This is a genomic window from Nonomuraea glycinis (assembly GCF_014646515.1).
GTDB classification, from domain to species: Bacteria; Actinomycetota; Actinomycetes; order Streptosporangiales; family Streptosporangiaceae; genus Nonomuraea; species Nonomuraea glycinis.
Genome location: NZ_BMNK01000016.1, coordinates 1 through 109,344 on the forward strand (window position 1 = coordinate 1; position 109,344 = coordinate 109,344).

Below are 109,344 nucleotides of genomic sequence, written 5' to 3' on the forward strand. Positions count from 1 at the left end.
CCGCAACACCTTGTCGTCCTCGATCGTGAGGTTCTTGAGGCGGTCGCGTATCGCCACACCGGACGGGCCGAGAGCGACGAACGGCGCATCGATGGCGCGCAGCCGCTTCTTCGGCCTCTCACCCATCGGCAGCCGCCGCTTCCAGGGCCTTCTTCGCCCGGTTCTTCGCCGAGCGGCGACCGTACAGGCGGGCGCAGAACGAGGTCAGCACCTCAACCATGTCCCGCACGAGGTCGTCTTCGACTTCACCGTCATCCAAGACGACAAGACGACGACCAGCGGCTTCGAGGGCGGCTTCGACGAGTTCGGTGTTCATCCGGCCCAGTCGGTCACGATGCTCGACCACCACGATCGTCACCTTCACATCGGCCAGCAGACGACGGGCCTTCGTACGTCCGCCGTTCATACCGGAGGCGACCTCGGACTCGACACGGACAACCGTGTGCCCCGCCTTCGCCGCCCATTCAGACAGCCGGGCGACCTGGCGTTCCAGGTCCGCCTTCTGATCGTGGGAGGAGACGCGGGCATACAGACCCACGCCGCCGGTCACCGGTGGTGAGGCGTTCGCGTCGATGTTGACCAGGATCGTGCGTGGCCCCACTCGCTCCGCAGGAACCGGCAACGTGCCCTCACGGAACCAGCGGTATGCGGTGCGGGGAGCAACTCCCTGCGCTCGCGCCCATTCCGTCAGATTCACAAGACAAGAAGCTACATCACTCTTGGACAGTTGTGGTCACTAACAAACATTCAATCAACAGCAGTTGTCAACCCCTGAAGAGGGCCTGCCACTCGGGTCCGTGCCACCAGCCCCAAGTAGAGCGTTTCCACAGGCCACAGCGGGTGACGGCGGCGGTCCGGGCGTTCGGGGATCGGTCCAGTGCTCGCCGCCGCGATCAACTCAATGGGGGTTTCGGGCTCATGCGGGCTGCCCCGGGTAGCGGCCCCGCATGGCCGGGCTCGCGGCCGGGCCCGCCGCGAAGACGTACGTGGCGCTGTCGTCGAGCCGGCGGCCGGTCCTGGCATCGACGATCACCGGCTCTACCTCGTCGCCGCTGTTCGCGTCGACGACGATCATGCTGCGCCGCTCCGGCTCGAGCCGGGAGTTGCCCCACGCGGCCAGGGCCAGGATGACCGGCCGCAGAGTGCGGCCGAGGTCGGTCAGCACGTACTCGTGGCGGACCGGATTGCTCTGGTACGGCCTGCGCTCCAGCAGTCCGTCGGCCACGAGGGTCTTCAGGCGGGCGGTGAGCATGCTGGAGGAGATGCCCAGGTTCTCCTGGAACTGGTCGAAGCGGGTGTAGCCGTCGAAGGCATCATGCAGGATCAGCAGCGTCCACCACTCGCCGACATGCTGCACCGTCGTGGACAGGGGACATTCCCGGTCTTCCAGCCTGATCCGGCTTGCCACGTGACCATCCTCCAGTTACTGCTAAAGTCGAACCAAGTAGCTCCTATTTTAGCAGTTGCTTCGTCCTTTGCTGCCCGATCTGTCACCGTGAGGATTCGCATGCCCGAGAACCAGTCCCGGACCATCGCCCCGGATGCGCTGCCCGACGTGATCACCCGCTACCTGAAGGCGCACCGCGTCCACGACAAGGCCACCGCGATCACCGCGTTCACCGGTGACGCCACGGTCATCGACGACGGCAACACCTACCGGGGCACCGCGGCGATCGAGAGCTGGCTGGGCAAGGCCGCCGCCGAGTTCACGTACACCAGCGAGCTCACCGGCGCCCAGCGCGTGGACGCCACCCACTACGTCGCCACCCATCACCTCGAAGGCGACTTCCCCGGCGGCACCGTCGACCTGCACTACCGCTTCGCGCTGCGTGGCGACCTCGTGGAGCGCCTGGTCATCGAACCCTGAGACGAGGTCTCGCCTGACGCTCTCGACGACGGCGGCCTTGTCGGTCACGTCCAGCGCCGGCGGGCGACCCAAGCAGGACGCCCATGGCCGTGGAGGAGTTGCTGCGCTACTTCACCATCGCCGACGGGGTCACCTCCCGGGTGGCCACCGAGGACGTGGGGATCGGCGGGGTGGGCATCAAGGCCCGCGCGGCGCAACGCCGGGGCAATCCACCTCACCCCGCTGGACGCCGCTCCGGAACCACGCAACCTGCGTCGGCTGAAGGCGGCGATCCGAGACCGGTGGGGCGTCGTCCCGCTGATGGACATGCTCACCGAAACCGCCACGCGGACGGGCTGCCTGAACGTCTTCACCCCCTCCGGAACCCAGAACCACCTCGACGCCCAGGTGCTGTTCGAACGACTCCTGCTGCTGATCTACGCCTACGGCGCCGGGACCGGGATCCGAGCCGTCGCCGCCGGCGACCATCCCCACACCGAGGACGACCTGCGGTACGCGCGCTGCCGCTACCTGACCGTCGAGGCCTGCCGCGAGGTCGCCCGGCTCATCGCCAACGCCACCTTCGCCGTCCGGCAGGCCGCCCTGTGGGGTGAGGGCACGACCGCGGACCGCGTCCACCGAGGCCCTGTTGCGCCGATTCGCCAGCGAGACCACCCACCCGGCCTACGCCGCGATGCTGGAGGTCGGCCGCGCCCAGCGCACGATCTTCCTCGCCCGCTGGCTCCGCGACCGCGATCTCCAGCGGGAGTCCGTATCCGGATGACGCCCTACGGCGGCCGATGTCTTCCTCGTCGTCAAAGAAGTCGGCGTCATAGAAGACGCGGGGCATGGCTTCGAACTCGTCTCGTGAGTCGTCGTTCAGCACCGTGTGCGTATCAGGTGACGGATGCTCAGCGATGGCGGGGCCCGCCGGTCAGTCGATGCCTTCGATGATGCGGAAGTCGCGCTCGAAGCCGTCGGGGAGGGCCACCAGCGCCTTCTGGTATGCCTCGCTCTCGTATGCCGCGACGGCCTGTTCAAAGCTGTCGAACTCGATCAGAACGACGCGTTGCGTGATTCCGGCCTCGTGGGCGACGACTCGACCCCCACGGGACGGGATCCGGGACAGGACGCGCCCGCCCCCAGCCTGGACAGCCGGGCCGGCCAGCTTGTCGTAGGCAGTCAGCCTCTCAGGGTCGGAAATGGCGGGGTAGACGCTGACCCAGTAGCCCTTAGCCATGGAAACCTCCTGTGTTGGGCTTGACACGTCCGACTCCGAATTGACACTCAGATCGATCGATCCCAGCGACGGGTACTGCGGTCGGTTGAATCGTCATATGCGCAGGTTAGGGCTTGATGTGCGGTCGAGGGAAAGACCGGTACGGGATAGACTTAGAACGGATCGTTATCAATCGGCAGGGAGGGCACGTGGCGCCGGATACGGTGAGTCTGCGGTACTTCCTGGTGCTGGCGCAGGAGTTGAACTTCACCCGCGCGGCCGCACGGATCGGTATCGCACAGCCCGCACTCAGCGCCCGGATGCGCCGATTGGAGGCGGAACTCGGTACGGCCCTGCTGGTCCGCAACACGCGTAGCGTCGTATTGACCACGGCCGGTGCGGCTTTGGCGGAGTCCGCGCCGCCCGCGCTGGCGGCGCTGGACCGGGCATGGGACACCGCCCGGAGCGCGGCGGCCGGTGAACTGGGCACGCTGCGCATCGGATACAGCCTCAGCATCGGGGCCGAGACGGCACCGGCCCTGGTGGACAGGCTGATTCACGGCAACAGCGGACTCGAGGTCGGCGCGGTCCCGATGGCGACACCGGAGATCTCCCCCGCGGTCGCCGACGGCCGCATCGATGCCGGGATCACCCGCGGTGAACAGCCGGGCCGTGGCGTGCGCCGGTTCCTGCTGCGGCGTATGCGCGTCGGGGTCCAGCTGGCGCAGCATCATCCGCTGGCCGAACACCCGGAGATCGAGATCGCCGACGCGGCCGCGTATCCGCTGCGACTCCCGGACCGTGCGGCCAACCCCGTGATCCACGATCAGCTGTCCGCACTGTTCCGAGACACCCGACCACACCCCCGATTCCACACGCCCGCAGTCTCTTTCGACATGTCTCAGCGCGACCTGCATGACGGGGTCACCATCGCCCCGGCCGGAGAAGCCGCGGTCACGGCAGCACCGGCCGGTCTCACCTGGCGACCGCTGCGGGGCGCGCCCAGCCTGACGATCCACCTGGTCCTCCCACGCGAGCAGTCGCCGCTTCACCGCCGCATCCGTGCCGTCGCCAAAACCCTGGCGCACGAGCTGCACTGGCTGCCGGACTGACGCGCAAGAGGTCAAGCGAGACGGACGCCTGCGGTGGCGAGGCCGAAGACCTTGCGCCCGGCGGACTTCGCGGTGATGACGACGGCGGTCTTGCTGAATGTCCGACACGACCTCGCTACGCCGGCGGATCAGCATCCGATGATGGGCCCCGGGTCCCAGCTCGGGCTCGGCCCCGCGATCGTCCGCCGCGACGACGCGCCCAAACTCGCGCCCCGCGCCCTGGACGACAACGACGTCCCGCTCTCGGCCCGCAAGGGCAAGGTCATCGTCCGCTCCGGCAAGGGTGAGACCTCCCGCGAGATCCCGCTGCTGGACGGCACCGCCCGCGCCTCGGTCACCGAGTGGCGCACCGAGCGCGCGTCCTGGCCCGGCGCGGCCGACAACCCCGCCCTGCTCCTCAACCGCCGCGGCGGACGCCTGTCGACCCGGGCCGTCGACCAGCTCGTCGACGAACTCGCCACCGACGCCGACCTCGAAGACGCCGTCGGACGCCTCCCCACCGATCAATAGGGCACCGCTGATCTGGGCGAACTCGAACGGGTGTACCTGGTTGCACGACTCTTACCGATACCCCGGGTTACCGGTCACCGATGAGATGTGCGCGCGGCTGTCGCCGACCCAGTACGACCACATCGACTTCCTGGGCCGCTACGCCTTCTCCCGAGCTGATCTGGCCGGGGGTTCGCGTCCCTTCCACGACGGGCCACCTGCCCCCGTGTCCCGGGGCAGGTCACGTACTCCTGAACAGCCGGTCCAGATGCACGTCGATCGCGGCGAGCGCGTCCTGGGGCTCGATCACGTCGAGTTCGATCAGGGAGGTGAAGCCGGTGAGGGCGAGGAGCAGGTTGGTCTCGGTCGCCGGGTCGCGGCCGGAGTCGATGTACCCGTCGGCGATCGCCTGGCGGATCAACTGCTCGACGAGGGCCCGCCCTTGGACGAGGCCGCGGCGCGCCTGCTCGTGCACGACCTCGTCGTGCAGCGCCTCCAGGACGTAGGCGGCGCTCATCCGGCTGGTCGCGCGGGCGTCGGCATGCAGGGGGAGCATTTCCGCGAGCGTCAGTCGCAGCACGTCACGGGGGTGCGGACGGTCACCGAGCTTTTCGAGCCCCTGGTGTACGCGCACCGAGGTCTGCTCGGACGCGAAGTCCATGGCGAAGGAGAGCATGGCGGTCCGGGAGGCGAAGTAGTGCTGCAGCTGCCCGAGTGACATGCCCGCCTCCTGCGCAACCACGCGCATCGTCAGCTGTGTGACGCCGCGCTGCTGCACCACCCGCCACAGTGCGCGGGCGATCGCTTCGCGGCGTCCGCGGTGATCCACCTGTTTCGGCATCGCCGGCCCCTCCCTCGTACCTCGGAACTGTTCCAATACAGTTGACATAATACACCTGACCCATAATCCTGAGGTCCACTCGAGGGAAGGAATCGTCATGTCCGAACAGCCAAAGGTACGGACCACGGAAGGCGTGGTGCAGGGGCGCCGGCGGCAGGGGCACGCGGTGTTCCGCGGGATCCCCTACGCCCAGCCCCCGGTCGGAGCGCTCCGCTTCGCCGCGCCCGCGCCGCCGCACCGCTGGGAGGGGACGAGGCAGGCGGTCGAGTTCGGCCCCGTGGTGCCGCTGTCCCTGCCGATCGACGTGCCCCCGCAGGGCACCGACTGGCTGACGCTCAACGTCGGCACTCCGGATCCCGGCGCGGCGGGACTGCCGGTGCTGGTGTGGATCCCCGTGGGCGGCTACCTCTCGGCGGCGTCGAGCGACCCGATGTACGACCCGGCAGCGCTGGCCGAGGCGGGAGTCGTCGTGGTGACCATCAACTGCCGCGTGGGCGCGGAGGGATTCGCGTTCCTCGACGACGTGCCGCCCAACCGCGGATTCCTCGACCAGATCGCGGCGCTGGAGTGGGTGCAGCGCAACATCGCCACCTTCGGAGGCGACCCGGGCCGGGTCACCGTGGGCGGGGTGTCCGCCGGAGCGGGGTCGGTCGCCGCCCTCCTGACGATGAAGTCCGCGCGCGGCCTGTTCCGGCGGGCCATCGCCCATTCGGTGCCAGGGCTGCACAGCACCCCCGCGCTGGCACGGCAGGTCACCACCGCGTTCGCGGACCGGCTCGGCGCGGCGGCCCCCACCGCCGAGGCCCTGCGCGACATCGACCCATGGCACCTGGCCGCCGAGCTCACCTCCTTCAACGCCGGCCTCCACGCGCACCGGGAGAGCTGGGGACGCCTCACGGAGACCGGCACCGCGCTGTGCCCCGTCGTCGACGGCGAGGTCCTCCCGGAAACGCCCTGGCCCGCGCTGACCGGCGCGCGCGCGAGCGGGACCGAACTGCTCGTCGGCCACACCCGGGACGAATTCCGGTACTTCAGCGTCATGAGCGGACGGTACGGCACCTTCACCGAGGAGGACGCCCACGCAGCCCTGGAACTGCACGCCCCGCAGCCGGACGGCGCGCGGGCCTACCGTGCCGCCTTCCAGCAGGCAGGCCCGGAGGAGCTGGTGGAGACGGTGTACTCCGACGCCCTCTTCCGCATGCCGTCACAGAAGCTGGCCGAGGCGAACGCCGCAGCCGGCGGCACCTCGTACCTGTTCGAACTGTGCTGGGTCGCCCCGGCCCTCGGCGGCATCCTGGGCGCCTGCCACAGCCTCGACGTGCCCCTGGCGTTCGGCACGCTGGACAGCCCCGTCGGCACCCAGCTCATCGGCGAGGAGCCCACTCCCGAGGCCGTCGCGCTCTCCCGCGAACTCCAGGAGGCATGGGTCCGCTTCGTCACCACCGGCGACGCGGGCTGGTCCGCCCACCGGCCCGGCGGGCACCTCACCCGCGTCCTGGACACCGAGTCGAAGACTCTGCCCTACCCCGAACAGGCATCCCGCCAGATCTGGGAAGGCCACTCCCCCGCCCCCTTCGATCTCTCGTAATTGTCCGGGTCGGCTCCTACGACTGCGACGCCACCACTCACCTGCCCATCGGGGACAGCGCGAATTGGCGTACAGCCAGGCAACACCCGGCCCGCTTGGCAGCAAATCCCACCCGAGGGTGACGGACGACATCAAGAGCCGGGAGAGGCCGACGGGAGCCCAGGTCACGGATGATCCCGGCCAGGGCCCGGATGGGCTCGCTCTCCGCCTCCCTCCGCCACACCAGCGCGTACGGCAGCGGCTCCGGGCAGGCCGAGCACGTCCGGGTGGCCACGGCACGGGCGGCGTCGGTGACGTGTCGTGCCCGCGAGTGCCGCGCGGGGTTCCGGACACGGAGCTCAACGCGATCCAGTTGCTGAACCAGCAACAATATTTGCCGTACGACGAGAGCTGGACCGACCATCTACCCATGACGACAACGAACGCCCCGGGAAACGGGGACAAGCGGTTCGACGTGGTGGTCGTGGGTGGTGGCGCCGCCGGGTTGAGCGGTGCGCTCACGCTAGCGCGGGCTCGCCGGTCGGTGCTGGTGATCGACGCCGGTCGGCCGCGCAACGCCCCCGCGTCCCAGGTCCACAACTACCTCGGCCGTGAGGGCACCGCCCCGTCGGAGTTGCTGGCCATCGGCCGCGAGGAAGTGACCGGGTACGGCGGCGAGATCCGGCCGGCCACCGCGGTGGCGGCCGAGCGCCTGGAGGACGGTGACTTCCGGGTGACGCTCGACGACGGGTCCTCGGTCCTGGCCCGGCGGCTGTTGGTGACCACCGGGCTGGTCGACGAGTTGCCCGAGGTGCAGGGGCTGGCCGAGCGGTGGGGACGCGACGTGCTGCACTGCCCGTACTGCCATGGCTGGGAGGTACGCGATCAGCGGCTCGCGGTCCTGGGCACCGGCCCGATCTCGGTGCATCAGGCGCTGCTGTGGCGGCAGTGGAGCGACCGGGTGACCTTCTTCCAGCACATGGCGCCGGACCTCACGGCCGATCAGCTGGAGCAGTTCGCCGCCCGCGACATCACCGTGGTGCACGGCAAGGTGAGCGCCCTGGAGGTGCCCGGCGACCGGCTCGCCGGGATCGCCATGGCCGACGGCCGGGTCGTCCTGTGCGACGCCGTGATCGTGGCCGTCGGCGTCACCGCCCGCGCCGGCGTGCTGGAGAGCCTCGGCCTGCAGACGGTCGAGCAGGAGATGTTCGGGCACACCGTCGGCACGCACCTGGCCACCGATCCGGCAGGGGCGACGGAGGTGCCCGGCGTCTGGGCCGCCGGCAACGTCGCCACCCTGACCGACGTGGTCATCACCGCCGCCGCCTCGGGCCTGCGCGCCGCGGGGGCCATCAACGGCGACCTGGTCGCCGAGGAGACCCGCCTGGCCGTCGCCGCCCGCCGGGCGAGCTAGGAGCTCCAGACCTCCCGCCGCGCCCGGCACCGGATGCCCCAAATGCCCGCCCTGTGGGCCATGGCGGCCGGCACCGGCCGACCGGGCTGCCCGCCCTGTGGACCATGGGCGGCCGGCTGAACCGCCTGCTAGGCGCTCAGCACCTTGCGGAGCAGCTCACCGAACTCGGTGGGGTGCGTGCTGAGACCGATGTGCCCGCCGGGGAAGTGGACGAGCTCCGTACCGCACCTCTCGGCCAGGAAGGCGGCGGGACGGTAGGGCAGTTCGCCGCGCGAGTCCGCTCCGCCCGCGAGCACGAGCCGATCCGACAGGGCCGCCAGACGGTCCAGGTCCGGGACATAGGCCATGAAGCTCGGCACGATCCGCCCGAGGAAGTAGGGCATGTTCGCCTTCGTACGCTCGGCTCGTGCCGCTGCCCGCGGTGGCAGCTCCATGACGGCCTCGGCGGCAACGGGCTTCTCGGCGCCCGACCGGCTGAGGCCCGCTGGCTGGCTGAGGTCCGCCGGGCGGTTGAGCCCCGCTGGTCGGCTGAGGGCCGCCGCGAACTCGGCCACCGCCGGCATCAGCCCGTCCCGCCGGAAGGTGTCCTGGACGCGGGCGAGCATCGCGCGGTGCTCGGCGGCGTCCGGCAGCACCTCCACCACCGGCGGCTCGTGCGCCACCACGCGGGCGAGGCGGCCGGGATGGGTGGCGAGCAGGTGCAGCGCGACGATCGCACCCGAGCTGCAGCCGGCCACGCGGGCGGGCGTGTCCGGCGACAGCAGCTCCAGCAGCCGAAACGCGTCGTCGGCGTGCTGGGCGACCTGCTGCGTGGCCTCCGGGTCGTCCAGCGGGCTGCGGGACATGCCGCGCGGGTCGTAGGAGGCGACCGTGTGGTCGATGGCCAGGTCGTCGGCGATGCCGTCGTAGGAGGCGGCGTCGCCCGCGCCGCCGGGGATCAGCAGCAGGAGCGGGCCTGTCCCGCGCACCTCGTAGTGCAGGGTGGCGCCGTCCACGCGCAGGCGGCCGGTGGTCGGGTCGGTCATGATGGGTCTCCTTCACGGGATGCGGGCCAGCGCTCCAGGAGAGCGTGCAGGGCGTCGAGGCAGCGGGCCCACGAGGCCTCCGCCGGCCGCGCGTGCGCGAAGCCGCCGGCGGCCTCGAGACTGACGAAGCCGTGCAGCGTGCTGCGCACCAGCCGGACCGCGTCGGTCAGGTCGGGCTCGGCCAGCTCGTAGGCGCGCAGCATGCTGTACGTCAGCTCGACCGCACGTCGCGGCCCGGCGGCCCGGGCCGCGAGCTCGGGATCGATCTGCGTCGGGATCTGCGTGGCGGTGTACCGGCCCGGGTGGGCGTGGGCGTACGCCCGCCAGGAGTCCGCGAACGCCACCAGGGCGTCCTTCCCGGCCCGCCCCGCGGTGGCCTCCGCGATGCGGATGGTCTTCTCGTCCGCCGCCAGCAGCGCGATCCGCCCGCGCAGGTCCTCCAGGCCGCGTACGTGCACGTACAGGCTGGCGTCCTTCACTCCCAGCCGCCGCGCCACCGCCGACATGGTCACGTGTTCGAGCCCGACCTCGTCCGCCAGCTCGGCGCCCGTCAGCGTCACCCGGTCCGCCGTCAACCCGGCCCGCGCCATGCGCGTACCACCTATCTCCTAGAGTCACTCATTAAAACCTAATGACCCTAGGATAAGCCTTGGCCTACTCATCGGAAAACCGATATCCAGTCAGGCGGCAAGCTGACCGGCCACCGGTAGCCGGTCGCGTCGATCCAGCCGCCTGACGGCCGCCGCGGAGACCAGCCCCGCGACGGCCAGCAGCGCCCACGGCAGCCCTGCCGCCCCGAAGGAGCGGGCCACGTCGACCAGGGCCCCCGCCAGCAGGTTCCCGGCCAGGATGCCGACGCCGGACAGCAGGTTGTACAGCCCGTAGTAGGTGCCGATCAGCCGATCCCCCGCCATGTCGGCGATGGTGGCCATCTCGAACGGGAAGGCGACCAGCGTCCCCACGGTGAGCAGCAGCGTGCACGCCACCAGGGGCAGCAGCGCCCACCCCGGCGGGAGAGCCAGGTGCGCCACCGCGGCCGGGGGCAGGAACGCGACCCCCATGAGGGCCAGGCCGCGGCTGATCGCCTGCCCGCGACTCCACCGGGCCGAGCACCAGGCGGTCAGGCGTACCTGCCCGGCGATGCCGAGCAGCGCCGACAGCGCGTACAACGTCATCACGCCCGCCTGGCCGCCGCCGAGCCGGTCCACCTCCAGCGGCAGCGCCAGATACATCTGGAACGACAGCGCGTAGGAGGCGATCATCGCCGCCGCGAAGGAGACGAAGGCCCGATCACCGAACGCCCTGCGCCAGTCGCTCAGCACCGGCGGACGCTCGCCGGCCGATCCCCGCCGAGCCGGCAGACACAGGCCCTGCAGCACGGTCAGTACGGCGAAGATCGCCGCGGCGGACAGGCACACGGCAGTGAACCCGGCGTTCAGCAGCGCGAGGCCGACGAGAGGGCCGAGCAGAATGCCCCCCTGGTAGAAGACGTTGAACACGGCGAACGCCGTCACCTTGCGCTCCCCCGCCGCGCACGCCAGATAGGCGCGGGCCGCCGGATTGAACAGCGCCCCGGCGAACCCCGTCACGGCGGCCGCCACGATCAGCCACGGCAGCGAGGTGGTCAGCCCGAACAGCGCGAACCCGACGGTCCGCAGCCCGCACCCGAGCATGATCAGCGGCTTGTGACCGACCCGGTCCGCCAGCGTGCCGCCGATCAGGAACAGGCCCTGCTGGCTCAGGTTGCGCAGGCCCAGGATGAGCCCGATCGTCCAGGCGGCCATCCCCACGCCGCTCGACAGGTGCTGGGCGAGGTAGGGCATGAGCATGTAGAAGCCGAGGTTGATGCCCGCCTGGTTGATCTGCAGGAGCTGGATGGGCCGGTCGAAGGAGCGGAACTCGGCCAGCACGCCCCTCATCGCGTACCGGCCAGCGGGTCGCGCACGAGGGTGCAGCGCGTCCAGCGGTGCACCTCCCGCTCGGCCGGCGTGCGCAGCAGGTCCGGCTCGTCGGCCGGGACCGTCCCTAGCAGGCCGTGCGCCCGGCAGTAGTCGTCGTCGAAGACGCTGTTCCAATAGCGCCACGGCCCGTCGGGGAAGACGGCGACGATGGTCCGGTCCGGCTGGGTGCGGGCCAGCCAGCGGGCCGCCAGGGTGACGGCGCCGGTGCTCCAGCCGCCGGAGACGTAGTGCCGGGCGGCGAGGGTGCGGCATGCCCAGACCGCTTCGGCCGGGGCGACCCAGTGGACCTCGGTGAAGGCGTCGTAGGCGACGTTGCGCGGGTGGATGCTGGAGCCGAGCCCGCGCATCAGGCGCGGCCGGGCGGGCTGGCCGAAGATGGTCGACCCCACCGTGTCGACGCCGACGAGCTGCAGGTCGGGGAAGTGCCGGCGCAGCACGCTGGAGATGCCCGCGCTGTGCCCGCCGGTGCCGACCGAGCACACCAGCGTGTCGATCTGCGGCAGCTGGCTCATCAGCTCGTGGGCCAGTCCGGCGTAGGCCTCCACGTTGTCGGGATTGTTGTACTGGTCGGGACAGTAGGATCCGGGTTCCTCGGCGAGCAGGTCGCGCACTCTCTCCAGACGGGCCTGTTGCCAGCCGCCTGTCGGGTGCGGCTCCGTGACGATCTCCAGGCGTACGCCGTAGGAGGCGAGCAGCCGGCACATGAGCGGCTCCATGCCGGCGTCGCCCACCAGCACGACCGGATGACCGAAGACGATGCCGGCGAGCGCGAGTCCGAGCCCCAGGGTGCCGCTGGTCGACTCGATGATGGTCGCGCCCGGCCGGAGGTCCCCCCGCGCCTTGGCCTGACGGATCATGTGCAGGGCGGGACGATCCTTGATGCCGCCCGGATTGAAGCCTTCGAGTTTGGCCCAGAACCCTCCCCGGTCCGGCACGAACGGCTCGGAGATGAAGGCCAGTGGCGTATTTCCTACGGTCAGGGAAAGCGCGCGGCTGCCGGTCGGTGGCGTATCTTTCAGGCGCGCGAAAATTGCTTGCGATGACATGGGTGAAATCCCGAAGTAAATAGGTGCGATTCGCGGCATGGCAGGATGACCGCGCATCAGGTGGACGGTGAGCGACTTATAGGAGTCGCGCGTCCTATATGCGCATCACACAGATATTTTCCCCATGAGGCGCGATCAGGCGGCATTCCGCTGCCCGGGCCGTGACGCCTTCGGCAGCGGACGGCGGGGAGGCGGCGGCCACCGCCGCGAGCGTGGGCACGCCGACCGTCGGACCGGCCGGATGGGTCGCCGAGCAGTCGGGCCCGGTCCCGTGCCGGTGCCCTTCCGGCAGTTGACGATGCCAGCAGTTCCGGTCGTGATCAGCGGAAACGCCGCTCTCGTCCGCCGCGTGCCCCCTATCGGCGAGGTGGGCGCTGTGCTCCGACAGCTCCAGGGCCGCGCAGGCGCCGCCGTGCGCGAACACCACGCCGATGATCATGACGATCGCGAGCAGCGCATGGGCCACCAGTCGCCCGGCGCGAGAGGCGGCCGGGCAACGCGAATGATCCGTTCGGGTCGCAAGCATCACCGGTGATAATGCCCGAAGTGCTGCCGGGCGCGCCCAGCAATGGCACAGGTTCCGGTAAAGACCCGCCCGTACGTTTCGCGGCATTCTGAGGTCGTTATTACCGACACGGAGAAAGGAACATCATCGGAGCGGGGAATATCGGCCACACTGGCAAGCACGGGCGGTCCTGCGTACCGCCCGTGCATTCTCGCTGATAACAGGTGGAGTCCTCTATGACCTTGTCCAGACGCCGGATCGTCACCGGGCTCGGCGCCATGGCCGCCGGCGCCCTGGCCCGCCCCGTCACGCCGGAGCCATCGAAGCCACCGGAGGCGCTGACCGTGCCGCAGGGCCTCACCCCCGAGGCACTCGCGCGCGACGAGCGCTTCTGGGCGACCGTCGCCCGGCAGTTCCAGGTGAGCCCCGACTTCGTCAACCTGGAGAACGGCTACTACGGGATCATGCCGGAGCCGGTCCGGCAGGCGTACCACCGCAACGTCGACCACCTCAACGAACGGAGCTCCCACCTGCTGCGCACCACCTACAAGCCGCGCGCCGACGAGGTCCGCGACCGCCTTGCCGCCCTGCTCGGCGTCTCCGGGAAGGAGATCGCGCTGACCCGGGGCGGCACCGAGGCGCTGCAGAACCTGATCGCCGGTTACGGCCGCCTGCGACCGGGCGACGCCGTGATGTACGCCGATCTGGACTACCACAGCGGCCAGTACGCCATGAACTGGCTGCCGGCCCGGCGCGGTGTCACGGTCGAGCGCATCGTCATCCCCGAGCCCGCCACCCGCCAGGCGGTGCTCGACACCTACGAGCGCGCCCTGAGCCGGCATCCGAAGGTGCGCCTGCTCCTGCTCAGCCACATGAACAACCGCACCGGCCTGGTCACCCCGGTGCGCCAGATCGTCGCCATGGCCCGCGCGCACGGCGTGGACGTGATCGTGGACGCCGCCCACTCCTGGGGCCAGCTCGACTTCACCCTGCCCGACCTCGACGCCGACTTCGCCGTCTTCTCCCTGCACAAGTGGATGGGCCTGCCGCTGGGCTCGGGATTCCTCTACATCCGCGAGCAGCGCCTGGCCGACATCGACCTCCTCTACGCCGACGAGACCTACCCGGCCTCCGACATCCGCTCCCGCGTGCACTCCGGCACCATGAACGTGGCCCCGTTCCTGACCGCGGACGCCGCCCTGGACTTCCACGAGACCCTCGGCGCGAAGGTCAAGCAGGCCCGCCTGCGCTATCTCCGTGACCGCTGGGTACGTCAGGCGCACGCTCTCGGCGTGCAGATCCTCACCCCGGACGAGCCCGGCATGTACGGCGGCATCACCGCGTTCCGACTACCCGGCCGCAGCTCCAAGGCCGACAACCTCGCCATCGCCGAGGCGCTGATGGACCGGCACCGGATCTTCACCGTCGCCCGCAGCGGCATGAGCGGCGGCGACGCCGTCCGGGTCACCCCGGCCCTGTTCACCTCCGCCGACGAGGTGGACCGGCTGGCGGCCGCGCTGCGCGACCTCGGCGCGCACGCCACGCCTTGACGGCGCCGGCTGCGCCGTTCATGGCTTGACGGCGACCCCGCAGTACGCGTCCACCTTCTCCGGGAGGCCGAACACCTCGGACTCCACCCGCCACTGGGAGACCGACACGACGCCCGGGTCGACGAGCCGCAGGCCGTCGAAGAAGCGGGTGATCTCCTCGGGGGTACGGAGACGGTAGTTATAGACCTGCCCCTCGTCCACCAGGTTCGCGGCCTCGGCGGCCTCCTTCGGCTTGACCGTGTTGGTGCCGTCCTCAAGGATCAGGTAGCTGCCGGACGGCAGGGCCGCCATCAGGTGCCTGGTCAGCGCGTACGCCTGATCGTTGTCCGTGATCGTGCCCATCACCCCGAGCAGCATGAGCGCGGTCGGCCGGGTGAGGTCCAGTGTCCTGGCCGCATGGGTCAGGATGGCGTCCGGGTCGCGGACGTCGGCTTCGATGTAGTCGCAGGCGCCGTCGGGGTGGCTGGCGAGCAGGGCCTGGGCGTGGACCAGCACCAGCGGGTCGTTGTCGACGTAGACGATGCGGCTGGTCGGGTCCACGCGCTGAGCGACGTCGTGGGTGTTGTCCGCCGTGGGCAGTCCCGTACCGACATCTAGATATTGTCGTATTTCTGCCTCTTCGGCCACGTAGCGGACGGCGCGTCCTAAGAAGGCTCGGGCGTGCAGGGCGATGTCCTTGATTCCGGGATAGATGTGTTGCTCAAGGTGCTCCGCGGTTTCCCGGTCTACCTGGTAGTAGTCCTTTCCGCCGAGCAGGAAGTTCCAGACGCGGGCCTGGTGGGGCGTGGTGGTGTCGATCTCTGTGGAGGGACGCCGAGGAGGGGTCGGCTCATCCGTCACAAAAACTCCTTGATGTAGTCGTGTCACGGCATTTCACAGTTTGTCCGCCTATAACGCCTCAGCGCCAGAGCGAGGGCCCGCTGGACCGTCAGCGGGTCAAGGGCACCGCGGCCCGCTCGACGGCGGCGAACGCGCTGACGTCGAGCCACTGCGGCAGCGCGCGGCAGGCGGTGCGGTCGCCCGTCAGCAGCAACGCTTCCGCACGCAACGCCACCGACCAGCTCAGATCGCCCAGCCAGATACGGGTGAGGGTGGGCAACTCGGTCTCCAGCCACACACTGACCGGAAAGCCCGGATCGGTGTCGCACACGTCGGCACCGCCGGACCGGGACAGCACCAGCCACCACCGCTGCTGCCCGGACGGCGCGTCCCGGAAGTGCAGTTGCACCGTGGTCGCCCGCTCGGGCATCCGGGCCGGCTGCGACTCCCGTTGGATGTGGAGCATCAGCAGCACGGGGTCGAACTCGTCCGGGCGCAGGTCGTGCATCCAGCGCACCCCCCACGCGCCCATCTGCTCCACCAGCGGCCGCAGCTCCTCCCCCGCCGGCGTGAGACGGTAGCGGGGCTCGCCGTGGATCATGTTGCGCTCCACCAGGCCGGTGCGCTGCAGCTCGCGCAGCCGTGCCGCGAGCAGCGAGGGTGACATCCGGGGGACGCCGCGGGCGATGGCGTTGAACCGGTCCTCGCCCCAGAGCAGCTCGCGGATGACGAGCAGCGTCCATCGTTCGGCGAGGATCTCGGCGGCCCGGGCGACCGGGCAATACTGGCCGTAGCGCTTCATGGCCCCATCATCCTCACGAAAAGCGACTTTTGCCGCTACAAAATCAGTACTGGGCCGCCGGTCACGTGTCACGCACGCTCATGAGCAAGCACCTGAGCGAAGGAGTGGCACATGTCCGGAAAAGCAGTTATCAGTCTGACGACCGGTCTGGAGGACGCCGAGCGGGTCACCGTGGCGTTCCTGGTCGCGGTCGGGGCGGCCGAAGAGGGCCGGCCGACCTTGATGTTCCTCACCAAGGAGGCCGTCCGGCTGGCGCTGCGCGGCGTCGCCACCGGCGTGGCCTGCGCCGGCTGCCCGCCGCTGCCCGACCTGGTCGAGCGGTACGTGAACGCGGGCGGCACGTTCCTGGTCTGCCCGATCTGCTTCAACGCCAAGGGCCTCGACGAGACCCAGCTGATCAAGTCTGCCGAGATCGGCGGCACCGTGGTCATGTGGCGCTGGATCGGCGACGGGGCGACGACGTTCAGCTACTGAGTCCGGGTCCGGCCGTCCTCGGGACGAACCGTACGAAGGGCACGAGCCGGCCGACCTCCCGGTAATCCGCGACGCTGCCGTCCACCTCGAACCCCATGATCTTGGAGAGCCGACGGGCGGCGGCCGGGTGGCGCGGCGCGTACCGTGCCATGAGCTCCGCGCCTTCGTCGGCGGGCAGCGGCGTGGCCGTCACCGGCAGGGTGCGGCCGCCGACCTGGACGGTGACGTCGGGGCTCTTCAGGACGTTCTGGTACCAGTCGGCGCGGGGCCCGAATCCGGAGGCCGCCACCCAGCCGTGCTCATCGTGCTCCACGACTTCGATGACCGCCTGGCGCCGCTGTCCGGAGACCCGCCCGAGGTGGGTGAGCAGCATGAGGCGCTGCCCCATCAGCGAGCCCAACCCGAACCGGTAGAACTGGATGGGCAGGCGCCACAGCCTGCGACGCAGCCCGGTCGGCGGGCCGGGCTTCTTGATGATCCGCATGATCTCAGTCCTTTCTGAGCAGGTCCTCCACCCCGGCGAGCGCCTCGCCGACGGGCAGATCGTGGTCGAGCATGTGGTGCAGCACCAGCCCGTCGATCAGCGCGGCGACCAGCGTGGCCACCGCCGCCGCCCGCTCCGGCGGCCATCCGGGGTGCAGCTGCCGGATCCGGCCGGCGATCTGTGTCCGGGCCTCGCGCAGCTGATCCCGGAGCACCTCGCCCAGGGCCGGGTCGCGGGTGGCCCCCGCGAGCAGCTCCGCGGACAGCCGGGCCGTCCGCTCGTCACCGGTGGTCTCGGGCAGCAGCCGGCGTACGGCCGCCAGCGCCGCCCACTCGTCCGGCGCGTCGAGGAGCTCGGTGACCAGAGGGTTGATGACCAGCTCCCCCACCCGCCGGACGATCGCCGCGTGCAGTCCCGGCAGCCCGCCGAAGTGGTAGTGGATCAGACCGGCGTTGGTGTCCGCGCGCTCGGCCACCCCACGCGTGGTGACGGCCTGCCATCCCCCCTCGCACAGCAGCGCGATGGCGGCATCCACCAGCTGCTCCCGCCGCCGAAGCCCTCGCATCGAACTTGGCCGATCGCCCAAGTTAGCCATATGGCCAAGTTACCACTGTGCGGGCGGGTGCCGTCACGCCAAGCTCCGGTCAGCCGGTTCGGCGATACGTCAGCCGCCGCAGCGCGGTCTCCGCCGGCCCGCGCCGGCCCGTACGGGACAGTGTCGCGGCCAGGACCACGGTCCCCAGCCAGGTGAGCACGGCGATGCCGGTCGCCGCGGCATCGCCGACGCGGGTGGCGAGCCCGCCCAGATACGGCGTGAACAGCAGGACGAAGACCACCGACTGGAGCAGGTAGCAGGTGAGCGACCACCGGCCGCACGCGACCAGCGCGCGGCTCACCGCGCCGGGCCGCCGTCCGTCGCGCCGCCTCCCGGCCACGACGAGTCCGACCAGCGCGGCGTACGCGAGTCCGCCGGCGATGCCGGTGACGCTGTGCAGTGCGTACGCCGAGACGCCGATCGCGTCCGAGGGGATCCAGAGCCGCGTGTCGATCAGGGTCAGCGGCAGCCCACCGGCGACCGCGATCAGCGTGCCCACGGTGACGGTCCGCGACAGCAGTCCCCGATGCGCCGCGGGCTCCTCCAGCAGCCGGCGGCGGGCCGCCCAGATCCCGAGCAGGAAGGCCGGCACGACGCTCATGGCGAAGTAGGTCGGGGTCATCGCGATCCAGCCGACCATCCGCGTCACGGCGGCCTGGAGCGGATCGGCCATGGCGGCGGGCGTGTCACCCTTCTCGGCGACCACGGTGAGCAGCCCGAACACCGTGATCACGACGATGTGCAGGACGGCCCCCACGCCGGCGGCCCAGAACAGGGCCCGGTCGCTGCGCCGGACGAACCCGATGAGCACCAGCCCGACCAGGCCGTACGCGCCCAGAATGTCGCCGAAGAACAGCAGCAGCGCGTGGCAGAACCCGAACGCCAGCAGCCACAGGCTCCGGCGTCGCAGCACACGCCGCACCTGCGGCCAACCGCTTCCGGCGGCGAGCCGCCGGTTCGCTAACTGGACCAGGCCGTAGCCGAACAGGCCGGCGAACATCGGCAGCGCGCGCCCGTCCACCAGGAGGATCTGGATCCCGGCCACCAGCCGGTCGAGGGTGGTTCCGTCCAGGGTGTAGCCGCGGAAGCCCGCCGGGTGTCCGGACAGGTACATGTGCGCGTGCGCGACCGCGATGAGCAGCAGCATGAGCCCGCGCGCGAGGTCGGGAGCCGGCGCCCGCTCAGTGAGCGGCACGGCCCCCTGGACCGGGGCCGGGGTGATGGTGGACATGGGTCTCCCCTTGAAGATGACGGGCGATTGGATACATTAATGTAGCTTATTTCTGCGATGATAAGCTACAGAAATGTAGCTAATACTTTGATCGGTAAGATGCAGCCCTGCGGCCGGACTGGGGGGCGACGATGGGCGAGCACGGCGGCCGGACCCGGCGGCGCGGCGGGGAGCTGCTCGCCGCCATCCACGCGGCGGTGCTGGAAGAAGTGGTGGAGGTCGGCGTCGGGCGACTGACCATGGAAGGCATCGGCAGGCGTGCGGCGACTCCCCGCACCACGCTGTACCGCCGCTGGTCGGACCCGATCGACGTGCTCCTGGACGCCCTCTACCACTCCCATCCGGTCGAGGAGCCGACCCCCGGAGCCGACGATCTGCGCGGCGACCTGATCCGAGCGCTCCAGCTCATGGTCACGTGGACCCTCAGCCCGGCGGGCCGCGCGGTCGCGGCCATCCTCACCGACCCCAAGGGCGCCCCGAAGGTCTCCGAAGCGCTGTTCGAAAGGGTCTTCGCCAACAAGGGCGGCACGTTCACCAGCACCGTGCTGCGCCACTACGCCGAACGCGGCCACTTCCCCGCCGACCTGCTCACCCCCGTGGTGGCCGACATCGGCGAAGCGCTCGTCACCAAACGCTTGCTCGACGGCGCCCCTCCCACCGACGCCGACCTGGCCGACATCGTCGACCAGGCGATCCTCCCGGCCATCGGCCTCGGCCCGTGTAGGGCCACCCCCTGAACCTCGGCCGGACGGCGTAACAAGGACTGCGGGACTCAGTCCTCCCGTGCTCCGCGGCTCGTGCGGAAGACCCACGTACGCAGGAGCAGGAAGCGCACGCAGGTGGCGGCCAGGTTCGCCGTCACCAGCACCCCCAGCTCCAGCGGCCGGGGCGGTGCGCTGTCGGTCGCGTACAGCAGGGCGAGGGCGCCGCCGGTCAGGGCGAGGCTCGCGGCGAAGGCGATGAGGCCCTGGGCCTGCTGCCGCCACCACCGGCCGGGGCCGCGCACGCCGAAGGTGAGCCGGCGGTTGAGCGCCGTGTTCCCCACGGCGGTGACGAGGAGGGCGACGAGGTTCGCCGCCTGGGCGCCGGTCGTCCCGCGCAGCAGGGCGTACAGGAGCAGGTAGGCGAGCGTGCTGGCGGTGCCGACGGCGGCGAAGCGCAGCAACTGGCCAGGCAGGCCGGCCGGCACGCCCGCCACGGGCAGCGGCGTGCGCCCGAGCTGCTCGCGAAGGCCCGCCAGCGGCAGGCTGCCGGTCGCCAGCGCCCTGGCCAGCCGGGCGATGCCCCGGACATCGGCCATGATCGTGGGCAGGAGGTCGACCCGGCTGTCCGGATCGTCGATCCAGTCGACGGGCACCTCATGGATGCGCAGCCCGGCGCGTTCGGCGAGGACGAGCAGCTCGGTGTCGAAGAACCAGCCGGTGTCCTCCACCAAGGGCAGCAGCCCGGCCGCGACGTCGGCGCGCACCGCCTTGAAGCCGCACTGCGCATCCGAGAAGCGGGCCGCCAGCGTGCCGCGCAGCAGCAGGTTGTAGCAGCGGGAGATGATCTCCCGCTTGGGGCCGCGGGTCACCCGGGACCCGTGCGACAGGCGGGAGCCGATGGCCAGGTCGGAGTGGCCGGTGATGAGCGGGGCCACCAGGGGCAGCAGGGCGGCCAGATCGGTGGACAGGTCGACGTCCATGTACGCGAGAATCTGCGCGTCGGAGGCCGACCAGGTGTGCTTGAGCGCCCGGCCACGCCCCTTGGCCGTCAGCCGGACGAAGGACACCTCCGGCAGCTCGGCGGCGAGCTCGGCGGCGATCCGCGAGGTCCTGTCGGTGCTGGCGTTGTCGGCGACCGTGATGCGAAAGGGGTAGGGGAAGCCGGTCGACAGGTGGGCGTGCAGGCGGCGTACGGACGGTTCGAGGTCGTTCTCCTCGTTGTGGACGGGGACCACGACATCGAGCACCGGGGCGTTGTGACCTGCGGAAGCCGTGGCCGCGACGGGCGCGGGAAGCGTCGAAGGGCTCATGCCTCCACTTTCGGTCGGGCGGCTTTCCCGCAGTTGTGGTGTTGCTGTGGCCGGCCTGTGAATGTTCGCACGAGGGCTTCCCGCCAGGCCATCACGTCATGCCCCCGGCCGTTGCGCCCACCCGGTGCCGGGTGGGCAGCGGCGAGTCGTACCCCCTGGTCAGGGTGCGGTCAGGTCGTAGACGGTGACGTCGCCGACCGTGGTGGCGGTGAAGGTGGCCGCCACCCAGGCGGAGATCTCCGCACTGGCGTTACCGCCCCCGGTGCCGCCCCGCACCCGGCCACCTGGCCCATCACCTGGCCCATCACCTGGTCCGCCTTGTGGCCCGCCTTGTGGTCCGCCGCCACCGATGAAGTAGTGGATCTTCCGCTCGGTCACGTACTTCTGGAACTGGGCCAGCGTGGGCGAGGGGTCGCTGCCGTTGAAGCCGCCGACGGCCATGACCGGCGCGCCGGTGGCCAGCTGGTAGCCCGAGGCGTTCTGGGAGCCGATCGCGGCGGCCACCCAGGTGTAGGCGGCGGCGTCGCGCTTGAGCAGCGCGACCATGTCCGCGCTCGCCGTGGAGCCGTTGATCAGCCCGTTCATGCCGCCGCCGCGCCCTCCGCGAGCTCCCGGACCCCGCTGGTTCCCCGGCTGTGGCATGCCGCCCAGCTCGCCGGGTCCGTACGGCCCGAAGCCGCGCCCGAGCCTGCCGGGCCCGCCGAAGCCGCCCGCCACGGCAGGCCCGGCCGACGGGATGGAGCCGCCGTGCGGGGTCGCCGCCGTGTCGATCGCGTACGCCGCGGGCCCGGCCAGGACGACGACGAGCGCCGCCGCCGCGACCGTTCCGGCCACCCGGGCGGACAGCCGTACGGACACGAGCAGCCCGGCGGCCGCGAGCAGCCCGGCGACCAGCACCGGCCAGCGCAGCCACGGCACGAAGGTGTCGCTGCGGCCGAGCAGTTCGAACGACCACCAGCCCGTCACCGCCACCGCCGCGGCGCCGGCCGACGAAGCCCGGACGTCGGCCCGCCGCCACAGCATCACCGCGCCCATCCCGGTCAGCGCGCCGATGGCGGGGGCGAGCGCGACGGTGTAATAGGCGTGGAAGATGCCCGCCATGTAGCTGAACACCCCGGCGGTGACCAGCAGCCAGCCGCCCCACAGGACGAACCCGGCACGAGCGCGGTCCGTACGTGCCGTCCGTGCGGTCATGACCAGGCCCGCCACCAGCAGGATGAGCGCGGCGGGCAGCAGCCAGGCGATCTGACCGCCCTGCCCGGCGTCGAACATCCGCGTCCAGCCGGTCTCGCCCCAGCCGCGGCCCGGCCCGCCGCCGACGCTGCCGGTCTCGTTGCCGTTCAGCCTGCCCAGGCCGTTGTAGCCCAGGGTCAGCTCCAGCAGGCTGTTGTTCTGCGAGCCGCCGACGTACGGGCGCGTCGAGGCGGGGACGAGCTCGACGACGGCGACGTACCAGCCGGCCGACGCGACCAGCGCGGCTCCCGCCAGGAGGAGCTGCCAGACGCGCCTGCCCAGCTTGGGCGGTCCCGCGATGAGATACACCAGCGCGAACACGGGGACCACCAGCAGCGCCTGCAGCATCTTGGTGAGGAAGCCGAACCCGACGAAGACGCCGGCCCACACCAGCCACTTCGTCGCGCCGCTCTCCACGGCCCGGACGATCGCGTACGCGCCGGCGACCATGAGCAGCACCAGCAGCGCGTCGGGGTTGTTGAAACGGAACATCAGCACCGCCACCGGTGTCAACGCGGTCGCCGCCCCGGCGATCAGGCCCGCCGCGGGGCCGTACCAACGGCGCACGGTCGCGTACAGCAGCCCGACCGTGGCCACGCCCATCAACGCCTGGGGCGCCAGCAGGCTCCAAGCGTTGACGCCGAACAGCCGCGCCGACAACGCCATCGCCCACAGCGAGGCCGGGGTCTTGTCCACAGTGATCGAGTTGGCGGCGTCGGAGGAGCCGAAGAAGAAGGCCGTCCAGCTCTGCGATCCGGCCTGCGCCGCGGCCGCGTAGAACGAGTTCGCCCAGCCGGAGGCGCCCAGACCCCAGAGATAGAGCATCGCGGTGGCCGACAGCAGCGCCAGCAGGGCCGGGCGGACCCAGGCGGCGTCGTCCGCCCGGCCGCGCAGCCATCTCCTGGCGCGCGGCACGCCGGGCGGGCCCACGGGCGGCGCGGGCAAGGTCGAGGTCATCGGTCGCGTCCTTTCATCCGGTTCAGCCACCAACGGTGGGCCACCGGCCTGTACGCGACGTGTGCCATCGCTGTGCGGCACCTGTGAGCCTCGGCATGCGCCGGGCGTTCAGGGCGCCTCCAGCGGACCGGGTCAGACGGCGAAGAGCAGGGCGGCGCTGAGCAGGACGATCAGGGCGGTGGCGAAGTGGATGCCGAACGCGGTCGCCTTCGTGCCCCCGTTGCGCAGCACGATCAGGGTGTCGCCCAGCGGCACCAGGGCGACGACCAGCATGAACCAGGCCTCGGCCTGAGCGCCGGCGAAGGCCAGCAGGGCCAGGCCGACGAGGCCGTAGGTGCCGTCACGCACGCCCTTGATCGTCAGGTAGGCGCGGTCCTCCTTGGCGGGGACGCCGTAGCCCGCGGCGGCGGCGTACGGCGCGAACAGGAAGCGACCCCCGAGGAACAGGCAGAACAGGTTAAGGGCGATGGCAAGACCGTACGCAAGGGTGGTGAGCATCGTGCGACTCCATAATCTAGCGCTGCTAGGAACACGCTCAACGCTAGCGCATCCAGCATCGTTGCGCTAGCGGTGCTAGATTTCGGAGCATGTCGATACAAGCCCGCAAGGAACGCGACCGCGCGCAACGGGAGAAGCTGATCATCACGGCCGCTCGTGAGCTGGCCGAGGCCGAGGGCTGGGACGCGGTGACCACGCGGCGGCTGGCCGAGCGAGTCGAATACAGCCAGCCGGTCCTCTACAGCCACTTCAAGGGCAAGGACGCGATCACCACGGCCGTCGCCCTGGAAGGCTTCGCCGACATGGCCGCCGAACTACGCGCGGCCCGCACCGCGGCAGGTGACCCCGCCGACGCCCTCGCCCGGCTCAGTGCCGCCTATGTGGCGTTCGCCGACCAGCGCCCGGCCCTCTACGACGCCATGTTCAGCCGGAAGGTCAACCTGCCGTTCGCCACCCCGCAGACCCCGGCCGCCCTGCGCGCCGCGTTCGACGAATTCGTCGAGGCCGTCAGCCCGCACGCGCATGACACCGACGCGGCCCTGCTGGCCGAGACCTTCTGGGCCGCCCTGCACGGACTGGCGATGCTGATGCGCGACGGCAGGATCCCCCGCGAGCACCACGACCTCAGACTCGCCCTCCTCCTCGCGTCCTTCACCCATCGGCCCGCCTCTCCGACCTGACGGCGCGGGCTCGGTGTCGGCCAGGTGACCTTGGCCGGGTTCGAGGGTGGGCAGGCCGCGGACCTCGAAGAGCCGGGGTCCCCGAAGCCGGCCGCCGCACACGTACGGGTCAGCGTTCGGTGTCGTACTCCTCGCGATGGGCGAGCACCTCGTCCATGTGCGTCTCGGCCCACATCTTGATGCCGCGCATCATGTGCTGGAGCGATCGGCCGAGGTCGGTCAGCTCGTACGTGACCGTGACCGGCACTGTCGGCGTCACGGTGCGGGTGACCAGCCCGTCGCGCTCCAGGGAGCGCAGGGTCTGGGTGAGCATCTTCTGGCTGATCCCGGCCAGCCTGCGGGACAGCTCGGAGTAGCGCATCGGCCGTGGCCCGGGGGCGCCGTCGTCTCTGGCCTGGTGCGGGCCGTCGTTGCCGAGCGCGGCCAGGATCAGCGCGACCCATTTGTCGGAGATCCCGAAGCCCCCGACCACATCCACCCCGACCTGGACAGCGGCGACGGCATGCACCTCAACGACAAGGGCGCCCAAGCCATGGCCAACGCCGTAGACCTGGACACCCTCACCCTCTAGAAACCTCGTCCTTGCCGATGTTCCCATCGCGCCGAACACGGTCTTCGAACAGCCGTCACTCTCGTGGCTTCCGCGTGCGCGGCCCGTCCAACCGCGCCCGGGCGGCGGCCACGGCCATCCTGCTCAAAACGGCGATGCTGCTCCCGATGCGCCACACCTTGCGGTAGCAGATGGCCAGGGCAGCGCGGGCCTCGTGTGTGTCGGGGTGGTGGGGACCGAGTATCCGGTCGGCGTCGGCCACGACTCTCTTCAGCAGCGTGATCGCTTCTTCCGTGCGATCCACCCTTGAGTAGGCGGCGGCCACGTTGATGAAGTCCTCGATGGCCTCCTGGATGCCGAACAGCCGCTCCGTGTCGGCCGCGACCCGCTCCAGCAGAGGAATCGCTTCCTGCAGGCGTCCCGCCTCCACAAGGACGAAACCTATGCCTCCGCGCACGGTGACGGTGTGGGAATGGTCCTCGCCCAGAAGCCGCCCAAGGTCGGCTGCGGCCCGCTCCAGCAGCGCGACCTTCTCTTCGACACCGATGGCTTCGGACCGGTCCTCACCCAGGACCCGGCCGACGTCGGCCACGACACGCCGCAGGGTCCTCGCTTCCTCGGCCTGCCCCGTCTTCTCGTAGAACAGTGTCAGGCCGGCGTAGGCCGACAGGCCGTCGGGGTCGTCCGAGTTCACGAGCCGCCTCGCCAGGACCATCGCTTCCTCCGCACGGCCCGCATCCCAGTAGCGGGCGGCCAGCTCGATGCGGGCCATGACGGTGTCGGGATGGTCTTCACCCAGCAGCCGCTCGGTCTCGGTGACGTTGAGCCGCCCCACGTCGATCGCGTGGTCCAGACGCCCCGACGCGCGGTAGGCGTCGGCCAGGGTGTCCCGGATCCTGCGCGTGTCCGGGTGACCGGTACCGAGGTTCCGCTCGGCGTCGGCGACGAGCCGCTCCCCGTCAACGATGACGTCGTCGACATGCCCTGTTGCCAAGCGGAGCGCGGCCAGGACGCCGCGGGCCACGAGGGTGACAGGATCGTCGTCGCCCAGCAGCCGCTCGGCGTCGGCGACCGCCCGTTCCGCCACGACGATCGCTTCCTCGGTGCGGCCCGCCTCGTGGTAGTAACCGGCCAAGCCCACCCGGCTCTCCACCGTGGTGGGATGGCCCTCCCCCAAGACTCGCTCCCGGTCGGTGACGACCCGCTCCCCGATGGCGATCGCCTCCACGGTGTGCCCCGCCAGCGCGTACGAATTGGCCAGGTTGGCGTAAGCCCGCACGGTGGTGGGATGATCGTCGCCCAGCAGCCGTTCGGCGTCGGTGGCGGCCCGTTCCCCACCGGAGATCGCTTCCTCCAGACGCTCCGCCAGCCGGTACGCGGTGGCCAGGGCGCTGCGCGTCTCCAAGGTCTCGGCGTGCTCGTCGCCCAGCAGCCGTCCGGCTTCGGCGGCCAGGCGCTCGAAGTAGCTCACCGCAGCGGTGTACAGGCCCGCGGCGAGCAGACTCTCCCCGGCCCGGCCCAGAACCGGGTGGTCGTCGCGCCGCCACAGCAGAGCACCCGCCACGGCTGCCAGGGCGGCGGCGTTGGCCCGCAGTACGGCCGTGAGGTCGAAGTCCGTGTGGTCACTCTCGGGCCAGATCGCCGCCAGAGCGTCCGCTGCCGCGGGCACGGCCGCGGCGATCAGGTTCGCGGGGGCGCTTTCGCGGGCGGCGCGGGCGGTCAGCGCGTGCATGCGCACCGCGCGGGCGCCGTCCTGGGAGTCGAAGGTGATCAGGCTGTAGTGGTGCAGCAGCCGCAGCACGGACCAGGCCTGTTCGGCGGTGACCGGGTCGGAGGGCATGCCGCGGTGGGCGCTCAGGTAGCTGGTGACCGCCGCATCGGCCCACAGACTCGAGGGGTGACCGACCGGGTCCAGGTGAGCTGTCAGGCAAAGGGTCGGCGCGGCCACGCCCACCGGGTCGCGGCGCTGGACGGCGTCCAGCGCCAGCAGTAGGGCGGGGGCGACCGGTCGGCCATAGCCCTCGGTGTCAGCCTCGGGGGGCAGCAGCGCCTCCAGGCGGGACCGCTGATCGGTGAACAGGCGGAGGTAGGGCTCGCAGGGCACGTCCTCGTTGATCATGTAGGCGCCCGCGTGCGACAGGGCCAGCGGCAGGTGCCCCAGCTCGCGCAGCAGGTCCGGGGCCTGGGCATCCAGCAGATGGGGCGCGTCGGTGAACCGGTCACGCAGGTAGGCGATGGCTTCGTCCGGGGCGTAAGTGCCGACATCGACGACCGCCCGGCCGCCGCCGGACAGCAAAGCGTCCCGGCGCCGGGAAGTGGCCAGCACCCGGCCGTCCTGGGTGGGCGACGACGGCGGCCACCACGGCTCGACGCTCTCCATGTCGGCGACGTCGTCGAGTACGACCAGCCATGAGCGGGAGGTGGCGGCCAGCCAGTTCCGAAAGGCCCGCGCATCACTCTCGGCGTCCTGCCCCCGCGCGCCGTCCGCCCGGACGCGGAGCGCGGCAGCGGCATAGCCGGTGACGACCTGCGCCACGTCGGCGGCGTTCACCCACACCACCACCTCGGTGCCTGCGGCCAGGGCCTGGTGCGCGCGGGCGGCGGCCAGCTGGGACTTGCCCACACCGCCGCCGCCGGACAGCACTACCGAGGTACGTCCGGCCCAGGCCCGGTCGATCCGGTCATGCAGGCCAGGGCGGGACTGGAAGGCGGAGGCCAGAAGCGGCACGTCGCCCACCCTCATCGGCCAGACCACCGGGGGCCGCGGCGCGGCATGGTAGTCGACCCGGTTGATGCTGTAGGCCGCGATCGAGTAGGGCTGGTTCGCGATGATCGCCGTTCGCGCGGTGACGGGTGGAAGGGGGGTGCCGCCGGGCGCGGTCAGCTCTCGGCCGGACCCGGCGAGGGAGGGTTTCCGATGGTCACATCGCCCATCCTCACCGCGGCCACCGCATGGTTCTGGGCTTGAATGTGCACGTCGCGGCCGATGGCGATGCCGTCGTCCGCGGCCGACACACCGCCGCCGGCCTGCTGAGCCATGGCCACCAGCGCACGCAGTTGGACGGCCACCTGTTCACGGCCGTCATCGTCCAACGCCTCCAGCAGATCCCGAAACCGGATCCGCCAGGCGGTCACCGCGTCGTCCCGCACCTGCACGGCCGCGCCGGTATCGGCGCTCTCCAGTTCGGCTGCCGTACGGTCCAGCCTGTCCAGGGCTGCTTCCTGGGCGGCGCCCGGCGCGGGGCCACGCCCGAAGACACGGGCCACCCGTTCCCGGAAGCCCTGCCAGGCGTCCGTCCCGGCCGCCTGAGCCACTGCCAGCCCGGCCGCCGAAGCCAACGCGATCAACGCCTGATCCAACATGCCGCCTCCAGTGCCCCTGAGCGTGAGTGAAAGCGCCCGTTGCGGTGACGGGCAGCTTCATGTGGGCCCGGCCGCATCGACCGGTCCTTCGCACTGCCGCAACGCTCGGCTATCGCTCGTCGCCGTCATCATGGCGCGTGGGAACCAGCGATACAACGCCCGCCGGCTGCTCGTCAGAGCTCCGCAGCTCGATGCGTCGAAGCCGGCAGCCGTACGGTGAAGATCGTGCGGCCGGGCGCGCTCTCGACCGCCACGCTGCCGCCCTGCGCCGCAACCACCGCGTGCACGATGGCCAGCCCCAGCCCGGTGCTGCCCGCCGCCCGGGAACGTGAGCTGTCACCGCGCGCGAACCGCTCGAAAACATGCGGCAGCAGCTCGGCGGGGATGCCAGGACCGTTGTCCACGACGCGCAGCACCGCCTCCCGACCGCTCACGCCGACGCCGACGGTGACGCGGGTCCCCTCCGGCGTGTGCGTACGGGCGTTGCCGAGCAGGTTGGCCAGCACCTGCTGCAGCCGCGCCGAGTCGCCCACCACGACGACCGGCTCCTCGGGCAGGTCCAGCTGCCAGTCGTGACGCGGGCCCGCCGCGTGCGCGTCGCTGACGGCGTCGACCGTCAGCATGGACAGGTCCACCTGGTCGTGCGCGAGCGGGCGTCCCGCGTCCAGGCGGGCCAGCAGCAGCATGTCCTCGACCAGGGCCGTCATGCGTTCCGCCTCGGACTCCACCCTGCGCAGCACGTGCGCCACCTCGGGCGGCACCGGTTGCCCGCCGCGCCGGCTCACCTCCGCGTAGCCGCGGATGGCCGCCAGCGGCGTGCGCAGCTCGTGGCTGGCGTCGGCGACGAACTGGCGTACCTGCGTCTCGCTGGCCTGCCGTACCTGCAGAGCGTTGCCGACGTGGTCGAGCATCCGGTTCAGGGCCGCGCCGACCTGGCCGACCTCGGTGCGGTCGTCGGCGTCACGCTCGGCGACCCGCTGGGGCAGCTCCACCTCGCCGCGGTCGAGCCTCAGCTGGGACACCCGGGTGGCGGTGGCCGCCACCCGGGACAGCGGCCGCAGGGTCCGCCGTACGATCACCACGCCCAGATAACCGACCCCGGCCAGCGCCAACACGGTCACCCCGGCCACCACCAAGGCCACCAGGTACAGCGTCTCCCGCGTCTCGGCCAGCGGCAACCCGGTGACGAACACATCACCGTCGGGCATCCGCCGGGCGACCAGGCGGTAGTCGCCCAGCTCGCCGAGATCGTAGCTGCGGGGCACCGCGTCGGCGGGCACGCTCAGCAGCGTCGCCTCCTGTCCGCCCAGGTCAGGGGGCGTCTGCCCCTGTTCGGGGAGCACACCGGCATAGACGACCTGGCCGTACCGGAGGTGCGCTGCCAGCGTGCCGATCACCTGCCCCGGCGGGAACCTGGGCTCGCGCGGGCTGAGCGGCGGCAAGCGGTCGAGTCCGCGCGGCACCCGGGCCGCCGCCGCCGTCAACTGGTCGTCGACGCGGCTGTACAGCGCTCTGACCAGCGTCGCCTCGGTGGCCACGCCGACGATCAGGAACGCCAGCGCCAGCAGGCCGACCATCGCCGCGACCAGGCGCGCCCGCAGCGACCAGCGCCCCGGATCACGCCAGCGCGGCGGCTCATTCGCTCGGCTTGAGCACATACCCCGCACCACGCAGCGTGTGGATCATCGGCGGCAGGCCCGCGTCGATCTTCTTGCGCAGGTACGAGATGTACAGCTCCACCACGTTGGCCTGCCCGCCGAAGTCGTAGTTCCACACCCGGTCGAGAATCTGCGCCTTGCTGAGCACCCGGCGTGGATTGCGCATCAGATAGCGCAGCAGCTCGAACTCCCTGGCCGTCATGTTGATCAGCTTGCCGCCGCGCCGGACCTCATGGCTGTCCTCGTCCAGGACCAGATCCCCGACCACGATCTGGGAACCGGCCAGCAGCTCCGACCTGGCCGCCCGGCGGATCAGCCCGCGCAGCCGCGCCACCACCTCTTCCAGGCTGAACGGCTTGGTCACATAGTCGTCGCCGCCCGCCGTCAGCCCGGTGATGCGATCTTCGACGGAGTCGCGCGCCGTCAGGAACAGCACCGGCACGTCCGGCGACTCCGCGCGCAGCCGCCGCAGCACCTCCAGGCCGTCGATGTCGGGCAGCATCATGTCGAGCACGACGGCATCGGGGCGGAAGTCGCGGGCGGCGCGCACGGCGCCCAGACCGTCGGCGGCGCTGCTCACCTCCCAGCCTTCGAAGCGCAGCGCCATCGTCAGCAGCTCCGCCAGCGTGGCCTCGTCGTCGACCACCAGCACCCGCACCGGGCTGCCGTCGGGCCGGCGCAACTGCCCGCGAACCTCCGCATTCGCCATGCTCATGGTCCGATCGTGGGGGACGACTCTGTGCGTGTCCTTAGCGCAACCTGTCTACCACCTGTGAGAACACGCCTCACCACGCCGAACCGCGAACATTGCCGCGTTCGCGCCGGTCGCCATGTCCCAGCTCGTGCGGAAGTTCCTCGGCGTCGGCCCGGGCTCGGTGGATGCCGCGACCAGCTCGCCGTGCTGCTCACACCCCCCCGAGGACGTCGCGCCTGCCGTACGAGAGATACCCGGCATCATCCGATCGGATGATGCCCACTCGAGCGCGATGGGCGATGCGCGGCAGGTGCCTCGGCCGTGATCATCGACGTATGTCCATCATCGAAGTCAGCGGACTGCGCAAGTCCTACGGGGGGCGGCCCGTGGTCGACGGAGTCTCCTTCGCCGTCGAGGAAGGTGAGATCTTCGGCGTGGCAGCCGGCGGCGATCGGCACTGGAGGGCGCGTGCCGGGCCGCCACGACCCGGACACCGGCACCATGTTGTTGGAACGACTGGACGCAGCCCGGCCGCTGTCATCAGTGGTTGACGACAATGCCGCCATGCAGATCCTCGCCGAGCTGATGGCGCGCCTGGTCGCGGTGCCCGCCCCACCCGGTCTGCGGCACCTGGCCGACATCGCCGCCGCTATGCTGGACCAGGTTCCACGCGCTGTACTAGCGTTGCGTGACCCGGCCGAGCAACAGCTGGCACACACCTGCGCGTCCGCCGTGGCCGATTGATCGGCGAACCTGGCGACCGCCTGCTGCTGCACTGGGACCTGCACTACGACAACATCCTCGCCGGGCAACGGGAACCATGTCTGGCCATCGACCCCGAACCGCTGGCCGGCGACCCCGGGTTCGACTTGTGGCCGGCGCTGGATCTGCGGGGATGGTGATGGGTGTGGATGTGGTGGGTTCGCGACGGTTGATGTTGCGGCCAACGCGGGGCTGGCGTGACATTGATCCGGTGGAGGGTCTTGCACAAGCGTGGGGCTGGCAGCAGCGTACGGTGACCGTTTCCGCTCCGGACCCGTTCGAAGAGCCTCTGCACGTTTCGTGGTGGGACGAGGACCTGCCGATGGCGTTGCACTACTACGAAGACTTCGACGTCCGGTTTTCCTACCTGATCATCACCGGAGTGGATGCCGGGGAAGTGGGTGATGCGTTCGAGAGGGCCGAGACCTGGTTGGACGCCTGGTCGCTGGAGGAGCTCCTTGCCGAGGCGCGTAGCGATTCCGATCCCGAGGATCGAGCGAAGGCGGTGGAGCGGGCAGGTTTTGCAGCGCCGCTGGAGTTCGATGAGCGTTTCTTCGCTGTGATCGACGACGCCTTGCGACATGACGACCCTCGCGTGCGCGAGGGCGGGATATGGGCGGTCACGATGGCGCTGTACCCGCAGTTCCAGCCGCGACTGGAGACGATCGCCGAAACCGATGAGGTAGAGGTGCTACGAAAGATGGCCGAAGCGCTTGCCCGAGGTCTGGATGACGACAGCTAACCCAACTCGGCCAAGTTCCTGAGAAGGAACTGCTCCAGAATTCGGGCAGGAGCCCGGTTCTTCGAGCCCGGAGGCCGGCTGGCCTTATGTGCTGAGGCTGTTCTCGCGGGAAGTTCCGATCCCGCCCGGCACCGATGTCCCGGGCACCGCCGGCAGGTCGGACGCCCTATGCTGCGCCGGGAGGGGCCTGGTCCAGCAAAATGGGGCCGAGGTCGGCGGCGGTCTGTGCCAGCGCGCGGATGGTGGGACGGTCGACGGTGGACCGCCATATCAGGGCGAAACGGAGGGCGGGCGCATCGCGGATGGGCACGAAGACGATGCCGGGCGGGCTGTTGTAGCGGGCGGCGATTTCACCCAGCGGGTGGACACAGTGTCCGGCGGCGACCAGGGAGAGGATCTCGTGGAAGGTGCGCGCGATGGGCCCGCGCGGGATGCGGCGGCCGAGCGGCGTACGGACGGGGGTCATGGACGAGACCCAGTACTCCGGGGCGCCGGGACCGAGGTCGACGACGTGGTTGTCAGCGAGGTCCTCCAAGGACGCGCTGCCGCGATCGGCCAGCGGATGGTCGGAGGCAACCGCCAGCACACGACCGCTGGTGAGCACGGTGGGGCCGACAGTGAGGTCTGGTTCGGCCACCGGCAGCCACAGCACGTGCGCGTCGGCGTCTCCATTGCGCAGGGCGGCGAACGGATCGCCGCCGGTGACTTCGCTGAATTGGACGTCGCTGCCGGGGTAACGAGCGCGGAACGCGTCGACGAGGGGGCGTAGTACATGGCCGGCATGACCGAACACGCCCAGCCGGAGGGTCTGGCCCGCGCCCAGGCCGGCTGCTTCGGCGCGGGCGAGTCCCTCCTGCAACAGGTCGTAGGCCTGCTGAAGATCTTCGCGGAGGCGTCGGCCGACCGAGGTCAGGGTCACGCGCCGGCTGGTGCGGTCGAACAGCGCCGCACCGATGCGGCGTTCTTGTTTGCTGATGGCCTGGCTGACGCGCGCCTGGGACACGCGTAGCCGTTCGGCGGTCCGACCGAAGTGCAGTTCCTCGGCGAGCGTCAGGAAGATTTCGATGTCCCGTAGCTCCATAAATAACCCCCATGTTATGGATCGCCCCACAATTCTTACATTGTTCCGCCGCTGACCTGCCCCGATGCTGGACACGCCCCCGACAGGTGGCACATCGATAAGGCAGGGGAACGGATGAGCAACATGCAGGCGATCGCCGACCGCGTCGAGATCGAGGCGCTCCGCGGCGAACTCACCGACGCAGTGATGATGCAGGACTATGACCGCGTCGAATCGCTGTTCAGCCCCGACGCCGCCATGCGGTGGCCGCACATCGGCAAGGAATTCGTCGGCCGGGACGAGATCCGCGCCGGGATCGAGTGGGGGCAAGGGCTCTGGGAGTTCTTCGTGCAGAACGTCCACCCCGGCATCATCCGGATCGACGGCGACACCGCGGTCGGCCGGGCCTACATCCAGGAGTTCGGGCGGATGCGCGATGGCAGCTCGCACCTGAACTATGCCCTTTACCACGACCGCTACCAGCGCACCGGCGAGGGCTGGAAATTCACCGAGCGTGTCTACGAGGTCATATACCTCGACCCCACTCCGCTCGCGGGTTCGCCGCTTCTGATAGCCCCTGCGGGCAATCCGCTCCCGGCGGCACCCGCAGCCCTCGCGCGATCCGCCACCGGCTCGGAGCCCCTCGGCTGATTTCGCCCGAAGCTCTAGGAGTGACCCGCATGACGAGCACGACCGTGCTGCGCGACTTGACCGGCACCTACACCCTTGACCTGGCCCGCACCCGAATCAGCTTCGTCGCCCGGCACACCATCGGCCCCTCGGTGCGCGGCCGGTTCGACCAGTTCGAGGGTGGTGCGTACCTGGACGGTGGCGACCCGTCCAGGTCGAGCGTCGAGCTCACGATTCAGGCCGGCAGCATCCAGACCCACAACCGGCAGCGCGACGATTACCTGCGCGGCAAGTACCTGAGCCTGGCCGGCCACCCGACCATCACCTTCACCTCAAGGCAGGTGAAGCAGGCCGGCAAGACCGCCTTCGAGCTCACCGGTGATCTGACCATCCGCGGCGTGACCAACTCGATCACCGTGGACTTCGAACTGACCGGCGCCGAGCACTACCCGTCGAGCAACCTCCGGGTTCATTCTCAAGGGCAGCGCCACGATCAACCGTAAGGACTGGGGCGTGACCTGGACCGCCGCCGCCGGTCTGGTCGGTAAGACGGTGGCGCTGAAGCTCGATGTCGCCGCGATCCGGCAGCCCTGACCTGACCGGCCCGCATCGACACGACGTCTCCTGCCGGGAGGACGGGCCAGACGCTCTCACGCGGGCGATCAGAGCCAGAAGTCTCAAGCGCCCCGGCGGCCCACAGCCTGGACCGTGCCGTGGGCCGATGGCACTAGGGCGGCAAGCTCGCCTGCACGGCCTCACTGACATAACCCTCCACCACCCAATGATGGGAAGACATCATGAGCAAGGTTTGGTTCATCACCGGTTCGTCCCGCGGCTTGGGCCGCAATTTCGTCGAGGCCGCCCTGTCTCGCGGTGACAAGGTGGCCGCGACCGCCCGCGACACCGCACGCCTTGAGGACTTGGTCGCCACCTATGGAGAGGCGGTGCTTCCGCTTCAGCTGGACGTGACCGACAGGGCCGCGGTCTTCGAGAGCGTCAAGCGGGCCAAGGAGCACTTCGGCCGTCTCGACGTCATCGTGAACAACGCGGGCTACGGCCTGTCCGGCGCTGTCGAGGAGCTGACCGAGCAGCAACTGCGCGACCAGTTGGACACCAACCTGTTCGGCGCGGTGTGGGTCGTCCAAGCCGTCCTGCCCCACCTGCGCGAACAGGGCGACGGGCACATCATTCAGATTTCGTCGGTCGGCGGCCTCACCGTGTTCCCGCTCGGCGGCGGATACGTCGCCTCCAAGTGGGCGCTGGAGGGCCTGAGTGAAACGCTCGCTCAGGAAGTCACCGCCTTCGGCATCAAGGTGACCCTGGTCGAACCCGGCTCCTACGCCACCGAAGGGGCCGCCGGCGGCGTCCACGCCGACGCCAACCCACTCTACGACGGTCTCCGCGAGGGCTTCGCCGCGTTCGCCAAGACGCTTGACGTCGGTGACCCGGCTGCCGCCGCCCGCGCACTTCTCAAGGTCGCCGACGCGGACAACCCGCCGCTGCGGGTGTTCTTCGGCACCCAGGGCAACCAGATCGTCCCCCTGGTCTACGCCGACCGGCTCAAGACCTGGACCGACTGGCACGATCTGGCCGCTGAGGCACACGGACACACTGCCGCTGGCCCGGCTGCCTGACCCGGCGACCGACCACACCACGGGGCCCCTTCGGCAGGAACGGCTCTCACCCCGAAGCGTTCGTACACCTCAGCAGGGTGAGGGCCGAGGTTGGGGCGCCACACCGCCGCATTCATCGACCGACCGAGTGGCAGGTCCGGTTGCGCCTCCGTGCGGGCAATTGACCTCAACTGTGGTTGAGATTGCACGATGGCGGCCGAGGCATCGCCTCACATCCGACCTTGAGGAGTGTGTCCGTGAGCACGGATTCCGGTTTCTATTCGATCATCGACTACACCGTTGACGGCTTTGACACGCAGCGTGAGCTGGTGGAGGCGTTCGCGGAGATCCAGGAGCGGTGGGTGTGCTTCTATGCCGGCTACCGCTCGGCCCGTTTCCACGTGAGCACCGACGGCACCCGCGTGTTCAACATCGTGCACTGGGCGAGCGAAGCGGACTACCGCCACTTCGTGGAGACCTCCGACACCGATGGCCGGATGGCCGCCATCGGCAAGGCGCTGGAGGGCCTGTCCGGTAAGGCCGAACCACGCATGACCGGGGCGCCCACCTACACCGTCGTCCGCGAGGTCGGCCCCGGAACGCAGCGCCTCGATGCCTGATCGCCCGACCCCTTCCGGCGGGCGGTTGTGCCCGCCGGCGCACGTCGCCGGGTAGGCCGAACTCGCCCTGTCAACCACAACTACTGTGCGGGACATTCATGAAGCTTGAGATATACGCCGATGTGTTGTGCCCCTGGTGCTACATCGGCAAGAGACGCCTGACGGCCGCCTTGGCCCAGCAGTCCGGCCGCGACAGCATCGAGATCGTCTGGCGCGCCTACGAGCTCGCGCCGGACGAAGGCCGGACCCCCGGGCCGACCGCCGCGGAGGCCATGGCCGGCTGGTGGGGCGAGCAGGCGCCCGCCCGCATCGCCCGGATCCGATCGCTGGGCGCGGCCGAAGGCTTGGAGCTGAACCTGCATCTGGCCCGCCCGGTGAACACCTTCGACGTGCACCGGCTGGTCAAGCTGGCCGCCGATCGCGGCCGGGCCGACCAGATGATGGAGTTGCTGCTGTACGCGTACCACACCGAGGGGGACAACGTGGCCGATGCGCAGGTCTTGCAGCGCCTGGGCGGCGAGGCCGGGCTGGACGCCGGAGAGGTGCTCGCTGTCCTGGACGGCGACGACTACGCCGACGAGGTACGCGCCGACCGGCGCCGCGCGGCCGAGCACGGCGTCACCGGCGTGCCCAGCCTCGTGATCGACGGCCGCCCGCCGGTCTCCGGAGTCCAGCCCGTCGCCGATCTGCAAGTGCTCCTGCGCACCGAACCGACCGGCTCACCCGGCGTTGTGATCAAACCTGACCGGCCAGTCTGACAGACGATCCGTCACGCCTCTTCCACCATCTCCACCTCTCTTTCGGAAGGAGTCTCATCCGCGATGGACATCGGTATCGGGTTGCCCGGTCACGCTCGGTGGAGCGAAGGCACAACCTTGATGGAGTGGGCACGCCGCGCCGAAGCGCGCGGTTTCTCCACCCTCAGCGTCAGTGATCGTCTGGCCTGGTCGACGCCGGAGCCTTTGATCACTTTGGCCGCCGCGGCCGGCGCCACCTCGCGTATCCGGCTCCTTACCAGCGTGCTTCTCGCGCCCTTGCGCGCCAACCATGCTCTGTTCGCCAAGGCTGTCACCACATTGGACCAGCTCGCCGGGCCCGGCCGCCTGCAGCTGGGGCTCGCCCCGGGAGCCCGGGAGGACGATTTCCTGCTCAGCGAGGTCGACTACGGCACCCGGGGCAAGCAGTTCGACCAGCTCCTGGACCGGCTCGCCGCAATCACGGCATCCGACGGCCCCGTGGGACCGCAGCCCGCCACACCCGGCGGGCCCGCCCTGCTGTTCGGCGGCAACTCGAAGGCGACCCTGCGTCGTATCGCCTCCCACGGAACGGGATGGATCGCCGGCGACGCGACCGTACAGGACCTGCAGGACTTCGCCCCCCAGATCCGGCAGGCTTGGAAGACAGCCGGCAGAGCCGGTTCGCCCCGCCTGGTGGCATCAGTGATGTACGCGCTCGGCCCCGACGCCGAGGCCGCCATTTCCGATGCCATCGGCTCCTACTACGCCTTCGCCGGCGACGAGTACGCACAGTACGGCATCTCTATCGCCTACACCGAACCAGAACAGATCATCGCCGCGATCGCCGCCTTCGACCAGATCGGCTGTGACGAACTGATCTTCATGGGCAACGATCCCGATCCCGCACAGGTGGACCTCCTGGCCGAGGTCATCGGCCTCTGACCGTGGGCCGCGACGGACGAGGCGGCCAACTGACAGCCACCCCGCCCGTGCGACATCCATTGACCTCCAAAGAAGCCCTGCGCGGGAAGAGGGCTCCTCGCAGGTCCCGCCCACGGCAAGCCACTCGCGCTGCGCTGCTGCTGACCACCGGTCGCTGACGGCGGGCTGACAGCCGACCCCGCCCGGCGCGACGCTGGCCGGCGGCGGGTCGGGACCACCCGCTACATGCGCTCCGGCCACGGCGACGAGTTCAGCGCCCGCGACGCCATGTCGGCCGCACGAGCGGCAATGACCTCGGTCAAGGACATGCACCGCGCCGCCACCTTCGAGGCTGCCAACCCCCACTCCATCGCCCGTCAGGAGTTCGCCACCATGGCCCAAGCCGCCGACGAGTGCATCACCAAGGTCGCCGGCCTCGACACCGTCGGCCCGCAGACGGTCCGGAGCGAGAACACCAGCCTGCTCACCCAGATGATCGCCGACCTCGAAGCCCGGCTCACCGAACCGGCAGCAGGCCGACCAGATCGATCTTGGGCTGAGAACAACTCACTCCGAGGACGCAGCAGCTCGCAGCATGCGAAGCTGGCCTATTTCGCTGACGTTCTTCATCAGCTCGGAGTTGACCCAGGCGATCACGTGGGCGACGGTGTGCTCGGAGTCCTGCGGCCAGGGGAAGGGGGGCGCCGGGGCGTCCAGTTCGGCGTCGGTGAGGGGATCCAGCACGGTCAGCCAAGTAGTGCGGAGGCCACGCAACCACTCGACGGCGCTCGTTCCATCACCCGGCCAGGTGACCTCGGTCCTGTCCCGGGGCTCGCGTCCCTGAGCGTGATCGATGGTCACGCTCCACCACCAACCGATATGCCAGCTCAACCAGCCGACGGTGGGAACCGGGACGGGATCAGGCTCGGTCTCCGCCCAGTCGGGCACCCATGTTCCCGTGGCGTCAGGGCGCACAGTCCAGCAGAGAGTGGCGGGTTCCCACAGAAAGTCCGCGGGTTGCAGTCGTTCCAGGTGGTAATCGAACAACGACCAGGTGAAGTCGAACTGCCAGCGCAGCAAATCGCATCGAGTTTTGTGCATCAGGACATATTGCCAGGCTCCGGCGGGGATCACGGGTCGATGCCGTAGTACTGGGTGAAGGGGTTGATGACGTCGTCGGCGTGGGTCAACCGACTTTTCCACGGTCCACCGGCGCAGTCGAGGCCTGCTCCTACATGCCTTACATGGTTGAACGACCTTCACGCAGCTGACCAGCTAGTTCGCTTGACAACCCCAGACCCGGCACCCCGAACGCCGACCACCTCCTGGTGATCACCGCGCTTGCGGGGACAGGGCCGCAAACCTTGCGCTTATGGCTGCCAGGTTCAGCACCGTGCCTTACATGCCTAACAAGATCATCTCGCTCTGACCTGCGAGAAGGGGCCAAGAACCCAAGATAACGATCGATGTCGCTGGAGGACACGTTCATGAATGTCATCGAAGGGAGCGCGTCGTGAATGCCGTCGCCGCCGAGTGGATCAAGTTGCGCACGTTGCGTTCGACCTGGTGAGCCCTGGGCGCGGGGATGCTGACGGCCCTCGCGCTCACCGCGCTCGGCGCATCCACCGTGATTTCGCGCTGGGACCCAGGACAGACGGGTGAGCAGGCTGCGATGGGGATCGTTGTGGCCGTCTATGTCGGAGTCGTGCTGGCTCAGCTGCCGCTCGGCATGCTCGGCACCATGTCGATCAGCGGTGAGTACACCTCCGGCATGATCCACACGACCTTCGTTGCCACGCCGTCGCGTGCACGAGTGCTGCTCGCCAAGGCGTTCGTGCTGGGTGGGATCGCCATCGCCGCCTCACTACTCATCGCGATCCCCGGATATCTGTACGGGCACGCGGTGGCCTCACAGTTCGATCCCACGCTGCCGCCTGCCGGCGCCTGGGAGGTGATCGGCGGCGGCACGCTCATGATCGTGATGACCACGATGCTCGGGCTGACACTCGGCGCGATCTTCCGCAACGGCGTCGTGGCCATCTCCGTGCTCGTGGTGGTGGTGTTGGTTCCCTTCGCCGGGCGAATGTTGCCGGGTGGTGAGGTGGTCAACCGGATCCTGCCGGGCTATCCGGCGCTCCAGGTCATCGAGCAGGTGCCGGACATCATGCTGGACGCGGCCACCTTCGCCGTCCTGGGCGCCTGGGCTGTTGTGCCGCTGATGATCGCGGTCCTCGCCAACAGGCGGGTGTCCTAGTGCTGTTCCTCAAACGCTGTCGGCCAGTGGCGTTAGCGAGCCCGTGGGGGCTCGGGCTATCGCCACTGGTCGTTTGGATGCGACCGCTCATGAGCGCGGGTCACAGGCCCCATTCGGATGATCCTGCCCAGGGAGGCCTGGAGTTCCTATGGCTACGGCGTGTAGCGAGGTGGGCGTAGATCCGCTTTCTAACTGGGGGTTTCTGGAGCTCCGTGGATGATGCGGTGGATGGTGGACCGGCCGACGCTGTATTCAGCGGCCAGGTCGGCCAGGGAGACCTCGCCTTCGGCGTAGCGGCGGCGGATGGAACGCCGTGCCGGTTCGGGCAGCTTGGGCCCGGCGGTCCGGCGGTGTTCCGAAAGCCGACCCCCCACCGGAACACCGCCCAGCCACAGTGGCGCGAGTTCGAAGCAAACATCGGGCACCAGCGCACCCGCGAGGGCATGGCGTTGGCCAAGAGAAGGGGCAAGCTCAAGGACAAGCAGCTAGCAGCTGTGAGCTAGATCACGGTTGAGGTTGACCTAGGGGCAGGGTGGAAGCTCGGCGCAGCGGCGCGACGCCGACCGGACATAACAGATTCAAAGGATCAAACAACCGTGACGATCACCCTTTCCGACCAGGACAAGAGCACCCTGCGGATCGCCGCGTACGGCGCCGTGACGCTGATGACCGCCGCCGGTGCCGCCGGCAAGCCCCGTGAGATCGCCACCCACGGCAGTATCGCGCTGGGCTCGGCCACCGGCCTGATCGGGCACGTGCTCGCCGACTACCCCAAGGTCAAGGACCTGGTGGGCAAGTCCGTGGCCGAGATCGCCGGCCGCGTGCTGCCGGCCCTGACTGCGGCCATGAACCTGCTGAAGCAGCAGGATCCGGCCGAGGCCGGCAACTTCCGCAGCGCCGTTCTCATCGCTGTCGAGACCGCCCAGATGCAGCAGGGCCGGCCGAGCCCCGCCACGGCCGAGATGGTCCGCAAGATCACCGAAGCCCTCGACGCCGCTGGGGCAGCCGCTGCGGACAGCGGGGCCGTGCCGGAGACGGCGGCCGGGCAGGATCGGCCGGAGCTGCAGAAGGCGATCGAGGAGATCGTCGATTCCGGTTTTGTCGGGGTGTCGCTGCGCGTGCACGATGAGCGGGGAGAGTGGGTCGGCAGCGCCGGGGTGGCCGAGCTGAGCGGGACCGCGAAGCCGCCGGTCAACGGGCATGCCCGGATCGGCAGCAACACCAAGACCTTCACCGCGACCCTGGTGCTGCAGCTGGTGGCCGCGGGCAAGATCGGGCTGGACACCCCGGCGGCGCACTACCTGCCCGAGTTCGGGCTGGACGAGCGGATCATGGTGCGGATGCTGCTGCAGCACACCAGCGGAGTGTTCAACTTCACCGGGGAGGTCAACGCCGACGGGACGATCGCGCCAGGGATCCCCATCCCCTACAGCACCACGGGCAAAGAGTGGGTGGACAATCGGTTCAAGACCTACCGGCCGCAGGAACTGGTGGAGCTGGCGTTGTCCAAGCCGGCGCGGTTCGAGCCGGGGACGGGCTGGAGCTATTCCAACACCAACTACGTGCTGGCCCGGCTGCTGATCGAGAGGGTGACCGGCCGTTCGGTTGCCGAGGAGATGCAGCGGCTGATCCTGGGGCCGCTCGGCCTGTCGGGCACTGTGGTGCCGGACGCGTCGCCGGAGATCCCCGAGCCGTACGCCCACGCCTACTACCGCTACGAGGACGCCGGCGAGCAGAAGACAGTCGACATCACCCGCCAGAACCCCTCCTGGGTCTCCAGCGGCGGCGACATGATCTCGACCACCCAGGACCTGCACACGTTCATCTCTGCGCTGCTGGGTGGCAAGCTCATGCCGGCCGGGCTGCTGGCCGAGATGTGCACGCCGCACCCGACGGGCATCCCGAACATGGACTACGGCCTGGGAGTGTTCGTGCTGACCACGGACGGCGGCGGCACCGTCATCTCCCACAACGGCGCCGCCGTGGGCCACGCGGCGCTGATGTACGCCACCCCTGACGGCAGCAAGACCCTGACCGCCGCGCTGAACTGCGTGGACGACGCCGACCTGTCCATCGCAACAGCATTCCAGACCGCCCAGCGAAGGCTCCTCAACGAGGTGTTTGGCGGTGGGCAGGTCGATCCGGCTCAGCCGACGGGCTGAGAGCGCCTGTGACCCGTACGCCTCAAGGGGCCGCCCTTCCGGTCGTACACCAGGAAGAACCCGAACGGGCCACGCCGAACTCGGCGTGGCCCGTCCACATGCTCGGCTGGTCCGCTTGGTCGCCGAGCTCGAGCACAGGGCAGGATTGCGCAGATGAACGGAGTCACGATCGGGCAGGCGGCGGCATTCGTCGGCGTCACGGTGAAGACGGTGCGGCACTACCACAAGCTCGGCGTGGTCAAGGAGCCGGAACGCGACAGCTCCGGCTACCGGCGGTACGGATCGGCCGAGCTGCTGCGGCTGGTGCAGGCCCGGACGCTGGCCGCCGCCGGGGTGCCCCTGGCCGAGATCGGGTCCCTGCTCGACGCCGACCCCGCGCTGTTCGCCGCCGCGCTCGCCGACGTCGAGCGGCAGTTCACCGAACGCATCGAGGAGTTGATCGCGCGACGTGACACGCTGCACCGGCTCGCCGACGGCGACCGGGCTCTACTGCCTGACCGTGCCGTGGCGCTGCTGGAGCGGATGTCCGGCCTCGGCTTCCCCGCAGAGGAGGTGGCGGCCGCCAGGGAGGGCTGGGTCCTGGCCAGGGCACTGGTCCCCGAGAGCTTCGACGACTACCTCACCCATATCGAGCACGCCCTCGAAGACACCCGGTTCGTCGCCCTGATCAAGCGCGCAACCGAAGCCGCGACCTGGGAACCGGACGACCCGCGCATCGCCGAGCTCGCCACCGCCATGGCCGACCACCTCCTCGCCAACCCCGCACACCTGAAAATCGTGACCGGCCTGCAAGCCCGCACCGACGCTGCGACCCGCTACAAGCTGATCGCCCTCCACGGCGAAGAGCAGGGATCGGCCGCGGCCCGAGGAGTCGCGCTCGTCGAGACCAAACTCCGCGCCGCCGGCATCCACATCCCCAGACCAGACACCCACTGACCAAGCCGGTCCCCGCCGCAGGACCCGGGGACCGCGGGATCTGCTGGCAGACACCGCTGGAGCGGCTCGTCCCACGCTGGATACATCGCCTCAGCCATCCACGAACATGTGAGGAGGGGCCCGGCCGGGTACTCGAAGCCCGCCCGCCGAGGTGAGGGGTCAGATCTCTTCGTCGTCGGCGTCGAGTGCGTCGGGGTCGCGCAGAGCGCGTATCGCCCCTGGCGCCAAGTCGGGAAGTATGAAGGTGTAGGCGCCGTGCACGCCCAATTGGGTGTTGACGAAGGGCGAGAGCCGGGCCATGTCCTCATCTCGGACGGGGTTGCCCTGCGCCTTCAGCTGCCGGACTGCCGCGTCCAGGTAGACAGTCGTCCACAAAACGACGCAATTGAGAACAAGCCCGAGGACGCCGAGCTGATTCTCCAGCCCGCGTTCGTAGCGGTGGTAGAGCTCGCCCTTCTTGCCGTGGCAGATCTTCCGGGCCAGGGCGTGACGGCCCTCCTGCAGGTTGCGGATGTGCTTGATGTCGCGCCGGTAGGTCTCGTCCACGTCGATGTAGGCGAGGATGTGCAGGGACTTGAAGATCCGGCCGTAGGTGGCGATCGCCTCGCCCAGCGCGGTGGGGTGACCCTCGCGCTGCAGCATGGTCACTACGTCGTAGGCGCGGACGGTGCCGGTGTAGATGGAGGCGATCACGCGCAGGATGTCCGGCCACATCCGCTGCACCTTGCGCAGGTCGATCCTGCCGCGGGCGAAGGTGTTCAGCGGCCCGTAGTCGGCGCCGGGGTCGATGCGCCAGCCCTTCTGGTCGGGCAGATCCGCCAGCGCGGGCCGGTAGGAGATGTTCAGCAGTTCCAGCAGGCCGAAGGTCAGGTCGCTGTAGGAGCCGGTGTCGGAAACGACGATCTCCAGCAACTCCCCGCCGTCCAGCCCGAAGATGACGTCGACCATGTGCAGGGAGTCGCGGACCGTGCCGGACACGATCTTCGCGCCTCGCCCGATTCCTTGATCATTTATTGCGTTGAGCCAGGTCATGCCGCGCTTGGAGCCGAAGAATTTGCGGTTGGGGCGAGCGAAGGCCGCCGGGACCGGGACCACGAACCGCATGCCGTCGACCGCGGCGACCATGCCGCCTCCCCACGCCTGGGCGAGCGGCAGCCCGGCCTGCCAGGCGACCAGCGGCGCGTTGGCCAGGCTGAGCGTCTCAGGCCGGAAGTAGTTCTGGAACACGTGCGAGAGCCGCGAGCGCTCCAGCGCGGGAACGCCGGTCTTGGCGATCGGCCGGTAGCCGACGTTCATGGAGTGCGCGGCCAGGCACGCCGCGATCGAGGTCGGCAGGTCCTCCAGCCGGGAGCGGCCGCCGGAGGCTGCGGTGAAGGCCTCCACCAGCTGCGGCTCCCAGCTCATCACCTCCAAGATGACCTCGGGCAGATCCACGCGCGGCAGCATCGCCGTGGTGTGCTTGCGCAGGTCGACCAGCGAGGGCGGCTCTTCGATGGCCTTCACGCCGGTCAGGTGGATCTTCCCGGCGTCGTCGATCCGGACTTCGGTGTTGGTGTCCAGCCGGCTGCCCACGTCTTGGTATGCCGCATCCAGCGCGCGGGTGTGGTCGGCCAGCAGGGCGGCCGGGTTCTCCGGCAGGCCCAGCGCGGTGAGCACGTCCGGCCGGACCGCCTCCCACGCCTGGCCTTCCAGGAGTCTGGCCTGCGGGTTGCGCCACTTGGTGGAGGCGTCGGCGTAGATTTCGCGGCGTTTGAGATGCCGGTGGAACTGCTCCAGGAGACAGAAGGTGTAGGCGTGCCTGTTCACCGCGCCGTCCTCGTGGACGGGCTGGCCGAACACCAGGCGCTTCCATGGGCCGTTCACCACGGCCGCCTCGATTAGTCGGGCCGGAATCAGTGGTGCGGGCAGCCTGCTGCGGTGGGCCAGCACCTCCGGCAACTGCCGCATTGCCGCCAGCACCGGGGCGCCCTCGGCGTTCGCGCCGAAACAGATCACCGTGGGCAGTACCTTCAAAAATCCCGACACCGTGCTGTAGCGGCCGACCAGCTCGCTGCGCCAGTCGTCGGGCTCGTCCGCATCCGCCGGCAGCACGTTCTCATTCACCAAGACCAGCGCCGCCCGCAGTTCCGCCCGCGACACCACCGCCTCGATCGCCTCCCACACCTCCGACACCCGGGGCTCTTCGTCCTCGCCACCCCAGGCGTCGGAGTCGAACAGCGCCTCCACCGCCACCGCCAGGCGGGCCGAGGCCTTGGCCAGCTTCGGATGCTTGCGGATCGTCTCCTTGTCCGCGGCGGTCTGCGCCTTGTTCAGCAGCTCGGTGGTCATCAGCAGGTCCAGCAGTTCCAGGGTGTCATCGACCGACTTTGCCTCCAGGAACGCCACCGTGGCCAACAGCGTCGCCAGACGACGGCCATCGCGGTGACGGCGGATCTGCGAGGCGTCCGCGCTCATCCCGTACTTGGCCAGCTCCGCCAGCCGGCGCGGCGGCACCAAGCGGTCGGCCCCCAGCTCCGTCATGCCCAATCCCGCGACCTCGGCGACCTGCTCCAGTGCTTTGATCAGCGTCGGCCCGGACCCGCGCGGGACCGGGCCCTTGCGCCAGCGCTCCAGGTCCGAGACCCGTGACCCTGGCGGAACCTCCAGCAGCTGGTCCAGCACATAACGCTGACCCACGGTCAACAGCCCTTCCAGGACACCCCACAGTCGCCGGGTCGTCTCATCGCGGACGTTGGTGACCAGCCGGGCCAGCGTCGTCACCCCGGGCAGAAGCACATCCCGCTCCCGCAGCCAGCGCACCGCGTCGAGAAAGATCGCCTTCGGTCCATCCCCCGTGGTCCAAGACCTGGCCTCCACCCACGCTCGCAGATCCCCTTCGACGGTCCCGAACTCCTTCAGGCCGTACACCCGCCGAATCTCCCACTGGTGATCGAATCGCGTCTTGGTCCGCTCGGTGTACTTCTTCACGCACGACGGGTCGGCGATGCCCAACTGCTCGGCCACGAAGTCGAGGACCGCGGTCGGCACCTCCAGCGGGTCCTCCAGGAACGTCCCAACCCATCGAACGGTGACGAGTTGAAGGCTGAAGCCGAACTTCATGTGGTCGCCACGACGACGCTCAACCAGCTCTCGGTCCTCGTCATCAAGGAAGAACACCCGCTCCAGGTCCGCGCGCGACGGCACTTCCCCGTATCGGCCGTACGTGGCCGCTTCGTCATCGGTTAAGAACTCCACCACCGGCATACGCCGCAAAGTAGGGCCAGCCCGCCCGCAACAAACCGAAAGTAGCCGAACAGTTACTCAATCCGCCGCCATGTCGCTGCCCACCCGCATCGGACCGCTGGATGGCGGTAGGTCAACTGACGTCAGCCCGCTACCGCCACTGACCGATTGGTTGCTGCTCAAGGGCCGAGTGGGGCATGCTCAGAAGGACCGTCCACCTGGCCAAGTACCTGTCGGACCCGGTCTTCAGGAGGAAGATCTCGCGGCAGCTGAACAAGGGGGAAAGCCTGCACGCGCTGCGCCGCGACCTGCACTACGCGCAGCAGGGCACGATCACCCGCCCGCACCTGGAGCAGCAGACGGAGCAGGCATGGTGCCTGACGCTGCTGACCAACTCGGTGGTCGCGTGGACGACCGAATATTATTCTCGTGCGGTGCTGGAGCTGCGTTCGCAGGGCCGGGAGGTGAGCGATGAGATCTTGTCGCACATCTCGCCCGGGCACAGCGACAACATCAACTTCTTCGGCGTGATCAACGTTGACGTTGAGGCGGAGCTGGCCAAGCTCGACACCAGCGGCTGGCGGCCGCTGCGGCCCGCACAACTACGTGAGCTGGGGCTGATGCCCTGACGGTTTCGGCGCCGCGCTCCCTGCAGACAGGTGGCGCAGGCGGTTGATGACAGGGGTGGCCCGTGCCGGGCGCGGTCCACCCCTGTCGTGGTTACGGCCCGTTCTGGGTGAGCGCGACGATGACTTGGAGCATGCCGTAGGCGGCCGTCATGGTCTCGGCGTCGAAGGCGACGGTGCGCCCGCTCCGGGTGGCGCCGGGCATGAGCGCGGCCAGATCCGCCGCGCGCGGGCTGATGCAGGTCGACCTCGATACGGAGCGGCTGCGGCACCGAGGCCGGCGGGCTGCTGGCGTGCAAGCGCATCGCCTGGCTTGCGCCGCGCTGCAGCCGCTCGTGCGCTTCGTCGGGGTGCATGCCGTGGGCCGCATGCTGCCAAGGCCCGCGAGGTGCCGCCGGTGTGGTGGCACCTCGCACGGCGCTGCCTGGAGCTGGGTGAGGATGTCATGCCGGTGTATGCCTCGCCGCGGACGGCGGAGTCGCATCGGGTGCCGGCGACGGCAGGGTGTGGGCTACGCGCCGGGCAAGGCGCGCAGCTGGCGTGGGGAGAAGGGATCTGTGACACCGCGGTGGCGCCGGAGAGCACCACCGCGGTGAAGATCGCGAGTGTCGATTTTGCTGTTACTTGCTGGGGGTGCCGTTGACCAGCGGCAGCGAGATCGACGTGTCGGCCAGGTCGACGGTGACCTTGGCCCCGGTGCCGGGTTCGACGTTGCTGCTCTCGTCGAGGTTGAGGTCGTCGTTGGTTCCGGTCAGTATCAGGCCCAGCCGGTGCCCGGCCTTGAACTCGTAGTCCAGCGGCAGCGTCTTCCAGGTGATCTGGTAGGCCTTGCCAGGCGTCAGCGGCGCCTGGTGGCTCAGCGATTCGTGGTTCTGCGCGTCCAGAATTCCCCGGGTGACCACGTGGAAGTCGGAAGTCGCCAGGTTGTCGCCGGCCTTGAGGTAGCAGCCGTCGTCATCGTCCGTGCTCTGGCCGACGCAGTCTTCACCGCCGATGAACTTCAGGCCTTCCGCGGACGTCGCGCTGCGTTCGCGGTAGTCGATGCGGGTGTCGGTGCCGTAGTCGACGAGTACGACACCCAGGTTGGCGGTCGGCTCGTTCAGGGTGACTCGCAGGCTCACCGACGGCGTCCCGGACAGCCGCATCGCCTTCTTCAGCGGCGGGGTCAGGAAGGCCAGCCGGTTGGGGTTGGCGGTGTCGGGGTTGTCGGCCATCGCGATCTCGGTCTGGGCGGTGTCGAGGTAGCTGGCGGTTCCGGTGGAGGGCTTGCGGTCCAGGGAGCCGTCCTGGTGCGGCCGCAGGGTCGTCGTCCGCGCCGCGGGTGCGGGCCAGTCGGCCTGAGTGATCCAGCGGTCCGGGCCGAGCTGTACGTCGACGCGCGGGCGGCGCGTGATGTCGTTGGCGACGCCCATGAGTTCGTGGTCGAACCACTGGTGCAGGGTGTCGACCCACACATTGCGGCGGGCCCAGAACGGGTCGAGATGCCCGTATTGCGTCACCCACGCCTTGCGCTGCACCGTACGGGGCAGCCTGCCCCACCAGGTGGAGAACTGGTCGGCCATCACGTTCCGGTCCTGCATTCCCATCACCGAGAAGACGCTGGCGCGCACGTTGCGCGCCTTCGAGATCGGGCCGGTCCGGTAGTCGAGCTCCTGCCAGTAGGCGTTGTCGTTGCCGGTGGCGTCGTCGGAGCCCTCGGTCATGCGCCGGCGCACCGCCGCGCACTTCTCGTCCGGATCCTCGTCAATCCGTACGGCCATCCAGGCCTGCCCGTCCTTGATATCGGTGAGGGTGCCGTTCGCGCGCCACATGTCGTACCAGCTGCTTGGCCCCGCGATCGGCACGATCGTCTCCAGCCCCCGCACCCCGGTGCCGGCGACCGCCATGGCGAGGGCACCCTCATAGGAGTGGCCGATCATCCCGGTACGCCCGGTGGTCCAGGATGCCTTGACCGCAGCGCCCTTGGCGTCGTAGGCGGCCGCGCGGCCGTTGAGCCAGTCGACGACAGCCTTGCCGCCCAGCACGTCGGACGGACCGCCGCTTGTCGGACAGCCGTCCGACAAGCGGGTGCCGGTCATGTCGACGGACACCAACGCGTACCCGCGCGGCACGAAGTAGTTGTCGTAGAACATCGGAAACTTCGTCAGGTTCCCGTCCGCGCCGTACTTCTTTTTTTCAACCTCGAAGCCGACACCCGGTTCACCGAAGTACGGGCTCTGGTGCATGATCACCGGAACCTTGAGCCCAGGACCGGACTCCTTCGGCCGGATGATGTCCACCCGGATCAGATCCTTCTTACCGTCGCCGTCACTGTCGACCGTCGACGGCACCCGGACGTGCTCACGGATGGCGTCCTTGTAGGAGAAAACAGGCTGCGTGAGCCCGCCGGAGACTTTGATCTTCGGTTTCGCCGTCGCGGACGCGGCGGGAGCAACGGCGACTACGAGCGGAATCGCGAGTGCGACCACGGCGAGGAACCCTCGCCGTTTCAAACTGGACATGTGCCCTCCTTTGGGCTGGTGACAGCTATCGATGAAGCGCCGCAGTGCGGGGGTCCGGCGAGAACCTCGGGACAAGCCCGTCAAGCGGCGTCGAGGACATCGGTGATCTGGGCGCCGTGTCCGCCAGGGTGAGGCCGGGCTGGGCCTGGCGGGTGCGGGCGGCCGCTTCGACGGCGACGAGCACAGCCCCGGGCGGGGGGCGGCCCTGGCTGATCGGGACCGGCCCCCTCGAGCACGAGTATCTGTGCGCTCCACGCACGGCGAAGCGCACACGCTCATGACCCGGCGGCTGACCAGGAAGAGGCCGCTGGTATGGATCCGAAAGCCGACGGCGGCGCCGCGGGCTGCCAGAGTGCCCCTGGCTCAGAAGGCCGCAGTGGGCCCGACCTAGGCGGTGGAAACCGGGGGTGCGATTTCAGAGTTCATGAAGGGGAGTCTGGTCCGCGATGTCGATGCCGGCCGAGCGCAGACGCGCTTCGATCAACGCGGTCAGCCGGGTCCAGCCAGGCTTCTGCTCGTGTCCGTGGTGTGTGAGCAGGCTGTAGCGGATCGCGCTGTCGGTGCGGTCCTGGAGTCCGGCCGGGATGGGCAGCAGCGCGGGATGGGCGAGGAAGTGGTCGGCGATGGCCGTGGCGAGCTCGTCGATGCGAGGGTCGTCCGGCTCCCACTCGGCGGCACACCACATGCGCTTGATCAAGGACATGTACCGAGGGTCGTCGAGGGCGCGCTCGATCCGGGAGAGGTAGTCATCGAAACCCTCCGGCACCAGGGCTTTGATCAACACCATGCCCTCCCGGGCCATCGTCACGTCAGCCGGGGTCAAGCCGAGATCGGCGGCCCTGTCCAGGAGGGCGAGAGCCCGATCGGGCAGCAGAGCCCGGTCGCCGATGGCGAGCCGGCGCAGCGTCTCACGCCGCGCGATCAGATCGTCGATCCGGTCGGTGAGGCGCCGTTCGGCGTCGACGAGTGCGGCGGCGAACCGGTCGGGATCGGCGTCGAGGATCGCCTCGATCTCGGCCAGCGGCACGCCGGCGCCGGCTAGTGTCCGGATCTGGACCAGCCGCAGCAGGTCGGCCGATCCGTAGCGCCGATAGCCGGAGCTGTCGCGACGGGGTTCGTCGATCAACCGGTGCTGGTGGTAGTGCCGGATGGCCTTCACCGTGACGCCGGCGAATGCCGCCGCCTGGCCGATCGTGACGCCGTCCGTCATCTGCTCTGCCGGCCCCGTGATCGTGGGGCGCCGGCGAGGTCGCGAACCGCGTCCGCGATCGCGCGGAAGTCCTTGCGCACGATCTTGCTGTGATTGCTGGCGACCTTCGTGCTCGTGATGGTGGGGTTGCGGGCGAGCACCGGGGTGAGGGTGGCGCGCGCGCTTTCCATTTCATCATGGCCGCCTCCGAGGTTGGCGCCCGTGGCGACCACGTACCGGACCGGGCAGGTCACACCGTCCAGGATCGGGCCGAGGGCGGCGCTGATCTCGATGAGCTCGATGTTGCTCTGAGCATGCTGCTCGGCGGACATCCTCGCGGCCATGCCCAGCCTGGAGAGCAGTGGCAGCAGCAAGCGCATCCGGCGCCAGAATTGCCGGACCCGTTCCGGGGGTGCGTCGGGGTAGTCGTGCGGGTAGGCACCGTCCACGGGCACCACCCCCAAGGCGCGGTCCGGATTCCGAGCGGCCCAGTGCACCGCGACCGCCGCGCCGTAGGACCAGCCGACCACAAGCGGCCGGTCCACGCCCCTGGCCACAAGGACGGCGTCGATGTCACGGACGTGCGTCTCGAACGAAGCGGCTGCGGCCGAACGCTTCGATCGGCCGCGGGCCCGCATGTCGTAGGTGATGTGCCGGTAGTCACTGCCGAGTTCGGCGATGACCTGCCGCCAGTACGCCTGACTGGCGAACTGGCCATTAAGGTAGATCACGGGACGGCCGGGCCCACCGGTGTCGGTCACGGCCAGCGCGGTGTCGTCGATCGGCACCATGCCTGTCCACGCGGAGTTGAAATTGCTCACCCGTAAAGCGTGCACCCTGACCTAGGGTCAAGGTCAAACCCAGGGCGCAGGCATCGCGCGCATTCGCCGAAGGGGCATGCGGCCAAGCGTCTTGGCTTCGCCTGAACGCAAGGCGGGCAGTCACTCGGGACCGGTGGGCCAATCCCGCATCCCGACTACGACCTTCCCCGGGCCTCCTTCACTTGGCGGAGCACGGTGTCGCCCTTCAGATGCCCGTACACCGTCGAGCGCGGCACACCGAACAGGTCAGCGATCTGCTGGACGGTCTTGACTCGCGCGTCGTACAGCTCCTGGGCGAGGGCGGCCTGGTCGGCGGTGAGCTTGGGTCGGCGGCCGCCGACCCGGCCGCGGGCGCGGGCGGAGGCCAGGCCGTCCATCGTGTTGGCGACGATCAGCTCGCGCTGCAGCTCGGCCAGAACCGACAGCATGCCGAACATCGCGCGGCCCTCCATCGTGTCGGTGTCGATGCCCTGCTCGATCACATGCAGTCCCACCCCGCGTTCGCGCAGGTCCGCCCCGAGTAGATCGGCGCGGCCATCAATCGCGCGGCTGACCTGACGAAGAGCGGGATTGCTCACCTCGCCGACCGGTGGTTGCCGACGACGAACGACGTGAGCGCCCGGGTGAGGCAGGCGATCACGGTTGTGGCTGGTCCGTCGGCTCATCGGGCGCACAGGCTTGTCAGAGGGTCAGGTCCCAGACGCGTGCGACGCCGTCCCGACCGGCGGTCAGGGCGACCGGGCGATCCTGCATCTTGGTGACCACCACAGCTTCGACGCTCCAATTGTGGCCGGTCAGCGGCGGCCCGATTTGTCGACCGCTGGCGAGGTCCCAGAGCCGTATGGTCCCGTCCTCGCCGCCGGTCACCACGACCGCCCGGTCGCCGACCATGGCGACGTCCAAGGCGTTGATCCTGCCCTCATGGCCGGTAGACGGTTCGTGGATCGGATCATCCTCTTCATCCCCGGACAGGTCGAACACGTACACCTTTCCGGAGTCCGTGCCTGCCACGACGACCGGACGGCCGTCGAGCTCGGACAAAGCGACGGCGTATGTCCGCCCGTCGTTCACATAGAACGACGCGGCCTGCTCGCCGTTCGCCAGATTCCACATCTCCACATACTCTTCCCCGCCCCCAACGACCAGCGAGCGGCCGTCGATTCCTGCGGTGGCGAGACCCCAGATGGGGCCAGCGGCCAACTCCACCGGAGGCTCCTCGGCGGACAGCCCCAACACCTGGACTCCGTCCCAGTGGACCCCGCTGCTTGCTACGAACTGGGGCGGTCCCTCGCCCTTCACGGTGGCGATGGACGAGATGTAGAGCCCGTCGTACGTCGTCCCGCGGAGCAGTTCGCCGCTGTCCAGGTCCCAGATGGCCGCTCCCTGTTCATCGCCGCCGGCCGCCAGCACCACGCGCCCCTCGGAAACGGCCACGGCAACCGAGTCGATATCGTTCTCGGCGTCCGGATACTCGGCGGCGAGCGGATCCTCGGCGCAGGCGTACGCCAGCGGCCGCTCCCGCCACTCGTCCTGCAGCGGAGCCCAGCTCCACAGCTTGTAGTCGCCGGTGCATACCACCAACGGCGCCCCGTCCACATCGACCACCGCGAGGTCGTCGATCCGGCCGTCAGGCGCCGCGCTGCTCAGAATCAAACGTTCGTCAGACACCCGGACAGGATAATCGGCGCGTGCGACGACCTGGATGGCATCAAGAGGTGATCCGCAGGGCAAAACAGTGAGCCAGGACAGTAGGGACACCCAAACCTGTTCCTGCCGATAATGTCATCCGCGCAGGTCATCCGGCTTGCCCGACTCTTCCTGGCGTGAAACCGCGCTGCGGTCGCTGCCGTTGGGGGATATGGACAAGGACGCCGAGATTCTTGCCCTCCGCCACCAGATCCGCGTTCTTGAACGGCAACTCGACGCCGACGCCGGGGCGAGGTTTGCTCCCGAGGATCGAGTTTTCCTGTCGCGCTCCTGACATCGTCCAAGTGGGCGGTCCGCCACGACCTTCTGCAGGCCAACCCGATGGATCGGATCGACACCGTCAAGGTGCCCAAGAACCTGCCCCGCCCCGCCGCTGCCGCCGACGTCGCCAAGGTGCTGGCGGTGATCTGCACCCGGCGGCCGCGAAAGGACGTCCCGCTGGACCGGCTGCGCGATCGGATGCTGTTCGAGACCGCCTACGTGTGCGGCGCCCGCGCCTCGGAGGTGTGCGGGCTGTACGTCGAAGACCTGGACCTGCGGCTGGACGACGAACACGTCCGCATCTGCGGCAAGGGCGGCAGCGTACGCACCGTCCTGCTGGACGACCGTGGCTACGTCGCCCTGCTCAAGCTGTACCTCTCCCGCGCCGACTACACCGCCGGGCCGCTGTTCCGCGCCAGCATCAACGGCCGCGGCGGGCCACTGTCCCACGACGCCGCCCATCACCGCTGGCAGACCTACTGCGCCGCCGCCAGGGTCGACATCGACATCCACCAGCTGCGCCACGCCCACGCCACCGAGCTCATCAACGCCGGCGTGTCCATCGAGGCCGTCCGCCGCCGCCTCGGCCACGCCGCCACCGAGACCACCCAGCTCTACGCACTGCTGGACGACAAAGTCGCCGACGCCGAAATCCGCGCCGCTCGGCGGCGCCGCGACCAAACAACGCGCTGAGCAACCTCCACGGCTGAGAGCGAACCTCTTCACACTGCGTTAAAGATCGTTCTCAGCGCCAACGGCTGTCCGCTCGTTCCTCAACCCCGAGGCCGTTGAAGTGGTGCGCGGCGGCCCGAACTGATCTCTCACGGATCGGCAGTGGCAGGATCGAACGGTCACTGATCGCGGCCGCGGTCGATGGCCATGCCGGTGTGGTCGGTTAGGGTGGTGGGATGGGTTGCTGTGCCGCTATGAACATCCGCGCCGCCGCTTGACGGCGGTATCGCGGTTGCCGTGAACCGCGGCCTCGTTGCCAGCTCCGCTGGGGTCGGTGCCAGGGCGTACCGCCGGATCAGTGTCCCGCCCGGCAGCTCGATCACGTGTTTCGCCGTGCTGCCGGATCGTCCTGCGTGATCCGGGGAGCACATCCATGTCGCAGCAGTTCCATCCACCACACCACGATCCTCTTTCTTGTACGTCCGAGGCATTCCTCGCCGTCTCCGACGCGTCGGCCGCAGCCCCGCCAAAGCGAAGCTGAACCATGGCGTGCGGTCCGAACCCGCCAAGCTTTTCCTGATGGTCGGGCTCCCCGGCGCCGGAAAGACCACCCGGGCCGAAGAACTCGCCGTGGCGCACCGCGCGCTGCGGCTGACGCCGGACGAGTGGATGATCTCCCTGTTCGACGGGTCGCAGCCCGACGGCAAGCGCGACATCCTGGAAGGACGGCTCATCGCCCTCGCCCTGCAAGCGCTGCGACTGGGCACCAACGTCGTGCTCGACTTCGGACTCTGGAGCCGCGACGAACGGTCGGCACTGCGCCGGCTGGCAACATCGGCCGGAGCAGCCTGCCAAGTCATCTACCTGCCCATCGACAAGGACGCCCAACGCGCCCGGATCGCACACCGCCAGGCAACCGCACCCCACACGACATTTCCGATGAGCGAGGCCGACATCGACGAATGGCGAAAGCGGTTCCAGGCACCCGATGCCACCGAACTCGGCGGCGGCGACATCCCAGCTCCGCCACCAGGGTGGCTGAGCTGGCCGGAGTGGGCCGCGGACCGATGGCCCTCACTCGCACACGGCAATGCCTCCGAGGCCCGGAGGCGACATCGGCCGACGACCGAGTGACGGATCCGCCGGGCACCGGCACGTATGTCCGCCCTCGACGGAGTCGGCGTGCCGGTCCCGGCGTCGCGGCCGCAGCACACTCGATCGCGCGGTAGACCGTCGAGCGGGCCACGCCAAACGACTCGGCCGGCTCGGCGCTGGTGTGTTCCCCGGACCGGAAGCTGCCGCTGCGACGGTGTCAGTCTCGTTGCCGGAAGGCCAACTCCGCCGTGACCGCCCGCTCCCGTAGCCGCCCGGCCTCCGCACGCGCCGCCTCCACCTCCGCGCGCGCATCCTCCAGCCGGGCCCGCTCCAACCGCAGGTCAGCCAGCAACTGATCCCGTTCGCGAACGGCAGCCTCAGCCCGCTCCCTCTCCCCCTCGGCCCGGGCCCGCTCCTCCAGAACAGCGGCCGCGGCCTCCTTCTCCACAGCGGCGAGCCGCTCGGCCGCCATCGCCAGCTCCCGCCGCCTGTTCTCCTCCGCCCGCGCGACCTCGGCGCCGGCCGCCTCACGCACCTGCGCCGCCTCGTTGAGCGCGACGGCGCGCTCCCGCTGCGCCTCCGCGCCCACCCGCTCGGCGCTCTCCGCGCGTGCCACCGCCCGGTCGCGCTCCTGCTCGGCAGCCTGCGCCGTGGCCGCCGCCGCGGCGACGTCCCGCTCGGCCCGTTCCCGCCCGCGCACGGCCACCGCCATCTCCTCGCGCGCCCGCGTCTCTCCCTCCCGCGCCTGCTCAGCCTCCTGCCGAGCCTGTACGGCCTGCGCCCGCGCCTCCTCCGAACGCGATTCGGCCGCCTCCACCTGCCCGGCCAACTCCCGAACAGCCTGCTCCCTGGCCCGTTCGGTCTGCTCGACGCGTCGTACCGCTTCCTCGGCCCGCTGCTCGGCCACCTCCGCCCGCCGACCGGCCTCCTCGGCGGCCTGCAGTGCCTGCCGCTCGGTGCTGGCCGCCTCCCGCAACGCCGCCAGCGCCTGCTCGCGGGCCCTTTCGGCGTCGCCGAGCGCGTTGTCCCGCTCCGCCTCGGCCTCGTCCAGCCGCTCGCGCATCTCCCCGGTCTGCCGGCGCGCGTGCTCGGCGGCCTCGCGCGCCAGCCGTACCTGCTCGAACGCCTGCTCCCGCTCGGTGCGCGCGATGGCCACCCGGGTGTGCGCCTCAGCCTGCACCGCGCTCAGCCTGGCCTCCACCCCGGCCGGGCTCAACTCGTCGGACAGCGCCTGCGCGAGCGGCTCGATCGCCGCGGCCAGCCCGCTCTCCATCCGCTCGTACAACTGCTCGGCCCTGGCCAGCGCCCCTTCCAGCCCAGGCGTCGCCCGCCGCAACTCCCGCTCCCGCTTGGCCGCGGCCTGGCAGTCCCCTTCGGGGCAGTAGGCCTTGGGCCGCCCCCTCCCCCGCCGCTGCTCGATGGGCGCCCCACAGTGCTTGCACGGCGTAACCGTGCCGATCTCACCAGTCACCGCAGCACCCTACCATTTTTGATTTTCCAGAAAATAAAAATCAAATATTAAGATCTGTTGCGCACCTCTCCGCGAACAGTAACTTGCGAGAATGCATAATTCCCGCAAGTAAGCACGCAAGGCGATCCGCACCCGGGCTGACGAGCTGGCCAACGCGCTGATGCAGGTGAGCGCGGCGGTGAACACCGCCCGGTTCATCCGCGGCTGCGGATTGCCACGAAGTTGGCCTGCCGTTAAGGAAGCTGCTGCCAAGTACACCCATTCGATTGCGCCGCCCTTGGAATGGACGGGTGCGCACCAGTTGTCCAAATCGAGGTCCTCGACGTTGAGCGCGAGGATCTCGCTGGCCCGGCCGGCCGTTTCGCGCAGCATCCGCCACAGGGTCTTCTCCCGTCGCAGGATGTCGCGCCGTGACGGCAGCCGGGGGATTGTGGTCTTGGCGACCGCGCGGGTCTCGTCGGCAATTTCCTTGCGACGTTCGGCGTCGGCCGGGAACGGCGGCGCGGCCCAGCGCGTCTTGGCGTGGCACCAGGTGAGTCAGGAGGTCACAGCGGCGCGGTTTCGGTTCCAGGTCGCCGACGAGCTCGCCTCCCACAGGTCGGTGAGTGCGGTGCCGATCTCGGTGTCGGCGACCTAGGCGAGCGGCGGCCGAGCAGGGCGATGACGCGGTCGATGGCCGAGGCGTGGTGGGTGTTGAGGTTGGCCGTGCGCGGGGTGGCGAGGAAGGCATCGGCGGCTGCGGCGAGGGTGATGTACCGGATTGTGGACCTGCAGCGGAACTGTTTCGTACGGTAAGGGCTTTCACGCAGGCCAGAGCGGCTATCGGACAGGGCCGGTGCGGGATCGTTAACGTACGGTCCCGTTCGGTCGCAGCTCGCCTCTGACCGTTGTTTCGAGGTGGATCCGCTGGTGGTGACATCGGGTGACGATGATCTTCGTGTCCGGAAGTCCGTCAGTAACGGACAAGATCGGTTCAGTTCCGTCGCCGTCAGGTTGGGAGACAGCCCTGGATGGCGCGTCGTCAGCTGCGGGGTTCGCTGGCGCGCAGCAGTCGTACCCGCTGCCGGTGCCCGCGCGGCTGGGCGATGACTGCCCCGGCGCCGCCGCGCGGTCAGGTCGGCGATGGCAGCGAGCGCGGCCAGGGCGGGGCCGACGGTGACTGACTGTGCCCTGGTGGGCCTCCAGCTGGCAGGTCTGCCAGCGCGAGACCTCGGCGATGGGTTCGGTTGCCGGACGTCAGTCGGTGTCCCCGATGATGGCCGGCCACCAGTGGACGATCAAAGCAGGGGGCCAACAAGGCGTCGAACTCGGCTACGCGAAGCCCTGCTCGGCGGGGGGCACGGTGCAGGCGGAGGGGGCCACCCCAGGTTCAGGGCGATGTCTTGTGTCATACCTCGACGGTAGACCTGTACCTAACCTCAGCCCGCGTGAGCAACCTCAAGGGCTGGCCGTACACGCCCAGGCCGGCGTGCGCAGTCAGCAGGCCTGGGCGAGTCGTGCCGAGTGAGTCAGGTCGGGCGTGCACGTGCGGCGACCTCCTCGGACGCCAGGACCGCGGCGCCGACGATCCGCCCGTATCAGAGGACGTGGGCTCTCATTGGCCGTCCGTTCACCAGGTCACCGGCAGTGAGTTCAGGCCGTGCACGAGGCTGAAGGACCGGAAGTCGGCTGGCTCGTCCGGGTCGGCCAGGGCGAGGCCGGGGAAGCGCTGGAGCAGAGCGGGGAAAGGCGAGGCGCATCTCCATCCGCGCCAGCGGGGCCCCGAGACAGTGGTGCACCCCATGGCCGAAGGCGACGTGGCCGGCGGCCCCCGGGTGATATCGAGGGTCTCGGGATCGTCGATGAAGGCGCTGTCGCGGTTGGCGGCGGGCAGCGAGCAGATCACCATCGAGCCCGCGGGGATGGCATGCCCGGCGATCTCCACCTCCGTCGTGGTCGTGCGCGGTGGTAGCGACTGCACGATGGACAGCCAGCGCAGCAGCTCCTCGATGGCGGGCTCGATCTGCGCCGGATCTTTGCGGATCGTGGCGAGTTGGTCTGGGTGTCGCAGCAGGGCCAGGGTGCCCAGGGCGAGCATGTTCGAGGTGGTCTCATGTCCGGCCAGTAGCAGCAGTCCCGCGATGCCGATCAGCTCGTCGGTGCTGAGCTCGTCGCCGTGCTCGCGTATCAGCATGCCGAGCATGTCCTCGCCCGGGTCGGCCTGGGCGCGTTCCACCAGCCCGGCCATGTAGGCGCGGTCCTCCCGCTGCGCCGCGGCACGCTGCTTCATCGGCAACGAGGTGTCGAGCATGCGCACGGAACGATCCTGAAAGGCGGCGCGGTCGGCGTACGGCACACCCAGCAACTCGCAGATCACCAGCGACGGCACCGGCAACGCGAAGTGAGCCACCAGGTCGGCCGGCCTGCCCGCCCGCTCCAGATCGTCCAGAGCCGCCTGGACGATCTCGGTGATCCGCGGCTCAAGCCTGCGCATCCGGCGCATCGTGAACTCCGGGGTGAGCATCCGGCGCAGCCGCGTGTGCTCGGGCAGGTCGAACCCGATCAGATTCCCGGCCCGCATCGCGGCCAGCTCGTCCGCGTCCAGCTCATCGAGCCCCCGGAACGGTCTCAGGACGCTGCTGAAGCGGGCCGGATCCGACAGCACCTGGCGAACATTCTCGTGGCGGCAGACCAGGTACGCGGGCAGGCCGAACGGCGTCTCCACCCGCACGACGCCCTCGCCATCTCGTGCCTTGGCCAGTTCTCCGACCGGGTCGAGCCCGTTCCGCCGCATGTGCAGCGGCAACTCCTGCGCGTGCGTCATCTTCTGTCCATCCATCCTGTGATCGTGTGGGATTTCAATGCGCTATCAGGCAAGGGAAAGGCGATGGAGATCGAGCGTCTTGTGTGGTTTCACCGGTCTGCGACGATGCCCGTCCATCGCGGGGTTTTGGCGCCGGCGGAACCCTTTCGACCTCGAGCGAGGCGCACGCGAAACCCAGCGTGTCCCGTACTCGCTAAGATCATCCTCTATCGGTCGGGCACCACTTGCTGTTCCCGACTCTCCTAGCGCTGCGGCCCCATCGTCCACGGCCTGAGCTTGTCGGGGTTGCGTACCGCCCAGATGTGCTGCATCCGGTCGCCTGCGGTGTCGAACGCGTACACCGATACGGTGATGCCGTCTTGCTGGGCGATCAGGCCGGGCTGGCCGTTGACCGTACGCTCCAGGAGCGTCAGCTTGTGTAGCCTGCCCTCGAGATTGACCAGGGAGCGCGCGATCTGCTCGGCGCCTTCGATCGGGCGGAGCAAGGCGCCGACGATGCCGCCGCCACGGCGATCGCCGTGGCGTCGGGGTCGAGAAGGCCGATGAGGGCATTGATGTCCTTGGCCTCCCAGGCCTGCTAGAAGCCTTTGACGATGCGGGCCTGCCCGGCTGCCACAGCCGCGGGAGTCTGCGGCGCGCGGATGCGGCGGCGGGCCGAGGAGGCCAGCTGGCGGCAGGCCGCCGGGGTGCGGCCGACGATCTCGGCCACTTCGGCGAAGGAGTAGCGGAAGACGTCGTGCAGGATGAACGCGACGCGCTCGGCCGGGGTCATCGCTTCGAGCACGACGAGGAAGGCCATGTTGACCGACTCATCCAGGGTGACCCGGTCGGCAGGGTCGACGGTGATGCCATCCGCCCGCCCGGTGATCCACTCCGTAGGTTCGGGTAGCGGTTCGGGGATCCATTCGCCCACGTAGGTCTCGCGCCGGGCGCGTGCCGAGGAGAGCAGGTTGAGGCAGATACGGCTGGCCACCGTGGTCAACCAGGCGCCGGGGGATCCGATGGCGTCCTGCTGTTGCCGGGGCAGGGTGTACCAGCGGGCGTAGGTCTCTTGGACGACATCTTCGGCGTCGGCCAGGGAGCCCAGGAGCCGGTAGGTGAGATTGATCAGCTGGCGCCGTTCGCTCATGATCGCGCTCAGGCCGGGATCGAGCTGGTCGCCTCCCGGCTCGGACGGGGTCGTCATGGTGTCGTCGGCTCCCTTGGTCGCATCTGTCTTTACCTGTTCGACAAGACAGCCCAGTGAACTGTGAGGTTGGCGTGCCGCCTCACATGTCACCTCACATTCCGAGGTGTTCTGTTGTCGGACTAGTGAGACACCGTCCAGCACGCAGGAAAGCTGACCTCGGCGGGTATGCGGGTCGCCGTCGAGAACCCCCGTCGGAATGCGTGACCGTCCCCGCGGTCGGCCACTTCGTGATGAAGGACCAACCCCCATCGGGTCGCAAGTCTCACATCCTCGCTGAGATCGAGAAGGGAAGACCTCGCCATGCCCACGTCTGAACACCACACACCCCACAAGGTCGTCGTCATTGGCGGCGGCTACGCCGGAACACTGGCGGCCAACCATCTGCGAATGCGCGCCGACATCGACATCACACTGGTCAATCCCCGCCCGGAGTTCGTCGAACGAGTCCGGCTGCACCAGTTCGTGGCCCGCACCGGCGAGGCCACGGTGGACTACGGCACGCTTCTGGGCGAGGGGATCGGGTTGGTCGTCGACAGCGCCACGCGCATCGACACCGCTGCCCGCACAGTGCAGCTGGCATCGGGCCGCGCGCTGGACTACGACTATGTTATCTACGCGGTCGGCAGCACCGGGGTGACACCGTCGTCGGTGCCCGGCGCGGCCGAATTCGCGTTCGACGTTGCTGAATTCGAGACCGCGCAACGGTTGCGTGCCGGGCTGGAGGAGTTGCCCCTGGATGCTCCGGTCACCGTGGTCGGCGGCGGGTTGACCGGTATCGAGACGGCCGCCGAGCTGGCCGAGCAAGGACGCACGGTCACGCTGGTGTGTGGCCGGACCCTGGCGCCGTCCTTCAGCGCACCGGGTCGCCGCGCCGTGGCCAAGTGGCTGTCCAGGCACGGTGCCATGGTGCTCGAGGACGTCGCGGTGACCGAGGTCCGGCCGGACGCGGTCGTCTTCGCCGACGGTGCGGTGCACGCGAGCGCATTGACCATCTGGGCGGCCGGTTTCGGCGTGCCGCAGCTGGCGGCCGCGAGCGGGCTGGACACCGACGAGCTCGGCCGGCTGCTCACCGACGAGACACTGACCAGCGTCGACGACGACCGCGTCGTCGCGGCCGGCGACTCCGCCGCACCGTCGGGCCAGCCGCTGCGGATGAGCTGCTACGCCGCCGGGCCGCTCGGGGCGCAGGCCGCCAACACCGTGCTGAGCCGCATCGCGGGAACCGAACCGGCGACGATCAGACTGGCCTTCTCGGGAGCGTGTGTCAGCCTCGGCCGGCGCTCGGCCATCCGACAGCTCGCCGGTAAGGACGACACCGCGGTGAACGTCTACATCAGCGGCCGCATGGGCGCGGCGATCAAGGAAGTGACCGCCAATTTCGCGGTGTCGAGAATCCGTCGCGAAGCCCGCAAGCCGGGTTCCCTCGTCTGGCCCAAGGGCGGCCCGCGTCCCGAGCAGTCGGCCTCCGCTCCGCGAGGGGTCACTTCCCCGTAATCCCCGGCGAGCGCAGGGAGGGCTGGAGTCGCGAAGTTCCATACCCGCGTCCGACCCTCCCCTCACCCGTGAGAGCAGCGAAACCCCCGTTGAGATTGAGAAGGAAGACCTCACCGTGTCCACGCCCACGACGGCGACAACAATCGAAGCTCGGAAAACTCCGCCGCGGCTGCGTGGACGGGCGGTGCTGGGCGTGATGCGTTGGATCGTCACCGCGCACACCGTCGCGATCTTCGCCGAGCCGGTGTTCGCCGGCCGCTACATGATCGGCGACTACGACATGCTGGCGCTGCACACGCTCGGCGCGGATCTGGTCACCTATTTCGGGCTGGCGCAGGTCGTGCTGTCGGCGGTGCTCTGGCGGCGAGCCGGGACGCGCTGGCCGTTCTGGGCAAGCCTGCTGCTGTTCCTGGGCGAGTCCGGGCAGTACTTCGCGGGAGTGGCCGGTGCGCTGGACCTGCATTTCCCGCTGGGCGTCGCGCTCGCCATGTACGCGTCGATCATGCTGGTCGAGATCTGGCGGACAGCCGGAGAGCAGCCCGGGGGGCAGCGATGAGCGGGCTGTCCCGGCGCCGGTTCTTCGGCCTGACCGGCGGGGCGGGCGCGCTGTTCGCAGCCGGGCTCGCCGGGCCACGGCTGTTCGGATCCGCTGCGGCTTCCGGGGGACTGCTCATCAGCAAAGTGCCGCTACCCGCAGGGCACGTTCCCCGGGCCGACCATCGAGTCCCGCAGCGGCCGGACGGCAATCGTCCGGCACCGCAACGAACTCCCGGTACCGACCGTCGTCCACCTGCACGGCGGCCGCACCCCGCCGGAGTCCGACGGCTACACCACCGACCTGGTGCTGCCCGCCGGCGGCACGCACACGACGCACTCGCACGGCGGGCACACGAGCATGCGGGATCCGCACGCAAAGGTCGCCCAGGGCGTGCGCGATTACGTGTACCCGTTGCAGCAGCCTGCATCGACGCTCTGGTACCACGATCACCGGATGGACTTCACCGGGCCCGCCGTCTACCGCGGCCTGGCCGGATTCCACCTCGTGCGGGATGCCGAAGAGGACGCGTTGCCGCTGCCGTACGGCGAGCGCGAACTGCCGCTGATGATCACTGACCGGGCGTTCGCCGAGGACGGCTCGATGCACTACCCGTCCGTCGACCCGTCACTGACCACCGTGCCCGGCGTCGAGGACTCCTACATCGAGGGGGTGCTCGGCGACGTGATCCTGGTGAACGGCGCACCCTGGCCGGTGGCCGAAGTGTCGGCGACCAGACACCGACTGCGGGTGCTCAACGCGTCCAACGCCCGCCGCTATGACCTCGCGCTCGACCCACCGCCACCCGGCGGCCAGGCCTTCACACAGATCGGCTCGGACCAGGGCCTGCTCGACACGCCGCGCGTGCACGACCACCTCCCGATAGCCGCGGCCGAACGCTATGACCTGGTCGTAAAGACCTGGGTATCAGCGACTCCTGTCTGCGGAATTGGATGCGCCAGGCCGACATCGATGACAACGGCGGTGCGAAGCTGACCAGCGCGGAGAAGAAGGAACTCGCCGATCTGCAGCGCCGAACCCGGCAGCTTGAGCTGGAGAACGAGATCCTCAAGCGGGCGGCTGCGTATTTCGCCCGGGAAAACGTGCTCCCAAAATAGGGTACGCGCTGGTCCGTGAACTCGCCGATGATGACTTTCCTGTCGCGGTGGCCTGCCGGGTGTTGAATATTTCCAGATCGGGTTACAAAGACTGGGTCGGCCGGCCGCAGTCACCACGCGACCAAAGAAACACCGAACTCCTGAAGCTGATCCGTGACATCCATGAGACGTCGCGGTACAGCTACGGCTCACCGCGGGTCCACGCGGAGCTGACGCTCGGCCTGGACCTGGAGATCAACCGCAAGTGCGTCGAACGACTCATGCGCGAGGCTGGCATCCAGGGCATCTACCGGCGCAAGGGCCGCCGCAACCTCGTCAACGCCGCCACCGAGGAGGATCTGGTCCGCCGGGCCTTCACGGTGGACGCGCCTGACCGGCTGTGGGTCAGCGATATCACCGAGCACCTACCGACGAAGGGAAACTGTATTGCGCCGCTGTCATGGACGCCTATTCTCGTCGCATCATCGGCCATTCCATCGACATACGCCAGACCAGCGTTCTGGTCGTCGACGCGATGGTCATGGCCGTCACCCGCCGTAACCCGCCCAGCAAGAAGACGATCCTGCATTCGGATCACGGAACGCAGTACACATCGTTCTCGTATGGGAAACGACTCCGCGATGCCGAACTCCTCGGCTCGATGGGAACCGTCGGCGATTGCTACGAAAATGCCATGATGGAATCGTTCTGGGGAACGATGCAGCTCGAACTGCTCGACATCAATAAATGGTCAACAAGGGCCGAGTTGGCCAGCGCGATGTTTGAATGGATCGAGTGCTGGTATAACCCATATAGGCGTCATTCCAGCATCGGCATGAACAGCCCAATTGCGTTCGAAAAGCTCTACAAGCCCTCAAACCCAACCTCGTGATCCCACACCATCGGTGGCCGTCGTACGGGGGGGGGAACCTCATCCGGGCTGTGGGAGCGCGAGCAGCAACTGCTCTGGGAGCGTTACCGCTGGGACGCCGACAAGGCCTGATGTGACTGGCGGCGCCTGGCGGAGAGAGGGTAGCCCGTCACGCTTGCATGGATGATGGCGCGAATGCTCCGCATGGGCCGGTCCGGCTGGATGGCCTCGACGGTCTCGCCGTTCGCGCGGCGTCGGAGCACGGTGTGCAGCATGTCGTCGGTGATGACCGGTGGCCGACCGCCGTGCCTGCCTTGGCGGGAGGCGGCATCGAGCCCTTCGAGGGTGGCCTCGCGGATGTTCTCCCGTTCGGTCTCGGCCATCGCGGTGAAGAAGCCGAATAGCAGACGGCCCGGACCGGTGGGGTCGTAAATTCCCGCCAGCGGTCCGGCGAGCATCCGCGCTCGGCGTGTCCGGGTCGACCGGCGCGGGGACGGAGGTGCCGGGCCGCCACGGCTGCCCCGGCCCGCGGTCGGCGGGGGTCGGCACGCGCAGGAGCTTGGCGAGCCGGGGCATCTTCGTGAAGCGGCCGGTGTGGTATGCGCCGGCGACCGCGCCAGAACGCGAGCGGCAGGGCGAGCCTGGCGATGCGTGACAGCGGGGGCAGGGGTGGCGCTCGATGCCGTCGGCGTCGGACGCGAGTGCGGGGTGAGGCTCCGTCATGACCCCGGATGCTGTCACAAACATTTCCCAGAACGTGTCCGCCTCCACTTTGAGTGAGAACGAGTTGTGACAGTGAATCCGGGGGCCGCTTCCGCCGACTGCTCTGGATCTTGCTCCGGGAAAGGGTTCGTTCGTGAGAGTCGCGCGAAGGTGGGGCCGAGCGGAGGTCAGGGACGCTCGGGCAGGAGTTCGGCGAGCAGGCCGAGCGCGCCGAGCTGGTCTTATCCAAGCTAGTCCAGCTCGACGGCAGGTCCGCCTGTGGGCCGTCGTTCACCACGGAAAGTAGTCGTGAGAGATTGGACGGCGACGGAGACGACACCGGCCTCGCTTTCGGCTGCCGGTTCCTCCCGCTTCTCCTGAAGCAACCACTGGCCGACGATCAAGACGCATGGCTAGGCCGCATCGACCCGCGATGGACCACCGTTGCCGGTGACCGTCGGTAATCAGCCGCCGAAGCTGCACGCCGAATACGCGACACCTCTACATGCGAGCCCCCCAGTCCCGAGGCCGGACGGGCAGGGTGCGCCCGCCCGGCGTCGTAACGTGATCGTCAGACGTGCCGGGACGGCGGGCCGAACCACGTCCGCAGCGCTGCGGCGAGTTCGGCGGGTTCGGTGCCTGCCCACGCCACGTACCCGTCGGGGCGGACCAGGACCGTCTCGCGTGGCGGGGCCCCAGGTGCGGCGGTGACGGTCAGCAGGTCCACCCGGCCGGACCAGGGCGAGGCCGTGTCCGCCAGCGTGTCCGTCTCCGGCGGGCACAGCAGCATCGGTCTGCCGTGGCGCGCCCGCTCCGCCAGGCGCACGGAGCCGCCGTCGGCGTTCACCCGGAGGTCGGCAACCCACCTGCCCGTCGACGGGTGCCCGCCTGGTGCGGCGGACGGGTAGACAACGTCGGAGCCCGACATCATCGCGGCGATCCGGCGGGCCGCCGCGGGGTCTGCCAGCAGGTCGCCGAGCACTTCGCGCAGTGCGGTGACGTCGGCCCCTGGGGCCAGCAGTGCCGACTGCGCCCTGCTGGAGCTCATCACCCTGCGTCCGGCCAGGTGGCGTTCGGCGTGGTAGGTGTCCAGCAGGCCGGGCGGCGCCCAGCCGTTGAGCTCGGCGGCCAGCTTCCAGCCGAGGTTGGCCGCGTCCTGCAGGCCGAGGTTGAGACCCGGTGCGCCGACCGAAGAATGCGCGTGTGCCGCGTCGCCCGCCAGGAAGACCCGGCCCCGCCGGTAGTGCTCCGCCAGGCGCGAACTGGTGCCCGTCCGGCGTCGCAGCAGGTGCGAGCCGGTGCCGGTCGGCCGGCGCATCGACACCTCTCGGCCGGTCACGCGGGTCACCGCCGAGCGGACCTGGTCGAAGGTGACGGGCTCGTGTTCCTCCTGCCTGCCCCACTCCATCGTCACGACCCGGTGCGTGCCGGGACCGGCCGGGACGCAGGCGAACACGCCGTGCTCGGTCCGCCGGTAGGTGAGGCCGACAGGGGTGGAGTGGTCGCCGGTCAGCTCCGCCAGGTGCTCGTCGGAGAGCACGGCGTCCGCGGCGTAGGTGAGCGGATGCGGACTGCTCGTTCCCGTGAAGACGATGCCCGCCTGCCTGCGGACCCTGCTGTGCGCGCCGTCGCACCCGATCAGGTACCGGGTGCGCACCGTGCCCGTGGTCAGCCGCACCGTCACCCTGTCCGCGTCCTGCTCGAAACCGACCAGCTCGCTGCCGCGGCGGATCTCGGCGCCGAGCTCCAGCGCCCGCTCCTCCAGCCGTGTCTCCAGGTCCCACTGGTGGACGGTGAAGCCGTACAGCTGGTTCTCCGGCCAGTCGTGCAGGCGCAGTGTCATCCCGCCGTAGAGGTATGCCTCCAGCGGCCGGGGTGCCTCGGCGTCCCCGGTGATGCGCTGGTACAGGCCGCGGTGGTCGAGCAGCCTCACGACCTGTCCTACGATGCCGCCCGCCTTGGGCTCCCGGGCGCGCTCGTGCGCGCTGTCGACCACCAGGGGCCGCACGCCGGACAGGTGCAGTTCGGCGGCCAGCATCAGACCGACTGGGCCTGCTCCCACGATCACCACGTCGAAATCTTCGGTGACGAACTCATTCACCAGTGCTGCTCCATGTCTGTTGGCGCATGTGCCGGTTCCGGCCGTGCGCGTGAGAACGAAATCGGTGCCATCGGCGGCGGTCAGCGGAAGTAGTGGCCGGCCTCCAGGTCGGCCAGGAGTCCGGGCTCGCGGGGGAACCAGCCCAGCAGGTCCTGCGTGTAGGCGCTCGACGCCGGCTGGTCGACGGCGAGGAGGCCGCCGAGAAAGCCGAGGGTCTCGGCGGGCAGCGACGCGCTGGGCAGACCGAGGTGCCTGCCGATGGCCTGGGCGACGGCCAGGATGGGTACGCCTTCGTCGCCGACCGCGTGCAGGACCGATCCGGCGGGGGCGTCCTCCAGTCCGGCGCGGAACAATCGGGCCGCGTCGAGCACGTGCACGGCAGGCCAGCGCTGCGACCCGTCGCCGACGTAACCGCAAACGCCGTCCCTGCGCGCGATGGCGACGAGCTGGGCGATGAAGCCGGCGTCGCCCTCGCCGTGCACGGACCGGGGCAGCCGCACCACGCAGGACCGAACGCCGTGCCGGGCGAGGTCGAGCACGACGCGGGCGTTCGCCCCGCGCACTGCGGCGGGACCGTCCCCGGCGGAGTCACTGCGCTCGGTGGCGAGAACGCCGGGTTCCGCCGGGGTTCCCGACGCCACCACCAGGGGCTTTCCCGAACCGGCCAGCGCCGCCCCCAGTGCCCCGAGCACTTCCCCCTCCTCCTTCACCGACTGTTCGAACCGGGAGAAGTCGTGGTCGAAGGCCAGGTGGATGACGCCGTCGACGCCGCGGGCCAGTGCGGCCACGGCGTCGAGGTCCGCCACGTCGCCGAGGACCGGCTCGCCCCCGGCCGCCGCTACGGCACGCGCTGAGGAGTCCGACCGGACGAGGCCGACAACCTGGTGTCCGGCGGCGAGGAGTTCGCGCAGGACGGGGGAACCGATCCAGCCGGAGGCGCCGGTGACGAAAACTCGCATGAGTCGCTCTTTTCCAGTGATGGGACTTTGTCCCGTCAACGTAGCACGATGACGGGACAAAGTCCCATCGTCTATCCTGGGCGCATGAGCCGCTGGGAGCCGCAGGCGCGGGAACGACTTGTACGCGCCGCCGTGGAACTGTTCGACGAGCACGGTTACGACAGCACCACCGTCGTGCAGATCGCCCAGCGGGCCGGCCTGACCAAAAGCACCTTCTTCCGGCACTTCCCGGACAAGAGGGAAGTGCTCTTCGCCGGCCAGGACGTGCTGTGCGAGCTGCTGGCCGGCGGGATCGACGCCGCGCCCGACGAGGCGACGCCGCTGAGCGCCGTCGCGGCCGGCCTGGAGGCGGCGGCGGGCAACTTCACCCCCGAGCTGCACGCGATCGGCCCCGCCCTGCGCGCCGTCGTCGAGAGCAACAGCGACCTGCGGGAGCGGGAGGCACTCAAGCACCACTCCTTCGCCGACGCCATGACGCTGGCGCTGCGCCGGCGCGGCATCGCCGACCCGGCGGCCGGGCTAGCCGCCTGGCTGGGCGTCCTCGCCTTCACCGACGCCTACGCGTGCTGGATCGATCCCGCGTGCGATCAGGAACTGACCGCATTGCTCCGCCTGAAACTCCGCGAATTGCGCGCGGCCATTTCCTCCCTCGACTGAACCCGGAGTCCGCCGAGGATGGGGGGGTGGCGAGGTCGTGTACCGCGGCAGGGTGCTGCTGGGTCTCGGGTGGTACCTGGTCGCGGGCTTGGTGTGATCGATGTCCAGCGCCCGAAGTTCCGCCGAACTGCTCACCTACGCGCGGCCGGACGGCACCGTGACGTCTCCGAGATGTTCGCCCGTACGGACAGGACCAGATCGAGACGACTGTTCATGTTCAGCTCGAACCGGCCGTACGGATTCACATGGGTCTAGAACAGCGGGGACAGCGCCCGGCGGTCCGCGTCGGTGAGCCGTGCCGCCCACTTCGGATCGGCCAGGACCTCCTGCACCAGCAGCGTGTTGACGTGCACCAAAGCGGACTGAAGCAGGTGCAGCGCAAGCATGGACACCTCCTGGGACTCTTTGTCCGCACCGGCCAGGTCGCCGTCCTTGCCGTAGAACAGGTCCTTGTTCGCGGAGTTCCAGTTCTCCACCACCTGCAAGCCCTCGTGAATCTCCTGGCGCATCTCGGCGTCGGCAAGGTAGTCGCAGACGAACGAGGTCCGCACCGCCCGGCCCAACTCCTCGATCGCCCGGTACGTCGGACGCTTGGGCCCGCCCCGGGTAAGCGCCGCAGGACCTGCTCTGCCTCCGCGGTGCCCAGGCGCAGGGCGGTGGTGTACTTCACGATCTGGTCGTACTGCTGAGCGATCAGGTCCCAGTCGATCGTCTTGGTGGAGAGCACCGGCGCCATGTGTGGTACTTCGGCGCGACCTTCCCAGCCGACGAATCCCAGGCGGATGACATCAGTGGACGAAATGCCAAGAAGGTGCATCAGCCCAGGACCGTGCCCGAGTTCTCGGTGCCGCGGGGACGCTTGCGGGAGAACGCCGAAAGGTCTATGGCCAGGCCGGTGTGCTCGCCGACGAATCGTACCGGCCGTTCGTCGTGATCTACGCCGTTCTCGGTCTGTTCGATGATTGCGGCGAGGAACTTGCCGACGACCGGCGCGTTCTTGAACTGGTTGCCGCTCGTCCCCATGGCGACGTAGAACCCGTCCAGCTCCGTACGGTCGTAAATCGGCGTCCAGTCGTCGGCGACGTCGTAGACTCCCACGACCCCGCGAGCCCGATTCGGTATCTCCAACGCCGGTAGCCGTCGCGCAGCCCTCGTCACCTGGGCCTCGAACACCGCCGTCGTCGGATGTGCGGTGACGGCATCCGGGTCGTCCACCCACTGCAGCGGGTCGCATTCCGGTTCCGTACCACCCACCAGCAGTCCCCCGCCGGCCTCACCGCGCAGGTAGATACCCAGGTCCATGTCCGCGACGCAGATCCCGGCGCGGTTGTCGGCGCCGAAACCCTCGGGGGCCGCGACGTGCGCGACCTCCTGCCGTAACGGCCGGCATCCCACGGTGAAGTCGGATCCGACCGAGGCCAGCTCGTTGATGCGGGTCGACCATGGGCCTGCGGCGTTGACCACCACGCCGCAGGGGATCCTGCTCCCGTCCGCGAGTGTCACCGCGGTGACCCGGCCATGAGCCTGCTCGATCCCGCGCACCGACGTATGGAACCGGAACTCGGCACCGTGTGCCCGCGCGGCGGCGGCCAGATTCTGCGCCGCCAGTTGCGGATCGTTCACGAACCCCGCATCAGGTGTGTACACGGCACCCAGCGTGGTTTCGGTCTCGGCCCAGAACTCGTCGTCGTCGATACGTTTCGGTGGCCAGTACCTGCCGACGTCGATACCCAGGATCCGCTCCGACAGGTCCACACTCGTCCACTCCTCGAACGGGATACCCGCGTTCTGGAACAACGGCAGGTACACCGACCGAGGAGCCACGTCCACATCCAGCATCGCCATCCCGCACCGTACGTACCGAGCCAACGGCCCGACGTCGCGGCCAAGGTGCTCCGCCCACGACTTCCAGCCGAAGTGCGCCTCCCAGGCGGTGGCGACGCCCGCGGCGGTGGAGAAGTTGAACCGCACCACCGCGCTGGACGCACTCGTGGAGCCGTGGCCGGCGCCCCCGGCCTTGTCGACCACCGTCACCTGCCAGCCACGGCGGGCGAGTTCCAAGGCGACCGACGCGCCGATCACCCCCGACCCGATCACCACGACGTCCGTGCGCTTACCGGGCACGGCAGGTCCTGAGATAACTGAGGAAGGAGGCCTGCAGCCCAGTCACGTGCGTTTCGTGCATGAGTGCGCTGGTGACGGATCCGCTGCGTGAGGTGAGGCGGTGAAGGAACGTGGCCGCGTTCTTCGCGAGATTCTGGTAGACCGCCAGGTCTCCGAGGATCTCTCGGTCGTTGAAGGTCACGTGAAGCTTGGTAGCAGGCAGGGTGTCACCCATTGCTTGAAGACGAGCGAAGACCTGACTGTCTGCATCGACGATGCCAGGGCTGCCCGCGCCGATGCTCTCGAAGAAGGTGCTATTGGTGAGCCAGGCGTAGAGACTGAAGAGTCCGCCGTAGGAATAGCCGAAGAGGCCGTGACCGCTCGGGGCTGTGCCGTAGTCGCGTTCGATCCGCGGGTGCAGGTCGTCGGTAAGGAAGTTCAGGAACATATCCCCGCGGCTGTCGCTCAATTCAGCGAGGTAGGCGTCGGCTTTCTCGCGAGTCATCAGGCCCGCTTCGACCCCCATCTCCACCGCATCGATGTACTCCTTCGCGATGGGTTCGCCGGGGGGCACGAGGTCGCGGTTGCGCAACCGCTCCCAGTGCTCTGCCTCCTCGCCTGCGTAACCCACGCTAACTTGGACGTAGGGCTGAATCGACTGCATGGGGTCCAGTTGCGTGACGATGAGTGGGGCGGTCAGGCCCACGGCCCAATTGCCGTCGAGCACGTACACGACAGGCGCTTGCGCCGCGGCAGGGTCGTAGCGCGGTGGCGTGGTGACCCAGACGCCGTAGTCGTACCCACCGCTGGAACGCAGCTCGAAGTAGTCGGTGTCGGCGAGGCAGCCCTGCCACATGGTGCTCATCTGAGGTCCTTTACGATTTGGCCGGCCTGGATTACGAGGACGGCGTTGGTGGGGTCGGAGAACAGTTCTGGGTCTTCGAGCGGGTTGCCGTTCCAGAGAACGAGGTCTGCCTGCGCGCCGGGAGTGATGACACCCACCTGGCCGGACAGGCCGAGGATCTCGGCGTTGGTCTGGGTCGCCGCCACGAGCGCTTCCATCGGCGTCTCGAGGGCTGCGCGGAGGCTGAGTTCTCTGCCGCGACGGTCCTGAGCCGGACCGATGAGATCGGAACCCAGCCCGATCCGCACTCCGGCCTCCTTGGCGGCAGCGAGCGCCTCGATCATCCGCTCACGGACACCCAGCACACGATCGCGGACCGACTCGCCGAGGCCAACTTCCGCGGGGTCGTGCAGCAGTCGCTCGACGACGGCGAACGTGGGCACAAGGGCGACCCCGCGCGTGGCCATCAAGGTGGCCGTGGGCTCATCGAGGTCGGTGCCGTGCTCGACACAGCGCGCCCCGGCCTCGACCGCGTTCCGAATGCCTTCATTGTTGTGGGCGTGAACCGTCACGTAAGTGCCCCGTGCCGCGGCTTCCTGCACAGCGACGGCGATCTCCTCCACGGTGAACTGGGTGTCGGTCAGCCGGTCGTGAGCGCTGACCACTCCCCCGGTCACACAGAGCTTCAGAAAGGAGGCTCCGCGGCGGAAGGCCTCACGTACGTTGCCTCGCAGCTCGTCCGCGTTGCCCGACATCATGGACAGGGCACACAGACCCGGAAGGTGATGGCCGCTCCACAGCTCGGTGGGTTCCCAGTCGGCTCCGTAGTAGCCGTGCCCACCGATCTGGCACTGCACAGGTCCGCACGACAGGACGCGCGGTCCCCTGACCTTGCCCTTCGCGATCGTGGTGACGACGCCGCCGTCGATCCCGCCGGTGTCCCGGACGGTCGTGAAGCCGGCGTCGAGCGCTGCGCCGGCCGTGGCGAAGATGTCCGCCGCGATCTCGGCGGCACTGATCTGGAACGAGAACTGCGGCTGGATCGGGCTCGACAGGCCCAGGTGAACGTGCGCGTCGATCAGGCCGGGCGTCATCGTCAGTCCCCCGGCGTCGAGCCGCTCGCCGGGTTCGTCACCGGAGGCCCCGAGCTGGGTGATCCACCCGTCTTCGACGGTGACGTCGACGTCTGTGGGGTCGCGCCCCGTCCCGTCGGCGACCGCCGCGCCGACCACCTGCAAACGTCCCACGAGTCGTTCCCTCCGCCGTCGCGAGCTGACTGCGACCATGTACGAAGCAACACGGCGCCGCCAGCAATCTTTTCCAATGGATAAACTGTAGGAGTGATCCTGTCAACCACGGAACGCAAAGGCGACGCACGCGAGCGCCTCCTGGCCCGGCTCCTCGACACCTTCGACGAGGCCCTTCCCTCACCGGAGGTGTCGCTCCGCGAGATCGCCGCCCGGACCGAAACCAGCCACGCCCTCCTGCGATACCACTTCGGATCACTTCCGGGCGTCCTGGCGGCCATGCTCAAGGCACAGCGATCTCGTGACAACGAGGCCCTTTTCGCAGCCGCCCAGCAGGGCACCTTCACCAACCTCGTTATGGCGATCTGGCGGACCTACACCCGCCCGGAGCAGTTGTCGCGTGTCCGCGGCTTCTTCCACGTCGTAGGACTGGCCGCGTACAGGCCGGAGGACTTCCGCGAGTTCATCGACTCGCTCGACGACCTGACCAAAATGCTGGCCTCACTCGCGGAGCGCGAAGGGCACGACACCGGGGAAGCGCTGACCATGGCCACCGTCGCCGTTGCCGCGATCCGCGGCCTGCTCTTACAGGAAGTCCTGACTCCAGGAGTCCACTCGGAGGACGCCGTCGACATGATCCTGCGCATGCTCCCCGGCAACGTGGCCGGTGTTCACTCAGGCGATGGAGTACGCCCGCACCCTCAAGCAGGCCGTCCCACACCGGCGCGTGATCGTCATGGTGCATGAGATGAAGCGAACTTCGATCTGGGCACCAAAGAGGGCCGGTTCATGTTCGCGGTCCTGGCCGCGGCCGCGGAATACGAACGGGAACTGCGAGCCGAGCGCCAGTCCGAGGGCATGCCCGCCGCCAAGCGCCGCGAGGCCACCGGTGCCACGCTGCCGGCAAGAAAAGACCGGCCGGCCGCGCGTGATCGGCTCCGCCGAGCCGGCCACCCTACGCCGCCTGGTCGGCGACGGTGTCTCGATCACCGAGGCTGCCCGCACCCTCACAATCGGCCGCTCCACCGCCTACGGGGTACCGGTGGAGCGCTGACCCGCAGTTATCCCCCAGCATCCCGCTTCTGTCCGCTGAGAGGTCAGGTCGGCGGCCGCCTTGCGCGCGCCGCAGGATTAGCGCAGCGCGCCCGCACTCTCGGACCTGTGCTTATCGGCAGTTCTGCCGGCCGGGCAGCCCGATGATCAGTGCTATCCCGACGGTCAGGTGCATGCCGCATCGCCGTTGGTTGTTCGGTGTTGGTCAAGGGCTGATGATCAGGCGGACAGGACGACGGCGACCTGGCCGAAGAACCTAACCCTGATGATCAGGCCGCCAGGTCGAGGCCGAGGCGGCGGCCCATGTCGATGTCGATCGTGCCGTACAGGTTGGCGTTGGACCAGAACAGCGGCGACAGGCCGCGCTTGTCGGCGTCGGTCAGGCGCTGCTACCAGGCGGGGTCCTTGAGGACGGACTGGATGAGCAGGGTGTTGATGAACACCAGGGCGGACTGGAGCAGGTGCAGGCTGAGCATGGAGACTTCCTGGTGCTCCTTCGCGGCGAGGGCGGGAGCACTTCCCGTTCAACCCATCGCTCACCGAGCTGACCACGCCCACGCTCGTGGTGGCCGGCGACCACGAGCAGTCGAAGATGTCCAGCCGCGGCCCGGACTGGTGCACAGACGCCTACGCCCACAGCCCGGGCGCCACCGACCTGCTGACCCTGTTCGGCACCGAGAACTCCCTGGGCGGCATCCCGAGCTGGGAAGCCGCCGAGACCACCGACGAGAACCCGGAGCGCGTCGCGGTCCTGCAGCGACTGACCACCGCCTACCTGCGCAGGGCGCTGGACCCGGCCGGTACCGGATGGGCGAAGGCCACCGCAGCGCTGGCTGAGACCGGTGCGGCACTCGGCCGCATCGACAGCAAGTAGCCCTGGGCACGCAGTCCCCAGGGCGATTGGTTCGACCGGGTCGTCAGCGACTGACCTGAGCCACATCATCCCAGCCGCGCTGGGCACCGTCCCGAGGCAGATGCGCACGGATGGCGGTAATGCGCATATGTGCGAGGATAATGACGCAGTCGGCACGCGTCGACCGGATCGGAGTCGGGTAATGCAGCGACCGCATCAGGTGGTGGTTCTCGTACTCGACGGGGCGCTCCCGCTGGACGTCGGGATCCCGGCGGAGGTGTTCCATCCGGAGACGGGGTTCCCCTACGAGGTGTCGGCCTGCGGGGTCACCGCCGGAACGGTGCCGTCCAACGGCCCCATCGGCTACACGGTCCCGCGGGGCCTGGAGGCACTGGCCGACGCGGACACGATCGTCGTGCCGGGGTACGCTCCGGCAGGTCGGCCCATACCGGTGGAGGTGCGCGAAGCTCTCCAGAGCGCCGCATCCCGCGGGGCACGCATCGCGTCGATCTGCTACGGCGCATTCGCCCTCGCCGATGCCGGCCTGCTCGACGGCCTGCGGGCGACGACGCACTGGGATGCGGCGGAGAAACTCGCGGAGCGGCATCCGCAGATCGCGGTCGAGCCGAACGTGCTGTTCGTCGACGAAGGATCCATCCTCACCTCGGCGGGGGCTGCCGCCGGTCTCGACCTGTGCCTGCACATCGTTCGGCGCGATCTCGGCGTGAGCGCGGCGAACGAGATCGCACGAGGACTCGTCACCGCGCCCTACCGGACCGGGGGTCAGGCCCAGTACCTGCCGAAGACCAGCTCGGCAGCCCATGGCGAAACCCTCGCCGCGACGCGCGAATGGGCTATGACGCGGCTCGACCAGCAGCTCACGATCGCCGGACTCGCCGCACACGCGCGGATGTCGCCCCGCACGTTCCTGCGCCGCTTCACCGAAGAGACCGGCAGCACCCCGCTGCAATGGATCCTCCGGGCGCGGGTCGACACCGCCCGCGAACTCCTGGAGAGCACGAGGCTGTCGGTCGACCGCATCGCGGACCAGGTCGGCCTGGGAACCGGGTCGAACCTCCGACTGCATTTCCGCCGGCTCCTGGACGTGTCCCCCTCGGAGTACCGCGCCACCTTCTCCGGGCGGAGCTGACCACCGCGAGCATCGCCCGAGTGCCTGGAGCGTTCCCCTACAAGATGCGAGGGGGAAGCGCGACAGTTTCGCCCGCAACATCGATCGCGACCTTGCCGCGGAGTGCATACGACCGCCTGTTCTCCAGGAGTTCATGAGCCTCACCCATCCGAGCGAGCGGAAGAGTCGCGCCGATGACCGGCTTCACGCGACCGCGCTCGACCAGCGCGGTGAGCCCGTCCAGCTTTCCTCGGTTCTGTCGTGTGAAGACGAAGTGATAGGCGGCGTTCCTGCCCCACGCCTCGATGAGGTTCTGCGGCTGCGCGAGGTCGACGATGCTGACGACGCGTCCGGAGTCGGCGAGCGTCAGCGGGCTCCGTGTGAGCGCGTCGCCACCGATCGTGTCGAAGACGACATCGACTCCCTTGCCTCGCGTCAGCTCGGCCACGGCATCGACGTAGTCCGCGGAGGTGTGGTCGATCACCGCATCCGCTCCGAGAGAGCGCACGAACTCATGGTCGCCGGCCTTCGCGGTGGTGATCACTCGCGCGCCGATCGCCTCCGCGACCTGGATCGCGATCGCGCCGACACCGCCCGTGCCTCCATGGATGAGGATCGTCTCCCCCACGGTGAGCTGAGCTCGAGTCACCAGCGACTCCCAGACCGTACCGCCGACGAGAGTCAGGCTCGCCGCCTCCAGGTGACTGAGGTTCTCCGGCTTCCGGGCAACGAGGTCGACGTCGGCGACGTGCTGCTCGGCGTAGGAGCCGGGGCCGCCGAAGATCCGGGGCGTGTAGTACACCGCATCGCCGACGCGAAACTCGGTCACGTGGGATCCGACTTCCTCGATCACTCCGGAGATGTCGTGTCCGATGATCGCCGGGAGTGGCACATGATCCGCGTAGTCTCCGCGACGGATCTGATAGTCGAGCGGGTTGAGGGCGGTCGCATGGACGCGCACCCGCACCTGGCGGGGTTCGACCTCCGGTACCGAGACGTCGCGCAGCTCGAAAGCATCGGTCCCTCCGAAACGGGTGAGCACAATGGCCTTCATCGGATCAGTCATATCGGGGTTCCTCATCGTAGTTCTGGGTGCGCGACACGCCGGGGCGGCGGCTTCCCTCTCAGCGTGGCGCGCACGAGCCCTGAGGGGACGGCCTGGTCTCCTGAGAGGGCGGTCTGTGAGGCTATACCCTTGATATCTCAGCGTGATCGTATGACTTTGTAGCGTTATGCCCGGCTGGTGGGCATGGACGTGCTGAGATGGCCGGGTGAGTGAACGCACGCCGTACGCGACGGGCGTAAAGACGCGGTGGCGGTCGCGGCAGCGTCGATCCACGACAACGCCATCGGTAACGCTCTGCTGGACCGGGTCGCCGCCGCCATCGAGCCCGGCAGCGTCCGCACCGCCCTGGTCGACCAGGGATTCTGGTGGAGGCCGAGCCGGGATTGTTCGCAAGCGATCAAAGGGGCATCAACTACGAATCGCCCTCTCAGCGGTTCCCAGGCGCCGTCGGTGCCGTCAAGTTCGAGCGCTTGGCGCGCTCCATGAGCCAGACCATGACGACGACCAGGACGTTCATCACCATGAGGATGATGATGGAGGCGCCGGGCCCGGAGCCGACGGCACGGTCGATCACCGACGGGCCGCCGCCTGCGAAGAGGCCATTCACGATGCCTGCGAGAACGTTGTTGGAGACGTGGAATGCCATCGCGGCTTCCAGCCCGCCGCTGATCAGGCCCATGAGCGCTGTGCACGCGGAGAAGACGAACAGATAGCTGACGAGCCACGGGTCCAGGGACACGTGGACCACTGCGAAGAGCGCTCCGGAGACGATAATGCCGAACGCCATGGCGAGACGGATGCTACGGAACCAGGAGCCGGCGGCGGGGATGGCCGCTCCTCGGAAGGCTATCTCCTCACCTGCCGACTGCAGAGGGGTGGCGAGAAGAGTGGCGATGAGGATGGCGACGGTGGATGCCCCGATCTTGAATTCCCCCATCCCGGTAGACCCCGGCTCGATGAGTGCCGTCACGATGATTGTAAGACCGACCAGGCCCGCAGATCCGAGGAGATAGACCCCGACGCGGCGCCAGTCGAAGGTGCGGGTGTGACGGAACACCGCCCGCCACGGCACCTTCGCCATCTTCGAGACCAGTATCGTCGCGAGCAACGCGGTGATGGCGGTGCTGAGGCCCGTGGCGACGATCGTGAGCGGTGTAAGTGCAGGCTTGTTCGGGTCTGCCGGGCCTTCGATCAGGACGACCGGTTGGAACACGATGATCTGGACCAGGAGCAGCATCGCCGGTATAGCGATCAGGACGACCAGGGACTTCCAGCGCGCCATCCGGAAGTGGACGCCGAACGGACGTTCGGGCAGTGTCCCAGGCAGTGCGACGGCTGCGTCACCGGCGCGAAGAGGAGCGGCGTAGCCCTGCTCTGCGGGCCCCGTCACTGTTCGGCTCCCGACCAGCGCGATCCGCTGTCGCCGCCCGTGACGACTGGTGCCTGCCCCGCTGCGGCCCGGCTGATGGGTGCCGCGGGGTCGGGTCGGGGATCCGCGCTCTGGGGCCCACAAGGCTCTGGTGTGCGCACGATGAACGACCTATCTTGAGGAGGGATCGATTGATCCGCTCTTGAGTGGAAGATCTGCCGTAGAGGCAAACACAACAACGAGCTCCCCGCCTGAACCGGGCGAGGCTGAATTCGCCATGCGCTCGGGGCACTGGATCTCCTCGCCCAGCCGGACACCCCGGAGCATCCAGGGACCTCTAGACAGTCGAGGTCTGCGCAGGAGCCCCTGCCGCCCTCGGCGTCAGAACCGTCCCTGTGCGTCGAGTATGGATCGCCACAACGATGACGGTGCCGATGACGAGCGGAACAGGGATGAGGACGCTCAGGTCGATCGCGCCGGCGGAGCGGTCGGTAGCCACGGTCGGGTCCACCTGGAGCGCGGCGTCGATGACGAACTGCGTAGCGTTGTACACCGCATGGAGCACGACGGCGATCTCGAGCCCGCCGGTACGCCAGGTGATCCACGCGGTGCCGACCGCGAAGACGATGTACCAGAGGTTCAGTAACCCGCTCGTGGAGAAGTGGACCAAGGCGAAGAGCACGCTCGAGATGATGATGGCGAGCACGAGCCCGAGGCGAGCATTGCGCGTCCAGCTGCCCACGACGCGGAAGATGAGACCGCGGAAGCCGTACTCCTCGCCCGCGGCCTGGAACGGCGTCAGGACGAGTGCCGTGGCGGCGAGAAGCAGGGTGTCGTGCCACGACCAGGTCGTCTGTGGCAACGGCGTCCAGTAGTACACGATCTGGAAAACGACGATCACCGGAAGGAGGACCACGAGGGCGCGGCCGAAGACGTCGAAGCGGAAGTGCGACAGCACCGAGGACAGCGACCCGCCGCGCACGCCGTAGAACCAGCGCTGGATCAGCATGCTCCACGGGATCAGGAGGGCCACGGACAACGCACCCGCGGCGTTGACGAGCGGGGTGTACCCCTCCCTGGCCTCGGTGCCGATCGCCGAATCGATGAGGGTGGCGATGATGGCGAGCGCAAAGATGAAGACCTGCATGCCCCCGAGGAGGAGGGCGATGGCGAGGATGCCTCGCCCGATACGGCGTTTGTCGCTCACGAGCCCACGGTGGTACTCGACAGGCGTGATGGGGTGTTCCATCATCTTCTCTCTCTGTTCTTAATGGGCAGACGTTCTTAATGGGCAGACGCGAGGTCGGTATGGCGTAAGTCGTCACACGCCGATGCCGTCGAGGAGCCAGTTGCATCTGAGGTGGAGGACACGCTCCGAAACCAGCCCCGCTCAGCGTCGCGCGCTCGATCCACACACTCCAGGGGCGGCACTGCCAATATCCGCGAGGATAGTGACACGCCCACCTTTCGTCGGTGTGAGTACTGGCCGCGATGCCGAGGCATCTCGGCACTTTCCCAGTTGAAACCGTGCCCTCGGGGCCGGGTCAAGTCTGAGACAGGAGGCGGCCTGGCGCGCTACGAGCGCCAGACCGCCTCCGGCACCACGTTCATGCTCGGCCCCTGACCGGGTGCCGGGGCTTGAGCAACAACGGTGCTAGCGGCCAGTGGCGATAGCCGGCTGAACGCCGCGGGCTTACCGCCACTGGCCGTTCGTATGCGGTTCGCCGGTTCGGCTGGGTGATCAGGCGGTGGGTTCGGTGGCCACCTCGGTCTCGATGGCCGGGCGGCCCGTGGGAGCAAGAAAGCGAGAAGCGTTCTACGGCTATTCGTCGGGACGTGCTGAGGTGCCTGCGAAGCCGTGACGCATGATCCGGAGAAGCCGTCGTGCATGCTCCGCGTCGGTGGCCGCGATGGCGGCCGCGCTTGTCAGGGCGAGGAGGTCGTCCGTGGTGAGGCGGGTGTCCAGGGCTTCGGCTTGCTGGGCTCGGGCGAGCAGCTTCTGTGCAGTCGATCGCATGGACCTATGCCATTGGTCGAACAACTCGGTACGACGCTCGTTGTTGTTCTCGGTTCCGGCGAGCGCCAAGGCGCGTTTGGTTGCGACGTGGACGAGGAAGCTGTCCAGCCAGGTGAACAGCGCCTCAGCCGCCGACTCGGATTCGAGCAGAGCGGCGCCCTGCTCCCGGAGCGTCGTAACTTCGCCCGCATACACCGCCACGATCAGATCTTGACGGGTGGGGAAATGGCGGTAGAGCGTCGCGTTGCCGACGCCCGCCCGGCGGGCCACCTCATCCAGCGGGATGTCGGGCCCGTGCTCGTCGAAGAGCGCTTTCGCCGCCGCGAGTAGCGACTGGACGTTCCTCGCCGCGTCCGCCCTGCGCGGCCGCGTGGCCGTCGGCGGCTCCGGATGTGTCATCGTCATGCTCCCTGGTTGCGATGTGGGGAGTTCCCCGTTTAAAGTAGCGCAGGATGAAACGGGGAGCTCCCCATATCGTGGCCCGGGCACCAACCGAGTTCTCGGGCTCTGCTCGTAAAGGATCGTCATGACTCTCACCTACGAAGATCGCTGCGTCATCACCGACCTGATCGCGATGCATGGGCACCTGTGCGACAGCGGAGAACTCGATCGCTTTGACGAGGTGTTCACCGCCGACGTCATCTACGACGTGACCGATTTCGGGCAGGAAATTTTGATAGGGGTGGCGGCCTGCGCCGACGCTGGACGCGCCCTGGGTGAACTGAACCCGGTCGGACACCATGTCACGAACATCGTCCTGAGCGAGCAGGCCGACGGCCGGGTGCACGCACGCTCCAAGGGCATCGGCATCAACGCCGACGGCACGAGCGGGAGCGTCACCTATGAAGACACCATCGTGCGCGGAGACCAAGGCTGGCGGATCAGCCACCGCAAGATGCTTGCACGACGAGTTCCCCTGGGCGGATGAGGAGCCCGGCGCAGTCCTTAAGGAGGACGTGCGCTACCTCGGCGACATCATGACCCGCGTGCGCGACCACATGCGCGCGCAGCCGCCCCGCTCGGCGGCCCCGCGCAAGCGCCGTACCCGGTCAGAGACCTAGCACGGCTTCTAGGTCGTCGATGGCCGCCAGGGACTGGGCGAGCTGCTCGCGTTCTGCCTCGGTCAGGGAGAGGGCGCGCGCCCGGGCCAGGGCGTGCCCGGCGGCGGCGTGGTCCTTGGCGCGGACGGCGAGCTCGGCCCGGTAGACCAGCGCCTCCAGCAGCTCGGCCGCCGACGCGGTGTCCTTGTCCCGCTGCAGGGCGCCGTCCAGGATCTCGGCCGCCCGCTCGTGATTGCCGTGGGAGTCGCCCATCACGACCGCCCGGTTCAGCGAGGTGGTGAGCCTGCTCGTGGCCTCCTCCTTCTCCGGCAGGGGGCGGGCGGCCATGAAGCGGATCCAGTTGCCGCCGGGGTCGATGACGGCGAAGCCGGAGTGGTTGCCGTCGTTCTTCCGCCTGCGCGGCCGGGTCATCCGGGGGATGCCGGAGACCAGGAGCTTGCCGTGCGCCGCGCGCATGCCCGCGGCGAACGCCTCGAACAGCTCTCCGGTGTCCGGCACGACGATCACGCAGGTCCCGTAGGAGTCTTCGGGCTTGAACGCCTCCGGCATTCCGAAGAAGCCCAGCTGGAGATCCTCGCGCTTGAGCAACACGTACGGGTTCGGCCGGACCTGGTAGTAGATCCGACGGAAACCGAGCATCGTGTAGAAGTCGACCATCTCGTCGATGGAGCGGCAGGGAAGCAGCGGTATGGCGATCTCGTTGGCCATCGGGGGAACTCCTATTCGTCGGCCATGGTGAACGCGCCCTCTTCCAGGCGGCGGATCATCCGGTCGGTCCACTGGGCGCCGGCGTCGGCGGTGCTCAGCCACAGGGACAGCACCTCGCCCACCGGGCCCCAGGTCGCCAGATCCGTGCCCTCGGGCAGGTACGCGGTGATGCTCGCGCGCCACTCGCGCATGGCGCGGGCCCGCTCGCGCAGCAACTCCAGGGCCCGCTCCCGGGGAAGGTCCTCGATGAGGCCGACAGCGGCGCCCAGCACGTCCAGGCTCGGCTCGCGGTCGGCCAGCGCCTGACCCAGCAGGTCGAGGTACTCCCGCTCGCCCTGCTGGGTCAGCTCGTACTCGATCCGCGGCGGCCCCCCGGCCTCGGAGGCGACCGTCTCGTGCGTCACCAGCAGGCCCTGAGCGGCCATGCTCTTGAGCGCGTGATAGACCGAGCCCGAGGTGGCGGTCGACCACTCGTGCGCGCCCCACGACTCCAGATCCGCGCGGACCTGGTAGCCGTGGGCGCGCCCGCGCCTGCGCAGCGCGCCCAGGACCAGCAGCCGTACCGGCTTCATCGAACCCTCCCAGTATCAGCTAGCCAAATTTGGCTAGCTGATACTGGGAGCATACCGCACCAACATGGAGGAAATCGGCGTACCAGCTCCTCGTGATCGCCTTCCTCGACGACCCGGCCACCGTCCAGGAAGGCGATGCGGTCGGCGCGCTGGACCGTCCGCATCCGGTGGGCCACCATCACCACCGTCCGGCCGGCCATCAGGCGCTCGATCCGCCCTACGGGTGACGCCCCGAAGTGACCGCCTGGTGCGGGTCTCGTAGTCGCGAGCCGGCGGTGCGGCATCAGGGTGCCGAAGACCCGCTCGGCCGCCGGGTAGCTTCTGGACCGGCAACTGGCCGCTCTGACCGAGGCGGGCTGCCTGCGGATCTTCGCCGACAAGAAGCCCATCGGTCCTGGCCGCTTCGCCGCAACACCGCGATGGGCGAGGCGTTCCTGGCCGACCAGACCCCGGCCATGCGTGAGCGGTACCGGAGCGAGGTGGCCGACACCAAAGAGCGCATTCACCGGCGCAACAACGCGACAAGGACGACCTGACCCACACCTCCCGTCTATGTGACTATGCAAACCATCAACGTTGGTGAAGGTCGCAATGGCGTGGCGCGGGCGGTGTTCTTCGCCCACCACGGCCAGCTCCGCAGGGGTTATGAACGCGGTATGGAGGACCGGCTCGGGGCGCTTGGCCTCGGTATGAACGCGATCGTTTTCTACAACAGCCTCTACATCGACGCCGCGGTGAAGAAGCTCGCCGCCGACGACATGAAGATCAGCGCGGAGATCAGGGCTCACTTGTCGCCGCTGCAGTGGGAACACATCAATTTCCACGGGACGTACTCGTTCAACCGGCCGGAACTGCCCGGCCGGTTGCGGGACCTGCGCGACCCCACCGCCGCCGACGACCCGGAGCTGTGACGATCAGCGCGTCGTGGGCCGGCTACCGGGGCTGAGGTCTGGGACTTCTCGTAGGCCTTGGCCTTGGAGGCCAATTCCTCCATGGCCTCGACAGCGCCCTTCAGCCGTTGGCCGGCAGCGTTGATCAGCGGCGCCGGTGGTGTCAATCCAGGCACGGCAGCCCTGGTGGCCTCAACGTGGCAGGGCCCGGCAGCGCGACCACCTCGTGAGCGGCAGGTCGTCCCGGTCAAACCGCACCTCTTTGATCCGCTGACCTGGTCGTACGCGGATTCCGTGTACTTCATGGCAGGCTCGTCAACGGCTGGTCGTCCCACCAGCCAAACGATCAACTGAGTGGCGGCTCGGCGCAACTATTGGGGTTCCGTGCCGTCACATGGGTTCTGGGGACGCGGATCGCTCCGGAACGTCTCCCGGTGTGTCGGGAGTTGGTGTCCAGGTGGGTTCAGGTCAGCCGGTGCCGCCGGGAGAGATCAGGCCGGTCTCGTAGGCGACCACCACGGCTTGGACACGGTCGCGCAGGTCGAGCTTGGACAGGATGCTGGCGACGTGAGTTTTCACGGTGGCGACGCTGAGGGTCAGCTGGTCGGCGAGTTCGGCGTTGCTCAGGCCGGTGGCGAGCAGGCGCAGCACGTCCAGTTCCCTGGGCGTCAGCTGGTGCAGATCGCGGTGGAGGGTGGGTTTCGCGTCGTCGCGGCGGGCGAACCGTTCGACTAGGCGGCGGGTGATAGTGGGCGCGAGCAGGGCGTCGCCGGAGCGCACCAGACGTACCGCGGCCACCAGGTGCTCGGGTGAGACGTCCTTGAGCAGGAACCCGCTCGCCCCCGCGGCGAGCGCGGCGTACACGTAGTGATCGAGGTCGTAGGTGGTCAGGATCAGCACGCGGGTGTCCTCGGCGCCGCGCGCGAGGATCCGCCGGGTGGCTTCGAGGCCGTCCATCTGCGGCATACGGATGTCCATGAGCACGACGTCGGGCTTGGTGCGGCGGACCGCGGCGACGGCTTCGTCCCCGTTGGCGGCCTCGGCCGTCACGTCGATGCCGTTGGCGGTGAGGATCATGCGGAATCCCGTGCGGACCAGCGCCTGGTCGTCGGCGATGACGGCGCGCAACCGCTCGGTCATGCGGTCCTCCACGGGACGCGGGCCATGATCCGGAATCCGCCTTCGGCCGTCGGTCCGGCGTCCAGGGTCCCGCCGTAGACGGCGAGCCGCTCACGCAACCCGATCAGCCCCCTGCCGGCGCCGGTTCGCGGCCCGGCGCTCCGTGTCCCGCCGGTGTCGCTCACCTCGATCTCCAGCCAGTCGCCGTCATGGCCGATCGTCACGGACGCGGCGGCCCCGGGCGCGTGCTTGATCGTGTTGGTGAGGGCTTCCTGGACGACGCGGTAGGCGGCGAGGTCGATCCCGGGAGGCAACGGCCCGGGTGGCGACACCGCGACGCGCACCGGCACTCCGGCGGCGCGGACTCGTTCCACCAGGCCGTCGAGCTGGTCGAGCCCGGGTTGGGGTTCGAGCCCGTCGGATGGCCCGTCGAGGCGTTCGCCGCCAGGCCCGGCGAGCAGGCCCATGACATGGCGCAGCTCCGCCATGGCGGCCCGGCCGCCGGACTCGATCGCCAGCAGAGCCTGCTTCGACTGTTCCGGCTCCACGTCCATCACGCTGCGGGCCGCGCCGGCCTGGATCACCATCACATTGACATTGTGGGTCACCACATCGTGCAGCTCGGCAGCGATCCGGGACCGCTCCTCGGTGACAGCCCTGCGCATGGCGTCGTCCTGCGCCTGCTGCAGCTCGGTGAGCCGGTGCCGGCTGGCCTTGAGCCGTCGCCGCCAGAATCGGACAGAGCTCCCGAGGACGCCGACGCTCAGCAGGACGACGAACGGCCCCATCCAGCCCGGCAGCGCAGGCGCGATGTCCCCGAACCCGGCACCGGCGAGCCCGGCCGCGAACACGAGGCCACCCATCGCCGGAATGCGGTGACGGCTGTGGGCGGCGGCACCGTACGCGGCGATGGCGCAGGTCAGTACGGTGATCCAGGTCGCATCCTCGTGGGTGGCCCGCGCCGCCACCAGCACCACCCAGAAGGTGATGAGCGGGTACCGGCGCCGCGCCGCCAGGGGCAACGCCGTCAGCGCCACGAGGAACGCGGGCGCCTCGTGGGACGGAATCCGGGCAAGCGGGTGGCCAAGGGGCGGGGATGGGCGGTTGAACAGGACACTGGGAGGCAGTGCGTGGTCGGCCGGGGGCCCAGGTCGCAGCCGCAAGTGCTCGATCACTGCGGGCTGACGCGCGGTAGGGCCGGTCGCCGGCTCCACCGCCGACAGGGTCACCGCGATGACCGTCAGGACGATCGCGATCACCACATCGGCGGCGAGTGCTCTGCGAGACGGCCTTGGGGGTACGTCGCTCCGCCGCCCCGGCGTGCCTTGGACTCCGGGCCGATCCAAGTAGTCCTCGTCCAGCCGTCTGTACAGGTCGAGCACACGCCGCCACCACGGCCGTCGTTCACCGGTCTCCACCGGCACATTGTCGTGCCTGCCCCGTCCGTCCCGCATCGGCCGTCGTGACGGGTTTCACAGTCTTCGGGAGTAGATCGCAGGGATGAGTCGGCGGCCCCTCGTTCTCGAGCGGTAGGCGATCTCGGTTTCACGGCCGAAGCGCACCGGCAGGAGCGGCGCCTAGCTTCGTTCCCGGCACCAGGCCGTGGTGCAGCCGCGGCCTGGCGTCGCGGCCTCGACGATCGAGGCGCTGTTCATGACCATCCTTTCGAACCTCTGCTCAGGAGGACATAGCGTGACTTCTGTCCTGCAGGCCCAGGCATTGGGCAAGAAGTACGGCAGACGCTGGGCGCTGCGCGAGTGCACCATCGACATGCCGGCGGGCCACGTCGTGGGGTTGGTGGGTCCCAACGGAGCCGGCAAGTCCACGCTGCTGAAGCTGGCCGGCGGCCAGCTCGAGCCGACCGCGGGCGGCATCACCGTGCTCGGCGGCCGGCCAGGAAGCACGCCCGCCCAGCTGGCCAAGGTCGGGTTCGTCGCCCAGGACACCCCCGTCTACGCGGGCCTGACCGTCGCCGAACACCTGCGGCTGGGAGAACGGCTCAACCCTCGCTGGGACGAGGGCATGGCGCGGGAACGCATCGCGCGGCTCGGCCTCGACCCCGCGCATCGGGCGGGCAAACTGTCAGGCGGCCAGCGCGCCCAGCTCGCCCTCACCCTGTGCCTGGCCAAACGGCCCGACCTGCTGATCCTGGACGAGCCCGCGGCCGCGCTCGACCCGCTGGCCCGTCACGAGTTCCTGCAGCACCTGATGGAGGCCGCCGCCGAGCACAAGCTGAGCGTGGTGCTCTCCTCCCACTTGGTCTCCGACCTCGAACGGGTCTGCGACTACCTGATCGTGCTCGTCGACTCCCGCGTCCAGATCGCCGGGAAGACCGACCACCTGCTGGCCACCCATCATCGGGTCACCGGCCCGCGCCGCGATCCCGACCGGCTCCCCGCCGGTGGGCACGTGGTCTCCGCACGGCACACCGACGGGCAGAGCACGTACGTGGTCAGGACCGGCGCCCCCATCCACGACCCCGCCTGGACGGTCAGCCGGCTCAGCCTGGAGGACCTCGTCCTGGCCTACATGGACAAGCGCGACGCCGAGCGCCGGCGTGTCGCCCTGGAGGTGCGGGGATGATCTGGCTGACCTGGCGGCAATTTCGCGGCTCGGCCGCGATGACGGCCGCCGTCCTCACCGTCCTGGCCGCCGTACTGGCCCTGACCGGCCCGGATCTGGCCTCCCGCTACGCTGCCGGGATCGCCGGCTGCACCCCGAACAACACCTGCGACGACTTCTTCGACCGCTTCTTCGACGAGCACCAGATCCCCTTCCTCGCCCTCACCCTCGTCGTGCTGATCCTGCCGGCGCTGGTCGGGCTCTTCTGGGGGGCACCGTTGATCACCCGCGAGCTGGAGGCGGGCACGCACCTGCTGGTGTGGAACCAGAGCATCACCCGCGGCCGCTGGCTGGCGGTCAAGCTCGGGCTCACCGGCCTGGCCGCCACAGCCGCCGCCGGCCTGTGCGGCCTCGCGGTGACCTGGTGGTCCAGCCCGCTGGACAAGTCGGCCGTACCGGAAATGGCCCGGATGGCGCCCCTGGTGTTCGGCGCGCGCGGCATCGCCCCGATGGGGTACGCGGCCTTCGCCTTCGTCCTCGGCGTGACCGCGGGCGTGCTGGTGCGCCGCACCCTGCCCGCCATGGCCCTCACCCTGGCCGCCTTCGCCGCGATCCAGCTCGCCATGCCGCTGCTGGTCCGCCCGCACCTGATGCCCCCGGTCACGTCGACCTTCGAGCTCGGACGGACGAACGTGGACGGCATCGTGCCGCAAGGGCAGGAAGGCGGAGCCATGCAGGTCTTCCTGAGCACGTCGGCCGTTCCCGGCCACGCGGGCGCCTGGGTCCTGTCCAGCGACCTGGTCGATCCGTCCGGACGTACCATCGCCGGCGGCGATGGAGCCTCGGGACCGTCGTCGACGATCGCGCGCTCCATCCCGGTCTCCACGACGTCGGGACCCTGCGCGCTATCAAGGGCACAGGGCGCGGACGCGTGCAGAGCGGAGATCAACCGGCTCGGCTACCGGCAGCAGGCGACCTACCAGCCTCTCGAGCGCTTCTGGCCCTTCCAGTGGATCGAGACCGGCATCTACGCCCTGCTCACCCTCGGCCTCACCTGGCTCTGCTTCTGGCGGGTACGGAGAGGCTTGTCATGACCGCCTTCATGACAGGCGCCAGGATCGCGGCCGCCGGGCTCGTCCTCCTCCTGGCGTCGGCCTGCACCGCACCGGCGCCGCCGCGCGGCGAGGCGAGCACGGCGGCGGGTACGGTCTGCGCGCCGCCCCAGGGAACACCCCTGGCTGAGACGGCCACCACGATCGACGTCATCGAGCAGGCGTACTTCTGCATCCTCGGCGACTACTACAGCGGCGCCACACTGGACGCTCGCTCGCTGCTGACCGCCGGAATCGCCGCCCTGGCCCAGGAGCTCGACCGCGACGGGCGCGACCTGCCGAGGGCCGGCATGCCGACGCTGACCGGTGACCGGAAGGCCGACTGGGCCGCGTTCGAGACCACTTACCGGAAGATCACCGATCAGGTGCCCGACCTGCGCGACAAGCTGGCCGTCGTCACCTTGGAGGCCATCGTGGCCGCCCTCGGCGACGACCACGCCAAGTGGACGCACGACGTCAAGCAGCCGCCGGACCACTACGACGGCGACGGCTACGGCCTAGGTCTTGAGGCGAACGTGGACGCTTCGCAGGCGGACGGCAACCTCGGCGTCGCACTCGCCCCGCTGTTCGTCACCACCGTGCCGGGTGGCGCGGCGCAGGCCGCCGGACTGCGCCCGGGCGACATCATCCAATCGATCAACGGTTCGGCGCCCTTCATCGACGGCCAGGCCACCCCCGCGATCACCGCCCTCTACCCCCGGTATCCGCAAGCGCGCCCCGTCAAGCTGCGACTCCTGCGGCAGAGCAGCGGACGCCGCTGGAGCGTGACGCTCAAGCCCGGCCTCTACCAACGGGACCTGGCCACCCTGCAAGTGGTGCGGTCGAAGCTGCTGGACGACGACATCGCCTACGTACGGATGACCGAATTCGCGCCCGACTCCGCGGACCGGGTCCTGCGGGCGATCTCCAGGCTACGCAAAGGCCGGACGCTGTCAGGCGTCGTGCTGGACCTGCGCGGCAACAGCGGCGGCAGCCCCATGGAAGCGACCCGGCTGGTGAGCGCGTTCGTCCACGGCAAGGTCACCGCCTACCACTGCACCATGGACGGCACCTGCGCGGCCTCGCGGACCGACGACACCGTCGAGTTGATCGACCTGCCGCTGGTGGTGCTCACCGACCGTAGCTGCGCCTCGGCCTGCGAGCACTTCGGCTCCGCGGTCAAGGATCTGGGCATCGGCCGGTTGGTCGGCACCAGGACCGCCGGCGTGATCTCCGGGCCGGCGCAGGCGTACCTGCTCGGCAACAACACCCTGCTGAGCTTTCCCGCCCAGCACCACCTGGGGCCTGACCGCGAGGTCGTCGACGGGATCGGCGTGCCCTCCGACCACCACGTGCCCCTGACCCCGCAGGACGCGGCCGCCGGGCGCGACCCCGCCCTGGCCAAGGCCCTGACCTTGCTGCACGAATGAGGATGGACCTCTCCATGAGACAGCTCCTGGCAGCCGCCGCGGGACTGGCCGTCCTGGCCGCGGCCGCCTGCTCCGCACCCGCGCCGCCCCGCTCCGACGCCGTGTCCGCCGTGCCGCCCGGGCCTGCCACCCTGCCCGCCCCCACCGGCGCCCACCCCGTCGGCACCGCCGTCCTGTATCTGAGGGACACCTCCCGCCCCGATCCCTGGAACCTCGACGCCGACGCGCGTGAGCTCAAGGTCACCCTGTGGTATCCAACCGGGCAGCGGGACGGGCAGCGGGCGCCGTACATGACACCCAAGGAATCGGAACTCCTGCTGAAAGGCTCCGGGATTGCGAGCGCGCCGTACGACACGCTGAGCAAGACCCGTACGAACGCCATCAAAGACGCCGAGCCGGCGGGGCGGAAGCTTCCGCTGGTGGTGATGTCTCCCGGCTTCACCAAGCCGATGAGCACCCTCACCTCCCTGGCCGAGGACCTGGCCAGCCGCGGGTACGTCGTGGCCGGGATCGACCACACCTACGAGAGCTACGCCACGACCTTCCCCGACGGGCGGGTCGCCGAATGCCTCGCCTGCGACAGCAACTCCGATCCCGGCTTCGGCGCGAGAATGGTCCAGGGACGGGCCGCCGACGTCTCCTTCGTGCTCGACCAGCTGCCCTCGAAATGGGATGGTTCCGACCGGATCGACCGCTCCCGCATCGCCATGGTGGGGCAGTCGATCGGCGGGTCCAGCGCCATGTCAACCATGCTCGAAGACCCCCGAGTGCGGGCCGGGATCGACATGGACGGCACCGCCTACGCCCGGATCCCCAAAAGCGGCCTCTCCCGGCCGTTCATGTTCCTGGGCTCGGCCCAGCACGTCTCCGGAGGTCCCGCGCCCACGTGGGACCGCGACTGGAGGCTGCTCACCGGATGGAAACGCTGGATCGTGCTGACGGGCGCCGAACACCAGTCCTTCACCGACACCCCGCTGCTGTCCGACGCCCTCGGCATCAAGCCCACCACCGGCGTCCTGCCCGCGGCACGCGCCGCCGAGCTCACCCGCACCTACGTGGCCGCCTTCCTCGACCAGCACCTGAAGTCGCAGCGGCAGTCCCTGCTGGACAAGCCGTCACCGCGCTACCCCGAGGCCACCTTCTGCCCCGCCACCTGCACTCCACCCTGAGGCCCGGCGGCCCCTGAAGCTGTCGGGGGATGCTGAAGACGCCGGATGCCTGCCCGGCCCGGTGCACGACGGCGAGCCCGGGCCCCTGGAGTTGCCGCAGGTCTTCGGCCACGACGAGGTCGCCGCCAGGAAATGCGGCCACCTTCCCCCTGATGACGGCGACCCGGGTACCGGGCACAGAGGTCCGCTCTTGGCCGTGACGGTTCCTCAGCGCGTTCTCGAACAACACCCGATCGCGCAGCCGGTCCAGAGGCAGGTTCTTGCGCGGCCGCCGCGAGCAGATCACGGCCAGGACCTTGGCGACGTCGGCCGCCGCGGCGGGGCGGGGCAGATTCCTGGGCACCTTGACGCTGTCGATCCGGTCCATCGGGTTGGCCCGCAGGAGGTCGTGGCGCACTGCCCACTTGCAGAAGGACGCGACGGCGGCGCGCTTGCGCTTGCGGCTGGCCGGCGACAGCTCGGCGACCTCGGCCAGGTAGGCGCGGATCGGCGCGGCAGTGAGCGCGCCCATCGGGTCGAGCGGGACTTCACCGCCACGACCGTGCAGCGCTTGTCGTTCGAGTCGGTCGGCAAGCTGGAAGAGTTGATCGTCGCCGAAGCTGCCCCGGCCGGTGTCTCGGTCGCCGGACAGGACGCTCCGGAAGGAGACGCCCCGCACGGGGACGGGCAGGCTCAAGTCGCCAGTGGCGGCCGGCGCGCGTTCTTGCAGGAGCTGAAGGAGGACCCGGGGCCACTGCAGTCGGAGACGCTGCTGGCGGAGATCGTGAAGCTGGAGCGGGTGAAGGCGATCGGTTTGCCTGCCGCGTTGTTCGAGGGGGTTTCGGAGAAGGTGGTGGCGGGCTGGCGGGCCCGGGCGACGAAGATGTACCCGTCCGATTTCGAGGCGGCGGCGCCGCCGGTGCGCCTCACCCTGCTGGCCGCGTTGTGCCAGGTGCGGCAGGCTGAGCTGATCGACGGGCTGGTGGAGCTGCTGATCCAGCTCGTGCACAAGATCAGCGTGCGGGCGGAGAAGAAGGTCGAGGGGGAGCTCAACGCCGAGCTCCGGCGGGTGCAGGGCAAGAACGGGATCTTGGTGAAGCTCGCCACGGCGGCGCTGGAGCTGCCGGAGGAGATCGTCCGCAAGGCCCTGTATCCGGTGGTCCGTGAGCGGACGCTGTACTGGCAGGCCAAACTGCTGGGAAACACGATCGCGGGACGGTGGGTCAAGCTCCGTCCGTGCAGGTCAGACCCATATCCGTTGGATTTTCCGCGATTACTACCGGGACCCCGCTCATGTGGGCTGACCCCCTAACAGCCCCGTACCGCTAATGGCTGTCCCGCCCGGTTCCTCGACCCCGCTTTCGAAGAACCGGGCGGGGTGTCAACGAGGCGCTTCGCGGCACTGCCGCATCGTCTCGATGAATGAGCCCGAGGTGGAGGGGCAGACCTGGATTTCCTGCCCTTCCTGGTCGAGTACCTTGCGTCGGCCCAACGGTTCCTTCAGCGTGATGGGCACGGCTTGGTCGGCACCGGTCTCTATCTTCACGTCGGAGGTATCAGGGCAGATGTAGCGCAGCACCACCCGCACGGTGACGCTGGTCGCTGACTCGACCGCCTCGGCCCGTTCGACCGCAGTACAGATTGTGCCGCCTGATCCCATGACTCCGTCGGCGTGCAGGGTGATGGCCCGTCCCCCAGGGGCCGCCTCCACCACGGATACCTGCGCGTCGAAGGGTCTGGCTGCCGCCTGCGCGCAGGCGGCAGCCAGCATCGTGAGGGCCAGGATGCAGCTGGCGCGCAGGAGGGAGAACGGGCCCGGTGAATTCATCTCTTGTAGATGTCCTTGCCGACGGCCTTCGTTACGTCATGGAAGTCGGTGAAGGTGTGGACGCAGGTGTCCTTGACCGGTGTTTTCAGGTCGGCGTTGGATCCGCTGGTGACGCCCTTGGCGACGACCGAGCCGTCGGATCGGAAGGTGTAAACCGGTCCACCCGAGTCGCCGTCGATGACGCACTTGCCGCGTTTCTTGCCGACCTGAACCCAGCGCACTGTTTCTGTCTTGCTGCCGTCTTCGCTCTTCATGTCGATCTTCCAGGCGATGTCGGTGACCTTCCATCCGCAGAGCTGCCCCGTGGAAAGCCCGCGATGTCCTTGCCCGCCGACGTCGCCGGTGCGACGACCTGCCCGGCCGCCGGGTCGAAGTAGGGCGGCGCCAGAGTGTTGGCGTTGGCGTGGGCCCGTCGGGTCCGGCAGGGCTCACCACGACCGGGTCGCCGACAGGCGAGAACGTCGCTGTGAGCTTCGGAGGGTCGTTGAAGTCACTGTCTTCTGACGACGGGTAGACGCGGTGGTTGCGGGCCGCCCGCTCTGTCGGCGACATCAGCACCAGCCCGTAGTTGCCCACGTCGGTAGCCCACTGCTTCGCTATCGCGGTGATGTCCCACGTCATCGGCGTCGGCGCACACGAACCGCCCGCGCTGCTGCGGTTGGTCACGGCGTTCTCGGTGGTGTTGGTCGGCTGCTCGGCCCAGGTCACCGTCGCCGGGCTCCATCTGCTCGTGACCCGGCGCACTTGGATGCCGTCGCTCACCTGTGACCCGCAGCTCGGGCCGTCGATGTTGAGCAGCGACAGGGTCACGTTACTGATCTGCTGTCCTACCAGGGGTGAGGTGTCGAACTTCAGGTACGCCCGGCTCTTGGTACCGTCCGAATCGGTGCCGGCCATCAACGTCAGGCCGCTGCCATGTTCCTGCCACCGCCTGTTGTCCCGCTGCCGCAGACGGTTCCGATTACCGAGGCGCCGTTCGTCGGACGCCAGGAAGAGCTGGCGGCACTGGTCGCGGCCGCTGCCGAGGCCGCCGCCGACGGAGCGCGCATCGCCCTTGTCACCGGCGAGGCCGGGCTCGGCAAGTCGACGCTTCTGGAACGCCTCGGCAGGCGGCTCGAACGTGACGGATGGCTGGTCGCCGTCGGCCACTGCTCGGAGGTCGACAGGCGCCGCCCGCGTGGGCCTGGACTGAGGCGCTGAGAGGCTTTGCCGCGACCAGGTCCCCGGGCGAGTGCGCGGACGACCTTGCGCCGCTGCTCACGGACACCGAGCCGGTGAACGTCGACGCCACCGCGGGACGGTTCCGCCTGCGTCAGGCCGTGTGGAAGTGGCTCGCGGCCGTCGCCGCGGAACGCCCGGTCGCCGTCGTGCTGGACGACCTGCACTGGGCGGACGTCGTCACGCTGGAGCTGCTCGACCTCGCCACCTCACCCCGCCTGCGGGCGGCGGCCCTCCAGATCTTTACCGGCGGCCACCGCGGCTTGCCCGAACGCGACAACCTCTGCCGCGAACTGGTGGCGATCGGCACCGAGCACGACCTGCCCGTCTATCGCGTCACCGGGCTGCTCAACCAGGCCAGCGCCGCCGCCGGGGCCAACGACCCGGCCACCATGCGCCGCGCGGCTGCCGAGGCCCTCGACCTCGCGCGCACCTACCGGCTGCCCGAAGCGATCGGCGTCGCCGAAGTGGTGCTGGCGACCCTGGCCCTCATCGAGGGCCGGTTCGCCGACGCCGAACGGCATGCGGCGCGCCGGATCCCTGCACGCCGTCGGCTTCCTCGGCCTCGCGCTGGCCGCGATCTGGGTGAACAACGGCACGCTCGGCGAGCACCTGGAGGAGGTGCGCGCCTTCCACGAGGCGTTCGGCCCGATCGCCTCCGACCTGCTGGTCCTCGCCCTGCACGCCAACGGCCTGATCGACGAAGCCCGCCGGGTACACGCCTCGGACCCGATCCGGCCCGACTACTTCTTCACCTTCCTCACGACCGTCCGCGCGATGGCCGCCATCGCCCTGGACGACCGCGCCGCGGCCGAGGAGATCTACGCGACGCTGCTTGCGCGCTGCGACGGTCCCCCGCCGGACGCCACGAGCCTGTCCGTGGAGCTGCGCCCGGTCGCCCACACCCTCGGCGAGCTGGCCGTCTTCCTCGGCCACGACGACGAGGCCGCCACCCACTTCGCTCAGGCCGCCACCATCGCCGACCGGTGGAACGCACCTCATTGGCCAGCCTCGGCCGCTACGTGCGCCTGGGCGAGGAGATCTCCGTCCGCATCACCGCCGACCCCATCCGGTGCGAAGGTCGCATGGGTGGGTGTGGATCAGGGTTCGTCGACGATGAAGAAGTCGCGCATCTCGTCGACGATGTCCTCCGGCCGCTCCTCGGGGAGGTAGTGGCCGGCGTCGATGGCATGGCCTGACACGGTTCGGGCGATGTTGCTCCAGAGCTCGAGCGGGCGGAACAGACGCTCGATGACGCCGTGCTCGGCCCAGAGCACGCGGAGCGGGGGTTCGATCTTTCGGCCCTCGGCGCGGTCGAGGCGGTCGTGCTCAAGGTCGATGGTCGCGGCGGCTCTGTAGTCTTCGCAGGCGCCGCGGGCTCGGTCGGCTCCGTCGAATCCTGAGACGTAGTGGTCGAGCACTTCTTGCGGGAACGGGGTCAGCCCCGCGTGGCGGGCGCCCATGACGCCTTCGACGTAGGCTCGCGGGTTCGCGCCGATGAGGGTCTCGGGCATCGGGGCGGGCTGGATGAGGTAGAACCAGTGCCAGTAGGCGGTTGCGAAGGCGAGGCTCGTGTCCTCATACATGTCAAGGGTGGGTGCGACGTCCAGGAGCATCGCCCGGATGACCCGGCCGGGCGCATCGGCGGCCAGACGCGCCGCCACCCGGGCGCCGCGGTCGTGGCCCGCCACGAAGAACCGCTGATGCCCCAAGGCCTCCATCAGCGCGATGCAGTCGCGGGCCATCTCCCGCTTGCTGTACGTGGAATGGTCCGGGCTCGGCGCCGGCCGGCCCGAGTCACCGTATCCGCGCAGGTCCGGAGCGACGATGAAGTAGTCCTCGGCGAGCGCCGGCACGACACGGTGCCACATCAGATGCGACTCCGGGTGCCCGTGCAGCAACAGCAGCGGGGCCTTGTGCGGATCCGGGCCGACGCGACCGCGAAGTCGCACGCCGTTGACCTCGATGTCGAGTCCGGTAAAGCCTGAGAACACCTTCGGTCTCCTTCATCGCAGCCCCATAAAGCGTTAGCCCGATGGCAGATTTTCCCCTCAGCACACAAATCAAGCCTTATGTCCGCCGTACGCAAAGGAGGGGTGACGTACGGTCGGATGTCGGTTGCGGGGAAGCCTCGCCTGCGATGACGGCGGTGACCAACCCGCTGACCAGGGCGTTCGTGCCCTCCTCATCATCCCAGGCGGTAGCCGAGTGCGATCCTCGGCCCGGCCTCTAGCATTGCGCATGTGACCACCTACGACGATCATGACACGTTCGAGTACCTGGATTTCTCGGCCCTGCCGCAGCGTCAGCAGCGGATCCTGGTCACGATCCGGGACTGGGTGGTCAGATACGGGTATCCCCCGAGCACACGCGAGATCGGCCACGCGGTCGGACTGCGGTCGTCCTCGTCGGTCTCGAGGCACCTGAGGAGCCTGGAGGACAAGGGGTTTCTTCGCCGGGGCACGACGATGACCCGGCCGATCGACGTGCGTCGGTTCCTGCGAGCCTCGCCGCCTGAACCGGCCGACGACCTGGTGACCGTGCCCGTGGTCGGAGACATCGCCGCAGGCAGTCCCATCCCGGCCGATGAGTATGTGGACGACACGCTGACGCTCCCCCGCGGTCTCACCGGGCGGGGCAACGTGTTCGGCCTTCGGGTGCGGGGCGATTCCATGATCGACGCAGCGATCTGTGACGGCGACATCGTCGTCGTACGGCAGCAGCCCGAGGCGCACTCCGGTCAGATCGTCGCCGCGATGATCGACGGTGAGGCCACCGTCAAGGTGTACCGCCGACGCGACGGGCACGTCCATCTCGAACCGCGCAATCCCCTCTACGACGTCATCGACGGCGACGGCGCCGTGGTGCTGGGCATCGTGGTCTCGGTCCTTCGCAGCGTCTGAGCACCTGCCTCCGCAGGGCGGCCGTTCCCACCCGGTTGCCGCGGCCTCGATATCGAGGGCGAGGACATGGTGATGCTCGACGCGGATGCCTACGGCTTCGCCTCGGGCGTCCTTGCAGGCCCGCTCAGCGAACAGCGCCGCTCTGGCCTGACGCGGCTGACGCCGGTGTTCGAGAAGGTCCTCCCGATGATCGACGACGAGTATGCGACCACGTACTACACCCATGTGCGCGAGAGGGCCGTGTTGGCCGCCGAAATCGAGAGCCTGCGCCGGAGTAGTTCTGTGATCAGGACTTGGGCGCAAGACGTGGAAAGAGCAGTGCGGTCGACAACCCGGCGAACGTATGCGGTCACGGCACTGGCGCCGCCGCACCGGCTTGCCGATGTCCGCCGCGCCAAGAGCTGGAACGGAGGCCACGATCATCACCCCGGCCCCGGGCGCTGCGAGGTCTGGAGCCGGATATAGGCCCGGTCGTCGAAGCTCGTGGCCGCCGGAGCCAGCCCTTTCGTGGCGGCGTGGACGCCGATGCGCATGGGGTCGACCCGCAGAGACTCGGCAAGCTCCCGCTCGGCGGTAGCGAGGTCGCCTGCGGGAGAGAGGTAGCCATCGCTCGCCAGAACCACCTGGTCCACCTCTTGGTCGAGAGGGAAGACTTCGACGAACCGTGCAGGAACCGGCCTGCCGTCCAAGACGCCATAGCCGAACGGGCCGGCGTGCTCACAGTTGGCCAGCAGGCTTTGCCGCTTGAGCACGGGTAACACCAGGGCGCGTCCGACATCCTCGGCGACCAGCTCGTCCAGATCGTGTCCCTCTGCGAGCAGACAGTGCAGATAGGCCGCCCGTGTCCCGGCCAGCACTCGGTCGATCAGCTTGTCCGCGGGTCGCGTTTCCCACCTCGCGCCACGGCCGATGGCCACATGCACATCGCCCACCCGCCAGATCACTCCTTGCGCGGGCAGGAACACCGCGGCGACCGCAGCGGGGGCCAGAGGGTCATCATCGGCGATCCCCCAGCTACGACGTAACCGCGCCAGGTCCGTCGTCATGGCGTCGGCCGCTGCCTGCGGCGGGGTGTCGGGCGGCAGGCGGCGGAGCGACGCGGCGACGCAATCAGCGGCTCGGGCCCCGCCGGTCATGCCCCCGTAATCGCGCCCCGACTTGTCGGTGACTCCGTCGATCACCGCGGCGCACGAAACCCCTGAATCGCCATCGATCACTACCAGCCGATCCTCCCCCCGGCCGGCCTGCTTGGGCACATTGCGCTGCTCGACCACATCCCACCGGGGCAACGCTCGACTGCGATCGCTCGTCCGTGAGTTCATGAAGGTGTCCCTTCTTGGCCTGCGGTCACAGTTCTTTCATCCTTGATGCGGTGGCCAGGCAGGTCACGGGCGCTGGAACGGCTGTCGCCCAAGTCGCGCCGCGATGAAGCACGCCAGGTACCCGGCGAACGGATGGTAGACCAGCGGGGACAACGGCTCGCCTACGCTGCCGGCGACGGGCAGACGACACGGGCGTGGGCGGCCATACTGTGGTCAAGCGTGCGCCCGGGAGGGGCTATCACCACGATCGGCAGGTCGGCGAGCCGGGCGTGGGCGTCGCCGTGCTCCCACTCCTCCAGGTCCTGGCTCGTGGCGGCTAGGCCGGCGGCCTCGACCAGCTTGGCAGCGGTGAAGGCCGCGGTACCGTGCCCAGGGCCGCTGCCGAGTACGGTCACGGTGGCGGCATCGGCGATACGCGTGCCCAGTTCATGACACAGCGGCCGGACGAGCGCCGTCGTGGCCTCGATGATGTCGGCTGCGGCGCCAGCGCGCCGACCTGGGCTGTCACCTCATCCAGCTGGTAGTTGACGGGCATGACTCCCTCCTGGCTGGTCATCGGGCGCGGACGGCCTCGATGTAGGACGTGACCCGGCCGGGGTCGATAGCGCTGCCCCAGCCGTCGCTCTTCAGGCAGGTACCGACGAACGCTCCGTCGGCGCCATCGTCCGAGCCGACCAGCCGTGCGGCGTTGGCGTGGTGGGTGTGCCCGGCGAGGATGATCGACAGGCCGGGAGCGGCGGCGCGGACGGCTGCGATCCTGATATCGCCCGACTGAAAACGCATTGGCCATGACGACCCTGCCTACGTCGCGAGCTTCCACTCGGAGCGCATTCGATAGACCAGCCTCATGGTCTCGCCCCACTGGCGGGCTGTCGCAGCCAATCGACACACTCGCCCCCGCTTCCTGAAGGAGGTCGCGAAACTCCTCAATCAGCCTGCCTTCGAGCCCAATCTCAAGGACCCTCTAAGTGAATGGATCAGAAACCTCGCCACCCACACCTCATCTTCGGGTTCGCCCGAGATGACAGAAATTCCAGCCATGGGCTGAAGGCGCCTATATCCGGTTGCGCGCCGGCCTGGGCATGCTGCCAAAATTGGCGCGTGAGCGCGCCCGCCGACCTGGAGTTCCCGGCCACGCTGACGGCAGCGTGGGGTTTTCCCCCGGGCACGACGATCATCCGAGCCGAGCAGGGGACCAACAACCAGACGTTCATGCTCCGCCAGGGGGGCCTCCGATTCGTGCTCCGGGTCAGCCAGACCCAGACCGCCGCCCAGGTGGGCGCCGAGCACCGGATCCTGCGACGGCTACGGCAGGCCGGACTTCCCTTCCAGGTGCCTGAACCAGTCGCCGCGCCCAGCGGAGACACAGTGATCGAGACCGCGGCCGGGCCCGCCACCGTCTGCCGGTGGATCCCCGGCGTGCGGCCCGACCTCACGGGCCAGACGGCACTCGAGCGCTTCGGCCGGGCGGCCGGGTTGCTCGGCGAGGCGATGCTGGGCGTGCCGCCAGAAGACGGACTGGGCGACTGGCGCGGTAATCCTCTGACGCACCCCGCCGTGCCGCACTTCGGCGCCCTTTGCCGTCAGCTGCGCGCCGCCGGGATCAGCGCGGAGCGGGTCGCCCGCCTCGACGCCGTGGCGCGCCGCGTCGAGCAGGAGTGGCCTGCGGGTGGCGGCGCGCTGCCGACCCAGGTCATCCACGGTGACCTGGCGGCCTCGAACGTGCTGGTCGACGAGGACACCGGGGAGGTGAGCGGGCTGCTTGACTTTGAGTTCGCCGGGGTCGGCTTCCTGGTCCAGGACATGATGGCGGCGCTGTTCTTCAGCGGGGCCCTGGAGACTCGGGACTGGCAGCTCCGCACGGCGGCCTTCCTCCGGGGATACGCCTCGGTCCGCCCGCTGGACGCCGCCGAGGCCGACGCGCTGCCCCGGCTGCTCCTCGCCCGGGCGGTCGGCAGCGCCCTGTCGCGGGCGGGCCGGTGGCTGAACGGGAAGGCACAGCTCGGCGAGGTCACCGACCGGATCCGCAAGCTGGAGGACACGACCCACTGGCTCGACGCCAACAGCGGAAAGCTCCGGTCACTCGCCGCCGCCGGCGGGCACGGGTGACTCGGAAGTACGGCTGACGCGACCCCCACGACGGAGCTTGATACCTCGATATTTTCGCAGGTCAGAGAGTTCAAGATCCGCTCATGGCCGGAACTCCTGTCATCCCGGCCGATCCCGATCTTCTGCGCGCATCAGCTTCGCTGAGCCGAACTGCTCGTCGCCTCGGATGCGGGCGTGCAGCTGCATGTCGTGCCGGCCGTCGGCGTGAACGGCATCGCTGCGCTTGGTGCCCTCAAGGCGGAACCCGGATCTGACGGCGACCCGACAGGAGGCGTGGTTGCGGGTCGAGTGGTCCAGATGCAGACGGTGGAAACCAGCCTCGCCCAGTGCCCAGACGCTCAAGGCCGTCAGCGCGCGGGAGGCCACCCCTGCTCGGCGGGCCTGCAAGTCTGCGTGTTGACGTTCGAGGACAGCCATTGACGGTGAGATGGATCAGGTGCGGATGGTTGCCGCTTTCCTCCGTACGCCTCAACCGCGCAGCAACTCCTCCCGCCCGGCCAGCAGTCGCGCTCGTTCTTTGGACAGTTCGGCGTTGCGGTGCCGCAGGTGCTTCCCCACGTCCTGGACCCATCGGGCCGTCCGCTCGACCTCGGCGCGGGTGTTCTCGATGCGCTGATGCTTCAGCACATCGGTGATGATGTTGTCGAAGAATGTGTCGACGAACCACCGCGTGTCCACTTTGGGCAGGCGGGCACGCGCGGAGACACCGACGTCGTCGAGTTCGCGAGAGAAGACGTCCAGGGCCCGCTGGGCGTGCCAGGCGGCCTCATCGGCGGAGCGCAGCCGGTTGTGCTCAACAGCGTCGGCGATCAGGCCGCCGCCCAAGAGGTCCCAGGTGGAGGCGCCCTTGGCCGAGCCGAGGTAGCCGAGCACCTGGGCCAGCGCGTGGAGTGCGGCCTGCCCGGCCTGGTACGCCTCGGTGTGTTCGCGCAGCTCCGCCGAGACGCGGCCGAGGGCGGCACCGAGGTTCGCCAGCTCACTGGCGCGGGCATCACCGCGGGCAAGGAGCTGCCGCTCCTTCTCGGCCAGCAGCTTCTCGTACTCCACCGGGGCCGTCGCGAGTCCCGCCAGCTCGGCTTCGATCGCTTGCGCGTCCGCCTCGATCTGGGCAAGCCGGGCCCGGTGGCCGTCGAGCCGCTGCCTGGCGGCGGCGGCCTCGGCACGCTCGCGGTCCAGCAACTCCTCGCGCTGGCTCACCAGGCGGGCCAGGAAAGCGGTCAGCCCGCCTTCCAGGCGGGTGACGTCGGCCTCCTCCTTGGACAGGTCCTTCTCCAGGCCGGCCAGCGTGTGGTGGGCCTGCTGGATCTGCTGTACGGTGGCCGCGCGCCGGCGCCGCAGGTGGTCGGCCCGGTGCGTTCGGGCGGCTGCCGCGCGCAGCCGCTCGTCAAGATCTGAAGAGCTCGTCACACTTCGGACGACGAACGAACAACACCAGACGTTCCAGCCAGGCGGTCGCTGAGCTTGGCCCGCGCGCTCGCGATGACGGTGGCCGGGCCGTCGGCGGGGCGAGGCCGAAGGTCCGCTCCAGCCAGGACAACTAGACACAATGACGTTCGCCGAGCCCCGGTGGTGTCCGGATCTGCCGATGAGCGCGCACCCCTGGCTTCCGGAGCGATGTCATGTGACGAGCACGGTGGTGAGCATCGAGAGATACGGCGCAGGCTGTCAAGGTCGGGCGTCTTGAACCACGCCACAGCGTCGTGCTCGTCCGGCGCGGCGTTGACGGGTGTTCCTGTCCACCTGTCGATCAACCAGATCTGCATGTCGAACGTCGCGGTCCGGATCTCATGCATCGGCGGGCCGGACGGCTCCGATGCCGTGATTCCCAACTCCTCCCGAAGCTCGCGGACAAGGCTCTCCTTCGGATCCTCCCCCTCCTCGACATGACCGCCAGGTAGGTCCCACACGTCGGGATACCAACGGCGTCCGGCGCTTCGATGGCACAGCAACACCCGATCGCCGTCGCGAAGAACGGCCGTCACGATCCGGACCGGACCGGAGTCGTCAGCGGAGATCGTCATCGGCACATTCTGATCCAGGACGGTCTTAACGGCCATGCCCCTGATGTGGCCCCGGACCTACCCGCGTGGTGGGCGCACATCCCGCTCGGCCAGCATGGTCTGGACCTTGTGCCGGTCGATGGCGCGGATGCGGTCGCGCTTCTCCGGTCGCCGCTCGATCAGCGCGGCGAGATCAGCGGTGACCCACGATCTGTTGGAGTGTCATGACGGATGAGGGGATGCTGGAGCGGATCGCCATGTGACGTGCCGAGCTGGACCTGCTGGCAGAGGAGCCGGTCGAGCAACTGGCCGAGGTGCGGGACGAGCTGGAGCCGCTGCGGGCGAAGCTGAACCCGGCCGGCCGACCATTTCCATAAACTATGAATATAAAAGTACTATGCTTCGAGCATGAGTCGTCAAGACACCGCTCCTGGCGCGTCCGCCGCCATCGGGGCGGCCCTCTACGGCCTGGCCACCAGGGCCGTGAGACGCCTGCCCCGGGACATGAGCCTGACGTCCGCCGCCACCCTGGCCACCCTGGACCGGACCGGCCCGCGGCGCATCACCGATCTGGCCGTGGTCGAGGGCGTCACCCAACCCGCGATGACCGCCGTGGTCCGGGTGATGGAGGAGTCCGGCCTGGTCGAGCGGCGGGGCGACGCGTCCGACAAGCGGGTCACGCTGGTGTGCCTGACCGAGGCCGGCGCCTCCTATGTCCGGAGGCGGCGCCAGGCGGGCGTCCACGCGTTCGAGCGGTTGATCGGCGAGCTCACCGGCGACGAGGTCGAGGCGCTGGTGGCGGCCCTTCCGGCGCTGAAGCATCTGGCAGAGCTCGAAAACCAGGACCGCGAAGGGCCGAAGCAGTGACCGGCAGCCGGTCGGCGGGGTCGCGGTGAAAGCGTTCACGCATTCCGAGGCGCGGCTGCTGGTCCCCGCCCTGATGTTCATCGCTCTGGTCGTGGCGGCGGTCGCCAGCCTCGGGACGCCGCTCATCACCAGCGTGGCGACCTCGTACCACGTCTCGCTCGGCAGCGCGCAGTGGACGCTGACCGTCGCGCTGCTCAGCGGCGCCGTCGCCACGCCGGTCCTGGGCCGGCTCGGAGCCGGCCCGCACCGGCGGGCCACGATCCTCGCCACGCTGGCGGTCGTCGTCGCCGGCAGCGCGCTCACCGTGCTGCCGCTGCCGTTCGCGTGGCTGCTGGCCGGCAGGGCGGCCCAGGGCGTCGGGCTCGGGCTGACGGCGCTGATGATGGGCGTGGCCCGGGACCACCTCCCCGAGGAGCGCAGCCCGGCCGTGATCTCCCTGATCTCGGTGGTCTCGATCATCGGGGCCGGCGTCGGCTACCCGCTGGCCGCACTGCTCGCCGACCTCGGCGGGGTACGGGCCGCCTACGGCCTCGGCCTGGTCGTCACCGCCGCCGCCCTCCTGACCGCGTGGCGCTCCATGCCCGAAGCCCCCGAAGGCCGCTCCGCCCACGTGGACGTGGCAGGCGCGGTCGTCCTGGCCGCTGCGCTGCTCCTGGTGCTGTTCCTCGCCGGCGAACGGAATCTGTGGAGCCGGCACTTCGCCGTGGCGGCGGGCCTCGCCGTCGTCGCGGTGGTGCTGCTCTGCGTCTGGGCCGTCATCGAGCTGCGCAGCACGACGCCCCTGGTCGATGTACGGGCGGTGCGGCACCCGGCGGTCGCCGGGGCGAACCTCGCCATGTTCGTCGGCGGGATCGGCATGTACCTCCTGCTCACGCTCATCACCCGGTACGCGCAGACGCCGCACGGCGCCGGCTACGGCTTCGGGCTGACGACCTTCGTCGCCGGGCTGGTCCTCATCCCGTTCTCCGTGTTGGGGTTCGTCGCCGGCAAGCTCACGCCGCGGGTCCGGACGCGGATCGCCGACCCCCTGCTCCTGGCCGGCAGCGCTGTCGTGGTCGGCGGCGGGTTCGCCCTGTTCGCGGCGGCCCGGTCGGACCTGGCCGAACTGTTCGCGGCGATGGGCGTGCTCGGCGTCGGCGTCGGCGGCTTCTCGGCCGCGATGCCCGGCGTCATCCTGGCCGTCACCCCCAAGAGCGAGACGTCGAGCGCCATGAGCTTCAACTACGTCGTCCGCAGCGTCGGGTACTCCCTGGGCAGCGCCCTCGGCGGCCTGATCCTCGCCGCGGGCACCGGCCCCGGCCACCTCTTCCCCGACGACAGCGCCTACACCACCGCGGCGCTGGTCGGCATCGGCGCCATGGCGATCACGACGCTGACAAGCCTCGCTCTCGCCCGTCGACGCTCGTCCGGGACCAACCCGTAAGGACGCCGGAATCGCCGAGCGCACCGTCCTGATCGATCTTCAGTTGGTTTTCGCTGGTGCGGCTGCGGGTGTCCGGTCAGTCCGTACAGTTCCCGCAGCGATCGCGATCGCAGGCGGCGAACGCAGCTGATGGGAGCTACCCATGCTGGATGCGTTGACCAAGACGAGGTGGTCGGGAACTGGACGCTCCTCGATGAGGAGATGAACCTGCTGACAGGGCGGCGAGGGCCCACGACACTGGGCTTCGCGCTCATGCTCAAGTTCCATCAACTCCATGGCCGGTTCCCGCGCGGCAGTCGACTACGTTGCCAGGGCGGTCAAGGTCCCAGCCTCGGACCTGGCGTTCTACGAGTGGGACGGGCGCACCAGCAAGGACCATCGCACCGACATCCGTAAGTTCACCGGCTTCCGCGACTGCGGAGTAGAGGACGCGGAGAAGGGTGCGGAGTGGCTGGCCGGCAACGTCTGTAAGGCCGAGCGGCGCTCTGACCGGGTTCGCGTGGCGCTCTTGAACCATTTGAAGGAAGAGCAGATCGAGCCGCCGTCCAAACTACGGCTGCAGCGGATCATCGGCTCGGCGCTGGAGCAGGCCGAGAAGACCCTGACCTTGCGGATCGCCTCGCGAATCGAGACGGAGGTGGTCGAGCGCATGTTCACACTGATCGCCCCGCGCACCAGCCGAAGCGACGACGAGGACGCTGGCGATGGCAAGGACTCCGATGAGATCGGGTGCGGTGAACGGGGAGCAGACCAGGGACATACTGACGGCCCCGTCACCGACGAGGGTGAGGAAGAGCTGGAGGAGGCGGACCCCGAGGGCGCGGACGTGTTCGCGGCGATCCGGGAGGAGCCTGGCAACGTCAGCGTCAAGACAATGGAACGGGAGGCATTCAAGCTCGGGGCGATCGAGGCCGTCGGGCTACCCGAGGGTCTGTTCGACGATGTCGCGCCGGGCGTGCTGCTGGCCTGGCGGGCCCGGGTCGCGGCCGAGGCGCCCAGCCATCTGCGGGCGCATCGGCACCGGTGCGGGGATCCGCTCGGTCGCCTCCGGCGAGCACCCCTACTCAGAGGAGGACCTGCGCTACTCCCGGCGCCGCTTCCTGTCGGTGGCCGGGGCGCGGCAGGTGGCCAAGACGATCGCCAACGCCAACGCGATGCGGCACGAGACGAACATGACCGTGGAGACCAACTAAGTCGATTCTCATGGCGCTTCGATCATCGGGTTCGGCGTGGTCGACCGGTGGGGCCTGACCCCGCTCTTCCACACCAACATGACCCCGTACGGGACCGTGCGGCTTCGCCCTGACCGACGGCTGGACCTGACGGGGAGGCCGCCCGCCCCGGGGAGCTGATGGGACAGTCCCGTGCCGGCAGCGGGAGCGGGGCGGGCGGCGGCGAGGCCGCCTGCCGATCCCGCGCTACAAGCCGTAGGCGGCCAGGGCGCCGCCGGCGTAGGCGGCCAGCGGCGCCGCCACGTGTTCGGCGTCGCGGTGCACGCCGCGCAGGGTGTTGGAGGCGAACGAGCGCTGGAACTCCAGTCCGACGTAGGCGAGGCCGGGGTGGGTGGTGGAGATGCCGTCGGCGTGCAGCGGCAGCCCGTTCTCGTCGAGGGCGCCGAGCGGGGCGAGGTAGTCCAGGTGCGGCAGGTAGCCGGTGGCGTAGATGACGGTGTCGACGTGCTTGCGAGTCCCGTCCGCCCAGACGACCTGGTCGGCGTCGAGGGCGGTGAACATGGGCTGCCGGTCCATCCGGCCGTCGGCGATTGAGGCGGCGTAGTCGCCGGTGTCCATGACGAGGGTGCCGGTGGCGATGCGGGCCAGCCAGTGGGGTGGCAGGGTGTCGAAGCCGGTGGTGGTGTGCCAGTAGTGCGCGTCCTTGCCGCCGATGATCTGCGGGAAGAACTGCAGCGGCCGGCGGGAGGCGATGGTGACGGCGGCCACCTCGGCGAGTTCGTGGGCGACCTGGACGGCGGAGTTGCCGCCGCCGACCACCACGATGCGCTGCCCGGCGTACGGCTTGGGGCTCTTGTAGTCGGCCACGTGCAGGGCCTGGCCGGTGTAGCCGTCCTGGCCAGGCAGGGCGGGGATGTAGGGGTTGCCGAAGGAGCCGCTGGCCGCGATCACGCCCATGGTGCGCAGCGTCTCCCCGGCGGCGGTGTGGACGAGGAAGCCGCCCGCGCCGTCGGCTTCCACCGCGGTGACGCGGATGCCGGTGCGGATCTCGGCGTCCAGGCCGTCGGCGTAGCGCTGCAGGTAGGCGACGACTTCGTCGCGGGTGGGGTAATGGTCGCCGTCGCCGGGGAAGTCCTGGCCGGGCAGGGCGCTGTAGCGGGCGGGCGAGAACAGGGTGAGGCTGTCGTAGTAGCCGGCCCAGGAGCCGGTGGGCGTCGGGCCGGCTTCGAGGATGACGGGCGTGCGGCCGGCGGCGCGCAGGGTGCGGGCGGCGGCCAGGCCGGACTGTCCGGCGCCGATGACGATGGTGTCCATGCCGCCGTATCATATCCTCATATCCAGAAATGACAATACGGTAGAGTCGTGCCATGCAGACGGCAGGCAGTGGCATCCAGCTCACCGACGCGGCGCGCGGCTTCCTCAAGGCCCTGGCCAGCGACACCCGCCAGCAGATCCTGTTCCTGTTCGAGGGCGGGGTGGAGCTGACCGTGGGCCAGGTGGCCGAGCGCCTGTCGCTGGCCCAGTCGGCCACCTCCACGCACCTGGCGACGCTGCGCGAGGGCGGGGTGCTCACCTCGCGGCGGGAGTGGAAGACCGTCTACTACCGCGCCAACCCCGACGGGGTACGGCAAGCGCTGGCCGACCTGCGGGCCGCCCTGGCCGCCTGCTGCCCGCCGGACGATGCCCCCTCCGCCGGTGGTTGCGGCTGACCCGCCCAGGGGCGGCCGCGCCTCACAGCTTAGGCAGGCATCTAATTTGACAATCCTCTAATCAGTGGTTCAGAATCTGACCTGTTTAGATGAGCTTCTATTCAGGAGGTGCGCGATGCGCGCTCTGCTCACCCGCCTGCGCCGCCCCGTTGACATCTCGGGCTTCACCTTCAACGAGGCGACCGCGGAGGTGTGCGACCGCACCTGCCGCGCTGAGGCCGCCATCGAGCGCGCCCGCGCCTTTTCCCTGTCCTTCCGCTGACCCGCGCCCATCTGGAGAGCCGTCATGAGTGACCGTTGCTGCGGCACCGCTGCCGTCGAGATCGAGCAGTTCGCCACCCCTCAGCAGACCGACTCCGGGCAATCGGGCAACCTGCCCGTCGTCGTGATCGGCGCCGGCCCGGTCGGCCTGGCCGCCGCCGCGCACCTGGCCGAGCGCGGCATCGACTACACGATCCTCGAAGCAGGCGACCGCATCGCCGCCTCGGTGGCCCAGTGGGGCCACGTGCGGGTGTTCAGCCCGTGGAAGTACAACATCGACGCTGCGGCCCGCCGCCTCCTGGAGGCCGACGGCTGGAGTGCTCCGGACCCCGAGTGGCTGCCCATCGGCGCTGAGCTCATCGACGACTACCTCGCCCCGCTGGCCAAGCTGTTCGGCGACAAGGTACGGCTCGGGGCGAAGGTGAGCGCGATCAGCCGCCTCGGCTACGACCGGGTCCGCACCGCCGGTCGCGACGACGCGCCGTTCCTGATCCGACTCGCCGACGGCACCGAACTGCAGGCACGCGCGATCATCGACGCCTCCGGCACCTACACCAGCCCGAGCGTGCTCGGCGCGAGCGGCCTGCCCGCCCACGGTGAGAACGAGGTGTTCGTCGACCACGCCCTGCCCGACGTCCTCGGTGCCGACCGCGACCGCTACGAGGGCCGGCGAGTGCTGGTCGTCGGCGCCGGCCACTCGGCCGCCACCACGCTGCTCGCGCTGGCCGAACTGGAGCACACCCCGATCACCTGGGCGATCCGGGCCGCCGACGCCACCCGCACCTACGGCGGCGGCGAGGCCGACGCGCTGCCGGCCCGTGGCGCGCTCGGCACCCGGCTGCGCGCCCACGTCACCTCCGGCCGCATCCAGTTGCTGACCGGCTTCTTCGCCCACCGCGTCCACGCCACCGGCCAGGGCGTCGAGGTGGTCAGCCGTGCCCCCTCCGGCCACGAGCAGAGCGTCACCGTGGACCGGATCGTGTCGGCCACCGGCTACCGACCCGACCACTCCATCGCCTCCGAACTCCGCCTCGACCTCGACCCGGTGCTCGGCTCCCCCCGCGCCCTGGCCCCGCTGATCGACCCCAACCAGCACTCCTGCGGCACCGTCCCCGCCCACGGCGTCGACGAGCTCGTGCACCCCGAGCCCGGCTACTACGCGGTCGGCGTCAAGAGTTACGGCCGCGCGCCGACGTTCCTCATGGCCACCGGCTACGAGCAGGTCCGCTCGGT

114 protein-coding genes and 9 pseudogenes (1 of these 123 only partly in view) are annotated in these 109,344 nt (G+C 69.4%); 57 read left to right on the plus strand and 66 right to left on the minus strand.

Features of this window, described 5'->3' with window-relative positions; genetic code table 11:
• Positions 1 to 118: 118 nt before the first annotated feature.
• Together IEY87_RS34015 and IEY87_RS34020 are read right to left on the minus strand one after the other, a co-directional pair.
• Positions 119 to 697, minus strand: a complete 579-nt coding sequence (locus tag IEY87_RS34015) for an IS607 family transposase (protein WP_189142961.1) — start codon at positions 695 to 697, stop codon at positions 119 to 121.
• Positions 698 to 916: 219 nt separating this feature from the next.
• Entirely contained in the window at positions 917 to 1,408 is a 492-nt protein-coding gene (locus tag IEY87_RS34020; protein ID WP_189142962.1) for a winged helix-turn-helix transcriptional regulator, read from the minus strand.
• A 99-nt stretch (positions 1,409 to 1,507) separates the two neighbouring features.
• Between IEY87_RS34020 and IEY87_RS34025 the strand changes: the two genes are divergently transcribed.
• Both IEY87_RS34025 and IEY87_RS47415 read left to right on the plus strand, forming a co-directional pair.
• Positions 1,508 to 1,867, plus strand: a complete 360-nt coding sequence (locus tag IEY87_RS34025) for a nuclear transport factor 2 family protein (RefSeq protein ID WP_189142963.1) — start codon at positions 1,508 to 1,510, stop codon at positions 1,865 to 1,867.
• Between the two features lie 171 nt (positions 1,868 to 2,038).
• Positions 2,039 to 2,627, plus strand: a pseudogene (locus tag IEY87_RS47415) (Tn3 family transposase); the annotation flags it as partial.
• Positions 2,628 to 2,780: 153 nt separating this feature from the next.
• On the opposite strand, the gene IEY87_RS34035 reads toward IEY87_RS47415, so the two are convergent.
• The gene (locus IEY87_RS34035; protein WP_189142964.1) at positions 2,781 to 3,086 is read right to left on the minus strand and encodes a DUF1330 domain-containing protein; all 306 of its coding nucleotides are present in this window, start codon (positions 3,084 to 3,086) and stop codon (positions 2,781 to 2,783) included.
• Positions 3,087 to 3,274: 188 nt separating this feature from the next.
• Between IEY87_RS34035 and IEY87_RS34040 the strand changes: the two genes are divergently transcribed.
• On the plus strand, positions 3,275 to 4,177 hold the full coding sequence (locus IEY87_RS34040; RefSeq protein WP_189142965.1) for a LysR family transcriptional regulator: 903 nt from the start codon (positions 3,275 to 3,277) through the stop codon (positions 4,175 to 4,177).
• Positions 4,178 to 4,315: 138 nt separating this feature from the next.
• Positions 4,316 to 4,687, plus strand: coding sequence for a tyrosine-type recombinase/integrase (locus IEY87_RS34045; protein ID WP_189142966.1), 372 nt, complete (start codon positions 4,316 to 4,318; stop codon positions 4,685 to 4,687).
• A gap of 220 nt (positions 4,688 to 4,907) precedes the next feature.
• On the opposite strand, the gene IEY87_RS34050 is transcribed toward IEY87_RS34045, so the two are convergent.
• A complete protein-coding gene (locus tag IEY87_RS34050) occupies positions 4,908 to 5,507 on the minus strand; it encodes a TetR/AcrR family transcriptional regulator (protein ID WP_189142967.1) in 600 nt (199 codons plus the stop codon).
• 97 nt (positions 5,508 to 5,604) lie between these two features.
• Between IEY87_RS34050 and IEY87_RS34055 the strand changes: the two genes are divergently transcribed.
• Both IEY87_RS34055 and IEY87_RS34060 read left to right on the plus strand, forming a co-directional pair.
• The gene (locus IEY87_RS34055) at positions 5,605 to 7,095 is read left to right on the plus strand and encodes a carboxylesterase/lipase family protein (protein WP_189142968.1); all 1,491 of its coding nucleotides are present in this window, start codon (positions 5,605 to 5,607) and stop codon (positions 7,093 to 7,095) included.
• 409 nt (positions 7,096 to 7,504) lie between these two features.
• A complete protein-coding gene (locus IEY87_RS34060) occupies positions 7,505 to 8,488 on the plus strand; it encodes an NAD(P)/FAD-dependent oxidoreductase (RefSeq protein ID WP_189142969.1) in 984 nt (327 codons plus the stop codon).
• Between the two features lie 128 nt (positions 8,489 to 8,616).
• Here the strand turns inward: IEY87_RS34060 and IEY87_RS34065 are convergent, their stop codons facing one another.
• The 5 genes from IEY87_RS34065 to IEY87_RS34085 all read right to left on the minus strand — a co-directional run bounded on the left by IEY87_RS34065 (position 8,617) and on the right by IEY87_RS34085 (position 13,046).
• On the minus strand, positions 8,617 to 9,513 hold the full coding sequence (locus tag IEY87_RS34065) for an alpha/beta fold hydrolase (RefSeq protein WP_189142970.1): 897 nt from the start codon (positions 9,511 to 9,513) through the stop codon (positions 8,617 to 8,619).
• On the minus strand, positions 9,510 to 10,103 hold the full coding sequence (locus tag IEY87_RS34070) for a TetR/AcrR family transcriptional regulator (RefSeq protein ID WP_189142971.1): 594 nt from the start codon (positions 10,101 to 10,103) through the stop codon (positions 9,510 to 9,512). The genes IEY87_RS34065 and IEY87_RS34070 overlap by 4 nt, the downstream gene beginning before the upstream one ends.
• A 90-nt stretch (positions 10,104 to 10,193) precedes the next feature.
• The gene (locus IEY87_RS34075) at positions 10,194 to 11,432 is read right to left on the minus strand and encodes an MFS transporter (RefSeq protein ID WP_189142972.1); all 1,239 of its coding nucleotides are present in this window, start codon (positions 11,430 to 11,432) and stop codon (positions 10,194 to 10,196) included.
• Complete coding sequence (locus tag IEY87_RS34080; protein ID WP_372462277.1) at positions 11,429 to 12,577, minus strand: PLP-dependent cysteine synthase family protein; 1,149 nt, start codon at positions 12,575 to 12,577, stop codon at positions 11,429 to 11,431. Before IEY87_RS34080 ends, IEY87_RS34075 begins: the two co-directional genes overlap by 4 nt.
• A gap of 37 nt (positions 12,578 to 12,614) precedes the next feature.
• Positions 12,615 to 13,046, minus strand: a complete 432-nt coding sequence (locus IEY87_RS34085) for a hypothetical protein (RefSeq protein ID WP_189142974.1) — start codon at positions 13,044 to 13,046, stop codon at positions 12,615 to 12,617.
• 215 nt (positions 13,047 to 13,261) lie between these two features.
• Here IEY87_RS34085 and IEY87_RS34090 point away from each other — a divergent pair, with 215 nt between their 5' ends.
• The gene (locus IEY87_RS34090) at positions 13,262 to 14,575 is read left to right on the plus strand and encodes an aminotransferase class V-fold PLP-dependent enzyme (protein WP_189142975.1); all 1,314 of its coding nucleotides are present in this window, start codon (positions 13,262 to 13,264) and stop codon (positions 14,573 to 14,575) included.
• An 18-nt stretch (positions 14,576 to 14,593) separates the two neighbouring features.
• On the opposite strand, the gene IEY87_RS34095 is transcribed toward IEY87_RS34090, so the two are convergent.
• Together IEY87_RS34095 and IEY87_RS34100 are read right to left on the minus strand one after the other, a co-directional pair.
• The gene (locus tag IEY87_RS34095) at positions 14,594 to 15,415 is read right to left on the minus strand and encodes an SAM-dependent methyltransferase (protein WP_189142976.1); all 822 of its coding nucleotides are present in this window, start codon (positions 15,413 to 15,415) and stop codon (positions 14,594 to 14,596) included.
• An 88-nt stretch (positions 15,416 to 15,503) separates the two neighbouring features.
• Positions 15,504 to 16,196 carry a winged helix-turn-helix transcriptional regulator gene (locus IEY87_RS34100; RefSeq protein WP_189142977.1) on the minus strand — a complete coding sequence of 231 codons (693 nt, stop codon included), beginning with the start codon at positions 16,194 to 16,196 and terminating at the stop codon, positions 15,504 to 15,506.
• 111 nt (positions 16,197 to 16,307) lie between these two features.
• On the opposite strand from IEY87_RS34100, the gene IEY87_RS34105 reads away from it, so the two are divergent.
• The gene (locus IEY87_RS34105; RefSeq protein WP_189142978.1) at positions 16,308 to 16,670 is read left to right on the plus strand and encodes a DsrE family protein; all 363 of its coding nucleotides are present in this window, start codon (positions 16,308 to 16,310) and stop codon (positions 16,668 to 16,670) included.
• On the opposite strand, the gene IEY87_RS34110 is transcribed toward IEY87_RS34105, so the two are convergent.
• The 3 genes from IEY87_RS34110 to IEY87_RS34120 form a co-directional block, all read right to left on the minus strand.
• Entirely contained in the window at positions 16,660 to 17,154 is a 495-nt protein-coding gene (locus IEY87_RS34110; RefSeq protein WP_189142979.1) for a nitroreductase family deazaflavin-dependent oxidoreductase, read from the minus strand. The genes IEY87_RS34105 and IEY87_RS34110 overlap by 11 nt on opposite strands.
• 4 nt (positions 17,155 to 17,158) lie before the next feature.
• The gene (locus IEY87_RS34115) at positions 17,159 to 17,689 is read right to left on the minus strand and encodes a TetR/AcrR family transcriptional regulator (protein WP_229699422.1); all 531 of its coding nucleotides are present in this window, start codon (positions 17,687 to 17,689) and stop codon (positions 17,159 to 17,161) included.
• Positions 17,690 to 17,798: 109 nt separating this feature from the next.
• Positions 17,799 to 18,980 (minus strand): DUF418 domain-containing protein, encoded by a 1,182-nt coding sequence (locus IEY87_RS34120; RefSeq protein WP_189142981.1) that lies wholly within the window; start codon positions 18,978 to 18,980, stop codon positions 17,799 to 17,801.
• A gap of 131 nt (positions 18,981 to 19,111) precedes the next feature.
• On the opposite strand from IEY87_RS34120, the gene IEY87_RS34125 reads away from it, so the two are divergent.
• Positions 19,112 to 19,717: a TetR-like C-terminal domain-containing protein gene (locus tag IEY87_RS34125; protein ID WP_189142982.1), complete on the plus strand. Its 606-nt coding sequence runs from the start codon at positions 19,112 to 19,114 to the stop codon at positions 19,715 to 19,717.
• A 35-nt stretch (positions 19,718 to 19,752) separates the two neighbouring features.
• Here IEY87_RS34125 and IEY87_RS34130 read toward each other — a convergent pair whose 3' ends face one another.
• The 3 genes from IEY87_RS34130 to IEY87_RS34140 all read right to left on the minus strand — a co-directional run bounded on the left by IEY87_RS34130 (position 19,753) and on the right by IEY87_RS34140 (position 23,682).
• On the minus strand, positions 19,753 to 20,994 hold the full coding sequence (locus IEY87_RS34130) for a bifunctional glycosyltransferase family 2/GtrA family protein (RefSeq protein WP_189142983.1): 1,242 nt from the start codon (positions 20,992 to 20,994) through the stop codon (positions 19,753 to 19,755).
• 159 nt (positions 20,995 to 21,153) lie between these two features.
• Positions 21,154 to 23,184, minus strand: coding sequence for a glycosyltransferase family 39 protein (locus IEY87_RS34135; RefSeq protein ID WP_189142984.1), 2,031 nt, complete (start codon positions 23,182 to 23,184; stop codon positions 21,154 to 21,156).
• Between the two features lie 132 nt (positions 23,185 to 23,316).
• The gene (locus tag IEY87_RS34140) at positions 23,317 to 23,682 is read right to left on the minus strand and encodes a DUF4267 domain-containing protein (protein WP_189142985.1); all 366 of its coding nucleotides are present in this window, start codon (positions 23,680 to 23,682) and stop codon (positions 23,317 to 23,319) included.
• Between the two features lie 89 nt (positions 23,683 to 23,771).
• Here IEY87_RS34140 and IEY87_RS34145 point away from each other — a divergent pair, with 89 nt between their 5' ends.
• On the plus strand, positions 23,772 to 24,362 hold the full coding sequence (locus tag IEY87_RS34145) for a TetR/AcrR family transcriptional regulator (protein ID WP_189142986.1): 591 nt from the start codon (positions 23,772 to 23,774) through the stop codon (positions 24,360 to 24,362).
• 109 nt (positions 24,363 to 24,471) lie between these two features.
• Here IEY87_RS34145 and IEY87_RS34150 read toward each other — a convergent pair whose 3' ends face one another.
• From IEY87_RS34150 to IEY87_RS34170, 5 genes are all read right to left on the minus strand, one after another.
• Entirely contained in the window at positions 24,472 to 24,870 is a 399-nt protein-coding gene (locus IEY87_RS34150) for a winged helix-turn-helix transcriptional regulator (RefSeq protein ID WP_225277886.1), read from the minus strand.
• A 118-nt stretch (positions 24,871 to 24,988) separates the two neighbouring features.
• Positions 24,989 to 27,640 (minus strand): tetratricopeptide repeat protein, encoded by a 2,652-nt coding sequence (locus IEY87_RS34155; RefSeq protein WP_189142988.1) that lies wholly within the window; start codon positions 27,638 to 27,640, stop codon positions 24,989 to 24,991.
• Positions 27,641 to 27,792: 152 nt separating this feature from the next.
• Positions 27,793 to 28,275, minus strand: a complete 483-nt coding sequence (locus IEY87_RS34160) for a hypothetical protein (RefSeq protein ID WP_225277887.1) — start codon at positions 28,273 to 28,275, stop codon at positions 27,793 to 27,795.
• A gap of 173 nt (positions 28,276 to 28,448) precedes the next feature.
• Positions 28,449 to 29,933 carry a sensor histidine kinase gene (locus tag IEY87_RS34165; RefSeq protein ID WP_225277888.1) on the minus strand — a complete coding sequence of 495 codons (1,485 nt, stop codon included), beginning with the start codon at positions 29,931 to 29,933 and terminating at the stop codon, positions 28,449 to 28,451.
• Entirely contained in the window at positions 29,911 to 30,648 is a 738-nt protein-coding gene (locus IEY87_RS34170; RefSeq protein ID WP_308113000.1) for a response regulator transcription factor, read from the minus strand. Before IEY87_RS34170 ends, IEY87_RS34165 begins: the two co-directional genes overlap by 23 nt.
• A 459-nt stretch (positions 30,649 to 31,107) precedes the next feature.
• Between IEY87_RS34170 and IEY87_RS34175 the strand changes: the two are divergent.
• Positions 31,108 to 31,520 (plus strand): annotated as a pseudogene (locus tag IEY87_RS34175) (aminoglycoside phosphotransferase family protein); the annotation flags it as partial.
• A gap of 14 nt (positions 31,521 to 31,534) precedes the next feature.
• Entirely contained in the window at positions 31,535 to 32,131 is a 597-nt protein-coding gene (locus IEY87_RS34180; protein ID WP_189142989.1) for a HEAT repeat domain-containing protein, read from the plus strand.
• A gap of 166 nt (positions 32,132 to 32,297) precedes the next feature.
• On the opposite strand, the gene IEY87_RS34185 is transcribed toward IEY87_RS34180, so the two are convergent.
• Positions 32,298 to 33,212 carry a LysR family transcriptional regulator gene (locus IEY87_RS34185; protein ID WP_189142990.1) on the minus strand — a complete coding sequence of 305 codons (915 nt, stop codon included), beginning with the start codon at positions 33,210 to 33,212 and terminating at the stop codon, positions 32,298 to 32,300.
• A gap of 123 nt (positions 33,213 to 33,335) precedes the next feature.
• On the opposite strand from IEY87_RS34185, the gene IEY87_RS34190 reads away from it, so the two are divergent.
• The 7 genes from IEY87_RS34190 to IEY87_RS34215 all read left to right on the plus strand — a co-directional run bounded on the left by IEY87_RS34190 (position 33,336) and on the right by IEY87_RS34215 (position 37,733).
• Positions 33,336 to 33,842 carry a nuclear transport factor 2 family protein gene (locus tag IEY87_RS34190; RefSeq protein ID WP_225277889.1) on the plus strand — a complete coding sequence of 169 codons (507 nt, stop codon included), beginning with the start codon at positions 33,336 to 33,338 and terminating at the stop codon, positions 33,840 to 33,842.
• Positions 33,843 to 33,871: 29 nt separating this feature from the next.
• Positions 33,872 to 34,324 (plus strand): YceI family protein, encoded by a 453-nt coding sequence (locus tag IEY87_RS34195; protein WP_229699423.1) that lies wholly within the window; start codon positions 33,872 to 33,874, stop codon positions 34,322 to 34,324.
• A 10-nt stretch (positions 34,325 to 34,334) separates the two neighbouring features.
• Complete coding sequence (locus IEY87_RS46835) at positions 34,335 to 34,415, plus strand: hypothetical protein (RefSeq protein ID WP_268241370.1); 81 nt, start codon at positions 34,335 to 34,337, stop codon at positions 34,413 to 34,415.
• 203 nt (positions 34,416 to 34,618) lie between these two features.
• Positions 34,619 to 35,455 carry an SDR family NAD(P)-dependent oxidoreductase gene (locus IEY87_RS34200; RefSeq protein ID WP_189142992.1) on the plus strand — a complete coding sequence of 279 codons (837 nt, stop codon included), beginning with the start codon at positions 34,619 to 34,621 and terminating at the stop codon, positions 35,453 to 35,455.
• 236 nt (positions 35,456 to 35,691) lie between these two features.
• On the plus strand, positions 35,692 to 36,054 hold the full coding sequence (locus IEY87_RS34205) for an antibiotic biosynthesis monooxygenase (protein WP_189142993.1): 363 nt from the start codon (positions 35,692 to 35,694) through the stop codon (positions 36,052 to 36,054).
• Positions 36,055 to 36,152: 98 nt separating this feature from the next.
• Entirely contained in the window at positions 36,153 to 36,812 is a 660-nt protein-coding gene (locus tag IEY87_RS34210) for a DsbA family oxidoreductase (RefSeq protein ID WP_189142994.1), read from the plus strand.
• Between the two features lie 63 nt (positions 36,813 to 36,875).
• A complete protein-coding gene (locus IEY87_RS34215; protein WP_189142995.1) occupies positions 36,876 to 37,733 on the plus strand; it encodes an LLM class flavin-dependent oxidoreductase in 858 nt (285 codons plus the stop codon).
• A gap of 546 nt (positions 37,734 to 38,279) precedes the next feature.
• Here the strand turns inward: IEY87_RS34215 and IEY87_RS34220 are convergent.
• Positions 38,280 to 38,813: a DinB family protein gene (locus IEY87_RS34220; protein ID WP_189142996.1), complete on the minus strand. Its 534-nt coding sequence runs from the start codon at positions 38,811 to 38,813 to the stop codon at positions 38,280 to 38,282.
• 571 nt (positions 38,814 to 39,384) lie between these two features.
• Here IEY87_RS34220 and IEY87_RS34225 point away from each other — a divergent pair.
• Complete coding sequence (locus IEY87_RS34225; RefSeq protein WP_189142997.1) at positions 39,385 to 39,966, plus strand: ABC transporter permease subunit; 582 nt, start codon at positions 39,385 to 39,387, stop codon at positions 39,964 to 39,966.
• Between the two features lie 188 nt (positions 39,967 to 40,154).
• On the opposite strand, the gene IEY87_RS34230 is transcribed toward IEY87_RS34225, so the two are convergent.
• Positions 40,155 to 40,391: a sigma factor-like helix-turn-helix DNA-binding protein gene (locus tag IEY87_RS34230; RefSeq protein ID WP_308113001.1), complete on the minus strand. Its 237-nt coding sequence runs from the start codon at positions 40,389 to 40,391 to the stop codon at positions 40,155 to 40,157.
• Between the two features lie 171 nt (positions 40,392 to 40,562).
• On the opposite strand from IEY87_RS34230, the gene IEY87_RS34240 reads away from it, so the two are divergent.
• Together IEY87_RS34240 and IEY87_RS34245 are read left to right on the plus strand one after the other, a co-directional pair.
• A complete protein-coding gene (locus IEY87_RS34240) occupies positions 40,563 to 42,128 on the plus strand; it encodes a serine hydrolase domain-containing protein (protein ID WP_225277891.1) in 1,566 nt (521 codons plus the stop codon).
• A 153-nt stretch (positions 42,129 to 42,281) separates the two neighbouring features.
• Positions 42,282 to 43,064 carry a MerR family transcriptional regulator gene (locus tag IEY87_RS34245; RefSeq protein ID WP_189142998.1) on the plus strand — a complete coding sequence of 261 codons (783 nt, stop codon included), beginning with the start codon at positions 42,282 to 42,284 and terminating at the stop codon, positions 43,062 to 43,064.
• 159 nt (positions 43,065 to 43,223) lie between these two features.
• Here IEY87_RS34245 and IEY87_RS34250 read toward each other — a convergent pair whose 3' ends face one another.
• On the minus strand, positions 43,224 to 46,307 hold the full coding sequence (locus tag IEY87_RS34250; protein WP_189142999.1) for a Tn3 family transposase: 3,084 nt from the start codon (positions 46,305 to 46,307) through the stop codon (positions 43,224 to 43,226).
• Between the two features lie 176 nt (positions 46,308 to 46,483).
• Here IEY87_RS34250 and IEY87_RS34255 point away from each other — a divergent pair, with 176 nt between their 5' ends.
• Positions 46,484 to 46,915 carry a Tn3 family transposase gene (locus tag IEY87_RS34255; RefSeq protein ID WP_189143000.1) on the plus strand — a complete coding sequence of 144 codons (432 nt, stop codon included), beginning with the start codon at positions 46,484 to 46,486 and terminating at the stop codon, positions 46,913 to 46,915.
• 617 nt (positions 46,916 to 47,532) lie between these two features.
• On the opposite strand, the gene IEY87_RS34260 is transcribed toward IEY87_RS34255, so the two are convergent.
• The 5 genes from IEY87_RS34260 to IEY87_RS34280 form a co-directional block, all read right to left on the minus strand.
• Positions 47,533 to 49,413, minus strand: a complete 1,881-nt coding sequence (locus IEY87_RS34260) for a CocE/NonD family hydrolase (protein WP_189143001.1) — start codon at positions 49,411 to 49,413, stop codon at positions 47,533 to 47,535.
• Positions 49,414 to 49,828: 415 nt separating this feature from the next.
• Positions 49,829 to 50,623 carry a MerR family transcriptional regulator gene (locus IEY87_RS34265; RefSeq protein ID WP_189143002.1) on the minus strand — a complete coding sequence of 265 codons (795 nt, stop codon included), beginning with the start codon at positions 50,621 to 50,623 and terminating at the stop codon, positions 49,829 to 49,831.
• Positions 50,620 to 51,423, minus strand: a complete 804-nt coding sequence (locus tag IEY87_RS34270; protein WP_225277892.1) for an alpha/beta fold hydrolase — start codon at positions 51,421 to 51,423, stop codon at positions 50,620 to 50,622. Before IEY87_RS34270 ends, IEY87_RS34265 begins: the two co-directional genes overlap by 4 nt.
• A 155-nt stretch (positions 51,424 to 51,578) precedes the next feature.
• Positions 51,579 to 52,001 carry a recombinase family protein gene (locus tag IEY87_RS34275; protein ID WP_225277893.1) on the minus strand — a complete coding sequence of 141 codons (423 nt, stop codon included), beginning with the start codon at positions 51,999 to 52,001 and terminating at the stop codon, positions 51,579 to 51,581.
• A gap of 103 nt (positions 52,002 to 52,104) precedes the next feature.
• A complete protein-coding gene (locus IEY87_RS34280; RefSeq protein WP_189143004.1) occupies positions 52,105 to 53,181 on the minus strand; it encodes a WD40 repeat domain-containing protein in 1,077 nt (358 codons plus the stop codon).
• Between the two features lie 46 nt (positions 53,182 to 53,227).
• On the opposite strand from IEY87_RS34280, the gene IEY87_RS46160 reads away from it, so the two are divergent.
• From IEY87_RS46160 to IEY87_RS34295, 3 genes are all read left to right on the plus strand, one after another.
• Entirely contained in the window at positions 53,228 to 53,404 is a 177-nt protein-coding gene (locus IEY87_RS46160) for a hypothetical protein (protein WP_189143005.1), read from the plus strand.
• A gap of 47 nt (positions 53,405 to 53,451) precedes the next feature.
• A complete protein-coding gene (locus IEY87_RS34290; RefSeq protein ID WP_225277894.1) occupies positions 53,452 to 54,084 on the plus strand; it encodes a tyrosine-type recombinase/integrase in 633 nt (210 codons plus the stop codon).
• A 558-nt stretch (positions 54,085 to 54,642) separates the two neighbouring features.
• Entirely contained in the window at positions 54,643 to 55,197 is a 555-nt protein-coding gene (locus IEY87_RS34295; protein WP_189143006.1) for a P-loop nucleotide/nucleoside kinase family protein, read from the plus strand.
• A gap of 178 nt (positions 55,198 to 55,375) precedes the next feature.
• On the opposite strand, the gene IEY87_RS34300 is transcribed toward IEY87_RS34295, so the two are convergent.
• The 6 genes and pseudogenes from IEY87_RS34300 to IEY87_RS46175 form a co-directional block, all read right to left on the minus strand.
• On the minus strand, positions 55,376 to 56,629 hold the full coding sequence (locus tag IEY87_RS34300; protein ID WP_189143007.1) for a coiled-coil domain-containing protein: 1,254 nt from the start codon (positions 56,627 to 56,629) through the stop codon (positions 55,376 to 55,378).
• A gap of 9 nt (positions 56,630 to 56,638) precedes the next feature.
• Positions 56,639 to 57,001, minus strand: coding sequence for a site-specific integrase (locus tag IEY87_RS46165; protein ID WP_225277895.1), 363 nt, complete (start codon positions 56,999 to 57,001; stop codon positions 56,639 to 56,641).
• 1,205 nt (positions 57,002 to 58,206) lie between these two features.
• Positions 58,207 to 58,407, minus strand: a complete 201-nt coding sequence (locus IEY87_RS47300) for a hypothetical protein (RefSeq protein ID WP_372462280.1) — start codon at positions 58,405 to 58,407, stop codon at positions 58,207 to 58,209.
• Between the two features lie 44 nt (positions 58,408 to 58,451).
• Positions 58,452 to 59,447: pseudogene (locus IEY87_RS34310) on the minus strand (cytochrome P450); the annotation flags it as partial.
• A gap of 227 nt (positions 59,448 to 59,674) precedes the next feature.
• Positions 59,675 to 59,917, minus strand: a complete 243-nt coding sequence (locus IEY87_RS46170) for a sigma-70 family RNA polymerase sigma factor family protein (RefSeq protein WP_225277897.1) — start codon at positions 59,915 to 59,917, stop codon at positions 59,675 to 59,677.
• Between the two features lie 92 nt (positions 59,918 to 60,009).
• Positions 60,010 to 60,618, minus strand: a complete 609-nt coding sequence (locus IEY87_RS46175; protein WP_225277898.1) for a sigma-70 family RNA polymerase sigma factor — start codon at positions 60,616 to 60,618, stop codon at positions 60,010 to 60,012.
• A gap of 303 nt (positions 60,619 to 60,921) precedes the next feature.
• Between IEY87_RS46175 and IEY87_RS34320 the strand changes: the two genes are divergently transcribed.
• The 7 genes and pseudogenes from IEY87_RS34320 to IEY87_RS45360 all read left to right on the plus strand — a co-directional run bounded on the left by IEY87_RS34320 (position 60,922) and on the right by IEY87_RS45360 (position 64,639).
• A complete protein-coding gene (locus IEY87_RS34320) occupies positions 60,922 to 62,115 on the plus strand; it encodes an NAD(P)/FAD-dependent oxidoreductase (RefSeq protein WP_189143008.1) in 1,194 nt (397 codons plus the stop codon).
• Positions 62,116 to 62,308: 193 nt separating this feature from the next.
• Positions 62,309 to 62,671 carry a hypothetical protein gene (locus IEY87_RS34325; protein ID WP_225277899.1) on the plus strand — a complete coding sequence of 121 codons (363 nt, stop codon included), beginning with the start codon at positions 62,309 to 62,311 and terminating at the stop codon, positions 62,669 to 62,671.
• A 93-nt stretch (positions 62,672 to 62,764) separates the two neighbouring features.
• Positions 62,765 to 62,941 (plus strand): annotated as a pseudogene (locus tag IEY87_RS47050) (multicopper oxidase domain-containing protein); the annotation flags it as partial.
• 15 nt (positions 62,942 to 62,956) lie between these two features.
• Positions 62,957 to 63,646 carry a multicopper oxidase family protein gene (locus IEY87_RS34330; protein WP_308426468.1) on the plus strand — a complete coding sequence of 230 codons (690 nt, stop codon included), beginning with the start codon at positions 62,957 to 62,959 and terminating at the stop codon, positions 63,644 to 63,646.
• The gene (locus IEY87_RS34335; RefSeq protein WP_189143009.1) at positions 63,604 to 63,768 is read left to right on the plus strand and encodes a hypothetical protein; all 165 of its coding nucleotides are present in this window, start codon (positions 63,604 to 63,606) and stop codon (positions 63,766 to 63,768) included. Before IEY87_RS34330 ends, IEY87_RS34335 begins: the two co-directional genes overlap by 43 nt.
• 59 nt (positions 63,769 to 63,827) lie before the next feature.
• A pseudogene (locus IEY87_RS47305) lies at positions 63,828 to 64,055 on the plus strand (IS3 family transposase); the annotation flags it as partial.
• Between the two features lie 92 nt (positions 64,056 to 64,147).
• Complete coding sequence (locus IEY87_RS45360; RefSeq protein ID WP_225277900.1) at positions 64,148 to 64,639, plus strand: IS3 family transposase; 492 nt, start codon at positions 64,148 to 64,150, stop codon at positions 64,637 to 64,639.
• 83 nt (positions 64,640 to 64,722) lie between these two features.
• On the opposite strand, the gene IEY87_RS46180 is transcribed toward IEY87_RS45360, so the two are convergent.
• From IEY87_RS46180 to IEY87_RS34355, 4 genes and pseudogenes are all read right to left on the minus strand, one after another.
• Complete coding sequence (locus IEY87_RS46180; protein WP_225277901.1) at positions 64,723 to 65,076, minus strand: recombinase family protein; 354 nt, start codon at positions 65,074 to 65,076, stop codon at positions 64,723 to 64,725.
• Positions 65,077 to 65,170: 94 nt separating this feature from the next.
• A pseudogene (locus IEY87_RS47420) lies at positions 65,171 to 65,365 on the minus strand (zinc finger domain-containing protein); the annotation flags it as partial.
• 526 nt (positions 65,366 to 65,891) lie between these two features.
• Positions 65,892 to 67,421: an FAD-dependent monooxygenase gene (locus IEY87_RS34350; protein WP_225277902.1), complete on the minus strand. Its 1,530-nt coding sequence runs from the start codon at positions 67,419 to 67,421 to the stop codon at positions 65,892 to 65,894.
• An 80-nt stretch (positions 67,422 to 67,501) separates the two neighbouring features.
• On the minus strand, positions 67,502 to 68,380 hold the full coding sequence (locus tag IEY87_RS34355) for an SDR family oxidoreductase (protein ID WP_189143011.1): 879 nt from the start codon (positions 68,378 to 68,380) through the stop codon (positions 67,502 to 67,504).
• Between the two features lie 84 nt (positions 68,381 to 68,464).
• On the opposite strand from IEY87_RS34355, the gene IEY87_RS34360 reads away from it, so the two are divergent.
• Positions 68,465 to 69,037: a TetR/AcrR family transcriptional regulator gene (locus tag IEY87_RS34360; RefSeq protein ID WP_189143012.1), complete on the plus strand. Its 573-nt coding sequence runs from the start codon at positions 68,465 to 68,467 to the stop codon at positions 69,035 to 69,037.
• 251 nt (positions 69,038 to 69,288) lie between these two features.
• On the opposite strand, the pseudogene IEY87_RS47310 reads toward IEY87_RS34360, so the two are convergent.
• The 4 genes and pseudogenes from IEY87_RS47310 to IEY87_RS34380 form a co-directional block, all read right to left on the minus strand.
• Positions 69,289 to 69,854, minus strand: a pseudogene (locus IEY87_RS47310) (Tn3 family transposase).
• Positions 69,854 to 71,161, minus strand: a complete 1,308-nt coding sequence (locus IEY87_RS34370) for an NAD(P)/FAD-dependent oxidoreductase (protein WP_189143013.1) — start codon at positions 71,159 to 71,161, stop codon at positions 69,854 to 69,856. The pseudogene IEY87_RS47310 and the gene IEY87_RS34370 overlap by 1 nt, the downstream one beginning before the upstream one ends.
• Entirely contained in the window at positions 71,151 to 72,005 is an 855-nt protein-coding gene (locus IEY87_RS34375; RefSeq protein ID WP_189143014.1) for an alpha/beta hydrolase, read from the minus strand. The genes IEY87_RS34370 and IEY87_RS34375 overlap by 11 nt, the downstream gene beginning before the upstream one ends.
• Positions 72,002 to 73,216 carry a metal-dependent hydrolase family protein gene (locus IEY87_RS34380; RefSeq protein ID WP_225277948.1) on the minus strand — a complete coding sequence of 405 codons (1,215 nt, stop codon included), beginning with the start codon at positions 73,214 to 73,216 and terminating at the stop codon, positions 72,002 to 72,004. Before IEY87_RS34380 ends, IEY87_RS34375 begins: the two co-directional genes overlap by 4 nt.
• A gap of 108 nt (positions 73,217 to 73,324) precedes the next feature.
• Here IEY87_RS34380 and IEY87_RS34385 point away from each other — a divergent pair, with 108 nt between their 5' ends.
• Both IEY87_RS34385 and IEY87_RS47315 read left to right on the plus strand, forming a co-directional pair.
• Entirely contained in the window at positions 73,325 to 73,978 is a 654-nt protein-coding gene (locus IEY87_RS34385) for a TetR/AcrR family transcriptional regulator (protein ID WP_225277903.1), read from the plus strand.
• 18 nt (positions 73,979 to 73,996) lie between these two features.
• Entirely contained in the window at positions 73,997 to 74,431 is a 435-nt protein-coding gene (locus IEY87_RS47315) for a recombinase family protein (protein WP_225277949.1), read from the plus strand.
• Between the two features lie 122 nt (positions 74,432 to 74,553).
• Here IEY87_RS47315 and IEY87_RS47320 read toward each other — a convergent pair.
• A pseudogene (locus tag IEY87_RS47320) lies at positions 74,554 to 74,772 on the minus strand (Tn3 family transposase); the annotation flags it as partial.
• 74 nt (positions 74,773 to 74,846) lie between these two features.
• Between IEY87_RS47320 and IEY87_RS34400 the strand changes: the two are divergent.
• Positions 74,847 to 75,158 carry a hypothetical protein gene (locus IEY87_RS34400; RefSeq protein WP_189143016.1) on the plus strand — a complete coding sequence of 104 codons (312 nt, stop codon included), beginning with the start codon at positions 74,847 to 74,849 and terminating at the stop codon, positions 75,156 to 75,158.
• 181 nt (positions 75,159 to 75,339) lie between these two features.
• Positions 75,340 to 76,287, plus strand: coding sequence for a GlxA family transcriptional regulator (locus IEY87_RS34405; protein ID WP_189143017.1), 948 nt, complete (start codon positions 75,340 to 75,342; stop codon positions 76,285 to 76,287).
• 37 nt (positions 76,288 to 76,324) lie between these two features.
• Here the strand turns inward: IEY87_RS34405 and IEY87_RS34410 are convergent, their stop codons facing one another.
• From IEY87_RS34410 to IEY87_RS34425, 4 genes are all read right to left on the minus strand, one after another.
• Positions 76,325 to 77,332 carry a zinc-dependent alcohol dehydrogenase family protein gene (locus IEY87_RS34410; RefSeq protein WP_189143018.1) on the minus strand — a complete coding sequence of 336 codons (1,008 nt, stop codon included), beginning with the start codon at positions 77,330 to 77,332 and terminating at the stop codon, positions 76,325 to 76,327.
• A gap of 427 nt (positions 77,333 to 77,759) precedes the next feature.
• The gene (locus tag IEY87_RS34415) at positions 77,760 to 78,614 is read right to left on the minus strand and encodes a CPBP family intramembrane glutamic endopeptidase (protein ID WP_189143019.1); all 855 of its coding nucleotides are present in this window, start codon (positions 78,612 to 78,614) and stop codon (positions 77,760 to 77,762) included.
• 424 nt (positions 78,615 to 79,038) lie between these two features.
• Entirely contained in the window at positions 79,039 to 79,908 is an 870-nt protein-coding gene (locus IEY87_RS34420) for a CPBP family intramembrane glutamic endopeptidase (RefSeq protein ID WP_225277904.1), read from the minus strand.
• A 615-nt stretch (positions 79,909 to 80,523) separates the two neighbouring features.
• The gene (locus IEY87_RS34425) at positions 80,524 to 81,117 is read right to left on the minus strand and encodes a TetR/AcrR family transcriptional regulator (protein WP_189143020.1); all 594 of its coding nucleotides are present in this window, start codon (positions 81,115 to 81,117) and stop codon (positions 80,524 to 80,526) included.
• Between the two features lie 127 nt (positions 81,118 to 81,244).
• Between IEY87_RS34425 and IEY87_RS34430 the strand changes: the two genes are divergently transcribed.
• Complete coding sequence (locus IEY87_RS34430) at positions 81,245 to 81,646, plus strand: nuclear transport factor 2 family protein (RefSeq protein WP_189143021.1); 402 nt, start codon at positions 81,245 to 81,247, stop codon at positions 81,644 to 81,646.
• Positions 81,647 to 81,767: 121 nt separating this feature from the next.
• Here IEY87_RS34430 and IEY87_RS34435 read toward each other — a convergent pair whose 3' ends face one another.
• Positions 81,768 to 82,487: a DUF8817 family protein gene (locus IEY87_RS34435; RefSeq protein ID WP_189143022.1), complete on the minus strand. Its 720-nt coding sequence runs from the start codon at positions 82,485 to 82,487 to the stop codon at positions 81,768 to 81,770.
• Between the two features lie 11 nt (positions 82,488 to 82,498).
• Complete coding sequence (locus IEY87_RS34440) at positions 82,499 to 83,059, minus strand: PadR family transcriptional regulator (RefSeq protein WP_189143023.1); 561 nt, start codon at positions 83,057 to 83,059, stop codon at positions 82,499 to 82,501.
• A 92-nt stretch (positions 83,060 to 83,151) separates the two neighbouring features.
• Here IEY87_RS34440 and IEY87_RS47060 point away from each other — a divergent pair, with 92 nt between their 5' ends.
• Positions 83,152 to 83,286, plus strand: a complete 135-nt coding sequence (locus IEY87_RS47060) for a hypothetical protein (protein ID WP_308113003.1) — start codon at positions 83,152 to 83,154, stop codon at positions 83,284 to 83,286.
• Positions 83,287 to 83,619: 333 nt separating this feature from the next.
• Positions 83,620 to 83,970, plus strand: coding sequence for a Tn3 family transposase (locus tag IEY87_RS34445; RefSeq protein ID WP_189143024.1), 351 nt, complete (start codon positions 83,620 to 83,622; stop codon positions 83,968 to 83,970).
• Positions 83,971 to 84,417: 447 nt separating this feature from the next.
• Here IEY87_RS34445 and IEY87_RS34450 read toward each other — a convergent pair whose 3' ends face one another.
• The gene (locus IEY87_RS34450; RefSeq protein WP_189143025.1) at positions 84,418 to 85,089 is read right to left on the minus strand and encodes a response regulator; all 672 of its coding nucleotides are present in this window, start codon (positions 85,087 to 85,089) and stop codon (positions 84,418 to 84,420) included.
• Positions 85,086 to 86,522 (minus strand): sensor histidine kinase, encoded by a 1,437-nt coding sequence (locus IEY87_RS34455; RefSeq protein WP_225277905.1) that lies wholly within the window; start codon positions 86,520 to 86,522, stop codon positions 85,086 to 85,088. Before IEY87_RS34455 ends, IEY87_RS34450 begins: the two co-directional genes overlap by 4 nt.
• Positions 86,523 to 86,760: 238 nt before the next feature.
• On the opposite strand from IEY87_RS34455, the gene IEY87_RS34460 reads away from it, so the two are divergent.
• From IEY87_RS34460 to IEY87_RS34480, 5 genes are all read left to right on the plus strand, one after another.
• Positions 86,761 to 87,651 (plus strand): ABC transporter ATP-binding protein, encoded by an 891-nt coding sequence (locus tag IEY87_RS34460; protein ID WP_189143026.1) that lies wholly within the window; start codon positions 86,761 to 86,763, stop codon positions 87,649 to 87,651.
• Positions 87,648 to 88,724 carry an ABC-2 membrane transporter-related protein gene (locus IEY87_RS34465; protein WP_189143027.1) on the plus strand — a complete coding sequence of 359 codons (1,077 nt, stop codon included), beginning with the start codon at positions 87,648 to 87,650 and terminating at the stop codon, positions 88,722 to 88,724. The genes IEY87_RS34460 and IEY87_RS34465 overlap by 4 nt, the downstream gene beginning before the upstream one ends.
• Positions 88,721 to 90,151, plus strand: coding sequence for a S41 family peptidase (locus IEY87_RS34470; protein WP_225277906.1), 1,431 nt, complete (start codon positions 88,721 to 88,723; stop codon positions 90,149 to 90,151). Before IEY87_RS34465 ends, IEY87_RS34470 begins: the two co-directional genes overlap by 4 nt.
• Positions 90,152 to 90,165: 14 nt before the next feature.
• Positions 90,166 to 91,320, plus strand: coding sequence for an alpha/beta hydrolase family protein (locus tag IEY87_RS34475; protein ID WP_189143028.1), 1,155 nt, complete (start codon positions 90,166 to 90,168; stop codon positions 91,318 to 91,320).
• Between the two features lie 196 nt (positions 91,321 to 91,516).
• The gene (locus tag IEY87_RS34480; protein WP_189143029.1) at positions 91,517 to 92,611 is read left to right on the plus strand and encodes a hypothetical protein; all 1,095 of its coding nucleotides are present in this window, start codon (positions 91,517 to 91,519) and stop codon (positions 92,609 to 92,611) included.
• 69 nt (positions 92,612 to 92,680) lie between these two features.
• Here IEY87_RS34480 and IEY87_RS34485 read toward each other — a convergent pair whose 3' ends face one another.
• The 3 genes and pseudogenes from IEY87_RS34485 to IEY87_RS47325 all read right to left on the minus strand — a co-directional run.
• Positions 92,681 to 93,127: a hypothetical protein gene (locus IEY87_RS34485; protein WP_189143030.1), complete on the minus strand. Its 447-nt coding sequence runs from the start codon at positions 93,125 to 93,127 to the stop codon at positions 92,681 to 92,683.
• Complete coding sequence (locus IEY87_RS46200; protein WP_225277953.1) at positions 93,124 to 93,381, minus strand: S1 family peptidase; 258 nt, start codon at positions 93,379 to 93,381, stop codon at positions 93,124 to 93,126. Before IEY87_RS46200 ends, IEY87_RS34485 begins: the two co-directional genes overlap by 4 nt.
• 217 nt (positions 93,382 to 93,598) lie before the next feature.
• Positions 93,599 to 94,024, minus strand: a pseudogene (locus IEY87_RS47325) (DNRLRE domain-containing protein); the annotation flags it as partial.
• 18 nt (positions 94,025 to 94,042) lie between these two features.
• On the opposite strand from IEY87_RS47325, the gene IEY87_RS46205 reads away from it, so the two are divergent.
• Positions 94,043 to 94,327 carry an ATP-binding protein gene (locus IEY87_RS46205; protein ID WP_225277907.1) on the plus strand — a complete coding sequence of 95 codons (285 nt, stop codon included), beginning with the start codon at positions 94,043 to 94,045 and terminating at the stop codon, positions 94,325 to 94,327.
• A 227-nt stretch (positions 94,328 to 94,554) separates the two neighbouring features.
• On the opposite strand, the gene IEY87_RS46210 is transcribed toward IEY87_RS46205, so the two are convergent.
• Positions 94,555 to 94,869 (minus strand): hypothetical protein, encoded by a 315-nt coding sequence (locus tag IEY87_RS46210; protein WP_225277908.1) that lies wholly within the window; start codon positions 94,867 to 94,869, stop codon positions 94,555 to 94,557.
• Here IEY87_RS46210 and IEY87_RS46215 point away from each other — a divergent pair.
• Positions 94,868 to 95,518: a hypothetical protein gene (locus IEY87_RS46215; protein ID WP_225277909.1), complete on the plus strand. Its 651-nt coding sequence runs from the start codon at positions 94,868 to 94,870 to the stop codon at positions 95,516 to 95,518. The two genes, IEY87_RS46210 and IEY87_RS46215, sit on opposite strands and share 2 nt — an antisense overlap.
• Here the strand turns inward: IEY87_RS46215 and IEY87_RS34500 are convergent.
• Complete coding sequence (locus IEY87_RS34500) at positions 95,446 to 96,339, minus strand: alpha/beta fold hydrolase (protein WP_189143032.1); 894 nt, start codon at positions 96,337 to 96,339, stop codon at positions 95,446 to 95,448. The genes IEY87_RS46215 and IEY87_RS34500 overlap by 73 nt on opposite strands.
• A gap of 249 nt (positions 96,340 to 96,588) precedes the next feature.
• On the opposite strand from IEY87_RS34500, the gene lexA reads away from it, so the two are divergent.
• Positions 96,589 to 97,248, plus strand: coding sequence for a transcriptional repressor LexA (gene lexA / locus IEY87_RS34505; protein ID WP_189143033.1), 660 nt, complete (start codon positions 96,589 to 96,591; stop codon positions 97,246 to 97,248).
• A gap of 66 nt (positions 97,249 to 97,314) precedes the next feature.
• Positions 97,315 to 97,713, plus strand: coding sequence for a hypothetical protein (locus IEY87_RS46220; protein WP_225277910.1), 399 nt, complete (start codon positions 97,315 to 97,317; stop codon positions 97,711 to 97,713).
• Here IEY87_RS46220 and IEY87_RS34515 read toward each other — a convergent pair.
• The 3 genes from IEY87_RS34515 to IEY87_RS34525 form a co-directional block, all read right to left on the minus strand.
• Complete coding sequence (locus tag IEY87_RS34515; RefSeq protein ID WP_189143034.1) at positions 97,671 to 98,570, minus strand: hypothetical protein; 900 nt, start codon at positions 98,568 to 98,570, stop codon at positions 97,671 to 97,673. The two genes, IEY87_RS46220 and IEY87_RS34515, sit on opposite strands and share 43 nt — an antisense overlap.
• 161 nt (positions 98,571 to 98,731) lie before the next feature.
• Positions 98,732 to 98,965 carry a phosphoheptose isomerase family protein gene (locus IEY87_RS34520; RefSeq protein WP_189143035.1) on the minus strand — a complete coding sequence of 78 codons (234 nt, stop codon included), beginning with the start codon at positions 98,963 to 98,965 and terminating at the stop codon, positions 98,732 to 98,734.
• A 157-nt stretch (positions 98,966 to 99,122) separates the two neighbouring features.
• Positions 99,123 to 99,353 carry a BtpA/SgcQ family protein gene (locus IEY87_RS34525; protein WP_189143036.1) on the minus strand — a complete coding sequence of 77 codons (231 nt, stop codon included), beginning with the start codon at positions 99,351 to 99,353 and terminating at the stop codon, positions 99,123 to 99,125.
• A gap of 318 nt (positions 99,354 to 99,671) precedes the next feature.
• Between IEY87_RS34525 and IEY87_RS34530 the strand changes: the two genes are divergently transcribed.
• Positions 99,672 to 100,679, plus strand: coding sequence for a phosphotransferase enzyme family protein (locus tag IEY87_RS34530; protein ID WP_189143037.1), 1,008 nt, complete (start codon positions 99,672 to 99,674; stop codon positions 100,677 to 100,679).
• A 99-nt stretch (positions 100,680 to 100,778) separates the two neighbouring features.
• Here the strand turns inward: IEY87_RS34530 and IEY87_RS34535 are convergent, their stop codons facing one another.
• From IEY87_RS34535 to IEY87_RS46225, 3 genes are read right to left on the minus strand one after another with little or no spacing between them, the layout of a single operon-like run.
• A complete protein-coding gene (locus IEY87_RS34535) occupies positions 100,779 to 101,096 on the minus strand; it encodes a GNAT family N-acetyltransferase (protein WP_225277911.1) in 318 nt (105 codons plus the stop codon).
• 51 nt (positions 101,097 to 101,147) lie between these two features.
• Positions 101,148 to 102,086, minus strand: coding sequence for a hypothetical protein (locus IEY87_RS34540; RefSeq protein WP_189143038.1), 939 nt, complete (start codon positions 102,084 to 102,086; stop codon positions 101,148 to 101,150).
• A complete protein-coding gene (locus IEY87_RS46225; RefSeq protein WP_225277912.1) occupies positions 102,083 to 102,736 on the minus strand; it encodes an NUDIX domain-containing protein in 654 nt (217 codons plus the stop codon). The genes IEY87_RS34540 and IEY87_RS46225 overlap by 4 nt, the downstream gene beginning before the upstream one ends.
• A gap of 351 nt (positions 102,737 to 103,087) precedes the next feature.
• Here IEY87_RS46225 and IEY87_RS34550 point away from each other — a divergent pair, with 351 nt between their 5' ends.
• From IEY87_RS34550 to IEY87_RS34560, 3 genes are all read left to right on the plus strand, one after another.
• A complete protein-coding gene (locus IEY87_RS34550; RefSeq protein WP_225277913.1) occupies positions 103,088 to 103,546 on the plus strand; it encodes a MarR family winged helix-turn-helix transcriptional regulator in 459 nt (152 codons plus the stop codon).
• Positions 103,547 to 103,571: 25 nt separating this feature from the next.
• Positions 103,572 to 104,969 carry an MFS transporter gene (locus tag IEY87_RS34555; protein WP_189143039.1) on the plus strand — a complete coding sequence of 466 codons (1,398 nt, stop codon included), beginning with the start codon at positions 103,572 to 103,574 and terminating at the stop codon, positions 104,967 to 104,969.
• A gap of 274 nt (positions 104,970 to 105,243) precedes the next feature.
• Positions 105,244 to 106,275 (plus strand): DUF4158 domain-containing protein, encoded by a 1,032-nt coding sequence (locus IEY87_RS34560; protein WP_189143040.1) that lies wholly within the window; start codon positions 105,244 to 105,246, stop codon positions 106,273 to 106,275.
• A 112-nt stretch (positions 106,276 to 106,387) separates the two neighbouring features.
• Here IEY87_RS34560 and IEY87_RS34565 read toward each other — a convergent pair whose 3' ends face one another.
• Entirely contained in the window at positions 106,388 to 107,455 is a 1,068-nt protein-coding gene (locus IEY87_RS34565; protein ID WP_189143041.1) for a flavin-containing monooxygenase, read from the minus strand.
• Positions 107,456 to 107,508: 53 nt separating this feature from the next.
• Here IEY87_RS34565 and IEY87_RS34570 point away from each other — a divergent pair, with 53 nt between their 5' ends.
• The 3 genes from IEY87_RS34570 to IEY87_RS34580 form a co-directional block, all read left to right on the plus strand.
• Positions 107,509 to 107,850 (plus strand): ArsR/SmtB family transcription factor, encoded by a 342-nt coding sequence (locus tag IEY87_RS34570; RefSeq protein ID WP_189143042.1) that lies wholly within the window; start codon positions 107,509 to 107,511, stop codon positions 107,848 to 107,850.
• Positions 107,851 to 107,965: 115 nt separating this feature from the next.
• Complete coding sequence (locus tag IEY87_RS34575; RefSeq protein ID WP_189143043.1) at positions 107,966 to 108,112, plus strand: hypothetical protein; 147 nt, start codon at positions 107,966 to 107,968, stop codon at positions 108,110 to 108,112.
• A gap of 24 nt (positions 108,113 to 108,136) precedes the next feature.
• Positions 108,137 to 109,344, plus strand: partial view of an FAD-dependent oxidoreductase gene (locus tag IEY87_RS34580; RefSeq protein WP_225277914.1) — the 5' portion only. Its footprint extends 205 nt past the window's final position; only the first 1,208 of its 1,413 coding nucleotides appear in the window; it begins with the start codon at positions 108,137 to 108,139; its stop codon lies beyond the right edge, outside the window.

Excerpts from the sequence above, each read along its gene's own strand:
- IEY87_RS34025 (WP_189142963.1), top strand. The coding sequence starts at position 1,508 with ATGCCCGAGAACCAGTCCCGGACCATCGCCCCGGATGCGCTGCCCGAC.
- IEY87_RS34035 (WP_189142964.1), bottom strand. The coding sequence starts at position 3,086 with ATGGCTAAGGGCTACTGGGTCAGCGTCTACCCCGCCATTTCCGACCCT.
- IEY87_RS34045 (WP_189142966.1), top strand. The coding sequence starts at position 4,316 with ATGATGGGCCCCGGGTCCCAGCTCGGGCTCGGCCCCGCGATCGTCCGC.
- IEY87_RS34050 (WP_189142967.1), bottom strand. The coding sequence starts at position 5,507 with ATGCCGAAACAGGTGGATCACCGCGGACGCCGCGAAGCGATCGCCCGC.
- IEY87_RS34055 (WP_189142968.1), top strand. The coding sequence starts at position 5,605 with ATGTCCGAACAGCCAAAGGTACGGACCACGGAAGGCGTGGTGCAGGGG.
- IEY87_RS34060 (WP_189142969.1), top strand. The coding sequence starts at position 7,505 with ATGACGACAACGAACGCCCCGGGAAACGGGGACAAGCGGTTCGACGTG.
- IEY87_RS34065 (WP_189142970.1), bottom strand. The coding sequence starts at position 9,513 with ATGACCGACCCGACCACCGGCCGCCTGCGCGTGGACGGCGCCACCCTG.
- IEY87_RS34070 (WP_189142971.1), bottom strand. The coding sequence starts at position 10,103 with ATGGCGCGGGCCGGGTTGACGGCGGACCGGGTGACGCTGACGGGCGCC.
- IEY87_RS34075 (WP_189142972.1), bottom strand. The coding sequence starts at position 11,432 with ATGAGGGGCGTGCTGGCCGAGTTCCGCTCCTTCGACCGGCCCATCCAG.
- IEY87_RS34080 (WP_372462277.1), bottom strand. The coding sequence starts at position 12,577 with ATGCGCGGTCATCCTGCCATGCCGCGAATCGCACCTATTTACTTCGGG.
- IEY87_RS34085 (WP_189142974.1), bottom strand. The coding sequence starts at position 13,046 with ATGCTTGCGACCCGAACGGATCATTCGCGTTGCCCGGCCGCCTCTCGC.
- IEY87_RS34090 (WP_189142975.1), top strand. The coding sequence starts at position 13,262 with ATGACCTTGTCCAGACGCCGGATCGTCACCGGGCTCGGCGCCATGGCC.
- IEY87_RS34100 (WP_189142977.1), bottom strand. The coding sequence starts at position 16,196 with ATGAAGCGCTACGGCCAGTATTGCCCGGTCGCCCGGGCCGCCGAGATC.
- IEY87_RS34105 (WP_189142978.1), top strand. The coding sequence starts at position 16,308 with ATGTCCGGAAAAGCAGTTATCAGTCTGACGACCGGTCTGGAGGACGCC.
- IEY87_RS34110 (WP_189142979.1), bottom strand. The coding sequence starts at position 17,154 with ATGCGGATCATCAAGAAGCCCGGCCCGCCGACCGGGCTGCGTCGCAGG.
- IEY87_RS34120 (WP_189142981.1), bottom strand. The coding sequence starts at position 18,980 with ATGTCCACCATCACCCCGGCCCCGGTCCAGGGGGCCGTGCCGCTCACT.
- IEY87_RS34125 (WP_189142982.1), top strand. The coding sequence starts at position 19,112 with ATGGGCGAGCACGGCGGCCGGACCCGGCGGCGCGGCGGGGAGCTGCTC.
- IEY87_RS34130 (WP_189142983.1), bottom strand. The coding sequence starts at position 20,994 with ATGAGCCCTTCGACGCTTCCCGCGCCCGTCGCGGCCACGGCTTCCGCA.
- IEY87_RS34135 (WP_189142984.1), bottom strand. The coding sequence starts at position 23,184 with ATGACCTCGACCTTGCCCGCGCCGCCCGTGGGCCCGCCCGGCGTGCCG.
- IEY87_RS34140 (WP_189142985.1), bottom strand. The coding sequence starts at position 23,682 with ATGCTCACCACCCTTGCGTACGGTCTTGCCATCGCCCTTAACCTGTTC.
- IEY87_RS34145 (WP_189142986.1), top strand. The coding sequence starts at position 23,772 with ATGTCGATACAAGCCCGCAAGGAACGCGACCGCGCGCAACGGGAGAAG.
- IEY87_RS34160 (WP_225277887.1), bottom strand. The coding sequence starts at position 28,275 with ATGTTGGATCAGGCGTTGATCGCGTTGGCTTCGGCGGCCGGGCTGGCA.
- IEY87_RS34165 (WP_225277888.1), bottom strand. The coding sequence starts at position 29,933 with ATGTGCTCAAGCCGAGCGAATGAGCCGCCGCGCTGGCGTGATCCGGGG.
- IEY87_RS34170 (WP_308113000.1), bottom strand. The coding sequence starts at position 30,648 with ATGAGCATGGCGAATGCGGAGGTTCGCGGGCAGTTGCGCCGGCCCGAC.
- IEY87_RS34185 (WP_189142990.1), bottom strand. The coding sequence starts at position 33,212 with ATGGAGCTACGGGACATCGAAATCTTCCTGACGCTCGCCGAGGAACTG.
- IEY87_RS34190 (WP_225277889.1), top strand. The coding sequence starts at position 33,336 with ATGCAGGCGATCGCCGACCGCGTCGAGATCGAGGCGCTCCGCGGCGAA.
- IEY87_RS34195 (WP_229699423.1), top strand. The coding sequence starts at position 33,872 with ATGACGAGCACGACCGTGCTGCGCGACTTGACCGGCACCTACACCCTT.
- IEY87_RS34200 (WP_189142992.1), top strand. The coding sequence starts at position 34,619 with ATGAGCAAGGTTTGGTTCATCACCGGTTCGTCCCGCGGCTTGGGCCGC.
- IEY87_RS34210 (WP_189142994.1), top strand. The coding sequence starts at position 36,153 with ATGAAGCTTGAGATATACGCCGATGTGTTGTGCCCCTGGTGCTACATC.
- IEY87_RS34215 (WP_189142995.1), top strand. The coding sequence starts at position 36,876 with ATGGACATCGGTATCGGGTTGCCCGGTCACGCTCGGTGGAGCGAAGGC.
- IEY87_RS34220 (WP_189142996.1), bottom strand. The coding sequence starts at position 38,813 with ATGCACAAAACTCGATGCGATTTGCTGCGCTGGCAGTTCGACTTCACC.
- IEY87_RS34225 (WP_189142997.1), top strand. The coding sequence starts at position 39,385 with ATGGGGATCGTTGTGGCCGTCTATGTCGGAGTCGTGCTGGCTCAGCTG.
- IEY87_RS34245 (WP_189142998.1), top strand. The coding sequence starts at position 42,282 with ATGAACGGAGTCACGATCGGGCAGGCGGCGGCATTCGTCGGCGTCACG.
- IEY87_RS34250 (WP_189142999.1), bottom strand. The coding sequence starts at position 46,307 with ATGCCGGTGGTGGAGTTCTTAACCGATGACGAAGCGGCCACGTACGGC.
- IEY87_RS34255 (WP_189143000.1), top strand. The coding sequence starts at position 46,484 with ATGCTCAGAAGGACCGTCCACCTGGCCAAGTACCTGTCGGACCCGGTC.
- IEY87_RS34260 (WP_189143001.1), bottom strand. The coding sequence starts at position 49,413 with ATGTCCAGTTTGAAACGGCGAGGGTTCCTCGCCGTGGTCGCACTCGCG.
- IEY87_RS34265 (WP_189143002.1), bottom strand. The coding sequence starts at position 50,623 with ATGACGGACGGCGTCACGATCGGCCAGGCGGCGGCATTCGCCGGCGTC.
- IEY87_RS34290 (WP_225277894.1), top strand. The coding sequence starts at position 53,452 with ATGGATCGGATCGACACCGTCAAGGTGCCCAAGAACCTGCCCCGCCCC.
- IEY87_RS34295 (WP_189143006.1), top strand. The coding sequence starts at position 54,643 with ATGGTCGGGCTCCCCGGCGCCGGAAAGACCACCCGGGCCGAAGAACTC.
- IEY87_RS46165 (WP_225277895.1), bottom strand. The coding sequence starts at position 57,001 with ATGCTGCGCGAAACGGCCGGCCGGGCCAGCGAGATCCTCGCGCTCAAC.
- IEY87_RS46175 (WP_225277898.1), bottom strand. The coding sequence starts at position 60,618 with ATGACGACCCCGTCCGAGCCGGGAGGCGACCAGCTCGATCCCGGCCTG.
- IEY87_RS34320 (WP_189143008.1), top strand. The coding sequence starts at position 60,922 with ATGCCCACGTCTGAACACCACACACCCCACAAGGTCGTCGTCATTGGC.
- IEY87_RS34335 (WP_189143009.1), top strand. The coding sequence starts at position 63,604 with ATGCGCCAGGCCGACATCGATGACAACGGCGGTGCGAAGCTGACCAGC.
- IEY87_RS46180 (WP_225277901.1), bottom strand. The coding sequence starts at position 65,076 with ATGCTCGCCGGACCGCTGGCGGGAATTTACGACCCCACCGGTCCGGGC.
- IEY87_RS34355 (WP_189143011.1), bottom strand. The coding sequence starts at position 68,380 with ATGCGAGTTTTCGTCACCGGCGCCTCCGGCTGGATCGGTTCCCCCGTC.
- IEY87_RS34360 (WP_189143012.1), top strand. The coding sequence starts at position 68,465 with ATGAGCCGCTGGGAGCCGCAGGCGCGGGAACGACTTGTACGCGCCGCC.
- IEY87_RS34375 (WP_189143014.1), bottom strand. The coding sequence starts at position 72,005 with ATGAGCACCATGTGGCAGGGCTGCCTCGCCGACACCGACTACTTCGAG.
- IEY87_RS34405 (WP_189143017.1), top strand. The coding sequence starts at position 75,340 with ATGCAGCGACCGCATCAGGTGGTGGTTCTCGTACTCGACGGGGCGCTC.
- IEY87_RS34410 (WP_189143018.1), bottom strand. The coding sequence starts at position 77,332 with ATGACTGATCCGATGAAGGCCATTGTGCTCACCCGTTTCGGAGGGACC.
- IEY87_RS34415 (WP_189143019.1), bottom strand. The coding sequence starts at position 78,614 with ATGGCGCGCTGGAAGTCCCTGGTCGTCCTGATCGCTATACCGGCGATG.
- IEY87_RS34425 (WP_189143020.1), bottom strand. The coding sequence starts at position 81,117 with ATGACACATCCGGAGCCGCCGACGGCCACGCGGCCGCGCAGGGCGGAC.
- IEY87_RS34430 (WP_189143021.1), top strand. The coding sequence starts at position 81,245 with ATGACTCTCACCTACGAAGATCGCTGCGTCATCACCGACCTGATCGCG.
- IEY87_RS34435 (WP_189143022.1), bottom strand. The coding sequence starts at position 82,487 with ATGGCCAACGAGATCGCCATACCGCTGCTTCCCTGCCGCTCCATCGAC.
- IEY87_RS34440 (WP_189143023.1), bottom strand. The coding sequence starts at position 83,059 with ATGAAGCCGGTACGGCTGCTGGTCCTGGGCGCGCTGCGCAGGCGCGGG.
- IEY87_RS34445 (WP_189143024.1), top strand. The coding sequence starts at position 83,620 with ATGCAAACCATCAACGTTGGTGAAGGTCGCAATGGCGTGGCGCGGGCG.
- IEY87_RS34450 (WP_189143025.1), bottom strand. The coding sequence starts at position 85,089 with ATGACCGAGCGGTTGCGCGCCGTCATCGCCGACGACCAGGCGCTGGTC.
- IEY87_RS34455 (WP_225277905.1), bottom strand. The coding sequence starts at position 86,522 with ATGCGGGACGGACGGGGCAGGCACGACAATGTGCCGGTGGAGACCGGT.
- IEY87_RS34465 (WP_189143027.1), top strand. The coding sequence starts at position 87,648 with ATGATCTGGCTGACCTGGCGGCAATTTCGCGGCTCGGCCGCGATGACG.
- IEY87_RS34470 (WP_225277906.1), top strand. The coding sequence starts at position 88,721 with ATGACCGCCTTCATGACAGGCGCCAGGATCGCGGCCGCCGGGCTCGTC.
- IEY87_RS34475 (WP_189143028.1), top strand. The coding sequence starts at position 90,166 with ATGAGACAGCTCCTGGCAGCCGCCGCGGGACTGGCCGTCCTGGCCGCG.
- IEY87_RS34485 (WP_189143030.1), bottom strand. The coding sequence starts at position 93,127 with ATGAATTCACCGGGCCCGTTCTCCCTCCTGCGCGCCAGCTGCATCCTG.
- IEY87_RS46200 (WP_225277953.1), bottom strand. The coding sequence starts at position 93,381 with ATGAAGAGCGAAGACGGCAGCAAGACAGAAACAGTGCGCTGGGTTCAG.
- IEY87_RS46205 (WP_225277907.1), top strand. The coding sequence starts at position 94,043 with ATGTTCCTGCCACCGCCTGTTGTCCCGCTGCCGCAGACGGTTCCGATT.
- IEY87_RS46215 (WP_225277909.1), top strand. The coding sequence starts at position 94,868 with ATGCGGCGCGCCGGATCCCTGCACGCCGTCGGCTTCCTCGGCCTCGCG.
- IEY87_RS46210 (WP_225277908.1), bottom strand. The coding sequence starts at position 94,869 with ATGCCGTTCGGCGTCGGCGAACCGGCCCTCGATGAGGGCCAGGGTCGC.
- IEY87_RS46220 (WP_225277910.1), top strand. The coding sequence starts at position 97,315 with ATGGTGATGCTCGACGCGGATGCCTACGGCTTCGCCTCGGGCGTCCTT.
- IEY87_RS34515 (WP_189143034.1), bottom strand. The coding sequence starts at position 98,570 with ATGAACTCACGGACGAGCGATCGCAGTCGAGCGTTGCCCCGGTGGGAT.
- IEY87_RS34525 (WP_189143036.1), bottom strand. The coding sequence starts at position 99,353 with ATGCGTTTTCAGTCGGGCGATATCAGGATCGCAGCCGTCCGCGCCGCC.
- IEY87_RS34535 (WP_225277911.1), bottom strand. The coding sequence starts at position 101,096 with ATGGCTGTCCTCGAACGTCAACACGCAGACTTGCAGGCCCGCCGAGCA.
- IEY87_RS46225 (WP_225277912.1), bottom strand. The coding sequence starts at position 102,736 with ATGGCCGTTAAGACCGTCCTGGATCAGAATGTGCCGATGACGATCTCC.
- IEY87_RS34550 (WP_225277913.1), top strand. The coding sequence starts at position 103,088 with ATGAGTCGTCAAGACACCGCTCCTGGCGCGTCCGCCGCCATCGGGGCG.
- IEY87_RS34560 (WP_189143040.1), top strand. The coding sequence starts at position 105,244 with ATGGCCGGTTCCCGCGCGGCAGTCGACTACGTTGCCAGGGCGGTCAAG.
- IEY87_RS34565 (WP_189143041.1), bottom strand. The coding sequence starts at position 107,455 with ATGGACACCATCGTCATCGGCGCCGGACAGTCCGGCCTGGCCGCCGCC.
- IEY87_RS34570 (WP_189143042.1), top strand. The coding sequence starts at position 107,509 with ATGCAGACGGCAGGCAGTGGCATCCAGCTCACCGACGCGGCGCGCGGC.
- IEY87_RS34575 (WP_189143043.1), top strand. The coding sequence starts at position 107,966 with ATGCGCGCTCTGCTCACCCGCCTGCGCCGCCCCGTTGACATCTCGGGC.